This is a genomic window from Clostridium sp. DL-VIII, from assembly GCF_000230835.1.
In the GTDB taxonomy this organism is placed as follows: Bacteria; Bacillota; Clostridia; order Clostridiales; family Clostridiaceae; genus Clostridium.
In genome coordinates this window covers 578,015-693,357 of sequence record NZ_CM001240.1, presented here as the reverse complement: position 1 = coordinate 693,357, position 115,343 = coordinate 578,015, and the positions used below count along the sequence as shown (strand labels likewise).

Below are 115,343 nucleotides of genomic sequence, written 5' to 3'. Positions count from 1 at the left end.
TATAGTTTTTACTTAGCAGCACTTACAACAGCAACATTTATGGCCACAAGATTTATTTTTCTTTATATAATCTATAACTTCTTGTTTTGCCTTTTCATATCCATCTTTATATCCTTCGTCATAGGCTTCTTCTTGTCCTTTTTCACGACCATCTTCAAATCCATCACAATAGCCGTCTCTATAACCTTCATTATAAGCTTCTTCTAATGCTTCACCAAAACGGTCTCCTCTGTTATCAGGTTTACGCTGACATTTATTACGAGGAGGTTCGCATCCCCTTTTCTTTCTACATGCAGATTCATCTTCATCATGATTTATACATTCTCTATTACAATCAGCTCTGTTTTCCATTCTTTTCTCTCCTTTGTAATTGATCCTTAAGTCTACTTATTCTTAGCTTTCATCACCAACATTCTTACCTTTATTGGTGATAGCACATACGATATAATCAACCTAATTTCATAATGATAAAAATACTTTCTAAAGTTATTTTAGAAATCTTAATAATTACCTAATAATATATTATGCCGATTTGCTATATTTGCTATCAATTAGACAAAAATAATAGTAACACCTCTAAAATCTTTATTTTGTATTAGAAAAACTCTCAAAATACATCATTGATACAAATTTTTATCTATTAAATATAACTAAAAAAGACACTTACATTTCTGTAAATGTCCTTTTATTTCATGAATCTTATATTCAATTTTCTATATAATTCCTTGCGAATAAGAATTATTAAATATGTAAATTTTATCGTAATAAATAATCTCTTTCTTCTTGCGTAATTCCTGTCCAGTTTTCCTCTGATAAATCTTTACAAGTATCATCATCAGCCCTTTCTATTATTAACCTGCTACCATCTAGATTAAGAATCACTTCCCTATTTTCTTCATTTACTCCTATTGCTTCTAATAATGCTACAGGAATAGTTAATCTACCACTTACATATTCATTATTGCTCTTATTTAATGTAATTTTCCGCTTCATATTATCCCCCCATTGTAATCACCTTATTATATATATATTTCTACATTTTTTTCATTTCATATTAACCAATTATTATTCTCACGTAATTATTATCGAAAATATATTAATTATATTTAGTAATTATTTTAAATATGCTTCGTTTACATTCTTTATGTCGATTAGAAGATTTTTTATTCTTTATGTTTCATAACATATAAGCCATTTATTTATAAGGCATTACATAAAAAACAGCTTAGATATTACTTTTCATATAATATCTAAGCTGATAATTTCTTTGTTGAATTTTTTCTAATTATAATATATTTTATTCTAAACTTTTCAATCTTATTCCCACTCTATAGTAGCTGGTGGTTTTGAAGTTATGTCATAAACAATTCTGTTTACTCCCTTAACTTCATTTACAATTCTTCTGCTTACTAAATCTAAGATTTCATATGGGATTCTTGCCCATTCTGAAGTCATTGCATCACTTGAAGTAACCGCTCTTAATGCCACTGTATGAGAATATGTTCTTTCATCTCCCATAACTCCAACTGATCTGATGTTAGGTAAACATGCAAAGTATTGCCATATGCTTTCATCAAGATTTGCATTTGCAATTTCTTCTCTGAAAATAGCATCAGCCTCTCTCACTATTTCAAGCTTTTCCTCTGTTATTTCACCTAACACTCTTATAGCAAGTCCTGGACCTGGGAATGGTTGTCTCCATACTAATTTATGAGGAATTCCTAGTTCTTCTCCCACAGCTCTAACTTCATCTTTAAAAAGTTCTCTTAATGGTTCTATAAGTTCAAAGTCCATATCTTCTGGAAGACCACCAACATTATGATGAGATTTTATTGTTGCTGAAGTTTTAGTTCCACTTTCAACTATGTCTGGATAAATTGTTCCTTGAACAAGGTAATCTATTTGACCAACCTTTTTAGCTTCTTCTTCAAAAACTCTTATAAATTCTTCACCAATAATTTTTCTCTTTCTTTCTGGATCTGATACTCCTGCAAGTTTTCCAAGAAATCTATCTGCAACATTAACCCTCTTAATGTTCATATCAAATTCCTTCTTAAATACTCTTTCAACAGTATCTCCTTCATCTTTTCTAAGTAAACCATGATCAACGAAAATACAAGTTAAATTATGTCCAATAGCTTTATGTACTAACATCGCTGCAACTGATGAATCAACTCCACCTGATAGAGCACATAGCACTTTTCTATCTCCTACCAATTCCTTTATTTCTTTTATTTTTTCTTCCGCAAAAGATCCCATAGTCCAACTATTTTCTAAACCACAAATATTGTGTATAAAGTTTTCTAACATTTTTTGACCAAATTGAGTATGTTCTACTTCTGCATGGAATTGAACTCCATAAAGTTTCTTTTCTTCATTTTCCATAGCTGCAACTGGGCAAACATCTGTATGTGCAACTATTTTAAACCCTTCAGGTGCTTCTGATATGTAATCAGTATGACTCATCCAAGCAATTCCTTCTTTTTCAATTCCATCAAATAACTTAGAAGAATTGTCTAAAACCACATTTGTTTTACCATATTCTCTTACTGGAGCTGTAGCAACTTTTCCACCTAGTAGATGTGCCATTAATTGATCTCCATAACATATTCCAAGTACCGGTACACCTAATTCAAAAACTTCTTTTTCTACAGTTGGAGTATCTTCTCCATAAACACTATTAGGTCCTCCTGTAAATATTATACCTTTAGGATTCTTAGCTTTTATTTTTTCTATAGTATAATCATATGGGATAATTTCGCAATATACACCGCATTCTCTTACTCTTCTTGCTATTAATTGATTATATTGTCCACCAAAATCAACAACTAAAACTAAATCTCTTTTCATGTTTTCCTCCTAAACTATTCTTATAATCTCTATTATTAACTAAATATGAGTTTTTATCAATAAATTAAAACAATTTTCAACATAAAAAATTATTATCTTAACTTTAAGAAAAATATTTCATAGATTTACTTAACTAAATTAAGTAATGCACAGTTCACATGCTTATTTTGCCGTTCGCTGTAAACTGTGCATTTAATTATTATTGTCCTACACTATAATTTGGTGCTTCTTTAGTGATATTAATATCATGAGGATGGCTTTCTCTTTGTCCTGATGCTGTTTGAACTACAAAATTAGCTGTTTCATATAAAGTGTCAAAATCTTTTGATCCTAAATATCCAAGTCCAGATCTAATTCCGCCTATTAATTGGAATATAGTATCTGAGACTGATCCCTTATAAGCTACTCTTCCTTCAACTCCTTCTGGAACTAACTTTTTGTTACCCTCTTGGAAATATCTATCCTTAGAGCCACTCTCCATTGCTGCTAAAGATCCCATTCCTCTATAAACCTTGTAGCTTCTTCCTTGATATATTTCCATTTCCCCTGGAGCTTCCTCACATCCAGCAAATAATGATCCAAGCATTGCAACTGAAGCTCCTGCTGCTAGCGCTTTAACTATGTCTCCAGAATATTTAAGTCCACCATCTGCAATTACAGGTATTCCATATTTTCTACCTATTTCTGCACAATCCATAACTGCTGTTAATTGAGGCACTCCAACTCCAGCAACTATTCTAGTTGTACAAATTGATCCTGGTCCAATACCAACCTTGATGCAATCTGCTCCAGCTTTTATTAGATCCTCTGTAGCTGCTGCTGTAGCAATATTTCCTACAATAACCTGAAGTTCTGGATATGCTTTCTTAATTTCTACTACTGCATCTAAAACGCCTTTTGAATGTCCGTGAGCTGTATCAAGAGTAACAACATCAACTTGAGCTTTAACTAATGCCTCAACTCTTTGCATCATATTTCCAGTAATTCCAACTGCTGCTCCACATAATAGTCTTCCTCTACTATCTTTTGCTGCATTCGGGAATTTTCTAACTTTTTCAATATCCTTCATAGTTATTAATCCCTTTAAATATCCGTCTTTATCTACTAAAGGCAGCTTTTCAACTTTATGTTTCTTCAATATCTCTTTAGCTTCCTCTACTGTTGTATCCTCCGATGCAGTTATTAAGTTTTCTTTAGTCATTACCTCCGATATCTTTCTTTGATAGTCTGTCTCAAAGATTATATCTCTATTAGTAATTATTCCAATTAGCTTTCCTTCTTTAGTTGTGATTGGTACTCCTGATATTCTATATTGAGCCATTAAATTCTCCGCATCTTGAATTAAATGATCTTGTGATAAAAATATAGGATCTGTAATAACTCCATTTTCTTGTCTCTTAACTCTATCAACTTCTTTTGCCTGTTCTTCAATAGTCATGTTTTTATGTATAATTCCGATTCCGCCTTCTCTTGCCATAGCAATTGCCATCTTTGATTCAGTTACCGTATCCATTCCAGCACTCATTAAAGGTATATTCAACTGAATTGTCTTCGTTAATCTTGTCTTAGTACTTACCTCTTTTGGTAATATTTCTGATTTGTTTGGTACTAGTAATACATCGTCAAAAGTATATGCAGTCTTAATAATTTTAGCCATTTTAAATCCCCCTTGATTTTTGCAATTTTTATTTCATTTTAAGTTAAACTTGAATTATATCTTGCATATTTTATGGTATAAAAAAAGCATATTAACCTCAGAAGTGACGTTAATATGCTAATAAAAGTCTATACTTAGCCTATACCAATATCACTTATAGTCGGAAATTTACGGCTTCCGGTAGATACTCCTTGCCATATTCAAGGTATATATAAGTTTTTAAATGTTTTATGTTTTTGAATTAAAACTATTATAATGTATGTATAAGTCAAAGTCAACAAATTTGAAATTAAAATTGCAAAATTAAAATTATAAATAATTATTAAGTTAAAATTTGTTGTTTTTTATATTTATCTCGTTTTACTTTTCCATCTTTATACTCTCTAAATTTTTAAAATTATTAGTTACTATGTATTAGTATTAGTATTTTGAACAACAATAGATGAGGTATCTAAATCATCTGTATTATCTGATAGCTCAAATTCTGCACCATTCACTATATCATAACATTGTGTAATTGTAGTCGTTCCAGGAAGTTTATCTAGCATATCACCATCTAAGTACTTATATGTCCCTGATGTTGATGCCTTTATGCTACTAACATTTGAACCGTCAGCTATAGGCGTACTACTAGCTAAATTATAAGATTCAACCGCCATTACAGCTTTCCTGCATTGATCCACAACTTTTACCTTTTTAGCCTCTTTTATATATCCATTTACTTTAGGTAATAATGCAGCTGCTAAAATACCTATAATAGCTATTACTGCTATTAATTCGATTAATGTAAATCCTTCTTTCTTCTTATTAACTGACTCTTTGAAACTGTTTTTCTTAATTATTAATTTCTTTCTTTTTTTCATAATATTACTCCTTGTAATTGTTTTTTATTAATATTATTCCTTTTTTTTCTATTTTGTATACAAATATTGGAATATTTTTTTCACTATACTATAGGATATACCCTCTTGAGTACCCTTATAAAATTTTAACTTTTATTTTCAATTACTATATTACAGGGAAATATTTATCTCAAACTAATAATTGTTATATTGCAGCTTCTTATTATTAACATGTTCTAATTTAATGCAAAAAAAAGAATAAGCAATTATAATAATTGCTTATTCTAACTAGATATATTAATAGTATTTTTATTTTAGTACATTCCATCCATTCCCATTCCTGGAGCTCCTGGCATTGCAGGTTCTTTTGCTGGAATATCAGCTACTGCTGCTTCTGTTGTTAAGAATGTTGAAGCTACTGAAGCTGCATTTTGAAGTGCTGATCTAGTAACCTTAGTTGGATCAACTATTCCACCTTTAATCATGTTGATATATTTATCGTGTAGTGCATCATATCCTATACCTGGTTCACTATTTTTAACTTTTTCAATTATTACTGAACCTTCAACTCCTGCATTAGCTGCTATTTGTCTTACTGGTTCTTCTAATGCCTTAGTGATTATGTTTATTCCAACTTGAGTATCAGGAACATCTGAAGTTAATTTTGCAACTTCGTTAATTACATTAACATAAGCTGTTCCACCACCAGCTACTATTCCTTCTTCAACAGCTGCTTTAGTTGCATTTAATGCATCTTCAATTCTAAGTTTCTTTTCTTTTAATTCAGTTTCTGTTGCTGCACCAACCTTGATTACCGCAACTCCACCAGCTAATTTAGCTAATCTTTCTTGTAACTTTTCTTTATCAAATTCTGAAGTTGTTTCTTCGATTTGAGCCTTAATTTGACCTATTCTTTCTTTTATAGCTACAGATTCACCTTTACCGTTAACTATTACAGTATTTTCTTTAGATACCTTAACGCTATCAGCTGTACCTAACATATCAACTGTAGTTTCTTTTAAATCTCTTCCTAATTCTTCTGAGATAACAGTTCCTCCAGTTAATATGGCAATATCTTGTAACATTTCTTTTCTTCTATCTCCAAAACCTGGTGCCTTAACAGCTACACAAGTAAATGTTCCTCTTAACTTATTAACTACTAATGTTGCCATTGCTTCTCCTTCTATATCTTCAGCAATGATTAATAGTTTTTTACCTGATTGAACTATTTGTTCAAGTATTGGTAAAATTTCTTGAATGCTTGAAATCTTTTTGTCAGTTATTAATATATATGGATTTTCTAAATTGGCTTCCATTTTTTCATTATCTGTAGCCATGTAAGGAGATACATATCCTCTATCAAATTGCATACCTTCAACTACATCTAACTCAGTTCCCATTGATTTAGATTCTTCTATTGTAATAACGCCTTCATTTCCTACCTTTTCCATAGCGTCTGCAATTAATTTACCTACTTCTTCATCAGCAGCTGATATCGCAGCAACTCTAGCTATATCCTCTTTTCCATCTATTTGCTTAGAGATTTTTTTAATTTCTTCAACAGCTTTATCTACAGCCATCTTAATACCAGTTCTTATTAAAATAGGATTAGCTCCTGCTGTAACATTTTTTAAACCTTCTCTTATAATTGCTTGTGCTAATAAAGTTGCAGTAGTAGTTCCATCTCCAGCTACATCATTTGTCTTTGTTGCAACTTCTTTAACTAATTGTGCTCCCATGTTTTCATATGGATCTTCTAATTCTATTTCTCTTGCAATTGAAACACCATCATTGGTTATTAATGGTGCACCAAATTTTTTATCTAATACAACATTTCTTCCTTTAGGTCCTAAAGTCACTTTAACTGTATCTGCTAACTTATCTACACCAATTTGCATAGATCTTCTTGCATCTTCTCCGAATTTTAACATCTTAGCCATTTCTTATAACACTCTCCTTTTTATATGCTATTTATATCTTTTTATTTCTTACTTTCAAATTGCCTTGTAATAAAAAATTAATTACTCAACTATTGCTAATATATCATCTTGCTTTAATATAGTATATTCGTCTCCATCTACTTTAACTTCTGTACCAGCGTATTTTGAATATAAAACTTTATCTCCAACTTTTACTTCCATCGCTACTCTATTTCCATCTACAATAGCTCCAGGACCTACTGCAACCACTTCTGCTTCTTGTGGTCTTTCCTTTGCAGTGCCAGTTAAGACTATTCCACTTTTAGTCTTTTCTTCCGCCTCTAATTTTTTTATTACTACTCTTTCACCAAGTGGTTTAATATTCATGAAAAACCCTCCTTAAAAATATAAAATATCTTTACTTTTTTCTGTTAGCACTCATCATCGTCGAGTGCTAACATAATTATAATATCCTTTATACCCATATAATTCAAACATTACTTCTAATATTATATCCCACTTTTCAGCGAATATAACTCTTTATCTTAAAATATGTCTTAATTACTTAATTTTTCTCCATTTTATTTATTCTATAGTTATTTTTTAAATTCTCATCTCCTAATTAGCCATTATACCTGCCATATCAATACATCAGCCCTAAAACTTTAACAAACTGTTAAATCAAAAAAACAATCATCCAATCAAGCATAAAACACAGTTCTTCCATATAAAAGGAAGGTGTCTAAAAATAATCTTTAATTATTTTTAGACACCTTCAATTTTAATTATTTATTACTATAAATATTCAAAACTAAGTTTTAGATTATATTATCATATCTATAAGCTTTAATATATATATGTTGCAATTGATTTTCTACATTTAACATTTAGATATTTACACAGCTTATAAACATACTAAGTGTAATTTTATTATTGCAACATATATATTATAGTCTTCCCATATAAACTTCTTATAAATTGTATTATCTTTCTAAATTTATATCATGGAATTCTTCTAACGCTTTATTAGATAACACACTCTTAATTGTTGTTTGTTGATTTATCTTTGCGAAAGGTGCTTTTGCTTTCATTACTGATACAATTTTAGCTGCTCCATTTATGCAACCACCTTCACACATCATTCCTTCAATAAAGTTTCCAGGTAATTTTCCTACTTTAGCCATAGTCATAGTTTTCTTAATTTCAGCTCCACCTGAAACCTTGACTGGTTTAAATTCGATATTAACACCTTTTTCTTGAACATAGTTCTCTATAGCCGCAGTTAATCCTCCACCTACAGCGAAATTTCTTCCAAAAATAGATGCTTCATCAACTACTATATCTTCACAGTTTGCTGGGTCTACTTCGAATGCATCAAATAAAGCCACTAATTCTTCAAAAGTCAATACATAATCAACAGAATCCTTTATTGATTCTATCAACGCCTCACCTTTTTTAGCAGTACAAGGCCCTACAAATACAACCTTTGCATCCTTATCCTTAGATTTTATATATCTTCCTGTAGCAACCATAGGTGAAACAGTTCCTGAAATTCTTTCTGCTTGATCTGGCATCATTTTTTCAATATAGCTAAGGAAACCTGGACAACATGAATTTGTCATGTAGCTGTCTCCTCTTTCCATTCTTTCCACGAACTCATTACTTTCGTGCACAGTAACAGCATCTGCTCCACATGCTACTTCTATCATATCCTTAAATCCTACTGCCTTGATTGCATTTTTAACTTGTCCAAAAGTTATCTTTGGCCCAAATTCTCCAGTTATTGCTGGTGCAACCATAGCATATATATTACCTTTGCTCATCAAATCATAAACTATCTTAACTATTGAACTCTTATCTTCTATAGCTCCAAATGGACATGCTGACATACATGCACCACAATTTACGCATTTACTTTCAGTAATTTCAGCTCTTAAATCTTCAGCATTATAGCTTAATGCACCTGTAGGACATGACTTTTTACATGGTCTCATATCTTCTGCAACAGCATCGTATGGGCATGCCTTCTTACACATTCCACATTCCTTACATTTATCTGGATCAATATACGCTTTGCCATCAACATATGTAATTGCTCCAAAATTACATGCACTTTGACATTTATGGGCAACACAATTTCTGCATGCATCAGTAACTTGAAATTTCTTTGTTGGACATCTATCACATGCTTCTTCTATTACATATAAAATTTGTTTTTCATCTTCTACATTAATTAACTCTTGTCCATTTTTACCATTTGGCTTATAACCTGCTGCAAGTTTTGCTCTTTCTAAGACTACATCTCTTTCTTGCTCAATTGTATCTCTATAATTTGGAATATCTCCTTGAATCATATCATAAGGGACTTTTTCTAACTCTTCCTTGCTTATTTTATTTTCCTTAGCTAATACTGCTACTCTAGTTAAAACCTCATGCTTTAACTTTAAAAGTCGATTTTCAAATTGAAACATTAATATACACTCTCCTATGATTATTTTTTTACTTTCATATTATAGCATGAGATAATTATACCATACTCTTGTTAAAACTATAACAATTTTTATATAATTTAAATATTCTGAATTATTTACTCTAAAGTAATTTTCTGTATATTCGGACATTTCTCAAAAAATTAGGCCGATTTACCATTATATATCGCCTTAAACTTCGTCAATATATTCACAAAGCTTTTGCTATTTGTGATATATTCATATAGTTTTCAAAATATAAGCATGACTTTTGCTTATACCAATTTTCATATAATTTTAGGCACTTGAAAATAAATAACAAGTCCAAAATTGCTATTTATTTTCAAGTGCCTTAACTCAAAGTATTATATTTAACAACTTAATCATCAATACTTATTTTGTTCTCTCTCGCATAGTAGAATAAATATTGTTGCGCAAAACCAGATAATTTTCCAAATTTATTTCTTCCAAAAATTCTTATTTTATTTAATGATGAATCTTCTGCACCATAGAAATGAATCATTGCACGCTTAACCCATACATCCACTGGAAATGCTGAAGTCTTTTCCATAGAAAATAGCATTATGCAATCTGCCACTTTGGAACCGACTCCTTTAAATTCTTGAAGTGCATCATGGCATTCATCATCACTTAATCTTTTAATATAATCTAAATTATATTTAATATATGAATTTTCTTCGTTCAATTTTAAGTTTTCATCTTTCACTGAATTATATACGTTTTTAATTGTATCTATTAAATACTTGCTCCTAAAAGAAGCTCCCGTCTCTTGTATTTCTTCTAACGTTGCATCTTTTACTTCATATATGCTCGGAAAAGCATAATAGACCTTATTTTTATAATTAATTTCTTTTCCCCACTTAGCTGATATTTTATTTACTGTCTTTTTTATTGATGGTATATTATTTCTAGCTGAAATAATAAAGCTAAGAAGCATCTCAAATGGATCTTGATTCAATACTCTTACCCCATATCCAAATTCTATACTCTGCTTAAGCAAAACATCTTTTGAAAGCTCTTCCTTTATATCTGAGTAATCTCTATTTAGATCGAAGTAACTTAACCAAATTCTATTAAATTCTTCTTCATTTGTATTATAAATTATTACATTATTTCCTTCTTCTTTTACTTCAATTAATTTTCCAAAAGCAATGACTATAAAATCATTCTCTTCTATCTCTTCAAATCTAAAAATTTGTCCACATTCAAATATATGTTTAAGTTTAAAATTCTTAACGCCTTCTATTATCACATGATCTTTAGAAAATTTTATATTTTTATAATCCATTGTATTACTACTCCTTTTAAATTTAAAGCGAATATTAAATTTGATATTCTGTTCTAGTTATTTACTTATGTTTTTCCTTAAGAATTATCTTTTCTAAAATTTCAGCACCTGTCTCGATCATTAGTGTGCACTTTTTAACATCTTTATATTCTTTTTTCAAATCTATACATTTAGTATGTCCTAATTTTTCTCCAAAATTATTTATAAATTCTTTCGTCATCTCTCTAACAATTGGACTCTTATGCCCACTTACCTCTGTAAACATTGCTCCTATTACACCAATGGAACCAGTTATAACTCCACAAACGTCTCCTGTTGCCATTCCACCTCCAAAACCCGCCATAACTTTTAGTGTTTCTTCTGACAAATTTAAATTATATTCTTCGTTAGCTGCATACATAATACACTCTGCACAATTTAAGTCATATTCCTCTGTCCAATATTTCATGGCTGTTTCCTTTAACATTCTCATCTCTCCTATCGAAAATAATTATTCTTTAATATATTATATCACTCAATCTGAATCTCCGCCTTCTAATTTATCAAAAATAAACTAAAAAAATTGACTGGGTCAGAGTTAATCTTATCAATTAATCTGTCTCAGTCATTATTACATTATTTATTAGAATTCGACTTTGTTTCCATAATATACACACTCAAATATTTTCTTCATCTCATCCTTATTTATTTGTCTTGGATTTGAACCTGTGCAAGCATCTCCAATTGCTCTTTCTGAAATCAAATCAACTTTTGCTTTAAATTCCTCTTCATCAATTCCATATTCTTTTAATGTGCTTGGAATTGCCATTTTCTTATTTAATTCCTTTATTAAACTTGTCAATGAGTCTACCAACTCATCATCGCTTGTACCACTTAACCCTAATCTTTTAGCTATCTTCGCATATCTATCTAAGGCAGCTTTTTTGTTAAAGTCAATTACATATGGTAGATATATAGCATTTGCGCATCCATGAGGTATATGGAATACAGCTCCTGTCTTATGAGCCATACTATGAGTTATTCCTAGTAATGCATTAGAAAATGCCATACCCGCCAAACATTGAGCATAGTGCATTTGCTCTCTAGCATCCTTGTCTCCGTCATAAGATTTTAGCAAGTATTCATTAATCATTTCAATAGCTTGTAGAGCTAATGGATCAGTAAATGGTGAATGTAATGTGGCTACATACGCTTCAATTGCGTGAGTTAAAGCATCCATTCCTGTATGCGCTGTTAATTTAGCTGGCATTGTTTCTGCTAACTCTGAATCTACTATTGCTACATCTGGAGTTATATTAAAATCAGCTAAAGGATATTTTATTTCAGTCTTATAATCTGTGATTACAGAAAATGCTGTCACTTCTGTGGCAGTACCACTTGTTGATGGTATTGCTAAAAATTTAGCCTTACTTCTTAACTCTGGTATTGTAAAGGGATCTTTTATATCATCAAAAGTCTTTTCTGGATGTTCATAGAATACCCACATCGCCTTTGCTGCATCTATAGGCGATCCTCCACCCATAGCAATTATCCAGTCAGGTTTAAAATCTCTCATTACTTCAGCGCCTTTAAGCACTGTTTCAACTGATGGATCAGGTTCTATTCCTTCGATTAATTTGACTTCTATTCCAGCTTCCTTTAAATACTCTAAAGCCTTGTCAACAAAACCAAACTTTTTCATGGAACCTCCACCAAGTGCTAATACTGCTCTCTGGCCTTTAAGAGTTTTCAATTGTTCTAAGCATCCTTTTCCATAATAAATGTCTCTTGGTAATGTAAATCTCATCATAGTTTCAATAACCCTCCCTAAAATATATACTAACGGAAATATTCACAATTTTCCCATTATTTATATATTTCTATATAAATCCTCAAAATCCTTTACCTGTAAAAAACAAATTAAAAAAATTCTCAAAAGAATATCTTCTTTTGAGAATTTTTAAGACTATATATTATTTAGAATAATCATAGAATCCTTTTCCTGATTTTCTTCCAAGCCATCCAGCTCTAACATACTTTCTTAGTAAACTACTAGCTCTGTATTTGCTATCTCCTGTTTCAGTAAGTAAAACATCCATAATAGCTAAACATACATCAAGACCAATAAGATCTCCTAAAGCTAAAGGTCCCATTGGGTGATTAGCTCCAAGTTTCATAGCTGCATCGATATCTTCCACTGAAGCAACACCTTCTTGTAATATGAAAGTAGCTTCATTAATCATTGGAATTAAAATTCTATTTACTACAAATCCTGGTGCTTCAGCAACTTCTACTGGAGTCTTTTCAATTGCTTCTGATATTTCCTTAACAGTATTAAAAGTTTCTTGAGAAGTTGCAGCTCCTCTTATAACTTCAACAAGCTTCATTATTGGAGCTGGATTAAAGAAATGCATTCCTATAACTTTATCTGGTCTCTTTGTAGCTGAAGCAACTTCAGTAATTGATAAAGATGATGTATTTGAAGCTAAAATTGTTTCTGGCTTACAAATTCCATCTAATTCAGCAAAGATTTCTTTCTTTATTTTCATGTTTTCAATAGCAGCTTCAACTACTAAGTCACAATCAGCAGCTAACTTCATATCAGTTGTTCCTGAAATTCTTGAAAGTATAGCTTCTTTATCAGCTTCAGCCATCTTTCCTTTAGCAACTTGCTTATCTAAGCCTTTAGCTATTCCTGCTATTCCTCTATCAACAAATTCGTCCTTTATGTCTCTTACTATTACTTCACAACCATGTTGAGCGAATGCTTGAACAATACCAGCACCCATAGTTCCTGCACCAAGTACAAAAATCTTTTTCATAGATTATTCCTCCTCAAAACTTTTATTATAGATATCCTTAGTTAAAATAAATCAATTTTAACTAAGGATTAAATTAACAACAAAATTCTTGTTAAATAATTATTAACCATGTTAACAAATTGTTTTTCTTGTTATATTATTAACCATCAAAAGGAAACTACAATATCAAAAACAAATTATAAAGAACAGGTTAAATTATTCAGCACTCTTTATTTCTTTAACTTGAGCAATTAATTCTGGTACTACTTTATTAAGATCTCCAACAATTGCATAATCTGCAATCTTCATTATTGGAGCTGAATCATCTTTATTAACAGCAATGATTAAATCTGAATCCTGCATACCTGCAACGTGTTGAATTGCTCCTGAAATACCACAAGCTATATAAATTTGAGGTCTAACAGTTTTACCAGTTTGACCAACTTGGTATGCTCCATCAATCCATCCTTTTTCTACAGCTGCTCTTGATCCTGCTACAGTTCCGCCTAAAGCATCAGCTAATTCTTTTAGTAATTGGAAATTTTCTTTATTTCCAACTCCTCTACCACCTGATACTATGAAATCTGCTTCAGCTATATCTACGATATCTTTCTTAGCTTTAATAATTTCTAGAACTTTTGTTCTAACATCACTATCAGCTAATTTAACTTCAACTTTTTCAATTTTGCAGTTTGCTCCATCAGTGTTGATTTTAGCAAAAACTCCTGGTCTTACTGTAGCCATTTGTGGTCTATGTTCTGGACAAGCTATTGTTGCCATTAAGTTACCACCAAATGCAGGTCTTGTAGCTAAAAGATCACCATTTTCAACATCAACATCGATTGATGTACAGTCAGCTGTTAATCCAGTTGTTAATCTAGCTGCTATTCTTGGACCTAAATCTCTTCCTATAAAAGTAGCTCCTACAAATAATATTCCTGGTTTTCTTTCACTTGCTAAATCGCAAATAACCTTAGTATACGCATCAGTTGTATAATGTTCTAAATTTTTATCATCAGCAACTAAAACTTCATCAGCTCCGTGCTGTGCTAAAGTTTTTGCTAATTCTTCTATATTGCTACCTAATAATACGGCAGTTAATTTTACTCCTAGTTTATCTGCTACTGTTCTACCTTCACCAAGTAGTTCTAAAGATACTTTTTGTAATTCGCCTTCTCTTTGTTCGGCAAAGACCCAAACGCCTTTGTAATCTGCTATATTCATAATAAATTACCCTCCTATTATCTTAGATGTAGTGTTTTTCTTTTAATTTTCCTACAACATAATATGCTGCATTTTTAGGTGTTTCTCTAACGTATTCTCCTGCACCTTTAACTTCTTTAGTCATTGACTTCTTAACCTTTGTAGGTGAACCTTTAAGTCCTAATTCAGATACATCTACATCTATATCAGCTGCACTCATAACTTTGATTTCATCATCAGAAGTTGCGAATATATTTGCAACATTCATATATCTAGTTTCATTTAATTCTTCGATTGCAGTTAATAGACATGGAGTTTTAACTTCTACCACTTGGTGTCCGTCTTCTAATGCTCTATTTACTATTAATGAACTTCCTTCAACTTTAACATCTTGAACATAAGTTACTTGAGGAATTGCTAAATGTTCAGCTATTTCTGGACCTACTTGTGCAGTATCTCCATCAATCGCTTGTCTTCCAGCAAATACTATATCATAATCTAATTTTGCAATAACTCCAGCTAATGCCTTTGAAGTAGCTAAAGTATCAGCTCCCCCAAGTGCTCTATCTGTTAATAGGATAGCTTCATCAGCTCCCATACATAATGCTTCTCTTAAAACTGCTTTAGCCATTGGAAGTCCCATACTAATAACTGTAACTTTTCCGCCAACTTGCTCTTTTAATTGTAATGCACCTTCTAAAGCATGCTTATCCTCTGGATTCATGATTGATGGAACTCCATCTCTAATTAATGTACCAGTTTTAGGATCTATTTTTACTGCTGTAGTATCTGGAACTTGTTTTACACAAACTACTATATTCATTATCAATGTCCTCCTATCTTAAAATGCTTCCAGCGATAACCATCTTTTGAACTTCTGAAGTTCCCTCGTAGATTTCGCATATTTTAGCATCTCTCATCATTCTTTCTACTGGATATTCCTTAGTATATCCGTATCCACCAAAGATTTGCACTGCTTTAGTTGTAACTTCCATTGCAACATCTGCAGCAAACAATTTAGCTCTTGCAGCATCTACTGAGTATGGTTCTCCAGCTTGCTTCTTGCATGCTGCCTTGTATACTAAATGTTGAGCTGCTTGTATTTTAACATCCATTTCAGCTATATACCATTGTAATCCTTGGAATGCTGAAAGTGGCTTACCAAATTGCTTTCTTTCTTTCATATAGTTAACAGCTTCTTCAAATGCTCCTTCTGCAATACCTAATGCTTGAGCTGCAATACCAATTCTTCCTCCATCAAGAGTCTTCATTGCTATTCCGAATCCCTTACCTTCTTTTCCAATTAAGTTTTCTTTTGGTACTATACAATTTTCCATAACTAATTCTGTAGTAGAAGATGCTCTAATACCCATCTTGTTTTCTAATTTTCCTATTGAGAATCCTGGGAATGATTTTTCTACGATAAATGCAGAAATTCCTTTTGTTCCTTGGCTCTTATCTGTCATAGCAAATATTATGAAAGTTTCAGCAACTCCACCATTTGTTATGAATATTTTTGAACCATTTAATACATAATGGTCTCCTTCTAGCACAGCACTTGTTTGTTGTCCTGCTGCATCTGTTCCAGCACCTGGCTCAGTTAAACCAAAAGCACCTAATTTTTTACCACTACAAAGCTCTGGTAAATATTTTGCTTTTTGTTCTGGAGTACCATGTTCATTTATTACTGATGCACATAATGATGTATGAGCTGAAAGTATAACTCCTGTTGTACCACAAACTTTTGATAATTCTTCTACAGCGATTATGTATGAAAGTACATCTCCGCCAGCTCCTCCAACTTCCTTAGAAAATGGGATACCCATCATTCCAATCTTTGCCATCTTTTTAACATTTTCCATAGGGAATCTTTCTGTTTCATCGATTTCTGCAGCTATTGGTTTAACTTCATTTACTGCGAATTCTCTAACCATTTGTTGTACTAATTCTTGTTCTCTAGTTAATTGGAAATTCATTAAATTACCCTCCTTGTTAATTAAACCTATTTGATAACAACTATATATAAATCTTTAATAGATTTTTAACTTAATCTTTAAAAATTATTTATTTTTGAAGTTCTTTTCTGCTCTTCTTTCTAAGAATGCAGTCATTCCCTCTGTTTGATCTTCAGTTGCAAAACATTTACCAAAGTCTTCTGCTTCTATTAGGATAGCAGAATCTATGTCAACTTGCATTCCTCTATCTATAGCATCTTTGCAATATGCAACTGCTTTTGGAGCATTAGCTGCAATTTTATTTGCCATAGCCTTTGCTTCATCCATTAAACTTTCTAATGGAACTACCTTATTTACTAGACCTATTCTGTAAGCTTCTTCGGCTTTTATTAAATCACAAGTATAGATTAATTCTTTTGCCTTTCCAGGTCCTACAATTCTTGCTAATCTTTGAGTCCCACCAAATCCAGGTGTTATTCCAAGTCCTGCCTCTGGTTGACCAAATCTAGCCTTTTCTGAAGCTATTCGTATGTCACATGACATAGCAAGCTCACATCCGCCGCCAAGAGCAAATCCTGACACAGCTGCAATAACTGGCTTATCCAATTTTTCTAATCTTCTGAAAACATTGTTTCCTAAGATTCCAAATTCTTTACCTTGTTCTTCATTAAGATCCTTCATTTCTGCAATGTCCGCTCCAGCTACAAAGGATTTTTCACCAGCACCAGTTAATACAACTGCGTATACATTGCTGTCTTTCTCTAAATCTTCTAAAACAGCATCCAAATCTTTTAGAGTCTCTGAATTTAATGCATTTAATGCTTTTGGCCTATTGATTGTAACAATAGCTAAATGTCCTTCTTTCTCAAGAATCACATTTTTTAATTCCATGTTAAGGTCCTCCTTCAAACTTGCTTACTTATTTTTTTAATTTTCATACTATTTTTGATATTTTTAAATTCATTTGTTATATTATTAACAAATGAATTTAAAAAAATATTAAAGCAACCACGCCTTAAGTAAAATTATAATACGTCATTGAGTTATTTGCAATAAAATATTATGTTTTAATACAAGTTTTTACTTATAAACATATGAAAAAAATTAATAAGCCAGTAATTATCTCAGTATTCTCGTTATAAAACAAAATGTGTTTGCTAAATGTCAAACACATTCATCAAACACACTAAATGTACTATACCACAAAATAACATAGAATATTGATTTACTATTATATATATCTATATTAAAACATTATACTATTAATTTTAATTATCACTTTCATTCAATAGGTAAATTAAAGTTAGCAAACTTTCGCTTAAATGAACATTTTCTACCTTCACATAATCTGGAACAATTAAATCAACAGGTGCAAAATTCCAGATTCCTCTTATACCACCTTTTATCAATTCATCAGCAACTGTTTGTGCATTCTTTCTTGGAACACAGATTATTCCTATATCTATTCTACGCGAACTTAATACAGATGACATTTCATCTATGTCCATGATTTCCACATTTCTAATTTTCATTCCTATAAGCTTAGGATTAGCGTCAAATATAGCAGTTATTTTAAACCCTAAATTTTCAAATCTTGAATAATTCGAAACTGCTTGCCCTATATTACCTGCACCAATCAATGCTGCTTCATATCCCCTATTCAATCCTAAAATAGAGCTAACTTCATTATATAGCTCTTTGACATTATATCCATATCCCTGTTGTCCGAAATCACCAAAGCAATTTAAATCTTGACGAATTTGTGACGCAGTAAATCCTATTTTTTCACCTAATTCTTTTGAAGAAATTCTATCTACATCATTTCTCATAAGCTCTTCAAGGTATCTATGATATTTTGGCAATCTTTTAATAACTGCCATAGATATATTTTTATTTTTCTCCATATTACTTCTCCTACCTAAATAATTTTTTAACTATATAAATCAGTTCGTGCAATTGATATTACTTCCTACCACAACCATGATTAATCTATTTTTTAACAATATGCACCTGATATTCCTATCTCTCAATTTAACTAACTATTATGATTTTACCATACTTCTCCGATTTTATGTCAATGTTAATTTAATTATTTATAAAATTTATAGACTATTTCCAAAAACGTATTTAAGTAGCCTATGATTACAAATAAATCTTAATTTAGTTAATCATTCCATTATATGTTCAAAGCCTTGATTAAATATTCCCTTTATATGTTCATCATCTAATGAATAATATACAACCTTACCCACTCTCTTAAATTTTACAAGTCTTGCCGCCTTTAATGTCCTTAATTGGTGGGATACTGCAGATTGACTCACTCCTAAAACTGCTGCCAAATCACATACACACATATCTGCCTCAAATAGAGCACATAATAACTTAACTCTTGTCGAATCTCCAAAAGCTTTAAATAATTCTGCCAAATCATATAAAACTTCATCTTTAGGCAACAAATCTTTAACCTTTGACACAACATCTTCATGTATAACATTACAATTGCAGCTTTCAACAATTTCTTCATTATTAGTCATAATTATCCTCCTCAAGGGCATGAACACGTGTCCATATATTTACTGAATTATATTACGATTATTATATTTATGCAACAACTATTTTGTAAAAGCCATAACTTACATGAAAAGTAACAAAAAATACCCCAAAATAACATCCTATCATTTTGAGATATTTTAAGCTCTATCCTAAATTACTTTACTCACCTTATTATCATTAAAGAAAACATTATTTAAAATCATATTTAGCACACTATCACAAACATAATATGAAAATGTTAAATCATTCTTATAATCTATTATTCCATCATACTGTTTTTGTAACTGCAATATAAATTCTTTCATATTACTTGGATCTATATTAGTATTTATAATTCTCGCATGCTTGAAATTTTTAGCTAACTTCGCTAATTTATTTTCATATGCCATATGCTGCCTAACTGCACTAGTGCTTTTAAATTCCCATCTATAATAATGCGGAGCACAAAAAAAATCACATAAAAAGTGACATATTACTCCAAGTTCTTCACTAAACTTTCCAATGCTCATATCATAATAAATATCTTCCAAAGTTAGTCCTGATAAATATATAATTTTCTCAACCACCATGTCTATACTTTCATCAAAGTAATGCTTCATAAATTTATATTTAGGTACACAATCAGGTTTCACGCACCCCCATATGAACCTTTTATTATTAATTAAATAAATACTTTTTGTGTTAGCATATTTGATAATATTCTCAGCCATAACCTTGTGAGTGTTAATCATCAAAGCTTAATCACATCCTCTACATTTCACTTTATATAATTCTATAGATATGTTTATTTTCTATATATTATTTCTTCAATATAATCCAAATTTAATTTGTACCCTTATGATAATACTCCAAGTACAAATTTACAATAGTTAATTTCAGAATTTATTCAAGTATTATCTGTTCATGAAACCAATTTTATCAAGATTAGCTATTGAGTTTTTTATTATATTTTTAGAATTTATTTTTTTCATTCTGCTAACATATATGTTTGTTATTAAATTCCTTATATTAAATCGGTTAGTTAATTTTTTCATAGAAGTTATTGTTCTCATTCCTATATCCCCTTGCTTACTATGTTATTAATTCAAATTTATATTATAAGAAACTTCTTAATTACAGACATATTAATAAAATACAATTAAGCCGTTTCAAAATAATTAATATATATTGAAACAGCTCATTTATTATAGGAACTTATTAAATTGCTCTTCTTCGTTGAGTTTATTTAACAGATGTTTTATTTCTTGATCCTTATTTTTATCCATTACTAGTATCACATCTCCAGCATCTACTACAACCAAATCCTTAATTCCAAATCCAATTATTAAATTTTTATCACCAAAAATAGAGCAATTCTCACAATCATCAACATAAACATTTTTAGATATACTATTATTCCTATAAGTGTCTAACAATCTGCTTAAAGCTCCAAAGCTTCCCATATCATCCCAATTGAAATCACATTTTATGACATATGCTTTTCTTGTTCTCTGCATAACTCCAAAATCAATTGATATTCCATCTATAAGCTCATATTGTTCTTTAACTACCTCATCTTCTTTTTCTTCTCCTAAGTTTTTATATATTTCCATTAATGATTTATGCAATTTAGGTAGATATTTTTCTATTTCTCTTAAAATAACATCTGCTCTAAATATGAACATACCAGAATTCCATAAATAAGTTCCTTTTAATACAAAATCCTTAGCAACCTCTGAATTTGGCTTTTCTGTGAATCTAGCAATCCTATAAGTTGGTATATTTCCATTTGTCCTCTCTCCCATTTCTATATAACCATAGCCAGTTTCTGGTCTACTTGGTTCGATTCCAAGTGTAACAATACATCTTCTCTTATTTGCCATCTCAATTGCTTGAGATAACGTATCTATATAATTCTTTTCACCTTGAATATAATGATCTGATGGCAATACAACCATAATTGCATTAGCATCTTGTTTTAATAACTTCACTGCCGATAAACCAATGCAAGTAGCAGTCTCCTTATTGGCAGGCTCTACAAAAATATTTTCTTCCTTAATCCCAACAAGTTCTTCTTTAACTTTGTCCTTGTAATCTGTATTTGTCACAACATAAATATTATCTTTATCTATTAAGGGGATTATCCTATCAACGGTATTAACTAAAAAGCTTTTATTATTAATCAGCTTCAAAAATTGTTTTGGTTGATCGGCTCTTGATAGAGGATATAGTCTACTGCCCTTACCTCCAGCTAAAATCAGCCCGTATATCACGCATTTTCAACTCCATGTAATAATACTAGTTCATTATATGTCAAAATATCGACATGTGTGAGTCAAGATACAGCTGACTCAATTAGTAATTTATATATTATCCTTTATATTAAACATAGATCACCCAATATTTTTTCCACAACATCTCTTATACTTTTTCCCACTTCCACATATACAAAGCTCATTTCTACCAACAGTAGACTTCTTTTCTGCTTCAATCTTACTTTTCACTCTCTCATTAATAGTTGCGCCTTTATATTTCCATAGTCTTATATTTCTAAGTAACTTACCTACACTAACGTATACAAATTCTTTTACATTTTCATTATTAATATTATCTGTACCTAATATATCATCAATAATTTCATCAAAATCTCTTTTTTGAATTTCACTAATCAAAGATTCTACAATTTCTTTTAAAATACCTTCATCGGCATTTAATATCCTTCCAACCTCTTCAACAAACTCTTTGCCTATCTTTGAAGTATAAATCCAATCTGGTTTTGATGTTCTAAGCAATTCTTCTTTAGAAACTACAGCATAATCTAAATTTTCATCTATTTCTTTTATCATCATACGCCACATAGATACTTCGCTATTTATAATAAACTTTTCTTCTTCATAATATTCATCATAATAATATTGTGCTTCCTGTATGACTTCTTTAATATTAACTTTTTCCGACTCCCTAATACCATATTTTGTGAATAAACTTATTATATCAATTGTCTTAATAATTCCATAAGCTCTATTCATTCCTCTAAAGAGATCCATTATTTCTGTATTTATTCTTCTAAGCTTATTATATTCTGAATTATTTCTGTTTTTAATTAAATTTTGAAGAATTTCTGGGATTAATGCTATATCTTGTCCATCATTATCCTTAACCTTAAAGAGCATTCCTATTGAAACAAAATAATTCATATGCTTATCAAATTCATTATTGTCCATCACTTGGATGCCTGCATTATCTACTATTTTTTTTAATGTTTTATATCTTTCTTCATCAAATAGATTTAATGTATCCGCTATAGCTTTTTCATAGCTATGTAAAAATTTATCAGCTAACTGATCTTTTTCTAAATTTTCTATACCTTTAATCTTAAGATTTTTACCTATATCATATATATTACCATTATCTAAATTTCTTACTAGTGTATTAATGTCAAAAGAATACGCATCTTTTAAAAATATATTTTCTTTTAATTCATGAACCTCCTCAGAGAAATTTTCACAACTGCTCTCTATATTATCCTCTTTATTAAAATCAGAAAATTCATCATTCTCTTCTCTTTTAATCGCTTTTTTTCTTAAAGGCTTATATTTATTATTATTGCCTGGTAAGTATACTTCCTCCCCATCCTTTTTAGCAAAGTAATGGTAGTCTCTATCTCCTTGAAAATTACAATCATCTAATTCTTTCAATCCTTTGTCTTCTTTATCAATACATTTTTCACATAACCATTCTTCTTTTTCATAGCTAAAGTATTTAGCTTCAGCTTCACATTTATTGCATATATGCTTAATTTCATCATTTCGTGCTATTATCTCTATTTGGGAAAATTCTTTAGATACCTCAATTTTATCAACAACCTCTAAGGTTAAATTAATTGTGTTTTTAAAATCATATTCATACTCAAACTTTTTACCAATTTCTAATATCTCGTTTAGCTTAATATTCATTTTTTTGTTTTCATAAAACTTTCTGTTAATTTTAAATCCACTGAGCAGCCCATCATTTTCCATCCAAACATCTCTTATTAATTTATCTATATGCACCAAACCTAGTGATTCATCTATAGATATATATAGACAGAATTCACTCTTACCACGTTTAGGTTTAATAGATATAATATATTGACTTCTTGTTTTCTTATTTTCTTGTAATTCTTCATTTATTCTTTTTTTCATTACAGCACAGCTTTTCATATGCCTCTTAATAGTTCTTTCTGTCAATTCTTTGTCGCAATAGTAACATTTACCCTTCAATTCTAATAAGTCCCTCCTAAATCAAGTATAAACTTAATTAATTATCTGCCATACTGATTCTACTTACATCTTATATTAAAGTCAAATCTAATTAAACTACTCCTAAATCCAACTGATCTCTGCCTTATAATTTTGTGCTGTAGTCATTATCACTTGTAACAAGTGTTACTTAAAGCATAAAAAACTATCCAATATAAATAGCTTCATTTGAAGTTATATTATTGGATAGTTTTCTTTGTTCAAATATTTTTATTTATTGTATAAGTGGCAGGCAACCTTATGTCCTGATTCTAGCTCAACCAGCTGTGGTTCTGTTTGTTTACATATATCCATACATTTAGGACATCTTGTATGAAATCTACAACCTGATGGTGGATTAATTGGACTTGGTACATCACCTGTTAATATAATTCTTTCCTTTTTCTTCTCTGGATTAGGAATTGGTATAGCTGAAAGCAAGGCTGTCGTATATGGATGCATTGGTGTACTATACAATTTGTCTACATCCGCAATTTCAACAAGCTTTCCAAGATACATAACTCCTACCCTATCACTAATATGTTTAACTACGTTTAAACCATGTGCAATGAATAAATAAGTAAAACCTAGTTCTTTTTGAAGATCGTCTAAAAGATTTAAAATTTGAGCTTGAATAGATACATCAAGAGCTGAAACTGCTTCATCACAGACTATAAGTTTAGGATTAACTGAAATAGCACGCGCAATCCCTACTCTTTGTCTTTGCCCTCCACTAAACTCATGTGGATATCTATCTTTATGATAAGATGCAAGTCCCACCTGATTTAAAAGAATATCAAGTCTCTTTTCTAATTCTTCTCCACTTGCAATACCATTTATTTTCATTGGTTCTCTTATGATATCTCCAATTGTCATTCTTGGATTTAAAGAAGCATATGGATCTTGGAATATAATTTGAATGTTCTTACTTATATCTTTTCTATTATTTTTACGAATAGCATTTACTTCTTTTCCTTCAAATAAGATTTCACCAGAAGTTGAATCAAGCAATGTAACGAGAAGTCTTCCCATAGTTGACTTACCACAACCAGATTCTCCAACTATCCCTAAAGTTTCTCCTTTATATATATCAAAAGTAACATCATCAACAGCTTGAACATACGCAGGTTTTTGGAAAAATCCTGAGGATCCTACAGGAAAATATTTCTTTAAACTTTTTATTTCCATTAATTTTTCCTTATCCATTAGCTTTATCCTCCTTTTCGTACAAGAAACAACGGGCCTCTCTACCATCTAAATTATATAAAGAAGGTTGTTCCTTTTCACATTTTTCCATGCAGCTTGGACATCTATCTCTGAAAGCACAGCCAGAGGGTAAATCCAATGGATTAGGCACTGTTCCAGGTATAATAAACAATCTTTCAGCATCCTCGTCTATTTTAGGAATTGAGTTCAGAAGCCCTTTAGTATATGGGTGCTTTGGATCCCTGAATAGATCTTTGACATTTGCCTTTTCAACAACTCTTCCACAATACATAACAACAACTTTATCTGCAACTTCTGCTACGACACCTAAATCATGAGTTATAAGAAGAATGGCAGTTCCTAGCTTTTCCTTTAATTCAAGCATAAGATCAAGAATTTGAGCTTGGATTGTAACATCTAAAGCAGTTGTGGGCTCATCTGCAATTAAAAGCTCCGGATTGCAGCTAAGTGCCATAGCTATCATGACTCTTTGTCTCATGCCTCCACTTAACTGGTGAGGATAGTTGTTAACCCTAGTTTCTGGTGATGGAATTCCAACCAATCTTAACATTTCAATTGCTCTGTTTTTTGCTTCTGCTTTATTTACCTTATCATGTTTAATAACAGCTTCAGAAATTTGTTTTCCAACTGTAAATACTGGATTTAACGATGTCATAGGCTCTTGAAATATCATAGAGAGCATTTTACCACGCATTTGCTGCATTTCTTTTTCTGATTTATCAAGAATGTTTTCTCCTTTAAACAACGCTTGACCAGTTACTTTGGTCTTAGTAGATTTCCCAAGTAGTCTCATTAATGAAAGAGATGTAACACTCTTACCACTGCCTGATTCTCCAACAATAGCTACAACTTCACCTTTATCCACACTAAAATCAACACCATTTACAGCACAAACAGTTCCCTTTTTAGTTTCAAATTCAGTCTTCAGATTTTTTATTTCAAGTAACATACTTTACCCCTCCTTAAGCATTTAGCTTAGGATCAAGTGCATCTCTAAGCCCGTCTCCAAGTAAGTTAAATGCAAGTACTGTAATTGTAATTGCAAGACCTGGAAATAAAATTATATACGGTGCATTATAGAAATAAGTTCTTCCTGAACCAAGCATTGTTCCCCATTCAGCGTACGGTGGCTGTACTCCAAGTCCTAAGAATCCCAATGCAGCAGCATCTAGAATTGCACCCGAAATTCCAAGAGTCGCACGTACAATTATAGGCGATAATATATTAGGAAGCACATGTTTAAAAATTATAACAAAGTCTCCATTACCAATAGCTTTTGCCGCTTGAACATATTCACTTTCACGTATAGACAGCACACAACCACGTACTATACGCGCATACTCTGGAATTGTAACTATACTAATTGCAATAACAGCCTTATCAATACCTCTACCTAAAGCAGCCATAAATGCAATTGCAAGTAATAATGAAGGAAATGCTAAGATTACATCCATAATTCGCATTAAGAACATATCTAATCTTCCTCCAAAGTATCCGCAAATCGAACCAACTATTGTTCCAATTGATAAGGCAATAGCAACAGCAACTATTCCAACCCTAAGTGAAATTTTAGCACCATCAATCACTCTTGAAAAAATATCTCTTCCCTGTTCATCCGTACCAAAGAAATGAGATGCAGATGGAGTTTGAAGTGAACTCGAAAGATCACCTGTATTAGGATCATACGGCATTATAAAACTTCCGAAAACAGTAATAAATACTATTAATATGATTATAACTAATCCAACCAATGCAGCTCTATTTGAAATAATTAAACCCATAAATTTTTTAAATCTAATCATTAATGATTTCTTTTCTTCTTGAGACCTTAAATTATTCGTATCCATAAAATGCCTCCCCCTTTAAGAATATTTGATACGAGGATCTATAAATGCATAAAGTAAATCTACTAATAAATTTACTAAAACAAATATAATCGCCATTATCATTACAGACCCTTGCACAACTGGGTAATCTGATTTCAATATAGCATCGATTGTATAACTGCCAATTCCAGGCCATGAAAAAACTGTTTCTGTTAAAACAGCTCCCCCAAGCAATGAACCTAACTGAAGTCCAATAACAGTTGATACTGGAATCAAAGCATTTCTAAGGCCATGTCCCTTTACAACGATCTTCTCTGCAAGTCCTTTAGATCTTGCTGTTCTAATGTAATCCTGTCCTAAAACTTCAAGCATAGTAGAACGTGTCATACGTGCAATAATAGCAGTAGAATATGATGAAAGTGCAATTACTGGTAATATCAAGTGCTCCAATGAATCAACAAATGCAGTCATATCTCCTGTTATTAAACTATCTAATAAATAAAGTCCGGTTATTTTCGTTGGCTCTAATCCTATAGTTGCTCTTCCCGATACTGGAAGTATACCTAAGCCAACTGAAAATACAACAATTAATATTAGTCCGAGCCAGAATATAGGCATAGATACACCAACTAAAGATGTGCCCATACAAAGATAATCTAAAATTGAATTTTGCTTCACTGCTGAAATAACTCCAAGTGTTATACCCACAATCGAAGCAACGATTATAGAGAGTATCGCAAGCTCAATAGTTGCTGGAAATCTCGAAAAAATCTCTGTTGCCACAGAGCTCTTAGTTATAAGCGAAGTACCAAAATTTCCTGTAAAAATACCACCTATGAATTTTAAATATTGAATATATAAAGGAGCATTTAACCCTAATTGCTGTCTCAATGCTTCAATTTGTTCCTGGCTAGCATGTTGACCTAAAATTATAGATGTAGGATCAGTAGAAAATACGTGCATTATTAGAAATACCAAAATAGAAACCCCGATAACTACCGGTATTAGTAATATTAATCTTTTTATAAAATATTTGAACATAACTTCACCTCTTTTAATATATAATCAATTTGAAAGCTCCGACTTTCGCCGGAGCTTAACAAATGTTCTTTAGTAATTATTCTTTATCAACCTTTTGGAAGAAAATTGAACCTGTTGGGTGAACACTAAAGTTCTTAACCTTTGATGATGAAGCAGCCATTGATTTTGCATATGAAATATTAACCCATGGTGCATCTTTTGAAAGTATATCCTGAACTTGTCCATATATTGCATTTCTAGCATCTCCATTTGGTGTTGCTTTTCCTTGTGCTAAAAGCTTATCAACTTCTGGATTTGAATATCTAGAAATATTTAAGCTTGGTGAAACAGTACTAGCAACTAATGATAAGAAATTATCTGCATCTCCGTTATCACCATTCCAACCATAGAATTTAATATCGCCTTCACCTTGTGTAGTTTTATCTTTGTATTCAGTCCATTGGTATACATCAATTGTTGCCGTAATACCAACTTTACTTAAGTAGTTTTGAACTGCTTCTGCTAACTTTTGACCACCAACAGAGTTATAAGGTCTTGGATTAGAATAAGTTACCATCTTAACTTGAAGATTTTCCATCCCTAAATCCTTAAGCATTTGTTTAGCTTTCTCTGGATTATATTCGTAATCTGACACATCTTTATATCCAGCTATGAAATTAGGCAGCATAGTTTTTGCTGGATCTGCATAGCCTTGATATAAATATTGAACTAATTCATTACGATTAATTGCATATGATACAGCTTCTCTTAACTTTGGATTATTGAAAGGAGGCCTGTCACAATCAAAAGCCATGTAGTTTATATTCATTCCAGGCTTTGAGAATATATTCATACCTTTTTCTTTTAATTTATCAACATCACTAGGATCTAATCCATCCATTGCATCAATTGCACCAGTCATAAGTTCACTGGCTCTTACTGAATTTTCCTTATCAATTTTAATTACTAATTTATCAATTTTAGCTTTATCTCCCCAGTAATCATTATTCTTTTCAAGAGTTACTTTATCACCCTTTTCCCAAGAAACAAATTTAAAAGGTCCAGTTCCTACTGGAGCTTCATTTAAATTACCATTATTTTTTTCAAGTGCTGTTGGACTTACAATCGGAGCTGCAAGTGTCATTGCAAGATTTGCTAAAAATGGAGTATTTGCCTCTTTTAATGTAAACTTAACTGTATTGTCATCAATAGCTTCAACCTTAGTAACCCCATCAAAGGTAAATGATGCATATGGCATATCATCAGTTGCATTTGGAGGTAATTGACGGCTTACAGATTTAACTACTGCATCTGCATTAAAATCAGTACCATCATGGAATTTAACTCCCTTTCTTAAATGGAAAGTATATTCCTTACCATCCTGACTAATATCCCAGCTTTCTGCTAAACATGGTTGAATACTTGTATCCTCATCACCATACTTAACTAATCCTTCATATATATTGCACATAACTTTTGCTGACTCTCCATCATCAACGAAAGCAGGATCTAATCCTCTTGGATCTGCCCCTTGTGCAAATATAAATGTTTTGGCAGCACTTGTCTTAGCAGCTTGTCCCCCGCCGCATCCTACAAGAGCCGTTGCAGCGAGTAACCCTGCAAGTACACATGATAAAATTCTTTTTTTCATAAGATATCCCCCTGTTCTATTTTGGCTACTTAATTATCTGTAATATGCATAGATATAATGATTTAATATTATCGAATTGCATATCAATTATTAAATCATTTAGCTTATACACTATACTATCTTAATTAAGGATTTTTTATCATACTACTTTTGTATGAACATACTTAAAGCTAAATTTGAAAAATTGTCACATATTCATGAATCATATATTTATCTAAAGACAAATACAAACCATGTTTTTAAATCAACGTATACAAAAAAAGGAAAAATAAATTACATCTTCTTGCAAGCAGTAATTAACCCTTCCCCGTTGAAGTATCTATTAACCATAACAATTATTATTTGTTAACTTTGTATAATTATAGCATAACAGTTATTACTTGTATATTATTTTTTAAATATTTTTATATTATTATTAACAATTTAGAGATTTTATTACTTTTTTAATAAAATCATGTTTAAAACTGAAGTTATATTTTTACATAACCTTCTAGTTATTCTTTTCATTATTAAAAAAATATATTATTCCTATTTCTACTTATCTAAATTTAAATTAACTTCATACATTTTTCTTTAATGAATTCATTTCATATATCCACTACCAATCCTTTTATTCCACTAAATGATAAAATAAAAAACTGTCTAGCTTTAAAAATGAAATATGCTAAACAGTTATTTTTTACTTTAATATAATTTATTTCTTCAAATTACGTCCACAGGCTCTATAGATCTTCCATGGTCTTTCCTTCACCAACTAGAGCATAAAAATCTTTCGTAAATACTTCTACTGCATTTGTAGTTGCATCATGCTTAATTAAGCCCTCAATTACATCAGGTGCTGCTGTGACCGAGCCAATTCCATACTTGCACAAATTTAAAACTTGTTGTGAATTTTTAAAACTTGCAGCTAATACATCTGCATTTAAATTATGAGCTTTAAACATATCGTGAATGTCTTTTGCCACTTGAACACCATCTGCTCCCATATTGTCTAATCTATTTACATAAGGTGCTGTATATCTAGCACCTGCTTTTGCTGCTATAAACGCTTGCATTGCTGTATATATAGCTGTAGCTGTAATATTAACATTCTCCTTAGCTAATAATTTCATAGCTTTTATTCCTTCACTTGTTACAGGAACCTTTATAAATGTATCTTTACCTAATACTTCTAACATATGATGAGCTTCATCAACCATCTTTTCAGCGGTTAAAGATACTACTTGAGCGTGAAGCTGTGCACCTTCTGGTAAGAATTCTCTAATTTCCTTTAATACCTTCATAGGATTTCCACCTTGTTTTTTTAAAATAGAAGGGTTTGTTGTTACTCCATCACATGGGTAGTTTTCATAAATTCTTTTAATTGCATCTAAATTTGCATCATCAATTAATATTAACATTTCTATCTTCTCCTCTACTTTTAACTTATATATACTTTAAACAACGCTTTTAACTCTACAACTGCATATTCTTGTTTTTTAATATTCTTGTATTCTTAAAAATATTAGAATATTTATTCTGAAGAATATGCTGAAAATTGGTGAGTTTCTAAGACATTATTATAAAAATAAACTTATTGCTTAATTAAATTCTTTATTCCTGCTGCATAAGCAATATTATAAAACTCATTCATTTGCTCATCACTATACATCTGTGGGTTTTCTTCAAAACAATACTCTAAATTATCTATTAAATTATATTTTGCTTTTGCAAGTGGATTATAATTTAATAGTTCATATTTTACATTTGAATATATCTTTGAAATATAGCTGCTTATATCACTGATATTCTCCTTATTTGCTGTAAACCCTGGTATTAATGGTGTTCTAATAATTATATTATCTTTCTTATCACTTTCTAAAACAAGACTAATGTTTCTTTTAATAAGTTCATTGCTAACGCCTGTAAGAGCCTTGTGCTTTTCTTCATCAAATACTTTTAAATCAGCAAAAATTATATCAATGTATGGCAATATCTCTAATATATATTTACTAGGTGCAAACAACGAAGTTTCAATTGCTGTATTTATACCAATTTCTTTAAGTTTCTTTAGCAAAGCTATTGTAAATTCCTTTTGAAAAAGCGGTTCTCCACCTGATAATGTAACTCCTCCGCCATATTTGAAAAATGCTCTATCCCTCATAACTATTTCTATGATCTCATCTAAAGTATAAACTTTAGAATCCATAGTTAATGCTCCTGTTGGACAAACATCAATAACAATTTTATTTTGCTCCTCTGTACATTGCTCTTGAATAATAGATATTTTATTATCTTTCTCTATAACAGATTTATTAACACAATTCTTCACGCACAGTCCACACCTTATGCATTTATTTTCAAAGTGAATCAGATGCTCATCTTCCGAAATGCCTTCAGGATTTTGGCACCACACACACCTTAATGGACAGCCTTTAAGAAAAATCGTTGTTCTTATTCCATCTCCATCATGAGTTGAAAATCTTCGTATATCAAAAATCCTTCCTCGTACTGCTAAATTATCTCCATCCATAAGCTATATATCTCCATAACTTGTTCTAGCTATAATTTCATTTTGTAGTTCTCCTGCAAGTTCAGTAAAATATGCAGTATAGCCTGCTACACGTACAGTCAAACTTCGATAGTTCTCTGGATTCTTCTGAGCTGCTAATAAATCTTCTTTTCTTAAGACGTTAAATTGAATATGTGGTATTTCTAAATCTACAAATGCTCTTAAAAACCTTGAAAATTTAACAATTCCTGTTTCTGTTTTAAAGAACTCGGGTAAGAATTTCATATTTAATAATCCACCATTAGTAGTTAACACGTTATCTAATCTCGACACTGATTTTAAGACTGCAGTAGGTCCTGCAATGTCCCTTCCATATACAGGCGACATTCCCCCATCTGCTAACGGAGATCTTGCATATCTTCCATCTGCAGATGCACCTACATTTTCACCCATTGGAACATGCGCCGATACTGTATACATTCCAGTATGATATGGGCCTCCACGATAATTTGTATAATTCTTAAGCTTTTTATTGAAATATCTAGCCCATTTAGCTCCAATTTCATCTACCCATTCAATATCATTACCATATTTAGGCGCTCTATTTAACAACATTGCTCGCACAATTTCATATCCCTCAAAGTTATTTTGTAGTGCTTTTAATAATTCTTCTTTAGGGATTCTTTTCTCATCATAAACTAAAAGTTTAATCGCAGCCAAGCTATCTGCTAAATTTGCAACTTGTATCATTTGAATTCCTGATAAATTATATACTGCTCCACCTGCTGTAACATCAATTCCTTTTTCTATGCAATCATCAATAACGGATGATAAAAATGGAGATGGCAGAACATCTATATGGGCCTTTTCAACTTGCTCGCATGCTAAAATCATCTTATCTACAAAATAATCTATCTGCTTAGAAAAAGCTTCCTCTAAATCTTCATATTTATTATAAGTAGTTAAATTACCTAAATCTAAACCTATTAAATCTTTTGTCATTAAGCATCTTCCATTATTTAGCGTCAATTCTAATACTTTATTCAGATTAAACATTGCCGCATCACTCCACCCCAAATTATTTCCTTGAGTTGTAAGTTCTACACACCCTACAATTGCATAATCTCGTGCATCCTTTTCATTAATGCCTAAATCTATCATTGCTGAAATCACTGCTTCATCATTGAAATATTGAGGCATTCCGCTTCCTTTTGCTACAACCTTTATACTTTCTTTTAATAGCTTCTCACTTGTTTCCTTATGCAATCTCACAGATAAATTTGGCTGAGGTAATCCTAAATGCTCTTGCGCTTTTAAAAATAAGTAAGATAATTCATTAGAAAAATCATTCCCACTTTCATCCTGCCCACCAATTGCAATATTAAATCCTATCGGAAACCCTGCAAAGAATTTAGCGCTATGAGAATTCCTTAAATACACAATTTGGTTAAATTTAAGCCAAAGACATTCAATTATTTCTAGCACTTCTTCATTATTAAGTGTTCCATTTTCTATATCCTTCTTATAATATGGATATAAAAATTCATCCATTCTCCCTGGTGAAAAAGATGATGCATTGGATTCCATATGAAGTATGACAAATAAAAACCAAATTGCCTGCACAGCTTCATGAAAACTCTCCGCTGGTCTTATTGAAAGGTTTTTGCAGTTTTCAGCAACTTTGAGCATACTTGCTTTCAGATTTTCATCGGTCTCTTTGTTCGCTTTTTCTATCATTAATTTATGATATCTAAGCATAAATTCTTGTGTACCTTCCATTACAATAATAACACTTTCATAAAAGTCACTATTTTCCCCGCCTGCATTTTTTATTTTCTCAAATGCTCTCTGTTTTATTCCTTCTGGTCCTAATTCAAGCCATTCTTCACAATTTGGACAAATATGCCCTTGAGCATGATCCTTTTGGTTTATCTTTACTACCTTTGAAATCTCATTAATTTCTTTTCCATACCTTGCTTTAATGACATCTTCTAATGAATGTCCCTCCCAATAAGGCTTAATAATTCCACGGAATTTCTCTATATCTTCTGCTCTTACATTGAATTTATCCTGAGGTCTAGTTGGAAGACTTTCAAATTCTGTATCAATCCACGAGCTTCCGCTCTCTGGGAATACTACTCCATATCTAACACCCTTTGTACGATTCCCAACGATTAATTCTTCTTCTTCAACACCTATTTCTAATTTTGAAAGAGAATTTTTTAACGCTAATGCTCTTTTTATAATAACTGGTTTATCTTCATTTTGTTTGTATGTTTCCGTTATAATAAGTGCTTGTTCAATTGATGCATATCTTTTTTCAGATAGCATCTTTTCTTTTAACTTTTCAATCCTTTGAGACATTATTATTTGCTCCATTTCTCTTTCTCCTTTCAGCTTATTTCATATTGTTTATTATTATTATATTTTAATTTTATCTTGTTTTGAATTATTTTTCAATATATTTTTATTATTTAATATAGTTTTTTCCATTATGTGCTGAATTATTCTCTATATAAAAAACACTATCGTATTATTAATTTTTAATATACGATAGTGTTAAACTGTATATGATTATCTTATAAAGTTTACTATAATAATTTTATTCACATACTTTTCCTGGATTTAATATATTCTTAGGATCAAAAGCCAATTTTATTCCCTGCATTATGTTTATACATTCATCAGGTAAAGATTGCTTTAAATATCCCTTCTTTGCAAAACCTATACCATGTTCTCCTGAAACTTGTCCTTTTAATTCTTTAGCTTTATCATACATGATCTGCATAACCTCATCTAGTTTTGCATGCCATTCATCCTCTTTTAATTCATCTCTTAATATATATACATGCAAGTTTCCATCTCCAGCATGCCCAAAACTTTTTATTCTTACATCTGCTTTATGCTCAAGCTCATGTGTAAAAGTTACAAACTCTCCAATTTTATTTCTTGGAACAACAACATCAACTTCGTCCATTTCGCTAGTTAGAGCCTTGATCGCCTCAAGAAAACATCCTCTAGCTGACCATATTGATTCCTGTCTTTCTTCTGTATCTGAAATAAATACATCTAGTGCTCCTGCTTCTAAACAGATATTTGCAACATTTTCATAATCCTTTTCAATTTCTTCTGTGGAATTTCCATCGAAAGTTAACAATAAGTATGCATCTGAAGATTTATCTGGGAAGCTTTTTCCTAAAAATTCTTCTGCTGCAAGGATAGCTTCTCTCTGCATAAATTCAATTGCTGTTGGTATTGATTTAGATTTAATTATTTTAGGAACAGTTTCTATTGCTTGTTCAAGGCTGCCAAAAGGTATAAGAAGACTTACTGCCTTTTTAGGAAGTGGTAATAGTTTCAATATCGCCTTTGTCACTATTCCCAAAGTTCCTTCAGAACCAATCATTAAATCCTTCAAGGAATAACCCGAACTATTTTTAACAACTTTACCTCCTAAATTAACTACATCTCCGTTTGGAAGAACAACTTCAAGTCCTCTTACATAATCTCTAGTCACTCCGTACTTTACAGCTCTCATTCCACCTGCATTAGTACTTATATTTCCACCTATTGTTGCTGATTTTTCACCTGGATCTGGAGGATAGAACAAATCAAATTCTTCAACATATTTACCAATATCCATAAGCAATACGCCTGTTTCTAAGGTAAGAGTCAAATTTTCATCATCTAATTCTAATATTTTATTCATTCTACTAAGATCGATAACTATTCCACCTTTAAGAGGAACTGCTGCCCCTACAAGACCTGTACCCGATCCTCTTGGAGTTACTGGAATGTTATTCTCATAAGCATACCTCATTACTTTTGAAACTTCCTCTGTACTTGTAGCTTGGATTACTATGTCAGGCATTTTTTTAATTCCACCTAGTTCATCATGACTATAATCTTCATTTATTTCACTTCTAAAGAATACTCTTTCCTTATCATTTTCTGCAATAGCTAATATATATTCATAATCCTTTAATTCAACTTCTTTATAACTCATAGCCTATGCCTCCTTAGCAAGTTTTATCTTTTCTATTAGTTCAGGAATTACCTCATACATATCTCCAATAACTCCATAATGGGCAACCTTGAATATTGGTGCTTTTTCATCCGTATTAATAGCAAATATATAATCCGAATTATTCATTCCAGCTGTAAACTGAACTGCTCCTGATATACCACAAGTTATTATCAGTCTTGGCCTTACAGTTCTTCCACTTAATCCAATCTGTCTTTTTGCATCGACCCAGCCTGCTTCAATCAATGGTCTAGTACATGCAAACTCTGCATTTAAAGCTTTAGCTAATTCTTTTACCATTTCTAAATCTTTTTCTGACTTAATTCCTCTTCCAGCTGCTACGATGACTTCTGCATCACTTATACCTACCTCTGAAGCTTTTTTCTTTATTTCAAGAGCTGTAATTCCAGATTTTAATTTTTCCCTACCTATTTTACAATTAACTATTTCACCTTTAATTTCTTCGCTTCTTTTTGGAGCTGTCATAACTTTATATCTAACAGTTGCAAGTTGTGGTCTAGAATTTGGAGTAACTATTTGAGCCATTATATTCCCTCCAAATGCTGGTCTTATCTGAACTAAGTCTGTATTTTCTTTTATATCTAAGATTGTGCAATCCGCTGTAAGTCCTGTTTTAAATCTTGCTGCTATTCTTGGCGCTAATGATCTCCCTATTGTAGTCGCTCCAACTAATAGTGCAGTTGGCTTTATATTATTTATAAAATCCTCAAAGGCAGCTGTATATGGCTCTATTCTAAAACATTCTAATTCTTTATCATCATATACAAAAACCTTATCTACTCCATAATGCAAAAGCTCTTCTGCTTTGTGAGAAACATTGCTTCCTACAAATACTGCATAAACAGGATGATTTATTTTACCTGCTAATTCTCTAGCCTTTCCTATTAGCTCATAAGTAACTGGATGTATCTCTCCATCTACATGGTCAACATAAACTCCAATTCCATTCCAAGCACTTTTATCTATTTCCTTAACTTCCTCTTCTATATATTCAACTGCACCCTTAGGTCCCTTTTTGACACAAAGCCTACACATCTTACATGCTCCACTTATTTCAACTTTTCCATTGTTATTCTCAAGAGCACCAAAAGGACAAATTTTTATTAACTCTTCAATATTTGTTATCTTATCTTGATTTATAACCAATTTTGCCATAATCTCGTCTCCTTCTTTTACTTAAAAATATTAAAATATTTCTTAATCTTACTGTCCCTTAACTAAATGAATTTCAATGCCTTTAACTTATTCCCTATTCTTTTACTTAATTCATTTGAACTTCCTGTCCACATCTCTCTGTCATTATTAACTTCTGGTGGAAATATTCTTTCCACTTGAGTTGGTGAACCGTTTAATCCATAATTTTTTTCATTTTTATCATTGAAATCATTAAGGCTAAATATCTTAATTTCTCTATCCTTTGTAGATAATTTCTTTTTATAAGAAGGTAATCTTGGCTCAAAAATTCCTTTATCTACTGTAATCAAACATGGATATGCTATTTTTACAGTTTCAATACTTTCAGGCATGTCCATTTCCACTGTAATAAATGAATCTTCTATTTCAATTATACTTTTTACATTTGCTACATGAGGTATATTTAACCACTCTGCCATTTCAGGTCCAACTTGTGCTGTATCTCCATCCGTAGTCTGCTTACCACAAATTATTAATTGAAAATCTCCCATTTCTTTAACACCTTGAGCAATTGTATATGATGTAGCTAAAACATCAGCTCCTCCAAATCTTCTATCTGATAGCAAGGCTCCTTCATCTGCTCCCATTGTATAGGCTTCTCTTATTACGCTTAACGCTTGATTAGGTCCCATACTCAAAACCTTAACTGTTCCACCTTTATCTTCCTTAATATTTAAGGCGGCTTCTAAGGCATATAAATCATATGGATTCATTTTTGAGTCTATGCCGTCTCTCTTTAACACTCCAGTGACTGGATCAACTTCTACTTTTGAAGTTCCTGGTACTTGTTTAATACACACTAAGATATTCATAATAACTTTCCTCCTAAAAATTTATATTTTAAAGTTTACTTACTATGTAGCACTAGTCATAATTTTCACGCTTTGCGTATAAGTGGATAGATATGATTTTATCTTTGGATTTTTATTAACTTGTCATACCAATTTATAATTGGTATGACCAATTTCTAATTTAATTATAGATCTCTAAATATCCGTTGTAAAGAATTGTTATTTTTTTAACAGAAAATGTTTACATGGCGAATATTTTTTATAACTTCGCATTCATGCATTTTATATAACATTGAATTTAGTTAATCTCTCTCAAAAAAGTTCATAACTTGAGTTTAAATTCATTTCTTCTACATTTGATTGTTTAAAAAATAACAAAACAAATACTGGAATTATCAGTACAGCTTGAATTGTGCTGATAATTCCAGTATATCTCTTCTATTTATTTATAAAGTAAGTCTAATTTTCATAGCCATAAGCTTTTCTGATTAACTCAAAATGTTCTAACATGGCATTATACGCTTTTGATTCATCCCTCAGCTTCAAAGCTCTTACTATATTTTCATGTATCTCTAGCAAATTTTCTTTAGTGTTTCCAGCATGCAAAATTTGCATTCTAAATTTCTGGATAAATTCATCTACAAGCTGTGATATAACGTCAAGAACATTTAATAGTAATACGTTCCTTGTGGATTTTGCAATTAAGTAGTGAAACTTAATATCTAATTTAAGACTTTCTTCTTCACTTTCTGCAATATACATTCTATCTAAAATTGCTGTCAAAAGATCAAGTTCATTGTCCTCTATATTTTTAGCAGACAATCTAGCACACTGCAACTCTAATGTTTCTCTTAAATCATACATTTCCTTTGGTGAGCTTTCCTGCAACATAAACATGACTGAAATAGGCTCAAATAGTGAATTATCAAAATTTGTTTTTATGTAATTTCCTGCCCCTTGCCTGCTTTCTACTAAGCCAACCACCTCTAGAGCTCTTAATGCTTCTCTAACCGAGGTACGTGATACTCCAAGAGATTCTGCCATCTCCCTCTCTGACGGTAATCTGTCGCCCTTTTTTATATCTCCCGACTTTATTTTACTTTTGATTTCTTCTATAACCTGATCATACACTTTTGGATTCTTATTAGCTACGAACATATGTATCTCCCTTATTTACTGATTATCTTTAAGTTTATATTTCCTTTAGACACGTATAAGAAAATAACATCACAATAATACACGTTTTCTAGTTCATTATTTTTTTATATGTCTCCCAATACATTATACATCAAAGATAACTTAAATCCTACAATTACATATGATGAGAACTATTCTTCATCTTAATTTCTAAATATTTTTTATTATTAACCTATTAAAGAAGGAATATGCTTTTTTTATTGTAAATAAATTTCTATATTCTCACCAGACATTAAACGGGAATATCACATCTTTAATTAATAAATAAGGCAAGCGAAACACTTGCCTTACTATTTCTTATTCTACTATTGTTGTAAAATTCTAATATAATCTGTTGCAAATTCTATAGCTGCATCAATATCTGAAGAATTTTTACCGATGTCTAAATAATAATTTACTCCATTATATGTCCAGAACATATTATACTGTTCTTCACTACTAATTGGTTTATGTTCCATATCACTTCCAACACTTCCATCATCATACATTTTTAAACCATAGTTAAATTTCTTGTCCTGTAAAATAATACATTCAGTATTATCAATATTCACTTCTTTTATATTATCTTGAACGTTTTTTTGAGGTGCCTCTGCATCTTTAGATAGAGTAATCCTAAATTTATGTCCTTGATCATCTACATATGACGAACTAGCATAACTATCCAACTCATAATCCTTTTTAAGATCCTCAAAAACCTTATCATCATCTAACGCCTTTTTTAATTTATCCTTTATTTTATCTTTATCTTTATATTTTACACGAGCACACACAACAACTCTTGGTGCTAGAGCAAAACTGTCATCGCTTTTATAGGTATACTTACCAATTTCACCGGGCAAATTAACCTTGAAGCCAAGCTTTCTTTCCATATCAACCTTATTTTTCTCTGTTAGTACTTTATCCCCAACACTAAACCAGATTTCTGTATCTTCTGGCTTTTCTACAATTTTTCCAGATTTATCAGGTACAAATATAGTTTTAAGTGCATCTTGCGCAGCAACTCTTGCTCCTGGAAAGAATGTAAAAACTCCACTAATGGCTAATGCCACACAACATACTGATACTAACACTGTCTTTCTTGTATTTTTAATATTAGAATATCTTTTTTTGCTTATTCCACTCTCCTTCCTGTTCCAAGACTCGGTGAAAACATCTCTTGAAATTTCAATATTGGAAAGATTATCATCTATAATAGACTTTAGCATATTATCTAAGTAATATTTATTCTTCACTTTAATTACACTCCTTTCTATTTAGCTGTACTTATTCCATGCTCTATTTCAATACAGTTACTTAACTGCTTTTTCAAAGCAGCTCTTGCATAAAACAAGCGCGATTTTATTGTAGCTTTGAAACATCCTGTAACTCTTGAAATTTCATCTATAGACATATCATTATAGTAATATAGAATAACAACTGTTTTTAAATTTTGGCTTAAATTATTTATGGCATTTTCCATAACATTCTTTATTTCGTACTCATCAATTACATTATTACTATCTCTATTTTTATCATAAAATAGTTTCTCATTTTCTGATGTTATTTCTGTAGGAACTAAGATTGATTGTCTTTTTGACATTTCCCATCCAGTTCGGACAAGTATTTTAAAAAACCATACTTTAAACGCTTGTGGCTCTTTAAGTTTATTTATCTCAATAAAGCATTTCATATATGTTTCTTGAAGTATGTCCTCAGCTATTCCTCTATTCCCTGACAAAAAATAAGCAGTTGCTAGTGCTTTTCTTTCCACAGTTTGTAAGAGTTCACGAAATGCTTCCCTTTCTCCGTTCTTGCAACGCGTTACTATTTCTTCTATTTCCATATTTACACCTCTCTTTCTTTTGAAGCTCCTATTACATAAGAGGAAAAACTTATTATAAAGGTTTTATAAATTCTGATTTTTTATAATTTCTTAACTTTTTACTATTAGCAATTGAGTTTATATATACTTTTTTAACTATCATATGTGTTTGAATCATTCTCATCTGATCATCAATCAACGCAAAAATACTAATACATTCCCTCATATTAGTAAACTTTATTTTTATTATAAGACACATAAAAATATGGCAACTTTATATATAAAATAAAAAAGAGCAGTTTGCAATCTTCCACTACTCTTTCTGCATATATTTACTTTTATATAAAAATCCAGCAGCATACTTAACATAATTTTGTAAATAAAAGCAACCTATTTTATATAACTTAGTATTTTATCTTTATCTTTTATAACTAAATCATAACCATTTTCGTATATTGATTTCAGTCTAACCTTATCTTTTTCAAATCTATTTATATTCATATCTACAGTTGGCCTTATTATAATCGCTCTTCCAGCATCTTCTAACTTCTTACAATAATCAAGCTGTTCATTATATTTAATATGTCTGTCTCTTAGTACATTAGCTAATTTAGGATATTTATTTTTATAAAGTCTGTACGTCATCATGTTAGCTTTAGATTGTTTTTTCCTATATCCTTCATTTCTTGTTAGAACTATTATATTCCTATCATTACCATCAGCTATTGATTTATTAATTGGTATAGGCTCTAAGAGGCCTCCGTCTGCATAATACTTACCATTAATTTTTTCGAATGGAAATGCTAATGGTATTGCTATACTCGCCCTAAGTATAGAATTCCTCTTGTCTAATAAATCCTTATCAAAATACTCGTTTTCTCCTGATTCAATATTAAAAGCACCAGCTAGCATTTTTCCTTCAAATTCATAAAAGGCTTTGTAATCAAATGGACAATATTTATTAGGTATCTCATCAAACACAAATTCTAAATCCATGATAGATCTGCATCTAATTAGATTTCTATAGCTAATATATCTTTTATTATCCATAAATCTTTCCATTATTTCTAGGTTTCTTCCCCTTTGCTTAGAAACATATGAATATGCATTAGTTGCTCCTGCCGATACTCCAATAATATATTTTAATTCTGCTTTTATATCTAAAAGTGCATCTAATACACCTGCCGTAAATAACCCTCTAAAGGCTCCACCTTCAAGTACAAGTCCAGTCATAAATTAAACCTCCACTCTTACTTAATTAGTTAATGTTATTTCTTTCCCATAATTATCTATTTTAAATTAAGATTTACAAAAAATAAAGCATAGAAAATATGATTCTCAGTTCAAACTATATTAAAGGATATCAGTTAACCTTTAAAGTATTTATCATTGACATTTTATCTTTTCTATAATATACTGATATAAACAGATAATATATATTTAAGAGGGAGTAGTTATAAATTATAACATCAACAATCTCGACTAACTTTTAGTCTGGTGTTATATGCCCGTGTGGTAACGAGACTTTTAATATAACTTCAAATTTTTGAAGTTATATTAAAAGTCTCTTTTTATTTATCCAAAATCTCCAAAGTAGCTTTATCCCTCTATTAAATTGGAAAGGACGATGATATAAATGAAAAAATACTTTTCAAAAACCATTGAAAAATCTCTTGAAGACTTTGATGTAACTTTAAATGGCCTGACTAACAAGAGAGCTGCTGAAACCTTAACTTCAGTTGGAGAAAACATTTTAAATGAGAAAAAGAAGAAAAGCACTTTCTCTGTATTTCTAGATCAATTTAAGGACTTATTAGTGATTATTCTAATTGCTGCTGCTATTATTTCAGCTATGACCGGTAATATTGAAAGTACACTTGTTATTTTAATTGTTATAGTTATGAATGCTATTTTAGGAACTATTCAATATATTAAAGCAGAGCAGTCTCTTAATAGTTTAAAAGCTTTATCTGCCCCTAATGCTAAGGTTATTAGGGATGGTGTTAAAATTGAAATTCCATCTAAGGATGTTGTTCCTGGAGATATTTTAGTCTTGGAAGCTGGCGATCTAGTTGTTGCCGACGGCAGAATTCTAGAAAATTTCTCTCTTAAGGTTAATGAAAGTTCTTTAACAGGTGAATCCGAAAGTGTGGACAAGTTCTCAGAGGTTATTGCAAAGGATGATGTTGCTTTAGGTGACCAAAAGAATATGGTTTTTTCTAGTTCATTAGTTACTTATGGTAGAGCTACTATCCTTGTTACCAATACTGGTATGAATACAGAACTTGGCAAGATCGCTTCTCTTATGGAATCAACTCAAGAGAAAACTACTCCACTTCAAGCCTCTTTAAATGATTTCTCTAAAAAGCTTGCAATTTCTATTATTGGAATATGTGCTATTGTATTTGGTTTAAGTATATATCGAGGTACAGATATTTTAGATTCATTAATGTTTGCCGTTGCCCTTGCTGTTGCTGCTATTCCAGAAGCTCTAAGTTCCATAGTTACAATAGTACTTGCTATAGGTACCCAATCAATGGCTAAAGAAAATGCAATTATAAAAAAGCTTAAAGCTGTTGAAGGCTTAGGCTGCGTATCTGTTATTTGCTCTGATAAAACAGGTACTTTAACACAAAACAAGATGACAGTTAAAAAGATTTTTGTTGATAATAAATTAATCGATGATAATAGAATAGACATTACTGACCCTAATACTAACTTCCTTTTAACAAGTTCTATACTTTGTAATGATTCTACATCTATAGATGGTAATGAGATTGGTGACCCTACAGAAGTAGCTTTAGTTAATTTAGGACATAAGTATTCTATGAATGAAATTGAATATAGAAATTCTTATGCACGACTTAGGGAAATCCCTTTTGATTCTGATAGAAAGCTTATGAGCACACTCCATATCATTGATGATAAATATATAATGATTACTAAAGGTGCTCTTGACGTATTATTAAATAGAGTAACCTCAATAAAGACATCAAAAGGCGTGCAGAAACTTTCATCTCAAGATAAAATCAATATAAATAATATTAATAGTGAACTTTCATCTCAAGGTTTAAGAGTTTTAGCTTTTGCTTACAAGGAACTTGATAAAAATAAAGAGCTGACTTTAGAAGATGAAACTGACTTTACTTTCCTTGGATTAATTTCAATGATTGATCCTCCTAGAGAAGAATCTAAAGCGGCTGTTAGTGATTGTATTAAAGCTTCTATTAAGCCAATTATGATTACTGGTGATCATAAAATTACAGCTTCTGCTATTGCTAAGGAGATTGGAATTTTGCAGGAAGGTGACTTAGCTGTAGAAGGTTTAGAACTTGATAAAATGTCTGATGATGAACTTAATTCTAAACTGAAACATATTTCAGTTTATGCAAGAGTATCTCCTGAGCACAAAATAAGAATAGTAAGAGCATGGCAAGATAAAGGTAAAATAGTTGCTATGACTGGAGATGGTGTTAATGATGCACCTGCACTTAAGCAAGCTGATATTGGTATTGCAATGGGCATAACAGGTACAGAAGTTTCAAAGGATGCTGCATCAATGATTTTAACAGATGATAACTTTGCAACTATTGTTAAATCAGTTACTAATGGAAGGAACATTTACGCCAATATAAAAAATTCAATTAAATTTCTTCTTTCAGGTAATATGTCAGGAATACTTGCTGTTCTCTATTCCTCACTATTAGCTCTTCCTGTTCCATTTGCTGCAGTGCATTTATTGTTTATAAACTTATTGACCGATAGCTTACCAGCAATAGCAATTGGTATGGAAAAATCTAAAAAAGATGTTCTAAAGGATAAACCTAGAGATTCAAAAGAATCTATATTAAATAAAGATTTCATTAGAGAGATTTGTATTCAAGGTTTGCTTATAGGGATATTCACCATGACTTCGTATCATATTGGTTTAAATACTGGTAATCATGGAATTGCAATGACTATGGCCTTTAGTACCTTATGTTTGGCAAGGTTATTCCATGGATTTAACTGTAGAGGTAAAAAATCAATTTTTTCACTTGGAGTATTCGCTAATAAATTCAGCTGGATTGCCTTTATAACTGGTGTTGTACTTGTAAACCTAGTCTTACTTGTACCTATCCTTCAAAGATTATTTGAAATAACTCCACTTGTAACTAACCAATTATTATTAGTTCATTTTCTTGCTTTCATTCCTACTTTAATAATACAAATCTTTAGAATAATTAAAGATTTCTTAGAAAGCATGGATGATAAACATCAAGAAAAAACTGCTAATATTTCACAAACTGAGGCTGCATAAATATTAACTTACAGCTTTAAGTATATTGTTGTTATATTTATAAATTATATAGTATACTAATAGCAATTACTTATATTTTAACTTAGGAGGATGTATGAACAAACTTATTGAAAGAGCTAAACTTACTCATAATTTAAATGAAGAAGAAATATTGCAATTATTACAAAATGATGATATAAATGAAGAACTTTTTAAAGCTGCTGATGATGTTCGTAATGAATGTTTAGGAAACTATGTACACTTGCGTGGATTAATTGAATTTACAAACATCTGTAAAAGAAATTGTATGTACTGCGGACTTAGACGTGACAATACAAACCTTAAAAGATATAGACTAACTCAAGATGAAATTGTGGATTTTGCAAAAAAAGCTGTCAGCTATGGTTACAAAACTATTGTTCTTCAGGGTGGTGAAGATGATTACTTCACCAAAGATAGAATGGTATCTATAGTAAAAGAAATAAAAAAATTAGGTGTTGCTTTAACATTAAGCTTAGGTGAAAAAACTTATGATGAATATAAGGCATTTAAAGAAGCTGGTGCAGATAGATACTTAATACGTATTGAAACCACTGATAAAAAACTTTATGAAGCTATGGATCCTAATATGAGCTTTGAAGAAAGATTAAATTGTCTAAAAAATTTAGGTGATTTAGGATATGAAGTTGGAAGCGGTATTCTTGTTGGACTTCCCAACCAGACTTTAGAGTCTATAGCTAAAGACATATTGTTTTTTAAAGAAATTAATGCAGATATGATAGGTGTAGGTCCATTTATTCCAAATGAAGATACGCCTTTAAAGGATGCAGAAGGTGGAAGTCTTACTTTAGCTCTAAAGGTTATGGCTATAACTAGACTAATTCTTCCAGACATAAACATTCCAGCCACAACTGCTATGGAATCTCTAGCACCTAATGGCAGAGTAAAGGCACTTCAAAGTGGAGCTAATGTTGTAATGCCTAACGTTACTGAAGGTGAATACAGAAAACTCTATGCATTATATCCAGGTAAGATATGCACAGGTGATACTCCAGCTCACTGCAGAGGCTGCATAACTGGAAAAATAACTGGAATTGGCAGGATTATTTCAGACGGCTATGGTTTTAGAGGTAATCAAAATATTAATGCTCACAATGCATATTAAAAACAACTTTTGTATTTTATAATAAAAGAAGATGTTCTATGATTTATAGGCATCTTCTTTTTACACCCATTCTATATGTTAATTTTCATATTATATTTAACTAGCTTAAGAATAAATAAAATTTTTATCAAATAATTTCAATGGAATTTTGAATTCAGGAAATCCAAATACATATGGTGCCAAATCATATAATTGATAATAAATTATGAGATTATCTCCTTCTATATAAAAACTTTGATTATCACTAATTCCCTTAAACGAATCTCCTGAATCAAAATAATTATCAGGATGCTTATTTATCTCTGTCTTTATTTCTTTATTTATTGTATCTTTATAATTATAACCTTCAGTAAATAATTCCTTTAAGCTTAATAATTTTTCTTGTTTTCTATCAATTGTATAAGAGCTCCTTGTTGTCATTCCATGAGCTCCTCCTAAATATTCATAATAATCATCATATAGACTAATAATTGAATTGTTATCCTTAGTTATTGTATATCTTGAATATATTTCATATGGAAATGTAGGCCTTTCTTTTTCTATTCCACCAAAATACTCCTCTGAAGTCTTTTCAGCTTCCTCTACCTTAGGCCTGATATCGCTGGTTATTTTATCATTTATTGAGCTTATTTTCTTTTCATCATTTCCATTTATTAATTGTGGTATTTTTACATCCTCTTTTAAATATTCCAAATTCTTAATTATAGATTTTTCACCAATTTCAAGCTTACTCTCACTTTGCACTTGAGAACTTATAAACACTTGTTGTGGATAAGTTGTATATAACATTGATCCCATTACAATTATTCCCGCTATATTAGTTAAGATACCCATAATAACACCTCCTCAATCACCGAATTCATAGTACAGTTTTCCGTGTATCCACAAAATTAACATGTAAAATTATGTATATTAACATCTTTATAACATCTTATCCACAGGCACTTGTGGATAATGTTAATAAGTTGTACTATTTTTATATTATGCTACTCTTTTAGAAATCTTATTCCAATTCTCACATAACATAATTAAAATATTCTTCAATTTCCTATAAGTTTATGTAAATTTTATTATAATTTAGGATATAATGATAACAGAATATTCTCTTTTAGCTTAATTAAGGAGGTAATCAAAATATTTATGTCAAAAAGAATCATCCCATACATAACTAAACCTTTGTCCAAAAACGTTTTCAAGATAACAAAAGTATTAATTAGCTGCCTTATCTTATTTCTAGTACTTTGTACATATTTAACATATTCTAATATTTCTTATAAAAAAGCTCTAATTAATAAGAGTAATTTCATAAATCACTCAGAAGCTGATGCCAACATAAATGAGCATGCAAATTATAATAATAGTGAAATTACTAAAAATCAAACTATGAACTCTTTTGACAAAGTTGATTTGGTTAATGATAACAGGGGTGTTCCTGTACTATATTATCATTCTGTTCGTGAAAGTGCTGATAATGAAGTTATAATAACACCTGAAAATCTAAAAGCTGAACTCCAGTATATAAAAGATGAAGGCTATACAACCTTAACCATGAATGAACTTAGTGATTACTTGTTACATAATTCACCAATACCTAAAAAAAGTATAGTTATAACCTTTGATGATGGATATATGGATAACTATTATAATGCCTTTCCTATACTAAAAGCCCTAAATATGAAAGCAACTATATTCTGTATAACTTCTAATTTAGATGGCTCTTATTATCTATCAAAAGAAGCTATAACCGAAATGCTAAACTATGGCATAGACATAGAAAGTCATACTGTTAATCATATTAAATTAAATGAACTACCATATGATAAACAATTACGTGAATTGCAAGAATCTAAGAAAACATTGGAGGAGATAACCGGAAGAGAAGTATATGCTATTGCTTATCCATTTGGACATTTCAACGATGATAGCATAAAGGCTGCAAAAGCAGCTGGTTATAAATTAGGCTTTACCACTAATAGAGGTTTATCTGATAGAGATGATGATCCATTTAAGCTTGATAGAATTTACATTAGTTCTAATTATGATATTACTACATTTAAAGAAATTTTAAATGGAACAAAAAAATAACCCCCAATTTTAATGAGAGTCATTTTCAGCTCAGGCACATGAAAATAAATAACAGTTCCAAGGCTTACTTGAATATTATTCATCATCGTCAGCTTCGGTTGAATATTTAGGTAATTTTTGTTGATTACCTGAATTATTTATAACTATAGGTATATTATCTTTAGATATAACTTTATCAGTCTCTGAAAGTAACCCATATTTTATTGGTTGTCCACTAATGGTTATCAAAACTTTCTTACTTGAATCTATCATATTATTATCTGACGCATACTCTAACATCTTAGCTATAGCATCATCTACTCCGTCATTTAGAATGTTAGTACTTTCAATAAGTTCTTTTCCTTTGTCCGTGTCCGAATATGCATATATAACTTTATTTGACTTATTGATACTTATTTTTATCCTAGAAGTCGTTTCAATTACAATTATACTTTGAGTTCTTCTATATTCAACAATTATACCGCTTGCAATCATTATAAGTATAACTAATAAAATAGAAATATGTATCTTAAAATCTCCTAAAAGTTTTTTCTCTTTACCTTCACATACTTCTCCAATTTTCACTTCACCATCAGGTTTTATTTTAATGAATTCTCCTTTAGAAGTTAGTATATATGCACTTCTTTTAAATAATTTAATTACTAATCCCTTATGTAGATTTTTATTTTTCCCCGAAATGCTTATTATTTTATCATCTTCTTTTAACTTTATATTAAGAGAATCCTGTATACACTTATAATTGGGGTTAACTAAAATTATGTAATATGCTATGATATAATCCTTGCATTTCTCCAAATAATCAGCTTTAATTCTTGTCGCTTTACTAACCTTTGATATAGGTAATTCCTTTTTTCTAGCTACCACTTCGAGCAGTTCCTCATCATTAGTTATATAGAAAGCTATGTTTAAAGCAACATTTCTTTCCCTTTCTTTTAAAGGGAAATTAATCAGATCCTTAAGCAATACATTATACATATTTAATTCATTTAAAAATAAGGCTATTTGTCTGCTTTTGCTTTCATCCACTGAATCTCCAATTAATGACATCACTGGCATAGAAGCAAATACATACCTATTCTTATTAAAGCTAGAATTCTCCATATATATTAACACCTCTTTAAAATATTAACCCTTTATATAACTTCTTCATACTATGTATTATAGCATATAAAATTATATATATTGGACTTTATATGTTTAAATTTAATTTGAAAATAATATTTGGGAGCTAATTATATGAAGGGGAAAATTATATATGTAGATTTTATTAAAAAGCGCAGAGTAACCTTTATACATTTTATTGTAAATAGAATCCTTATCCTATTGTTAACTAAATTTAATCTTAAGAGCAGCCCATCTCAAAGCACGGATACAATAAGAATCAAACGTAATTTTAATTAATTATCCTGGTAATATATTATTTTATATTCTCCTAATAGTATGTTAGAATATATACGATCTTAAAACATTGAAATGAGGTGACTATATGAGAGTTGGACTCGGATATGATGTGCATAAATTAGTTGAGAATAGAAAATTAATTTTAGGTGGAGTTGAAATTCCCTTTGAAAAAGGACTTTTGGGGCATTCTGATGCTGATGTCCTCATTCATGCTATAATGGATTCTTTACTCGGAGCATGTGCACTTGGAGATATTGGCAGACACTTTCCAGATACAGATAATAAATTTAAAAATATCTCTAGCATTGCATTGCTTAAAGATACTGGCAAATTAATTTCGGATGCTGGATATTCAATAAATAATATAGACGCCACAATAATAGCTCAAAAACCTAAAATGCTGCCACATATTGAAAATATGCGTGAGAATATATCAAAAGCTCTTAATATCGATATTGATAAAATTAATATTAAAGCTACAACTGAAGAAGGTCTTGGATTTACTGGTGAAATGCTTGGAATCTCCTCCCAAAGTATAGCTTCTGTTGAAAAAATAAATTTATAAAATGAATATAACAAGTCAAAATGTAGTTAGTTTTCATAAGGAAAACTAAACTTACATAATGACTTGTTATCTTTTTTAGTAATATTATTTCTTATCCCCCACACTGGATAAAAAATAATATATTTAATGGATTATAATATTTTAAAGTACCTGACTTAACTTTTTAAGTAAAGTATTTCTAAAAACTTCACCTTTATCTGCATTGACTATAGCTCCACTACAAATATCCTTCCATTGTCCTATTGTAATCCCCATTCTGTCTTCTAATTCTTTTTCTGAGCTGGTTAATAATGCTGAGGAAATTACGAATTCTCCTAATTCCTCTGGTGTCTTAAAAATTTTTATATAAATAAATTCCTTATTATTTCCCATCCATCTTTTATTAAAATCCCTAAAGAATTCCCTTAACTCAACTTCAACTTCATGACTTGGCTTATTCCACAAGAAATCTAGAAATTCATAATCCCTTCTCATATTGAAAGCAGTTTCCTTACTTATTTTATTCGAGCTCTCTCCTTCTTGGATGATCTTATCTACTGTTAAATGCGGAATTCTAGTTATTATTCTTTCTCTTCCATATATCCATTTATAAAAAGCTTCCTGCAAAAATGAATATTGAATATATCCAATCAAACATCGCATATTAGGAACATATCCCCATATATTATTTATTCCATTTTTATTTCCAAATATAAGTGTATGAAAATAAACACTTTTCTCGGTCGGTGGTTTTTGCATAAACATATGCCCTCTTATTGTCTTGTTCTTACTGATAACGTTTTCCCAAAATTCAAAAGAATTATAATTTTCTCTCACTTTATTCACCTTCCAATTCAATATTTTATAAAATATAATATCTAGGTAATATCGGTTATGCTGTAAAGTATTAAGAAGACTTTTCTATTATAGATATTCATTTTTTAGTATTTTATTTTTATATTATTATTATACCACTTTTTGACTTTTATTTCCACATAATTGAATTTTATATTCTATATTAAAATTGATATTTTCTCTCCATTACTTTATAATATAAAATATTAAGGGATTTGATATGAAATCCAAATTTATTTTACTTTTAAACTATAAAAATCGTAATTTTTTATACTAAACTTTTTAAGACTATATATACCTTAAGGGATATATAAGGTGAATTCTAAGGAGGATTAGCATTGTCTTTATGTGAAATATGTAATTCTGAAGCTGATATACATCATATTGTTCACAGAAGTGAAGGTGGCTTTGATATAGAATTGAATTATAAATATTTATGTCCATCTCATCATCGCGGGAAGTATGGTCCCCATCAATCCAAAGAAGTTGATCTTAGATATAAATTAGATCTTCAAAATAGGCTATATGATATGTTAAAAAAAGATTACTACTCTTTTAAGGAATTAGCATTGGAATTAAATATTCCTAAAAATACCCTTAAAAGAATAACTAAAAATTTGAAGCTTTATAAAGAAGGTTATAAAAAATCAGAAGTGATTTTCAAAATAATGGGCGAAAATTTCTATTCGGAAGAAATGATTGTTAATTTAACTCTAGATAAATTGATTGAAGATAATTATTAAATTCTTAATTATAATATAAAATTAGAAAAATATTTTATTTACAAATTTTACACAAAAACAATCCACCTTCAAAAAGGTGGATTGTTTTTGTATTTTATTAAATTTCTATTCTGTAAAATTAATTTCCTATCAATTAATTTTTTCATCTAACAAACAATGGAGCGAAAGACGGGGCTCGAACCCGCAACGTTCACCTTGGGAAGGTGACACTCTACCATTGAGTCACTTCCGCCCACTTAGGCATAATTAGAATACCAAGCTAATTACATATTATAATAGTACATATGCTAACCTTTCTCATTCGCCCATAGTAATTATATTCCTTTTTTACCACGGAAATCAATATTTAATTTGAAATATTTTACACAACATCCTCTTCTCTCATGTCATCTTCTTCATAATCTTCCTGGAACTCTTCTTTCTTAATATGCGTTTCATTCTCTTGTTCTGCATAAGTATATAAATCTATATCTTTCTCTGCTGATATATTATTATCTTCTTTATTATCAGATTCATCTAATAATTGTGCTTGCCTTTCTTTCTCATTAATTATCTCTTCCTCTAATATTTCATTCTCTATAATTGTCTCGTCCAATTGTAAATCTAAATTTTCAATCTCTTTTATTTCCTCTATCTCAGCTTCTTCCCTAATAGTTTCTTGAATCTCTTCTTTTTCTACTGGTAATTCATAATTCTCATCGCCTTCAGCTTCATTTAATGTTAATGCATTTTCGGAATTCTCATTTTCTAAATGTGCTTCTTCAATACTTGAATCATGTTCTTCAACATCTGAATTTGATTCTTCTATATTTAAAACTGCTTTCATATGACCTTCATCTTCATCAATCTTAAATTGTCTTACTTTTTCTCCAAGGTCATCAGCTTTATCTAATAAAATATCTGACCTGTTATTTACTTCTTCAGCAAGTTGTGCGAGCTCTCCTGAAGAGTCAGTTACCTGTTCTAATGAACTTGATGTATCCTTTATTTCTTCTGATAAACCATATACCGTATCTACAATTGAATCTTTATTATAGCTAATACCTTCAAAAACATTTTCTATTTCTGAAACCTTAGGTGTAATCTCTTCAACTAATTCTGCAATTTCCTTAAATGAACTTGATGTATTATAAATTATGTCCTTTTGCCTTTCGAGTTCACTATCCATATTTTTAGATTCTTCCACAAGCTTGTTTATCACATCCATAAGTCTCCTTATTATTACATAGATGTTTTGTGCCGATTCTTTACTCTTGTCGGAAAGCTTTCTGACTTCTGATGCTATTACATTAAAGCCTCTTCCCGCTTCTCCTGCACTGGCGGCTTCAATAGCTGCATTAAATGCTAAGAGATTTATTTGCTCTGCAATCCCATTTATGATATTAGTGATTTCATTAACATTTTTCATATCACCCTGTATATATTCAATGCTAATTGAAAATTTTTGAAAAGTATCATTAACATTCGTAATTCCAGTATTTAATTCTTTTATATTACTAGTTCCTTTTGATGATTTATCATTTATTACTGAAACATCTTTATTAATTAAATGAATTCTATCTTTAGCTAAATTTATTTCTTCTCCAAAGCTTGATAACTTATTTGTTATCACTTGAAAATCAGAGTTTTGCTTATTAGTATTTGCTGAAACTTCCTCTATAGAAGCAGATATTTCTTCTGTAAGTACAGATAATTTTTCTGCAATTTCACTTAATGATAATGACCCATCTCTAACTATATTGGCATTATCTCTTACAGATCTTATCATTCCTCCAACAGACTTTTTAGCTTTATCAACGCTTAAACATATTTCACTTATTTCATCATTTGCCTTAATATATTTTTTATCAATTGAAGTATAGAAATCTCCCTTTGCAATACTATCTACATAAGTTTTAGCACCTAACAATCTATTTATCATTTTAATTATAACTCCAACAATTATTACAGATATTAACAATATCATAATTATTGTTATAACAGTATCAACAATTCCTAAGTTATTTAATGCACCTAACAAATCCTTTTCCTCAACAGTAACACCAATAGAAAGACCAGTATTTCCAATTGCACTGTATGATATATACATCGATTTGCCCTCGTACATATATTTTCCTATACCAGATTTACTTCCAGTAATCATATCTTTACCTATATTGTTTAATTGATCTAATGAACCTTTATCTGATGTCATGTTAGTTATATTTTTATTTTCACTTACTAAGCTCTGATCTTTTGCAACTATAAAATTTCCATTACTATCTACAATTAAAGAACTTCCTGTTTTTAAAAAGTTTGTTCCTTCATTTAATTTTGAAAAATCCTCACAATCTTTTACTGAGGTTATAACTCCAATTACATTATTTCCAGAATCTTTAATAGGAACTGAATAAGATATAACCTTTTTCTTTGTAGCTTGATCTATATATGGATTTGTTATAAAGTTCTCTCCATTTATTGATTTCATAAAGCTTTGAGAGGTTTTCATCTCTTTTTCATTTCCATCTGTGTCTATTGAATGGCCATCTTTATTACTTATAACCAGTTGTAATTGTCCAATTGTCTTTAACGCCGGTTTTATAATTTCTATCTTATCCTTTAAAGGTGTATTTGCATCACTAATTTGAGGATTACTTGCAACAACTTCAAGATTTTTAATCTCACCTTCTATTTGATCATTTGCTCTTTTTGCAGCAGCATTCGTAACATCTGACATTATATTAAGGTTACTTTCCCTTAAGGAGTCACTTGCAAATTTGTACCCTAACAGAGATAATACTATAAATGCCATAAGTAACATAGGTATTAAAAACATTATAATTTTAACCTTTATGCTTCTAATTTTTTTATTCATTTCTACCTCCTGAAGCAAGTACTAATATTTTCCTTACGGTACAATTCTATTGCAGCATAATAAATTCTCTATTAAAATCTGATTAAATTCTTGTTAAAACAACTAAATGTATCCTATTCAAATAAATTACTTCTAAAATTTTTTGTTAATTTATTGACATGAAAAATTTGAATGCTTATAATTAAAAATATTAATATAATAATACGTTGATGAGGACAGTAAGCTAAAATCTTATTTTCAGAGAGAGAATATGCTGGTGTGATTATTCTTAAATAAATTTAGACTGAAAACCACCTCTGAGTGACTCTAATAAAGTCCGTTATTATCACGTTACGATAAATTTAAGTGACCTATTTTATTAGATTATTTTAAAGTCGTGATTTTGTGTTTATAAATATCCACAAGATACTTTAACTAATCTATATTAGGTAATTAGAGTGGAACCACGGAATATTACTCCGTCTCTATATTTTTAGAGACGGAGTTTTTTTATTTAAATTAATTTAGAAATCACATAGTGATTTCATCCATAACTGTTAACTGCCCGCAGGATATACTAAAGGGCATAATTTGTTAACTAATTAAAGGGAGGATTTGAAATGATAAAAGTAACTTTAAAAGATGGTTCAGTTAAAGAACTTGAAGCTGGATTATCAGTTTATGAAATCGCTAAGTCTATTAGTGAAGGTTTAGCTAGAAATGCTTGTTGTGGTGTTATTAACGGGAAAGTGGTAGATCTTAGAACAGAAGTTAATGAAGATGTATCTTTAAATATATGCACCTTTGATTCTCAAGAAGGTAAAGATACAGTAAGACATAGTATCTCACACGTTCTAGCTTATGCTGTAAAAAGATTATTCCCTGAAACAAAATTAGCCATAGGACCTTCTATTTCTAATGGTTTCTATTATGACTTCGATAGAGAAACAGCATTTACTGCTGCTGATTTAGAAAAACTTGAAGCAGAAATGCAAAAAATAATTAAGGAAAATCCAACTATAGAAAGATCTGAACTTCCAAGAAATGAAGCTTTAGAATTAATGAAAGATGAACCTTATAAAGTAGAATTAATAAACGATCTTCCAGAAGATGAAGTAATCTCTTTCTATACAATGGGTGACTTCACTGATTTATGCGCTGGGCCTCACCTTTTATCCTTAAAATCAGTAAAAGCGATAAAACTTACTAGAAGTGCTGGTGCTTACTGGAAAGGCAATGAAAAAAATAAAATGCTTACTAGAATTTATGGTACTGCCTTCTTAAAGAAATCTGATTTAGATGAATTCTTAGAAGCTTTAGAAGAAGCTAAAAAGAGAGATCATAATAAACTTGGTAGAGAATTAAAATTATTTACTACTGATGAAACTATAGGTCAAGGCCTTCCATTATTAATGCCTAAAGGAGCTAAAATAGTTCAAATTCTTCAAAGATGGGTTGAAGATGAAGAAGAAAAAAGAGGTTACCTTTTAACTAAGACTCCTCTTATGGCTAAGAGTGATTTATATAAGATTTCTGGTCACTGGGATCACTATAAAGATGGTATGTTTGTATTAGGTGATGAGGAAAAAGATGATGAAGTATTTGCTTTAAGACCAATGACTTGCCCATTCCAATATACAGTTTATAATGCTGAACAACACAGCTATAGAGATCTTCCAATCAGATATGGTGAAACTTCTACTTTATTTAGAAATGAAGCTTCAGGCGAAATGCATGGTCTTATAAGAGTTAGACAATTCACTTTAGCTGATGGTCACTTAATTGTTACACCTGAACAATTGGAAGAAGAATTTAAAGGTGTACTTGAATTAATTCAATATTTAATGGGAACTTTAGGAATTGCTGAAAAAATAACTTATAGATTCTCCAAATGGGATCCAAACAATACTGAAAAATATATCAATGATCCTGAGGCTTGGAACAAAACTCAAGATACAATGAGAAATATTTTGGATCACTTAAAGATTAATTATATTGAAGCTGATGATGAAGCTGCCTTCTATGGTCCAAAACTTGATTTACAATTTAGAAATGTTCATGGTAAAGAAGACACATTATTCACAATTCAAATTGATTTTGCTTTAGCTGAAAGATTTGATATGAGTTACGTAGACAAAAATGGAGAGAAGAAACGTCCATATATAATTCATAGATCATCAATTGGATGTTATGAAAGAACTTTAGCTATGCTTATAGAAGAATATGCTGGTGCTTTCCCAACATGGTTATCTCCAGTTCAAGCAAAGATACTTCCAATCTCTGATAAGTACAATGATTATGCTGAAACAGTTACAAAAGCATTAAAAAATAGAGGTATTAGAGTTGAAGCTGACTATAGAGCTGAAAAAATTGGTTACAAGATTAGAGAAGCAAGACTTGAAAGAACTCCTTACATCTTAGTTGTTGGCGAAAAAGAAGCTACAAACAATGAAGTTTCTGTAAGAAGCAGAAAAAATGATGATGAAGGTGCTATTAAGTTAGATGCATTTATTGAAAGAATTGTTACTGAAATAGCTAATAAAGAAAGATAGTCAAATCAGTTAACATTCGCAATCTACAGTAGTAGAATCTATATAGCTATTTAAACTGTGTAGATTCCTAGTTGTAGCTTATTAGTTATATTATCAACAAAAAATCTTAGGATTGCTACACAAAGAATGAAAGTCACAATATGTTGTATTTTTTAATTTAAATACAATATATTGTGACTGATTTTCCTAATGGAGCAACCCTTTTTTATTAGAACTGCTTCAAGAGTTTATATATAAGTTCCAATTAACAATGTACGTTTAACAATTCAAAATGAATGATGAAATTTTTTCAAAATTTCTAAAACTAATATTTTAGTAAAATGTATTATTTCAATTAGAACTTATATAGTTAAAAACATTTTTATACACTAGAATATGACTTAATAATATCCTTCTTCTATGTCTACATACACTTCTTTTATAGTAGAAAGCATCCTGTTTAACTCATTAATCTTAGCTTGAATGTCAGATATTTTAGATTCTTTATCTTGAAGTTCTCCTTTATTTTTCTCTATTAACTCATTTATCTGTTTAATTTTTTCTTCTAATTCTACGAATACTAAGTATTCTTTCTTAAAATATGGCTTTTGCTTCGCTTCTTCTATTAAGCGTTTTTCGGCCTCATCCATGTTTGATTCATTGATAAATTTACTAGCCTGTTCCTTCCACATACTTGGTGAAACTATGCTTTTTAAAGTTCCAAGCTTATCTTTAGATTTGCTAATATTATTTTCAGCCTTTTCTTTTCTTATGCGCAATTCCTCGTAATTCATATATGATGGTAATAGAATTCTTTTTTCTGAATTCATTATAATTCTCTTAAATTGATCCCTATAACTATCATAATTCTGAGCTAAAGTATTATGATTTCTCATTAATTCCTTTTGAATTACTTCCAATCTCTTCTTTTCTTCCATCAGCAATTCTAGATCTCTTTCCTCTTCTTCCTTCTTAATGGAAATAGAACTATATCTTTGCTGCTTTTGCTTCCATATATAGACCATTTTATTATAACTATTTAAATCTGCTTCTTCATTATCTGAGAAAAAAACTGTCGCCATTATTTCTACAGTTAAAAGCGGCAGTAATTCTTCCTGATCCCTTTGAACCAAAAAAGTATTTTCATCCGATAAAAATAAAAGAATCATAAAGTATTCATTTGAAAATCCTGCAAGTGAATTTTTACTATCATATTCGGTAAATCTTTTATTAACAATGTTATAAACTTCAAATATAATTAAAGAAATATCCCTATATGAATTAATATCTCCTAAATCAAGCATTATTGATAAAAATGTATACGGCTGTGCTTCTATACTGCTCTTAAGTTCTGCTTCTGACATGATATCTAAATTAAATTTTTCATAATGCACTTTTCCTATATTGTCTGTTCTCCGCCTTAATTCTAAAAGCTTATTACAAATTTTAGATATTATTTCTTCATTTATTTGCTTACTATTCCCTTTACTTTTTGCAAGTAATATAACCTTTTGTAAATAATATTCAATAATTGAATCTAACTTCTTTATCTTTCCGTCAAAATTTTTTTTACTCATTAAAATCTCATAAGATTTGTCTACTAATGAATCCAAGTTTTTTATAAATTGCAGCTTGCTGAAGATGCTTCCAAATGGCGCTTTTGATAGCTTTATTAATTTATAATATACAATTAGCTTAATTTCCTCATCATCCACATTTCTAAGCTCTTCTAAATTTTGAGTTACATTTTCTAAAATCTTATCTTCATTTGATTTTGCAAATAGTTCTCTAGGCTTATTTAATAAGTTAACAGTTACATTAAGAATAGTATAAAGGATTCTAAGTTCTCTTCCCTTTAATCTTAAAAAGCTCTTATAAAGTAATTCATATTTAATTTCTCTATTAATTTTTTCATTCACTATTTCCTTAAATATTATAACTTTTCTCTTAGCTTCAGCTATATTTTGAGTACACTTAATTACATTTTCATTAAATATTCCATCTTCAAAATTCATTTTAACTTTTATGTTATTTTTTTTAGCGCCTAAAATCTCTTGCAATTCCTTATCATATGAAAACTCCACAGTTTCCAATATATCCTGATATTCATTTGTTAATTTAGATAAGTTATCATATGTATCTCTTAATATTTCCACTTCCCTATCCAGAGACAGCTCCATTTTTTTTATCGAATGATCTTCATAATCTAATTTTTTTATTGAGTTTTTTAACTCCTGCCTTTGAATTTCAAGCTTAACAAGTTGACTTTCTTTTTCAAAAAGTAATTCCTGGCTTTCATCACATTTTTCCCTTAAATCATCGCATATTTTAATATAAGTTTTATAATCTTTTTCAACTTCTAATACATATCTTTTTTGCAGCTTAATTTTTTCACATAATAATATTTGCGTTTTTTCTAAGCGAGATTTTTCTTCCTTTATTATAATTATAATATTATTTATCTCTCTTATATTTGTGAACTTACCATCTGATTCAATAATTTTCTGCCTTAGATTATTAATTTGATTGTTTTTTAATAAAACATCTTCTTTTATTCTAGTAGCTTCTTTTTCCGTATATTCTATAGTGCTTGGTGCTTTAAAACTCACATCTCCAAGTGTCTCTATTGCTTCTGGAGTTGTTTTTCTTAGATACCAGCACAGAACCTGATGCATTGTTTCTAAAACTTCTATTGGATGCTTTAAAATTATTCCATTTTTATTGCTGCTCGAAGAATGCTCATATCCATTAATCAGCACAGTTTCAATACCATTATAAATTTCTTCTGGTAATGAAATACTTGGACTTAATCTAACATTATTAAGTAAAATTCTCACAGCTACATCCGCTTCTATGCTATTTTTCTCTGCTATATGCTTTAAAAAAACTTCCATTATCTTTCTTACTATAATTTTTGTAACTATCGGAAAATACTCACATAAACATTCAGCTTTTACTAACTCATCATAATATTCACTTATATCAGTTTTTTTCAGGTAAAAAAAGTTACTTTCATTATATTCCATAGTCTATTCCTCCGAGAAACCTACCGCAAACTGTGCTACGTTTTTAATCTATGAATTCTTTTTCCGTTATAATATAATCTATAGGCACATCCTGTTTATTCATTGGTACCTTATCAATAACTTGAAAATCATAAGCTAATGCCACTTTTGTAATTCGTCCTACATTTACTTCATGAATTTTTTTAAAGTACCTATCATAAAATCCAGCACCATATCCCATTCTTCCACCACTTCTATCAAAAGCTACTCCGGGAACCACAATTAAATCAAGCTCATTTGGATTAATCTCTGCTTCTCCCTTTGATGGCTCTAAAATTCCATAGGAACTTTTTATCAAATTATCCATTGATGTAATTTCTACTGCATCCATAATTCTAGTATCAAGTTCAGTTCTTGGAACATAAATCTTTTTATTTTCATTTAAAGCTTTTTTGATTATTCCTCTAGTATTTATTTCTGTACCGTAAGATATATAAATAAATATATGTTTTGCATCTTTATAATACTTACTTTCACAAAATCTCCTTATTATCTCCTTGTCCATTTTTTCTTTATTATCTATATCTATATTTTCGCGCTTTTTTAATATTTCTTTTCTCAATGTCTTTTTAGCATTAAAGTAATCCATAATATTATCCCCCCATAATTATATTTTTTAAATAATTGCTTTTAATTTTCATTTTACTATGAATTGTTTTCCAATTTTATTGTATAATTTAGTTACATAATTAATTATATTTTATATTGTACTTAACTTCATCAATTATACATATATTTTTTAATATAATGAATGTAAAATATTTATCAAATAGAAGGAGAGTAATTTTATGAACTGCAATGTTGAATTAATAAAACAAGAAGGTTATAAGCCAACATTTTGGTCAGGAGGTATGGCTACAGAATTAACAACATATCCAGCAAATTCTGATTATGCAAGCAGGAATTTTTTATGGAGACTTGGTGTTGCTAAAATTGATATCCCTGAATCTACTTTTAGCAGTCTTCCAAATGTTTCGCGTAAATTCATGGTTACTGAAGGCCAGATAACCCTTGAACATGAAAATAAATATTCAAAATTACTCAAACCTTTTGATCAAGATGGTTTCATGGGAGATTGGAATACCAAAACTTATGGCAAAGCCTCTGTTTTTAATTTGATGACGAAAGAAAATTATAATGGAGAACTAGTTCACTTAAGTATTTTGCCCAAAAAACAACTTAAGTTTAAACATAAGACAACCCTTAATAAAGATCTAGTAGCTCTGTGCTTTTATGTGATAAATGGCAATTTTAAATGTACTATAGACAATAAGCCTTATAATGTTAGAACTAATGACTTATTAGTAATCAATAACATTAATGCCCGGTCAATATATGAATTTATTTTCTCCAATAATTGCTTTGATACCACTAACATTATTGCAAGTATAATATATCGTTACTAATTTAATATATATTTTATAAAAAGGAGTACTCCTATTATTTTTATGAGCACTCCTTCTTCATTTATTATAGTTAGGCACAATCAAAAAAATAACAAGCCCATCTGCCAGCCTATTTTCATGTGCCTTAAAGTTTAAAATTTTTAATTACTATTTTATTCCTCTTAAAAGCTACTTCCTTTTTTATTGTATAGTCATCTTTATCTACGGTAATTCTATAAATATCCGGGCATTCTTCTTCTCTCCACTTTTTCATGTATTTTGCTGTAGCCTCTACATCCGTATAATAATTTTGATCATAGTAATCCGAAAATTCTAAATATGATAATATGCTTTTCTTGTCTAATATCATATTTCCCTCTCCTATATTATTACATATAGGAACAAAAAATCTTAATGGAACCTCATATTGATATCTGGACTTTCCCTTGATAATTTTTGACTCCATAAGTACTCTCTTAAATAGAATATTATCTTTATCAATATCATCAAGCTTCAATTTGAATATTATCTTTCCATTTTTGTTCTTCTCTAATTTCGCTTTTATCATTCGCTCACCATCTGTCACATTTTTTATTTACTCTTTCTCTATTTTAGCATGACAAATACTAACTGTCTAAAATTAAAAGAATCCTATTAATCTTCCGTAAATATATTTGATATTTTTAATATATTTCTACTATAATATGTATATATCTAGCATCAAACTCAAAATATGTAACCGGAATGTTTGGAGGAGATTACTTTGGATAATTCATTTATATCTGATATGAATATTTTTAATAACGATGTATCTTTCTTAATTAAACTTAGAGCCAAACCACAAATCTTGGAAATAATTTTAAAAAAGCATACAGAAGAAGTTTCTGAAGGAATATCTATTGAAGATAAAAGAAATGATTTGATTATCTGGAATGCAATGTATACTCGCGAAATAGTTGAATATGGCATTTTAACAAAATATCTTCATCCAATATATAATAAATTTTATACCTTGATCCCAACCATTAATACCCTAAAAGAACTTCAAGAACTTGAAGTAAAAATGATCGATACTTATATTAACTTGCTCATAAATGATGTTGAAGTGAAAGATAATTTTGTTATAAACAGAATACTAAAACATCTCCACCTTAACATAGAAAGTCAGATCTCTTTAAAAAAAATATCTAAAGATCTAAATTTATCTGAAGGCTATATATCTGAATGCTTTAAAAAACACATGGGTATAACAATTATGAAATATGCTAAAAAAATAAGGATTGATAGAGCTAAAGTACTGCTTGTAACTACTACCAGCAGTATTCTGGAAATAAGTTTAATTCTAGGCTTCCACGATCAAAGCCATTTTAACAAGGTTTTTAAATCTTTTACCGGAGTATCACCCTCAGAATATAGAAATAGTAATTTTGGATAAATTAAATACTTATAAATAACTAACTTTAAATTTAGATTTATATGCTGTTCTATCACAATTACATATATATTTTCCGCAGAACTTACACAATTTTTACTATAAGCTACTAATAAAGAGATTGGTCCAATTTCTTCATCCCCTAAAAATAAATTCAAGCGAAGCAAAAAATGGAACAATCTATGAAAACTCAACTTATGATAATTTCCAAATATCTTTATTATACTCAGCAATTGCTCTATCTGAAGAAAAAAATCCTGCTTTACTAATGTTGATTAACACTTTCCTGTTCCAAGTTTCTCTATCCTCATAATCTTTAAATGCAAGTTCTTTTACTTTTATATAATCCTCAATATCTAATAAGGTCATAAACCAATCCTTATTAATTAATTCCTTATGAAGTCTTATGAGATTCTCATTATCTCCAACTGCTTTCATTTCATCTCCAATTATGAAATCTACTAATTGCTTAATTGATGTTTTTTCGTAATACCTCTTAGGAGTATAATCTTTTTTCCTATAGTGTTCAATTACATCTTCTGAAGATTCACCAAAAATATAAATATTATCATCACCAACCAATTGATGTATTTCAACATTTGCTCCATCTTCTGTTCCTAAAGTTAATGCTCCATTTAACATAAACTTCATATTACCAGTACCAGATGCCTCCTTCGATGCAAGAGAAATCTGTTCTGATAAGTCACAAGCAGGAATTAACTTAGAAGCTTTAGTTACATTATAATTCTCAACCATAACGATTTTTAAATACTTATTAATTTCTGGATTATTATTTACTATTTCCTGCAAACATAGAATAGCATGGATTATATCTTGAGCTATTACATAAGCTGGAGCTGCCTTTGCTCCAAATATCATAGTTATTGGAGTTATTGGAATCCTGCCATTTTTTATCTCTAAATATTTATAGATAGCATATAGTACGTTCATCTGTTGTCTCTTATATTCATGGAGTCTTTTAATTTGAATATCAAAAATAGAGTTTTCATCTAATTCAATGTTTTGAGTTTCCTTTAGATATTTTTTTAATGAGATTTTATTTTCCTTCTTTATCTCTCCTATTCTTTTTAACACAGCCTTATTATCTATAAATTTAATTAACCCTTCCAGCTTTGAAGCATCCTTTTTATATTCATCTCCTATAAGTTCAGAAATATAATCAGCTAATTTATTATTGCAATGAATTAACCACCTTCTAAAGGTTATACCATTAGTTTTGTTATTAAATTTCTGTGGATATATATTATAAAAGTGTTTTAATTCTTCATTTTTTAGGATTTCAGTATGTAATGCTGCAACGCCATTTACACTGAATCCATAATGTATATCCATATGAGCCATATTAACTCTGCCTTCTTTATCTATAATCGCTACTTTTTCATCCTTGAATTTCATCTTAACTTGATTATCCAGCTCTCTAATAATAGGTAGCAATTGTGGCGCAACTTTTTGCAAGTATGATACTGGCCACTTTTCCAAAGCTTCTGCTAATATTGTATGATTAGTATAAGCGCATATCTTTGAAACAATCTCGATTGCCTCTGATATAACTATTCCTCTTTCACCCAATAACCTTATTAGTTCTGGAATAATCATTGATGGGTGCGTATCATTTATTTGGATTACAACATGTTCATTTAATTTATGAAGATTATACCCATTTTCTTCTGCCTCAAACAAAATCAATTGAGCTGCGTTACTTACCATGAAATATTGCTGATATACTCTAAGTAACTCTCCGGCTTCATCACTATCATCTGGATATAAGAATAAGGTTAAATTCTTTTTAATATCCTCTTTATTAAAATCAATCCCATCTTTAACTAAAGTCTCATCTATTGTATCTATATCAAATAAATGAAGTTTGTTTGAAGCTTTATCATATCCAGTAACATCTATATTATATAGAGTTGAAATTACTGTAAATCCACCAAATTGAACATTAAATTTTATGTCAGACTTAGTTAACCAGCTTTCTTTTGTAATCCATGGATTTTTAATTGTTCCTTGCTTATGATCTTCAAAAACTTGTTTAAATAATCCAAAATGATAATTTAGTCCAACTCCATCTCCATTCAAACCTAAAGTTGCAATTGAATCTAAAAAACAGGATGCCAATCTTCCAAGTCCACCATTACCTAAAGATGGCTCTAATTCAACCTCTTCAATTTCAGATAAATCTTTTCCTCCTTTGGCTAAAGCGCTTTTAACTTCCTCATATAGGCCTAGATTTATTAAATTATTAGATAATAATTTACCAATTAGAAATTCAGCAGAAATATAATACAATTTTCTCTTTCCTTTGTTTATACCCTTTTTATTAATAGCTCCTTTAGTTAATTCTAATAATGCTAAATAAATTTCTTCATTACTTGCTTTACTAACTTCTGTGCCAAGTCTCTCTTTTAAAATTTCACTCAAATCATTTTCTATCATATAATCTTCCACCCCGTTAAATTATATTATTTCTTTTTTCATGAGCTGCAGCTTCAATTTAGCACTATTATATCAGTTCCATTACTCTTTAATTGTATATTCATCATATATTTTGTATATTTATAATACGAATTTCTTATCTAAAATACTTTCCACAAAAAACAATGATAATATAGTATAATTTATATAAATTGTTTTATTAAGGAGATGCTTTTATGATTATAAAAAATGAAGATGCAGTTATGCAATTCCCGGATGATAATACAAAGAGAAAAATTTTAGCCAACGGAGAAAATTTACTAGGTGCAAGAGTCATGTTTGATAAAACAACTACCTCTGTTGTTCCACATACACATCCTCACGATCAATTTACTTACGTACTCAAGGGTAAGTTAAAATTTATAATAGATGGTGAAGAAACTATAGTAACTGCTGGAGATTCTATACTTTTCCCTTCGAATGTTCCTCATGGATGTATTGTCTTGGAAGAAGGTTCTGAAGTATTAGACGTATTTACGCCAACAAGAGAAGACTTTTTAGAGTAGTCAAAAACAAAACCCGTAAGTAATAATCAAATTATCTACGGGTTATTATAATCACTCATTCCACTTTTATTTCAGTTTACTCCAAGATCTTACAAAACATTTATTTATATAATAAATTTTCATTAAAACTAACTGCTTAAATTTAATTCGTTCCAAGGTTTGTCAGTTTTTAATTATAGAACTGATCCAAATACTCCAATACATTGGCCATTGACCCAACCCATTTCATCTGTACATAGGCTTGCAACGACAGGTCCAATATCAGAAGCTTCCCCCATTCTTCCAAGTGCAGTATAAGAAGCAATCATATCTTTAAGTCCTGGATTTTTGATATAAGTATCTTTACTAAATTCAGTATCAACAGCTCCTGGAGCTATAGTGTTTGCTCTTATTTTTCTTGGTCCTAATTCCTTAGCTAGATATCTAGTAAAAACTTCTACGGCACCTTTCGCAGAAGCATAAAGTCCAGAACCTGGAGATGTAGAGCGAGTTAACATTGTGGAGGTATTTATAATTCTACCTTCATCAGCAATAAGGGGAATTAGCTTTTGTGTCAAAAAGAAAACTCCTTTAAAGTGTACATTAAATATTTTATCAAATTCTTCCTCTGTAACATTTGAAATAGGCGTATGATTTGAGATTCCAGCATTATTAATTAAAAAATTAAAATACTCTTGATTCCATTTATCTTTTAAAACATGTGACAATTTAGATACAAAGGAATCAAAGGAAGATACATCACCTACATTAAGCTGAATAGCAGCAGCTTTACCACCATTTGCTTCAATTTCTTTTACAACTTCATCTGCCTTTTCCTTTTGATTATTGTAAGTTATAATCACATCTATTCCCTTTTTAGATAATGATATTGCAGAATTTCTGCCAATTCCACGACTTCCACCTGTAACTAACGCAATTTTACTGTTTTTGCTCATAAAAAACTCTCCTTTAAATATTTACTAATCATTTAGAAATTATGTTCATATAGCTTTAGGTATACTTTAAAACACAAATGGTTATTTTATTCGTGAATTTTAATTTTACTAAGCATTTATAATTCTTGAAAATTAACTTCTTATGATTTATACTCATGTTAATCCCTAGAGTTATGTCTAGGGCAAGCTTTTTTTTAATAAATTTTAAAGGGGATTTTAAAATGACTTACACTATAAAAGATGTATCAGAAATATTAGGGCTTTCCATATATACAATTCGTTTTTATGATAAGCAAGGACTTTTACCATTTGTAGCAAGAAATAAATTAGGAAATAGAGAATTTACTGAATCAGACTTAGGCCTATTCATGGTAATTTGTTGTCTGAAAAACTCAGGAATGCAGATTAAAGATATTAAAGAATATATTGATTTATGTATGGAAGGTGCTGAAACTATAGATTCTCGAAGAGATTTACTTGTTGATCATCGAAAAGAAATTGTTAAACAAATAGATAATCTAAAAGAAAAGCTAGAATTGGTTGATTTTAAAATTAAAAGATATGAAGCTCCTAATGCTGTCGAACTTATTAATGAAGAAAGAAAAAAGGCTTATGAAGAAAAACGTGAAAACAACCTGTTATAAACCATACGACTTTATATAAAACGGCAAATTAATTTAATGAACATTGAAGTATTTCTACTTATTTATAAAATAATCTAGTTCAAATATAATCAATGACTATGTTTACATATAAGAGAAAGGCTGAACATTAAGATTTACTCTTAAAATGCTTAGCCTTTTATATTGCTTATCAAGCAATATAGTGTTATTGATTAAATAAAATTACATTCTTGCATTTAATTCATTAAGTACTCTCTTATGTTCTTTTTCGTCCAAGTTGTAGAAGAATATTGCACCAAGCTCAATGACTACAAATATTGCCGGAATTAAGGTCAATGTCATCAAAATACCATGTAATGCTGTTGCAGTTTGGACCTGATTAGCAACATAACCATATTTAGATAAAATTAAACCTGGGACAATTCCTCCGATTGCCATACCAAACTTGAAAAAGAATCCAACTAATGCATAGATGATACCACTTGTACGTTTACCTGTTTTATATTCACCATAATCGATAGTTTCAGGAATTAGTGCCCATACGAAACCGCCTGCAGTGATGGTACCTAGTGCCGCAATTAATCGTGCTGTAAATATAAGAGGAACCATTGATGAAGGAATTAAAAATAAAGCTATTAATCCAATTGCCTTCATAGATAAGGCAGTAAATAGTAATTTTTTCTTGCCCATCAGTTTATTCATCAGTGGCATTAAAGGCATAAGTACTAGTGCAGGTAGAGTTCCCATTAAACCATACCATTTTACCAAGTCTGGTCTTGCAACATTATAAGTGATATAATAAATTCCAACAGAATTAACGATTGAGTTAACACCAAAATTAAGAATAAAGAAAAGGCATATAATAACTAGTGGACGATTTGTTTTTAATTGAAGAAAAATATCTTTAAAATTAATTTTTGCTTCTTTGGAATGATTAACTTGAACACGCTCTTTTGTATTTAAGAAACAGAATATTAATATAATAGCTCCTAAGATCCCCATAGTTGACATGGTAATTTGCCATCCGCTACTTGTTTTTCCAGTCATGTGTGTAAAGATTCCTGCTAAAAGCGGTACACCAAAAGAAACAATTATTCCCCCAGCATTTGAGAATAGCATTCTCACTGAAGTTAAGCTTACAATTTCCTTATTATCTTGGGTAATTGCTGAAGTAAGAGCTGCATAAGGAATGTTAACCACTGAATATGTTACTGATAACAAAATATAAGTAATATACGCATACACTAGCTTCATAGGATCAGAAAACCCAGGAGTTGTAAAACAAAGAATAGCTACCACTGCAAATGGAATTGCACCATATAAAATGTACGGGCGGAATCTTCCATATTTTGTATTTGTCTTATCAATTACCGTTCCAATAAAGGGGTCCATTACAGCATCAAACATTCTCACAATTAGAAACATGAATCCAGCTGCTGCAGCTGTAATTCCAAAAACATCTGTGTAAAAGAATAGTAGATAGCTGCTTACTGTCTGATAAATAAAGTTACAAGCTAAATCACCTGAAGCATACCCAAGTTTTTCTTTCAAACTGATTTTTTCAAACACATTAGATGCCAATTGATTAGTTTTAGTAATATCCATTTAAAGCTCTCCTTTATTTTAATTTATAAGATTACCGCATTTATTTTATAGCTCTTTATACATAAAGTAATCAAAATCAGCTGGTTTATTAGTTCCACCATTATCCTGACAGTGTATTCCCACAAATGCCCCCGTGAAGGCCGATCCTATTATATAATCATCCGATAACTTTTTAACTTCAAAGTTTACAGGTATTTCATTCCACTTTAATCCATCAAAAGAATAATGGAATTTATAAACATCAATCTTAACTTCTACTTTTAGATGAACATATTCAACCTCAGCTGGAACAGGAATCATAGAATCATATATTGGCTGGGAAAATTCAGAGTTATCACAGGAAATAATATCAATTACTCTTCCTTTTTCTTCATTCCAAGTTACATCAACTGTGGTCCAATTTTCTGTATTGTAATAGCATACAAGGCCGGCTGACTGCTGATAAGTATCCGCATCAAATGAGACACTTGTTGCGGCAACAAAATTAAAAGACTGCCATCGTCTTGCTACGAACGCTTGCGTAAATTTAGAATTCAATGATTCCTTACCATATAATCTTAAGTTTCCTGGCTTTTCAGTTAGTGACATTATATTATCTGTTAATGGAATACGTAATGATTGAAAATTAATGTTTAATTTACAATCATCAAAGTCATCTCTTTCTGGATAGTCCTTTTCCCATTTTACTTCTTTAATATTATAAGGAGCATCAACTAACATGGCACCTTCTTTTCCACCTACTACATATGGCCATCTATCACGCCATTCAAGTTTTTGAATAGCTGTTTCTCTTCCAAGTGGACAATAGCCTCTAGGAGCTACATGTGTAAGTTGTTTTCCTGTCACGCTGTCATATCCTCTCTGTTCGGTGCCATAAGCCCTATCGATTGGAAGAGATCTTCCTGTTAAATGAACAAGATACCATTCATCTGTGTGTGTATGAACGAGAGATGCATGTCCACATTTTTGTAATTCATTTTCAGGTCTATGCCATGCAGTAAGTATAGGATTGTCAGGATGTACCTCATATGGTCCTTCTATATTCTTAGAACGTGCTATTGTTGCAGCATGTTCATACTTTGTACCACCTTCAGCGGTTAAAAGATAATAATAACCATCAATTTGATACAAATGAGGTCCTTCTGTTAATCCAAGCTCTGTACCTTTAAAAATTATTTGAGGCTTCCCAATTAATTTTTGTTTTTCTGGAGAATACTCTTGCATTACAATACCTCCAAATCTATTATGATTTACTCTGTGATCTAACAGCATGTTTACTAAATACTTTTTACCACTTTTATCATGAAATAAGGAAGGATCAAAGCCTGAACTATTTAATTTAATTGGTTCGCTCCAAATCCCATCAATAGTTTCACAGGTAACTAAGTAATTATGACACACTTTCCAAGCTCCGTACGGAGCCTTTACATCTGTATATATTAGCCAAAATTTGTTGTCGCTATAACTTAAACAAGGAGCCCAAATACCACCTGAATCTGGATTGCCTTTCATATCCAATTGTGAAATTCTATTTAGAGGGCGAGCAACTAACTTCCAATTAATTAAATCTTTCGAATGATAAATTTGCACTCCCGGAAACCATTCAAAAGTGGATACTGCAATATAATAGTCCTCACCTACCCTACAAATACTTGGATCTGGATTAAATCCTCTTAGTATTGGATTTTTAATTTTCATCATAAACTTCTCTCCTTTGATTAATTAAATATTTATTTATAAAGTTTAGATATTTTACATTAAATAATCGTTTACAAAGCACTTATTATTGTATAAATCACTCTAAATAAGCGCCTTTCATTGCTGATACAGCTCCCCTTGTATAACGTCCAAATATTCCTTTTCTTGTTTCTATTTTAGGAATACTCCACTCTGCCTTCCGTTCTTCTAATATTTTTTCTACTTCTTCTGGATTACGTAGCTCTCCTTTAATTCCAACAATATTTATCTTACGTCCATTTATATCAAGTTCAATCAAATCTCCATCTTCTACAAATGCTATAGGCCCGCCTGTTGCTGCTTCAGGTGATATATGTCCAACACATGGTCCTCTTGTAGCACCTGAAAAGCGCCCATCAGTTAACAAAACTGTTGAACCATTTAATCTTCTGTCACATACTATAGCCTCTGTTGTCATAAGCATCTCTGGCATTCCAGATCCCCTTGGCCCCTCATAACGTATGATTAAGACTTCTCCTGGATTAATTTTGTCTTCAATTACAGAATTATGGCAATCTTCCTCACAATTAAATACTCTTGCTGCTCCCACATGATACATCATATTTTCTGATACTGCTGCATATTTGATGACAGCACCTTCTGGAGCTAAGTTCCCTTTCAGAACTGCAATAGAACCCATTTCCTTTGTTGTTTCAACTGGTTTTATTAGCTGTTCGCGCTTCAATCCATAATTGTGAAGATATCCTTCTATTCTGTCAAAGAACCCATCGTTTTTTATATCTTCAAGATTTTCTTTTAGGGTCTTACCTGTTACTGTTAATACATTTAAATTTAAATAATCCTTTAATAACCATTGCACCATAGGAATACCCCCAGCAAACCAAAAAGCTTCAGTTGGATATTCGCCACTAGGATATATGTTTCCTATATGTGGAATCTTATGATTGATTTCATCGAATAGTTCTGGCTTTAGTTCTATGCCAAGTTCATAAGCTATAGCGGGAAGATGCAGCATTGCATTTGTTGACCCACCTATAGCTGCATGTACAACAATTGCATTATAAAATGCCTCCGGAGTAAGTATATCCTTTGTCTTAATATTAGCTTTAACTAAATTCATGATTTGCTTTCCGGCCTTTCTAGCCATAGCTGTTATATCTCGCATTGTTGCAGGAACAAGTGCACTTCCTGGCAAAGCTAAACCCAATGCTTCAGCCATACACTGCATAGTGCTGGCGGTACCAAGAAATTGGCAAGCCCCTACAGACGGACAGCCCGTCAACTTAAAATCACGGACTTCTTGAGAAGTTATCGCATCTTTTTTCTTTTCTCTTAATGAAATGTCTCCAGCCTTTATGGATGTTGACATATCTGGTGCTGGTCTCATACTTCCACCTGGAACAAATATGGCTGTCATATCCATACGTGCTGCTGCTCTGAGGTGAGCTGGAATAGATTTATCGCATGAAGAAACTAAGACCATTCCATCCCATGAAACAAATGATCCATGTATTTCTACCATATCTGCAATAACTTCTCTTGACGCTAATACAAAATTCATTCCATCGTGTCCTTGAGCACATCCATCACAAATATCTGTAACATGAAATTGTCCTGGACGTCCTCCTTTTTCATACACACCAATACTTACTTGATGCGTTAATCCCATAAGATGAGAACTTCCCGGATGGCTGTCACCAAATACATCATCAATAAGTATTTGAGGTTTTTTTATGTCTTCTTCATCCCAATCCATTCCCATTTGAAGAGAATCAATTTGCGACCATAATTTACGTTCTGAAGTACTTTTAGGCGTCATAAAATTATCTAGCATTATAAAACTCCTTTCAAATATTTACTATTTTAAATGTTAAATCTAATCATCATCTATTTAGCCTTGCACAAGTTTTTTTATTTTTTCTTTAGTATCGTCATTAACTTTAATATCATAATTTCTAAAAGATGTATTGATATCTAATTTTAAAGATATCTGAACAGCTTCCTTAAGTCCTACTATAAATGGATTAGTTAAGTCATATAATTCAGTCAATTTATTTACTTTATCTTGGAGAACTAATAATTTCTCAAAATTTTTATCTTGAAAAGCTTTATATGTATCTATAAATAATTTTGCATCTATATTAGTTAAACCTCCTATAATACCATCACCACCTGATAATAGGTTAGGTACTAAGTATTCATCGAATCCAGAAATTACACAAAAATCTTTGTGAACCTTCTTTATTTTTTGAACAAATTTTCTCACATTACTCATAGAATCTGTTGTATCTTTTATTCCAACAATATTTTTAAATTCACTGGCTAATCTAAATACTAATTCATACGATACGTTTACAGATGTTCTAGCAGGAAAATTATAAATCATAATAGGTAATTCTGTGTTTTTAGCTATTGTTGAATAATATTCATATATATAATTTTCATCCAGGCCAAAGAAATATGGGGTTATAATCAAAACACCATCAGCATTGACTTCCTTAGAATATTCATTTAATGCTATAACTTCTTCTATATTATTGCTTCCTGTACCAATTATTAACTTTGTTCTTCCATTCATAACTTCAGACACAAATTTGATATAATCTTTCTTTTCTTCAAAAGAAAGATTAAAGAACTCTCCAACAGATCCGAGCACAACGATTCCATCGACTCCATCATTAATTAATTTTTCAATTAAAATTTTAGAATTTTCTTCATCAATACCTCCTTTTTCATTAAAAATGGTAATTAATGGTGTATAAATCCCTTTAAACATAAAACTCCTCCTTTTGTTCGTTTCATATTTGAAACGCCATTCTATATTTAAATTATTTTTTAAGATGATTTATAAAATCATCTTAAAATTTAAAATAAACTTTCTTTTATGTAGCCTAATTTTTTAGAAATATCCAAAGCAGCCTTAGTTATGTATTTCTCATATGTATTAATTTTCTCATCATTGATCTTTATCTTTAACGTTGAAATAGATACTGCTGCTATTGCTTGTCCTATTCTGTTATATATAGGTACAGCTATACAAAATAATCCTTCTTCATTTTCTTCATTAGAAATAGAATATCCTCTTTCTCTAATCAAATTTAAATTTTCTATCAAACATTCTTTATCTATTATTGTATTTTGAGTTTTAGGAACAAATGTAACTTGCTCAAAATATTTATTTAACTGCACATTATTATAAGTTGCCAAAATAGCCTTGCCTAAACTTGTTGAATACATTGAGGTCCTAGATCCTAAATTGCCTGTTGTTCTTAAAGTTCCTTTTGATTCTCGTTTATCTAAATATACAAGTTCATTATCATTTACTACTGCTAGAAACACTGTTTCTCCAACTTTATCAGATAATTGTTCTAAGGTAGTACTAGCTATCTTAGTTAATTCCATTTTATTTAAATATAAACTTCCAAGTTCAAAAACGCCTACTCCTAATTCATAATTCTTTAATTTCATATTACTTATTGACAAAAACTTTTCACTTACTAATGCATTAACTATATTAAATACGCTAGTTTTAGGTATATCAAGATATTTACTTATTTCAGCTATTGTTACAGGTTCTTCACTTTCTCCAACAAACTTTAAAATTTCTATTCCTCTTAAAATTGCTGTATTCAAGCAATTCCCTCCTCACTATTCCATATATGGAATATTGTTTCAATATTTGCACTTATTATATATCCATCTTTTTCTTTTGTCAATTATATAACTTGGATAAATATTTAAGTTTTGAATAAATATTTAAGTCTATAATTCACAAACCTACATATACGCTTACTGATACTTATTATTCCATTGCATCATTTCAACAAAAATAGGATATAAATCTTTCCCTGCCTGAGATAGTGAATACTCAACATGTGGTGGAATTTCGTTAAATTGCCTTCTATCAACCAAGCCCTTGTTTTCTAGATCTCGAAGTGTAGAAGTGAGCATTGTATTAGTTATTTCTCCTATTTGTTTTTTTAAATCACCAAAACGAATAGAATCATATTTTATTAACTCAAAGAGTACTCGAATGTTCCATTTTCCCTGAAAGATCTCTAATGTTTTATACGTCCCACAACTTTTGTCAATTTTTACATCTTTTATTTGTTCTTGATACTCCTTAAATGTTATATCTACCATTTATTTCATTCTCCTTCGATTGTAAAAGTCAGTACGCTTAAATATACTTAGTTCATATATTCTGCGTACTTGTGCTATATATATGTTCTAAGTATAATAAACATACTAAAGAAAATCAAGGAGTGATATTAATATGAGTACAACAATTTATTACTTTTCCGCTACAGGAAATAGTTTAAAAGTAACAAAGGATTTAAGTGATCAATTAACTGATACTAAGATAGTACAAATCTCTAAGGAAAGCATTCCAGCATCAAAAGACACTCAATCAGATAAAATAGGTTTTGTATTTCCCGTATATAATTTTGGAATGCCTTTAATGGTAAAAAATTTTATAGAAACCTTGCCGATTGATAAACACACTTATGTTTTTGCTATAGCCACTTGTGGAGGAATGTTAGGTGCTACTCTTAATCAAATAAAAAAAATACTAAACAAAAAAGACATTAATTTAGCTGCATCTTTTTGTGTATTTATGCCTGGCAGTGATCAGCTGATGTTTCCTACCGTTTCTGAAGAAGAACAAAATAAACTTTTCAAAGATGAAGAAAAACAGATAAGTACAATAGCTCTTGCTATAAAAAGTGGACAACATGTTAAATATAAGACTAATGCTATTATGAGTTCTGTTTATAACTTACTATACACTGCTTCCTTTAGGCCAAAAGGTATGGGGAAGAATTTCTGGACTGATGAAAAATGTATAGGATGCGGTTTATGTTCTAAGGTTTGCCCTGCAAATAATATAGTTATGCACGATGGAAAACCAAAATGGGAGCATCAATGTGAATCATGTCTTGCTTGTATGCAATGGTGCCCGCAAAAATCTATACAATATAAAAAAGCTACCGTTAAAAGAGGTCGCTATCACAATCCAAAAATAGAAGTAAGCGAACTCATTCCCAAGCGTTAAATTAAGCACAAATCAATATTTTACTAAATGTAAACTGAAAGCATACGTTTTAGCTGACACGTATGCCTTCAGTATAAATGAATACGACTGATTCATTCGATACTTTTCATTTCGAAGATATCTCAAACATTCTATATAAATTTCAATGATAAACTGCTATTATATCTACATAGACAACTTAAGGCTTATAATCTAAACTAGCAATATGATAATAAAATTTATATAATAAGGAGCGTTTTCAAATCATGAATATATATAGTGAGTATTCCATTCCAGAATCGGATAACACTCAAAGATTGCTCCAAGCAAAAATAACTCGATTAGCACATCTGCTATATACCTATGCTCCACAGGATGGTGTTTTAAATCTGCCAATCTCTGGTCTATCTATCATCCGTTATTCAGGAACAGAAATGAATTGTCCAAAGACTTTCTATTTACCTTCTTTAAGTATTATTGCCCAAGGAGCAAGGTCTATCACAATAGGTCACGAGACGTACCAGCTTGATAAATCACAAATGATAATGAATCCAATCACCTTGCCAATTTCCATACAAACTATGAAGGTAACCAAATCTGAGCCTCTCCTCATTATCAGGTTGGATCTTAATCCTGAACGGATTTCGGAGATTGTTCCGAAAATATATCCTAATGGTCTGCCTCAAATGAAACCATGGAACGCTGGACATGTGATGAATACAGATATAAGCATTATTGACGCAATGATAAGACTTTTGGAGTGCTTGCAGAAACCCGGAGATGTAGAATTTATTGTCCCACTGATTATGGATGAAATTCTAATTCGCCTACTTCGTAGTTCCGTTGGAGTTCATGTTGCCGCCATGGGATTTACAGACTCAGGAGTACATCAGGTGGCAGAAGCAATAGCTTGGCTGCGTAACAATTTTTCTCAGTCAGTTAAAGTTTCAGACCTAGCAAAGCTGACACATATGAGTGTATCATCTTTCTATAATCATTTTAAAGCGGTCACTTCGATGTCCCCTACGCAATATCAAAAAGCTCTGCGTCTACATGAAGCGAGGCATCTAATGCTATCCAAGCACATGGATGCGACCACTGCCTCTAGAATGACAGGGTATGTTAGTAATTCTCAATTTAGCCGAGATTACAGCAATTTTTATGGAGCTCCCCCTAGAAAATATATAGACAGATTGCATCAACAACCCCAAAAAGCATACTAACCAAAAATATAACTTTAAATTTATAGTAGTTAATATGATTTTTGATCTACCAAAAAAGAATCTAATCACCACCTTATTATGCTCTCTACCTATAAGCTTGAGGGCTTTCCTTATATTAAGCAAGAATATTCAGCTTATTTAACACCTTCATTTTTCTGATGTGGCTAGAAAAGAAATAACGATCTAGAGAATAATGCAAAAAGACAATTGAAAAAGGCAAACATTCTTGCTATATAACATTTATAATTAATTTAGTCTTTGAATCTGTATTAGGCTATCCTCTTGTAATACCATGCTGATTCGAATACTATTTTAATTTTATAATTGATATTAGGAGGTAAAAAAATGAAAGTTATATCTTTTGTAGGCAGTGCAAGAAAGGACGGAAATACTTCAAAAATAGTTGATGCCATCTGTGCCGGTATTAAGAAAAATGGACATGAGGTTGAAACTTATAATTTATCAGAACTTGATAATAAGGGATGCAGGGCTTGTGGTTTATGTCAAGCAAATAAGGTGGAATATTGTTCTATTCACGACAAGATGACTGAACTTTTACCTAAGATAGCAGATGCCGATTGCATTATAATTGGAACTCCAATATATATGCTGCAAGTGAGCGGTTATACAAAGAATTTCCTCGATAGACTATTTACGTTTTTTGTAGAATCTAATAATACCACAAGATTTTTACCAGGTAAAAAATATATAACTGTTACATGCAGCGGTGCACCTGCTGAAGCCTTTAAAAATGTTACAGAATATCTTAATCAAATTTTTGGCGGCTATAGTCAAATGGTGAATGCAGGTAATATCATCGCAGGAAATTTGGGCAGTAAGGATGATATCCTTAGTCAACAAGAAATTTTAAAGCAAGCTGAGGAGATAGGTCAAAAACTAAACTAACTGATTTTTGTAGAGCAGAAGAAAATCACCATGCTAGACACGGCAAAACTTCTAGCCACGCTGTAAGCAGCCCAACACCTTATTCTTGTAGAAAATGTTTGTTTCTCCCAAAGCATTACGGAGAAGCAGACAACTTTCTCACCAATAGTTTTTAAAAATTCAACTAAATCCTATAATCACTCATTAAATCTTTTATATATAAAAATGCATGTGATGAGAGGAGCTTTATATGAAAAAAATTGATCTGGAACAACATTTTTATGATACTTGTATTCTTGACGTTTTGGAAAAAAGGAAAGTTCCACCTTGCTATGATACAAAAACTCAAGTCTTTGAATTTACACAATTTGATAAAATTTCGGCTGCAGCTGTGATGCCATTGCTTCTAGACATAGCAGAATCACGTCTTAAGCAAATGGATCAACTTGGCATTGACATAGCTGTTCTCAGTTGTTCGCCAGGACCTGAACAGTTTGATATCCAAGAAAGCATAGATGCATGCTCTAAAGTTAATGATGCTCTTGGAGCAATAATCAAAAAATATCCTGGACGATTCTTTGGAAGTGCAACTCTTCCAGTAAAAGACCCAGAAGCAGCCTGCAAAGAACTTGAACGTTGCGTAAAACAATACGGCTTCGTTAGAGCCTTTCTTTTTATTGCATCAATACTTAATCACCTCTTTTACTCCATCTTATAATTCCTTTAATAATTCTCTCTTAGAATAAAAATAATTTCTAAGTTCCTCTAGTAGTATAAATACAATGTGTCGATGTACAACTCTTAGAATGTTTCCCCTTTGTTTTTCAGTCCATTTCATTGTGTATAATCTACCACAGCTATTATAAAATTTACTTTTGCATGTAAACGGAACTTTTCTACTCTCTCAGCATGTCTCACACTTATATTCTGCAAATCCATACTTAATATCGCTACACTTTAAGGCCTTACTTACTACTTCATCAATATGCTTTCGCATATCCTTCGGTACCTTATTACAATATTTATTTTTTAAATCATTATAATTATTATTTAATATATCTTTTGCTGTTATTTTCTCCTTCATTATAATATATATTTTTTATTAGTTATCCACAGAATGTACAGTAATATAATTCCCTAAAGAATAAATTTTTTTATGAAAACAACTTGCTTTTTAAATCTAAATAATATATATTTAATATATCTTTTAGATACATCTTTTAGATATATAGGAGTGAATAAAAAATTATGAATGAACTTTTTATTTTAGGCGAGTTAATGGAGGAACCTCAAAGTGGTTATGACCTACGTAATGCATTGCAGGTCTCTTTAGGACGTCACCGCAAAGTCAGCTATGGAGTTATTTATCCCTTACTTGAGAAATTGGAAAAAGATGGTTTTGTAGAAATAACCACTGTAGGCTCAGATGGAAAAAATAAAAAAGTCGCTACTATTACAGAAAAGGGAAAAGAGCGTTTTTTTAAACTAATGAAAATGCCAGTTCCAAGTAGTGCTCACAATGCTGATATATATTTAATAAAACTTGATGTTATGCAGCATCTTGCTCTAAATGAACAAATCCAATTATTAGAGCAATTCTATCAGGAACAAAAAGACATCATAGAAGATGCACAAGATGCACTTCAAAAATTAGCTAAAGAAAATTCAAAGGATCACTGGTATGCAAGTAAAAAATTTGAGTTACGACTACAACAAGCTAATGCTGCAATAGAATGGATTAAAAAATTCAAACGTGAAATGAAAAAGGAATGGTGAACTGAATGACAAAAGAAATAAAAATAGCCTTATTAATGGCTGCTAGTCTCTTTATGGAGATTTTAGATGGGACAATTGTAACAACGGCACTACCTAAAATGGCTGAATATTTTCATACGGGTTCGGCAACAATTGCTTTACTCGTAAGTGTATATTTAATTACAGTTGCCGTTTTCATCCCTTTAAGTGGATGGATGGCTAATCGATTTGGAAAAAAGAAAATTTGGATTATTGCTGTAATAATCTTTGCCCTTAGCTCATTAAGCAGTGCAGTAGCCCCTAACTTCTCGTTTCTTTTAATAATGAGAATTATACAAGGAATTTCTGGTGCTTTGATGACACCTACAGCAAGACTGATTGTATTAGAAAAGACACCAGCTTCACAGCTATTAAAAATGTTTAGCTATCTCATTTGGCCTGCACTCATAGCACCAGCAATAGCACCGGTTGTTGGCGGATTTCTTGTTACCTACTGGAACTGGCAATGGATTTTCTTGATTAATGTACCAATTGGTTTAATTATAGTATTAATAGGAATAAGACTAATAGATACTGATAAAGAGAAGAAGACAGCTACATTTGATCTTTTAGGCTTTATAGAAATTTCATTTTCATCCGGAATAATTTTAGTTGGAGCAGAATTAGCTACTCATGGAAAAAATTATTGGACTAGTGCATTAGGATTATTTGTTTTAGGAATAATACTGAGCTTTATAGTTTTCCAGCACTTGAAGAAATCAGACAATCCATTATTTTCACTTGATTCATTAAAAATAGCTTCCTTTAGAATCTGTCAAACAAGTGGTTCTATTTTGTGGCTATGTGTTGGTGCATTACCGTATATCTTAACTATCTTTTTACAAACAGTCTTTCATTGGTCTGCAGTAAAAGCTGGTAGTTATGTGCTATTTATTTTTCTCGGGAATATTGGAATAAAACCATTTACTAATCCAATTATTCGTAAATTAGGCTATCGCGGTGCACTATTATCTTCATTTGGAATGGTATTTGTTACCTCAATCGCCTTAGCGTTTATTCAAATTAATACTTTACCTATTTGGATAATGTTTCTTGCACTAATTTCAGGTGTAGGACGTTCATTAGCTTTGACTGCTTATAGTGGCTTGAGTTTTTCTGAAATAGCTCCTCAAGATCGAAATAGTGCAAATACTTTAAATGCTGTTGTTTCAACATTGGCTCAAGGTATGGGTATATCACTTATTACAGTTGTTGTTAATTTACTACAAATTTTCTTTTCAACTACTACTGCATATGACTTAGGTTTTATATTTCTTGGTCTATTGATGATATTTCCAGTAATTGAAGTACTGTTTTTACCTAAAAACATTGGGCATGCAACAATTAGCTAATTTTACTCGCTACATATGTAATACACTGAATAAGTTGTTACGAACTATTGGTATTTCTAAAAAACAAATTTACAACTGTTTATGTTAATTATCATATCAATGAAAGAGATTATTTATTCATGATAAGGAGGAAATATAAATTGAACTTTAATGAAATTAATGATTACATTAAACAACTATATAAAAAAAGTAAATTAACTCAAGAGCAATATATTATGGACACCAAGTTAAAGGACTTTGCACCAGTGGTTGATGACGATGTGGCTAAAATGCTTCAAATTTTAATAATGATGAATAGACCACTAAAAATCCTTGAGATCGGTACAAGTATCGGTTTTTCAACTGTAATGATGGCAAAAGTTATTAAAGCTTATGGTGGTAAAATTGTCACAATTGAAATTGACGCAGATGTAGCGAAGCAAGCTATTGAAAATTTTGAGCGCGAAGGTGTAAATGAGCAGATTGAGGTTAAGATTGGTGATGCCAGAACTGTACTATCAGGTTTGAATGATACATTTGATATTATTTTTCAAGACTGCGGTGATAAAACACTATACTTGAAACTCTTTGACCAATACATTCGATTGCTTAAGTCAGGAGGACTCCTAATTGCCGAGGATACACTCTTTCCTGTGTTTGATTTTGGTTCCGAGTTCGGCGATTTAACCCAAATGTGCGAGGCAATAGATGCATTTAATATGAAAATTGCTAATTGTTCTCAATTTGAGAGTACTTTGTTACCTATTGGTGATGGTTTGACAGTGGCTATAAAAAGAGCAAATTAATTAAAATTCTCAGATTGTCTTTAAGATTTCTTTGTTTCCATATGGAAATTAAAATATAACATTTAAAATATAGGAGGAATAAACATGAAAATTATAGCATTCGTAGGTAGTCCAAGAAGAGATGGAAATACAGCCAAAATTGTAGCAGCCATTTGCAAAGGAGCGCAGGAAAACGGTCATGATGTTGATGTTTACAATTTATCCGAAATGAATATTAAGGAATGTGTAGCATGTGATGCGTGTCAATTAGAAAAGGTAGAATATTGCATTAATAATGACAAATTAACGGATCTTTTTCCTGAAATAGCTAAAGCAGACTGCCTAATTGTGGGTACACCGATATATATGCTTCAAGTTAGTGGAATAACAAAAAACTTTCTAGACAGATTGCGCCCTTTCTTAAAGCCTGATTTTACAGCTAAACACTTACCTGGTAAAAAGTACGTTACAGTAACATGCAGTGGTGCGCCAGCAGCAGCATTTAGTAATGTTACAGAATATTTGAAACAATTTTTTTCTTACTTTGACATGGAAAATGCAGGCAATATTATTGTGGGAGATCTAAAGGAAAGACATGATATTAGTCAGCAGCCAAATGTTTTAGTCGAAGCCGAAGAACTAGGTAGAAAATTAGTTTAAGTTGAGACTGTAAAAAAAGTCTGTAAATTAATAGAAGTAATAGCTTTCTATGATAAAATAAAAATATCATAGGAGGCTATTTTGATGTCAAGGAAAAAGAGAAGCAATGAGTTAAGGAAAAAAAATGCTCAAGACGGTAGGAAAAGATAATAGTTTATTCTGCCTTCATGTTTTATCTCTCTTATTCTACTTAATCTACCTAAAGAATGTACATCCCGAACCTTAATCCATGGCTTATATTTATCTACTTTCCCTGTTCCTATCCATCTTTAATCATTTTGGTTACATCTAAATTTCTTTTTACCATTCACTTCACCTCCATTAATAAAGTTCAATCAAATATTGTCTCGTCAATATATAAGAAAATTAATACAATAATGACTTGACAAAAGTGTATAGCAACCATATACTATTGACATGGATAAATTTATTAATAACAAACATCAAATTGCATATAATTCTCTGGATTTAGCGTTTGCTTTGACTGACCTTGATAAAAAGACTCGCTACTTCGGAACGGATGTACCGATTTTTCACTCTGAAATACATGTAATAAAGGTCATTGCCGAACATCCTGGCATTCATGTGGGTGGACTTGCCGATATTCTAGGAGTAACAAAAGGATCTGTTTCCGAAATTCTCAAAAAGCTAGAGAGAAAGGCTCTGGTTATAAAAGAAATTGATGATCTTAATTTGTCTAGATATTCATTAAGTCTTACTGAAGAAGGTAAAAAAGCTCATAGCAACCATATGCTCTATCATTCTATTGTAAATAATATGGTTGAAGATGAACTACAAAATGCCTCCGAACATGAATTGGAGTTTTTGTCAAACTTTTTGTCGAGCCTGATAAACAAGGTTAAATTTTTTAATGAAAATTTTGATGAATAAAAATTTTAAGCAAGCGTATGGTTGCTATACACATTCTTATTATAATTAAGTTAGGCGGTGTTAACATGAAAAGAAAAAGATCATCAAAGCCATATATGGCTTCTGATAATAGTGAAGTAAGTGAGCGGAGGTATAAACAAATACTTCAGGCTGACGAAAGGACTTTATGGGTTATCTATAATTCTTTAGCCTCATGCGTTCCATTTGGTTTTTATCCATATGAATGCCCAATATTTCCACCAGTCAATTCTTTTAATAAATAATAAGTTTGAAAATAATAAAATTGATAAGATCTTAAAAAAGTAAGATGAATAATCAATTATATTCAAGTGTATGGTTGATATACACATTTTTATCATAATTAGTTAGGAGGTACTAGCATCAAAAAGAAAAAATCATCAAGGCTATATATGAGTTATGATAATAGTGAAATGACTGAGCAAAAGTATAAACGTAAAATACTTGAAACTGATGGACGAAGTTTATGGGCTGCTGAATTGAGTTTATGGGCTATCTATAATTCTTTAGCCGCATGTGTTCTCTTTGGTTTTTACCCATATGAATGTCCAATATTTCCACCAGTCAATTCTTTTAATAATAAATTTGAAAATAATAAACTCTTACAGAGGCAAGATGAATAACCAATTTTATTCAAGTGTATATCAGCCATACTCCTTTTGTCTATAATTTATGTAAGGAGGATTAATCGTGTATCAAAATATGAGTTATTCTTCGAGAAAAAAACTATTCTCTCAAAGGAAGAATATTTAAAAGTTATATATAAACTAAAGGTATTATTTTCACAATTTAAACTGATATAATGATAATCAATATAAAAAGCGTATCACACTTTAAGGAGATACTATATAAATTAATCAATTACATAACGAACGCGAAAAGAGCCTATATTCAAAAAGAAATACACCAATAATGCTGATAATCGGAATTGCATTTATTGCAGCAAATTTGCGTTCACCTTTAACAGCGGTTGGCCCGTTGGTCAATCAAATTCGTGGTAGCTTACATATTTCCAATACATTAGCAGGTATGATTACAACCCTTCCGTTATTAGCTTTTGCAGGATTCTCACCTTTCGCTCCACGATTGGCGCGAAAATTTGGCACTAAATTGGTGCTGCTTTGGTCACTTATTTTTCTGACTTTCGGAATTACATTACGTTCATTGTTTGGAGGGGTTGGACTATTTCTTGGAACATTAATCCTTGGATTGTCCATTTCTGTCGGCAATGTGCTAATACTCAGTCTAATCAAACATGAATTTTCTAAACAGGTCGGTTTGATAACTGGCATCTATACTGCTTCTATGGGCCTTTTTGGGGCGATAGCATCCGGTATCAGTGTCCCTGCTTCGGCAAAATCTAGATTGGGATGGAGCGGAGCGTTAAGCATTTGGCCTGCACTTAGTTTCTTATCCATTGTCATCTGAATACTTCAAATAATACGTAGAAAGCAAGAAATGCAGATGAATCGGCAAGATTGTCCGGCATGGCACAGTCAATCGTCCACCTACTCGCTGCTTTTTGGCTGATGCTTTTTGGCTTTCTACATGATGCAGCTAGCAACTGGGAATTACCACTTATTGTCTTAATCGGTGCTTCCGCGTTATGCTTGTTTGTTAGGCTGGGTGCATCACCCAATCTACATATTAAGTACAACTGTTGATAATAATGCCACACAGAAATATTCTATCTCTAATTTAGATTACTGCAATAAACTATTTTAAATTCAAAAATAAGACATAGAGTAATAAGATATTCTTATATCACTCCATGTCTTATCTATCTATACATAATTAATTTTCAAACAAACCTTATTATTTAATCCCACATTAAATTACTTTGATATAAGCGACTTACTAATTGCTAATCCCTTGCACCTTCAATTCGTCTTAACTTCTCAGTGTCCCTAGCTGGAGATGAACCGAAGAAACGTGAATACTCTCGATTAAACTGTGAGGGACTCTGATATCCAACTTGGTATGCAGCACTAGCTACTGCATATCCCTCAAATGCCATGAGGTTTCTAGCCTCCAAAAGCCTTAATTGCTTTTGAAATTGAATCGGGCTTAAACCCGTTGCCCGTTTGAATTGACGGTGAAAGGTATTTATAGCCATACCATATTTTAATGCAATCTCACCGATGTCAATTGGCTTCGTATAGTTATCGCGAAGCCATTTTACAACTTGAGAAATCTTAGAAAAATTGCTTTCTCTCAAGCCAAGTTGCCTCAGATACCACCCTTGCGATCCCATAAGAACTCGATAAAGTATTTCGCGTTCATAAGCCGGTGCAAGCGCTGGAATGTCTCTTGGGGCTTTTGTTAACCTCAATAATCGCAGCCATGCCTCCATAAGCTCGATGTCTATTTTGCAAGCTGCAAAGTGCTCAGAAGCAGTTGGTATTAGATCTTCAGGAATATCCCTTAACAAACTCTGAAGAACATTCTGGTTTAACTCAAGACCTAGGGACATGTAAGGACGCCCATCACAGTCTGGATGTACACTCGCCGTTGCAGGAACATGTATCGGTAACACGTAATATGAAGGTCCTTTCATTGTAGTAGTATGTTCACCAATTAAAAGAATCTTTGTTCCTTGAATCGTAAAACCAATCATAGGCTTGTAGAGTGCTGCGAGCTGATGTGTTGGAACGTCTCCCTTAATCATGCTTAACCCAGGTACTTCGGTTTCTATTGGTCGGGTGCCTGCTCTTTTCATTAAATCTATAATTTCATCTAAAACTTTATTCATACACGTATTCTATCACATGACTTCGTGCTTTTCAACACAATTCCTAACGCCAGGGCACTTTTAGGCTCTTTAAAAGATAAAAATACAGAGTAATTCAAATGATTTTTATCACTAGTGATACTTTTAGGCAATAAAATGGTACCATTAGATCTAGTTTATTTCAGCAGAAACGAATAAAATAGAATCAAATTTAAGCAACAAAACAAGGAGGATTTTATTATGAAAATTGCAATTGTAACAGGTGGAAGTAATGGCATTGGAAAAGCAACTGCGCTTGAACTTGGCAAACGCGGAATTAGTGTCATCCTCACATACAATTCCTATAAAGATAGAGCAGAAGACATTGTTAAGGAAATTGAAAAAAATAATGGAGTTCAGGCTGTAGCACTGAAGCTGGATCTGACTCAAAGATCAACATTCGAAGGCTTCGTTCAAGAAGTGAAGATGAATCTCAAAGAAATTTGGAATAGAACGACTTTTGATTACTTAGTAAACAATGGCGGTGTAGGTGGCCCAATGATGTTCTCGGAGATGAGCGAAGAATATTTTGACAAAATTCTTAATACGAACTTCAAAGGCCCCGTTTTCTTAACGCAACACCTTATGCAATTCATGGAAGATGCTGGAGCCATTGTAAATACCTCGAGCTCATCCAAGAACCAATCATTTCCTGGTTATTCAGTCTACGGCTCGTTAAAAGCAGCGTTGTCATCTTGGACTCGCTATATCGCCAAAGAACTTGCGCCGCGCAAAATTCGTGTCAATGCGGTTTCTCCTGGTCCTACTCTCAGCAATTTTGGCGATGGAGCCTTCGATAAACATCCTGAATTCATTAAGCCGCTAGCTGAGCAATCTGTATTCGGCCGAATAGGCCAACCTGAAGATCTTGCCAAGGTCATTGTGAACTTACTATCCGATGATTTCGGATGGGTCACAGCCCAAGATATCGAAGTGTCTGGTGGACACTTGCTTTAGGAATGGTAATACAAGCAACCGTGTCATATATTAAAAAGCCTATACCCTATAAAGGCAATTTCTAAGTAAGTATCTAAAAGTATTTAATATTGTATAATCTAGAAGAAAAATAATGTATAAAATAAATGTAATGGAACGTTATAATAATCAACTTGGGAAATTCACTAAAAGTAACCATGTTTTCCCTAATGATAAGTCGTTAGGGAAAATACCATACATTGTAATCATTCATATGACTAAGAAATGGAGAAATGAAATTAAAGGCTGAGCTCAACTCTAAATCTTCTTCGAAGGTCGACTGAACAAAGCTTTATAATAACTAAACATTGTAAATGTTCTAATCCTAAATGGATTGTTGTTGATTTTAAATAAAGTTTGATCCAAATAATTCTTGCAAATACCTAAAAGCTATAAATTGATTTTATAATTTTTTATACAAGCAAGCCATTTGTAATAATATTTAAATAATTAACAATATTGGATTTAACTTCATTATATATAATTCATTATAAACTTTTATAATTCCATTATCTGATATAGCAACTCTAATTTTTATTTTTTTAATCTGTCTACCATAAAGGGAGCATACCACTCTTGAATAATACGATTTTACAATTTGCTATTTATTTTTATTGATTCATAATTTAAGTGATTGTTCCTTTAATCTATTTGACGAAGTTAAAGTTTACTAACCTAGCTTCTTTAATTTGCCATCAGGAATTGTTATATCTAATTGCGCACTAGTATCTTTACCCGCCACTAATTTTATCCTATTAAGACCTTTCTTAATGTGTAAAGTATTTATGTCATAATTACTCATATTTAACTGGTTAGTTCTTTCTATAATATTCGTAACAGAATTATCTGGTGAAATTAATACTAATTTTAACTTTCCACTTGTTACACTTATTAGATATGTCATATCTAATTCTCTATCTTCGTCAGATTCATAAGTCCAAAGGGTATCCATTCCTTCTATTCTTTTTATGTTGGCTCTAAACTGTTGCCCATTAATACTTTGTTCTATACCGTTAAGACTATAACTATTTGTGGTACTTGAAATTTTTTCATTATCATCATAAATTGAAGTCATATAATTGTCATAAATCGAAGTCATAGAGTTTTTAGAGCATCCAATTAACAATAGGGATACAAATATTAAAATGACAGCATATTTCTTTTTATTCATGTCTATACCTACCTCTCAAATTACTCGTTATCTTCCTCACATTGCAATACGATTATTAATAAATTATAACATAAATTGTAAATTAAATACTATTCAATTTTCAAAGAACACTTTGTTATTTGCTACACAAAATGAGTTGGCAATAATGCCTTATTCCTCGCATAAATCCACATCTTTTTTGCATAAGCCTGACACTTTGGATAATGTCTATTTCTACATGAGTTATATGAAATTCTGGTTTGACCACATTCATCACGCTCATATACACGGCCGCCAAGCACAGCCGTTCGACAATCCTTAATTGAATATAGTACCTTTAAAATATTTAACGGTAAACTTTTTGATCTAATATAGGCATCACCATGTAAAACTATAATATCTTGAAGTGAATTTATAATTTACCCAAATGTGTCTAATGGACTCTTTATAGTGAATCGTTCTTTGTCTCGTTTGCCATTTCTTATTCTAATTTTCATCTCTTTACTCATATTATCAGATATTCTGATATTAACAACTTCGCTAACACGTAAGCCGCCAGAATATATAGTCATAAGTATTGCTTTATGTTTTAAATAACTTGTAGATTCAAATAATCTATTTACTTCTTCTTTTGTTAAATAAGAAGGCAGATGTCTATCATACCTAAGTCTTGGTATTCTTAAATCATTCCAAGACCGTTCTAATGTTACAGCATAAAAAAATTCCAACATACTATTTATAGTATTTACGGTTCCTCTTCATAATTTTTTTGTTTTTATGCAATACTCTAAATAATTAATGATTTCACGCTCACCTAATAATTCAGGTGGCTTGTTATAAAATCTAGAAAAGCTTTCAACTACATTCACACGATTTTTAATTGTGTCTTTACTGCAACCATGCAATCTAGATCATTAATCATTTTCTTGATTTTGGGGTGCATTTTATCACTCCTTTAAAAGGCGTGTAAAATATGAGAAGCGAAGTTCCTCGAGAAAGAACCCCACTTCTTATTCTTTCCATATAAGCTTTAATTTAGTCACCAAACCTAGCCGTCACTTTTAGCGATTTAGTTCTAGTACCCACTTGCGAATTTTCTATTATTATGACAAATATAGAAATCTGATTCAGCATCATATTTTATATTTTTGCGTTTACTTATATCATTTTTAAAACTTCTTTTTTTCCACTTTTCATAAGTTTGTGGCTTTATATAAGGAATTTGTTTATTTGATTCTAGATACATATAATTTTCTTCACTTTCATAACCAGAATCTGCAATTACATTAAGATATTTGCGACTAATTTTTTCTTCCATATTGTTAAGCATAGGTATTAATGTTGCTATATCATTTCTATCATCAAATATTCCGACACCTGTCATATATTCACTATCAACTACACTTTGAACATTATATGCAGATTTTAATTGACCATTTCTCATATAATCAACTTTCATATGTATGAAAGTTGCATCTGGATCAGTTTTAGAGTAACTATTTCTTTTTGAACAGTAAATTTTTTTAACTCTTCAAGATAGTGATTTGTAAGAAAACAAGAATATTATCAAACATCTTCTCCTCATTTTTTAAAATAACTTTTTTCCAAACAAAGGTATAGTGATTGGCATTCGCCTTGATTTTAGTACCATCATTAAATACATTTTTAAATAATATTTCATTTTGCATGGCTAAATAATTCACTTTTTGATAAAATAAATCTTCAATTACCTCATTTGAAAGATAGTCTTTACGAAATCTACTAATTGTAGCATGGTCGGGTTATTATAACCTTGAAGTAACCACCTGAAATTCATATCTCTTTTTAATAATTTTTCCATTTTACTGCTTGAATAAATATTTTGAGAATAAGCATAAGATATTATTTTAAACATAATTTTAGGTTGCACTGCCGGTTCTCTTCCAACGGAAGAGCACTCCTTATACAACTTTCTGTAATCTAATTCCTCCAATATGTGGCTTAGCAAATGGACCGAATCATCTTCTGGTATTAAGTTTTCTAAATTTAATGGTAATATACGTTGAAAATTATCATTAAATTCATTATAATTTTTAATGTATAATTTATTTATTAGCATAATTTAATTATACAATCAATGTGAGTTCCTTAGAATTCACATTTTTATCTTTATAGGAAAAATGGGCTGCTACAAAACTAACTTTGTTAGTTTTGTAGCAGCCCATTATATAATTCTACTATTTTTTCATACTATACTCTACATATAAGTATAGTATCACCACTCATATTATTTTTAATTAAACTTTTTTCAAATGATCAAATTTTGTTCTAAATCTACAATTTGTGAATTATAATTACAGTTGTCACTAAAACTGTTGTAAAAAAATAAGAATTGTAATATTCATTTGACACAAAATATACTATCTCTTGTCACAAATCGTTTTCATTATAATATTAGTTGTCACTTTTCGTATTAATATTACGCTTCAAAAGTTCTTTAGTAAAAGTATTCAATTCAGGGCATCTAGAAATAAATTTATATTCTTTCCCTAATTTTAAAGATATACTTCTAATTGTTTCTAACTCACCATTTTCTATACTTTTTAAATAAATCTTTTCTATTTCCACTTTATAACGTTCTATTTCTTGTTCTCTAACTTTTAAATTATGTATTTTTACCTTTCTTACTACATATTTTTCTAAATCCGGATAATTTGTTGTTAGCTGATATCGATTTATTTTTGTTTTAGCAAATAAATCTTTTAGAAGTACGTTTTCAAACTTAAACTTATCTAAATAATTAGCTACTTTTTTAATTATGTAAAGATTATATTCTATTCTTTTCTTATTCGCTTGGAATCTCATTGATGTTTCGAAAATATCACCCAACTTATGTCTAAGCAACATTTCTCGTGAAATTTGAAAATATTTATTAGTATTTTTATAGCATATATCTATGTCTCTTTTCAAAAAATAATATATAGCTATCAGCAACACTTTCTTCCAGTTCCTTTTTTGGGGTCTAAATTGACTTCTTCTTAGTCCCTCATATTTTTCTTTATTGATCAGGAAATTTTGTATCTCAGGTAACCAATAATAGTAATGGAATTGAAAATAACTCCACCCAAAAATTTTCTTAGCCTTTTTATCCGTTAAACATTTTTTGTCAAATAAGACATTAAATCTATCTTTTATATCTATTGGTATAATCATATAACTATTAGTTTCTACATTACTATTTACTAAATTATTTAAAAGTAAATACGCTAAAATTTTTGTATACAAATATGCACTTATTCCTAAAGTATCAACAATCTCTCCTTGAATTTTGCCTTTCAAAATCATTTCTTTAATTTTAGGTATATTATTAAAGAACGTTTTATTAAATGGTTCACACATATTCTTTCGGAAGTTATACCCAAATCGCATATTACATTCAGTACAAACAAATTTTTTCACAAACTCATTACTTTTTGAATTACATTTTCCTAGTATTTCAATTTTATCGTTTTTACCAAAGAAATCACACCACGGTGATAAACACATTAATTCCATAGCCTTCTTCCTTTGTTCAACTAAAGATTGAATATATGATATAGGAACTTCAATATTAGGTAAAGACTTTAGCAAGATATTTTTATCATTTGCTATTCGTTTCACACCATTTAAAGTGACCTTCTCTCCAATTTCATTATTATTTATAAATTTGACAATATTACAAATTGTTTTTTCATGAAATTGTTTTATATTTTCTATTTGAAATGTATTCTCTTGATTTTGTGCAATATATAACATTGTTATTGCCAGAGATTGATTAAAATTATAATGTGGAATTATCTTTACTAGTTTGTTTTTATATTTAAGTAAAAACTTCCAATTATTATATGCTAATATTTGTTCATTTAATTTATTAATATTTAAATCATCTCTATTTACTTTTTCCCACAACAAAGAATGACAATTACTGCATATGTAATTTCCTAAATATGATGAAAAGTATCTTTGCTTAGAATTACAGACACCACAATAACTAACCAATTTTATATTATGTATGTCACAAATCTTTATATCCTTAATTTGCCACATTAATTTATAAATGCCATTCTCTTTTAAGCATAGAGGACAGAATCTCCTTACATCTTTAACTAACTCCTTTCCAATATGTTCTTTGCCTAAAGCCAACTTTACATTTAACACATCAAATACATTCTTAAAAGTAGCATTTTCAATTTCTTCTTTTGATTTATTAAATATAGAACATATATTGTTTTCTTTTAATATCTCAAATGGAAAAACATCAATACCCTTGGCTATTTGAGAGTAAGCTACATTTATTATATTATCTTTAAATTTATAGTGTATGTTACAATTATAAATAATATATTTAAAAAATTCCTTGCAATCAACACCCATTGCCCTTGCAGATCTTATAATATATCCACTAAATGATTCCCCTTCAACAATACTTAGTCTTATTGGTAACCTTATATCCATAAACTTCCTCCGTTCAAATGAAATGGTTTCTCCAACTATGCATCAGCAAAAAATGTTATTCCTACATCAATTTGTTATGTCTACTAATCTCACTAGTTATATATGCTGTAATTTCAGGATACTTTCTCCACAATACATTTCTTTGTATTCCTATATATTTATATAAATCTTTTGTTCTAATAACATTATCTTTATTGTCTCCAATAAATAGTCTTATTTTTTCTTTTACAACTATTCTATCTCTTTGTAGATAATTATCCTTTTGCTTAATTTTGTAATCAGCAATTAACTTATTGCATTTCCAATACCTAATTGTTTCAGGATAAATATTTAATTTACTACAAACTTTATTTAAGGTAATTGGTATATCACCTTTTAATAATTCTTCTAATATATTAATAACCTTTTGTCTTTTATTTTCTGTATTAACTATTTTATTACGTACAACCTTTTTCATATTAAGTTCTAGCATTACTTCTTTATGAAATCTATATAATAAAAATTCTCTATAACCTCTCCAGCATTTTAATTTTTTTATTTTATTTAAATTACTTCCCATTTCTATCTCTTTAATAAATAAATTTATCATTTTTTCTTCTAGAACAATTGTCTTTTCATCTTTCAAATACATGCCTCTAGTATTAAAATATGCTAAAACTCTCTTTATCTTATCCTCTGTCATGCTATTTATATACGCAAGATTTTCTAATGATATGTTGTTATTCCATGTATTATTTAAGCGATTAAATCCATCAATAAAAGATGTTCTTTCAACTAAATATCCATTTTCATCATACGCATATTCACAACCACACTCTGGACAGTACATATAATATAATAAAGCACTGTTATTTACTAATTTTCTATAAGTCGTATTAGTTTTAACTAATCCTCCGCTAACTTTATAATTTTTGCACCATGGTGCCATACAACTAGTTCTCTCTAATTTATTTTGTTTTTTCTCTTTAACTGAAGCTACAAATTCTTTAGGTACTTGCAAATTCAAAAAATCGTCAATGCTAATTTTATTTTCAAATAATATATTAATAATATTTGATATATGTAATGTTTTTTTATTTATAGTTGTTCCTCTTGCATATTGTAAAATCATTTGTAAAAAATATTTTTCTTTGTTTAAATTATTAAGTAAATCTTTATCAAAAATACTTCTTTTCTTATTTAAAATGTATAAAATTTTATAGGCTATTTCCTGTGATTTTATTTTGTTATAGTTACTATACATCAACTTATTCCAACTCTCATACAAATAAGTTTCATATAAGGAATAGTTAACATTTTCTGTATCCTTTTCGATATCTCCAGAAAGTTTTCCTCCACAATTACTACATATTCCCAAACAAGCTATTTCCTCATACCTAATCTTATGATTACAATGTGGGCATTTATTTAGAAGTTTACATTTATGTTTAGCACAATTTGTTATCCCTTCAATTTTCCACATTAATCTATAGTACATCTTTTCTTCTAGACATTTAGGACAATAATAGAAATCCTTTCGTATAACTCCTGAAATAAATCTGGCTCTTTCAACTTCACTGCTATCTCCAAACTTTTCAATAATATTATAAAAAGTATTAGTCAATAAAAAATCTATTCTAAATCCTAATAGCTTTTCAAGTGAATCATAATTTATATGCTTAAACGGAACTTTATCAATAACACTTAATTCACTTAATTGTATATAGTCGTCATTTTTTTCTTTTATACTATTTAATAAGCGTAATAAATCTACCCCATTATTTTTCGAAAGCCTTACCAAGTAACTAGTAAGCAGTTCATCTTTGAATGGTTTAAATCTAACAGTCAATTTGTCTTCCATCTTCAAAATAATCCTCCTGTATTACTTTAAGTAAATAGCTCTTTCGAACTCTTCCATATTAATATCACCTACAATGTTCTTGTAAGCTGCATATATAAAATCAATACTAAGTTTTGCTTTTGAAATATCATCAAAATCTTCATTAAATACCCCTAATAACCTATATGCTTCTTGAATAGTTCTAGTAATTATGGAAACAACACCTTTACTCATCGCAAAAAAAACTTGTGGTAAATTAGTTTCCATATCTCCTAGTCCGATTTCTTCTATTGGATTAATTTGTTTTTCTATATTATTTAAAAACGTGCAAAACTCATCGTTTAATTCATTAAATCTTTCTAATTCTATTTTAGGGAACCTCCTAAAATATTGAAAATTCAGTTTTCTTAGCTCGTCTACTTGAGGTGTTCCCACACATACAAGAGAGGTACTTGCTACATTTCCAATATGTTTTATAGCCTCCATTGCTTCTTGTGGCTTAATATATCTACTACTTAATATATAATCCATCTCATCAAAAATTAACATTTCAACTTGCTGCTTTTCAAGCAAAGTAAATGCGTGTCTCTTGGCATCACCTATGGACGGTCTATACATAATTATAGGTGCACCAAGTGCTTTGATTATGGATTGATATAATTCCAAAAGAGTGAATGGATCAGGAAGTTCTAAATAAACCACTGGTTTAATATCATATTCTATCCCATCTTCTATTTTTACAAATCCTTTATTCATTTCAGCATATCTTTTTATCATTCTAGTCTTTCCAACACCAGATTGACCAATTATAAATAAATTGGATTGACTTTCATTTCTATTATTAAATGTTCCCAAACATCTCATCGATGACAATACATCATATATTCTTTGTATTCTCGGATACTTTATATAAATATTAGCTACTCTTTCTGCAAATTTTTGTGATTCCAATAAATTAGCCATCTATTTTCGATTCCTTCTCTCTTCAAATTTTTTTGCTTGCGAAATTATATCTTCAAGTTTCATATTATTTTCCTTCGTATTTGTTTGAGCATCACTAACATCTATTTTTACGTCAAAATTTGTTCTTTGTGATTGCTTTCTTATACTTCTATTTACTTTATATTTTTCAGAAATAATTTGTTTTAACTTAGCTTTAGCTTTTATAACAACATCTGTTGAAATTAGCTCATTTCTCTTTGTAATTCCTTCCTCTTTAATAAGTTCAAGCATCTTTTTATACGTATACCTATTAACATTAGCCAATGATTCATATGATGGTATTGCCGCTCGTAGTTCTATATATTTGTTTAACTTTGGGTTTAATATATATATCTTAGAAATATCATCATCATCATATTTAATTCTATACTTCCTATCCCGTCCTCCTATGAATTGTGAAAATTCCGGAGACTTATAAATTACGTTTCCTAATCTTACACCATCTCTCGTATATGGTTTCATATCAGTAGCCATTAATTCTACTTTATAAAATTCTTCATCACTTTTACTAATAAATTCCGGATATCCTGCTTTTTTAATCCCTTCAATATATCTGACTAACGGTATATTTTCATATACAGGGAGTCCTTTATGTTCAGAACAATGATAAACATCTGTTATATAAATTGTTAAGAGTTCCTTAATATCATCCAATGTCAATGCTGCCATTTTTTCAGGTTCATATTCTCCAAGTTTTATAAAATTGCTTTTTCTTGTTCCCTCAAGTCTGTGTATAAATTCTTCATTTATAGTACCAAAGTATCGTTCAATTACTCCTCCATATCGAGGAGTTCTTACTGGTCTATATTTCACATGAGATTTTAGAGTATCATTTATCATTCTTTTTACCTCAGCACTTTTAAAATCAGGACCATTATCTAAAAATATAGTATTAGGTATACCAAATACGTCCCATTTATTTTGTGTATCATATTTATTATCTTTGATAAAAATTCCATTCTCTAGTGCCTTTCTTACTCTATTTGCTGAAGGGGGTTCAAATGATATATACATACACCAAATACATCTACTATATACATCAATCCCTAATGTTATCCATGGTCTTCCATTTACATATCCTGTTTTACTATCCATTACATCCATATTAAGTTCAGTATGATCAATCTCTATAACATGTAACGGATACATAGAATCTTCATTAGAAAATCCTCTTTCAATATCATCATATATCGCTGCGGCTTCTTTAGAATTTCTAAGTCTTGATTTTACTTGTGGATTAACTCTATCCAGTAATTTATATATAGTAATCATTTTAGGTGGAGGAATGTTTTTCATAAGGCATTTTACGCATATAGAATCGTATATTTCATTTTTCCCTGCCTGCCTTGTTGTAAGATATTCTTTTGAAATTACGTCCTGTATAATAGGAATATAAATATTATCTATTCTGACATTAATACTATCCAAAATAATGTTTGGATTTCTAGGATTATATATATTTAGAGTTTTATTATCCTTTCTACTTAAATATCCACTTCCGCTTTTGGGTACTAATCCTTCTACACCACTTTTTTCTTTTATATTTTCAGCTTTTCTATATGCAGATAAATATCTCTTTATTGTTCTTACTGAAATATTTTCTTTCTTAGCCACTCTATTAATAAGTTCTTCCTGATTTAATTCAGTTAATTCTTCATTTTCATATGTCAGTTCACTATAGTATTCTTTAAATTCATAATTCGCTCTGATATCACCTTCTTTTATAGCCTTGAAAATAATTAAAGGTCTAATTATTTTCATCTTTTTATATGCTATGTCCTTCTTATGAACTGATAATAAATTGAATGATATATCTTCATTACCATCAGAAATTGGTTTTATATATTGTGGAGAATTCTCATCATTTATTAATGCATTTGAAACTAGTTCTGAAAATTCTATCATTATTGAAACTCCATCTGAATCTATCCTTCTAATAAAAACATTAGGAGGTTCTATTGATACTACTACATATCTTTTTCCCATATATATAATTTCTGAATTAATTTTTAGTTTATTTATTCTCAGTACTGGTCACTTCCTTTAGATAACTAAAATAGTCTATTTCTCTATGAAGAGTTATATTACTGAATTCTGATATTGGCATCTCAATATTTGTAAAAATACTTCCATTGGCTATTAAATGATATATTGTAGGAAGCAAACTCAATGTATTTATTTCATCTGAGAAACTGTTTAGTAATTCATTTATGTTTGTATTTCTCATATACTCTAATCTCGCCATTACATTAGGAATTAAATCATTATACTCCTTCCTTCGCTTTAAAAATCCAACAAGAAATCTAATATTTCTTATTAATTCAGTTGGTAATAATTTAGGATAAATAACATTATAATTCCACTCATTCTTTTCAGCATATTTATTACATCTTTTATTTATAATCTCAATTTTATCTGTAATCTTACTTTTAGGATCTTTAACTTGATATAATACTGGCTTCATGTTATCTCGAAAAACCAATACATCAGGAACATGAATCCATCTTTTCTCGATGCCATCTTTATCAGTATATTTCATCTCAATTTCCATTGGTTGAACATAATACCTAAGAGTTCCTTTATCCAATTCTAAAATCGAATATAGTATAAATTCATTTATAGATTCGTATTCTATGCTTTTATTCATTTTATTGCTATAGAAAGTTCCTATTATGTGTGGTAATGCATTACTAGATTTATTATTTACTTTTCTTTTAGGTTTAAATATAGAGTCATATCTTTCCCATGAACCAAACGACTCTCCATTATCTGACACAATCAATTCATCCCTTTCTATATAAAATTATTAATGTAATTTCCATTTTCCTCTATTAGTCTATAGCTTCAAATTTCTCATCTATAGTTAACTTATTTAGCCTATTTATAGTTTTTATTAAATCTTTTATTATTAAATCTCTTTTTTGAAGTTCAAATTTAAATTTTTTAATAATATTCTGTCGTTCAATAAATTGGTTTTTATTGTCTTGTAAATCAACGTTATTATAAAATATACCTAAATACGCACTGCTCACCAAAGTATGTGCAGCATTCTTAGTGCTTTTGATCCATTCTACCGATATATTGCTACTATTACTCACTAAATTTAGTATTTCAGTTATCTTTGGATATTTATCTTGAATACTTCGAGTAACGTGTTCATTCTTTATCATATCAACTAATGTTCTTTGATCTGAGTAAATGATAATCTTATCATTTAACTCCATTTTACTAACTATCATTAGTGCATCAAATAACGCCAATTCTTCCGCAGTATGGCTGTAACCTGCCTCCAACTTTTTAGAATACCTTATTCCGGTAGTTCCATATACGTCAATTACCCCTATATACATAATATTGTCCTTCACTCCGCCATCCACATATATTTGTACTATATTAATCCCTCCTTTCAATTTATCTAGTTAATAAATCTGTTTCTAAATTCTTGTATTTCTCCTTTCTGTCGTCATTTTAGACATAAAATCAAATTTTATTCATAAAACTGCTTGTCCCATAAAAAAAATTTCACTGCCCTTTAAGAGTAATGAAATTTTTTTTATGTTTAAAATCAAATATTTACTTGTATTTTATAATTAAATTATTAACCTGTTTCTTATAAAATATACATTATTTTTGTGTATATTTTTATTAAATTTATACACATTCTTTTTTTTAAAATTTTTTAATAATTCTATAACATAACTTATTAGTTTTGTGAATTTAAAATTAAAAATGTTTACTTTCATCAATCCAATTTAAATTTAAATGTTTCATCTTGTTTGTTAAAATGCCAATAATATTTATACTCCAAATTTATATCTAAAAACACTACTACTGATTTCATAATAATAAGTTTATTATTATTATCTTTATATTGTATTAATCCATCACAAGCAATCCATTTATTAAAAAATAGGATGAAATAAGATGATTGTTAAAAATACTAATTAAAATTATCTCAATTCCATCTTATTCTTATAATTTCATGATATTTTTAAAAACCACCACAATCTTCAAAATAATCATCTTGTAAAAAATAAATTCTTTGCAGTTTTTCTACATAATAATATCGATCGCTATTAATTACCTTAACCATTCTATTAAGATATTCTTTAAATTTTTCTACTCTTACTTTACTTTTACAATTGTTACAGTAATCATATCCCCCACTTAGATCATCTTTTAAATTAGTTTCTGCCATATTCCTGTACATTTCTAAGTAATATTTTATTTCTTCATACTGCTCTTCACAATAATCTTGATACAGTATATTTGCATCACTCATTCCTAACATCACCAAATGTTGCATCTGTTCAATTATACTAGTTTTACAACCATTGCATGTGCCGCACTTTTGTTCCATACAAACCAACTCCTTTATTTTTACATAGTATAACTTGAAATTTTAAAATTTTGTGTTAACTGATAAATGAATTGGACTTTGTTATAATAAACTGTTTAACATGTTATGTGTATAAATTTAGTAACTTTATACACACTCTTTTTCTATAAAAAGTAGAATCACAAATTATTCTTATACAACTTTATCATCTTTACCTTACTTAAAATAGAAAAAAGAATACCAAAAGCTTATTGCGCTAGGCATTCCTTTTTCTTATATTAATCTATTATTATAAGAAATATATATCCTTTCTCATTTATTATTATCATCTTTAATTTCATAATAGAAAGGATTGAAACCACTTTTACTTTCAGAAATCAAGTTATCTACTGTGGCATTAGTTACTAATAAATCATCATTATTTTCATCATCAAACATAAATATTTGAATATTTTCTCTATCTATTCTTTCATAAAATTTCTCTAAAACTGTTCCTATTGCTTTTCTATTAATCAAGTCAAATGGTTTAGAAATATGATCAATAACCAAAATAGGTACAATAGGATATTTATTTTCTTTAATTAATAATTCCAAAAAACTTAAATACCCTGATAACTGAATAAGTGTATGCCTTGCCATACTCCCTGTATAGTACTTTTCTGAAGACTTTTTACCACCTTCGATTACAATTTCTGCTTCATTTCTTTCATCTTCATTAACTGTTATCATAGGTTGAAGAATATTTCCCTTTTTAATATATTGTATCTTGAATCCTTCAATATCAATATCATGCTTAACTAATTCTGAAACTTCATATGCTGATTTATATAGATTAGTAATACTCTCTGAAATCATTTCTATCTTTTCAACATCATCTGCATTTTGCAATATTTTTATTTCTTCTTTAATTGCTCTTATTCTTTTTCTTTTCTCTTTAAGTTCATCCTCATTATAGCTTATGTTTTCACTTAAATAATCTTCTACAATAGATATTGCTTTAATTTTTTCATCTATATTAAATCTTTTAAATCTATAATTATTATTAAAAATTTCTTTCTTTAAATTTTCCCTTTGTTTTCTCATTTCTTGAACTGCAGTATCATTAATTATATAGTTATTAAAAGAAATGCTACTCTCTAAATCTTGAACTAAATTAGTTACAGGTTCTATTAGATACTGTAACTCATTAGTATTTTGCAAAATTAAATTTAATCTCTCTAAAAGTATTTTTCTATTTTCTCCTTCTATGTTCATTCTTTTAGAGTCTAAGATTCTATTTTCATATATTTTAATCTGCTCATCTAAATTATTGAATATAGCTTCTAACTCTGCAATAGTTTTAGTACTATTCTTATTTATTTTACTCTCCATTGACTTTATGCTTTCAATTTGTTCCTTGATTTCATCAGAATTTCTACCGTTGTATGGTAGAAGTATATTTAATTTATGTAAGTTTAAATTAACTTTATTGCATATAAAATCAAATCTACTTGCAGTTCTTTCAATTGATTTCACTTCATTTTCTAGAACCTCAAGTTCTTTTTTTAGTTTAAATATCAGTGATAAATTTTTATTAAATATAAAATTCAATATAGGATTAAGCTTTACAGAATATCTTATATCACTACATTTATCTAAAAAATCATTTAAAACCCCTTGTCTCTTTTCCCCTAAAAAATTAAACATTGTAAATGATCTATATGTTAGGTTTTCATCTGTAAATTCCCTAATATCCTTTAGAAATAATTCTTCTTTAGTAAAAATAGAATTTAATTTATCTTTATATTCCCTACTTCCTATAGACTCTCCTTGTTCTTCATCTTTATAGTATAAATAATTCGTTTCTGCATCTAAAGTTCTAGTTAGAACATAGCTAATATTATCATAAAAAATTTCCATCGTAGCTTCTTTTAGAGTATCCTTATACCAGTATTGCTTGTTTACTTTTTCTGATGAACCCAACATATAATCGATAAATTTATAGAATTCTGTTTTTCCAGAACTATTCTTTCCCTTAAAATAATTAATTCCATATTCAAATTTATATGTAAATTCTTCATTGTGATTACTTTTCATAATTAGCTTATCAATTTTAAACATTGTGGATTACCTCCTTCAGAAACTGTCTATCTGTCATTTTTCCACTTACATTAATAGATTTTGCAATAAAATTATTTTCCATATAAATAGTTGTATTATTTTTTGAATTATAATTTAGTATATCATCTTCAATTAACAAATCCCCATTTTGTATTAATAAATGAATAGCTTTAAATATATATTCAATACTATTACAGTAATCCTCAAATCCACCAGATAACTTTGAAATACATTTTAATAGAATATCTTTAGAATTATTTGCACTGTAAATTTCTTTCTCATTAAATTTATTTTTCTTTATTAGGTAAGAAAAAACAAGTGTTTTGTTAATACTAAGTTGCTTATGCTTCTGTAAAATTCCTAATATTATATCGCAGTAACCACTTAACATGATCGCTTCTGCTAATACTTTATTTTTAGGCATTTATATATCCTCCTTCCAAGATATTTGTTTCTCATCATCAATATCATCTCGTGTTAAATGAATTGCTACACCATACTTAACTTGTTCATTTGGTGTATATGAGTTTGAACTTTTCTTTATATCATTAAGCCTGTTAAGAGGAGTGTCCCTATTTTCTTGTTGTAGTACTGATTTTAGGAAATCGTAATTCTCATAGGTTGTGTTCTCCATATCCTCTATTCTCGGTATCTTATTATTCTCCATATAAGAACACTTTAAAAATTCATAATATAATTTATACATAAGATGTTGTTCTACGCTTTGTCTTGATAGATTACATGAATTTAGTTGAATACATTCTCTTGAATTAACAATCTTTAAGTCTTCCCAATCAATTGCATTGTTACTTTTGAACATTGAATAACTTAAAATAACCTGATTTTCTTCTATGTTTTTACAAATCTCCTCAATTTGTTGCATGAACTCACTATAGGTACAAATAAAAGGTTGTCCTTTGTTTACAGCTTGCATAATCTTCATAGTTACATATCTCATTAATTCTTGTATTCTCATATAATATATAGTTTCTGATACCGATGGAGCTGATCTGTGAAAGATACGTTCATATCTATTTAAAATTTGATCATCTATTTCATCTACAACCTTAAATTCATATTTATCTTGAATTCGTTTATAAAAAACTTCAAATTCTTTAAAATCATCATTAAATATATTCTTTACCATTGTAATTAATGCATTTGCATTTTTATCTGATGATTTTATTTTTTTAAATAATTTCTTAGAATCTCTATTAAAAATAATATCTTGATTATCATAAGCTTTGTCAGTAAATAGTAAATATTTGCTGATATTATCATGTGTTTTTTCAACAAGCAACCAATTATATAGTATTTTTTCAGCACTTGCATTTGTTATACTTGTCCTTTTTACTTGTATTGCCACATTTGTCTCTTTTTCTTTAATTATGCATTTATAGCTGTCACTCTTAGTATCTATTTCATCTTTCTGAACCGTTTTTATGTTTACATCCTCTAGTGTTTCAAATTCTATTTGTTCATTTTGTTGAAGTTTCGACAGATAATATATAAATACTTTTATTTGGTATGCAAACCCACCTAAACTTTTTATACCACTTTCTCCAGTAGAATATTCCATATCGTTACTCCTATCTGCTTTATTTTTCCTTAAATCTTATCACAATCTATTATTTTCCATTACATACAGTATAATATATATGATTACAAAATAAAATCAAATTTCAACATTATTATTACTTCTTCTACCACTAAAAATGTATCACTTTATATAGTTTTACCATTTCTATTATCTTCTTAAAATAGATAAAGGAATACTAAAAGCTCTTGCTCTAAATATTCCTTATCTTTTTATATTCTGTTATTCTAATATATATTTAAATTTTATGTCATTACTATAGTTCGCTTTCTAATTATTTAAATTAATTTCTGTCTTACCTTTAAACTTAAAGTCATTTAAAATATTTGTTTCATATTTATTTATTATAAATTTACTTGCTTTATTTTCACTAGTGTTTAGTATTTTTATTATCTGAAATCCATTTTTTCCATTAAAAACAGACCCACATAAAGAAGGTGCTGATGCTAACACTATTTCTGATTCGTTTTCATCACTATATACCGTATGCTTTTCAATAAGTTCTTCATGTTTATGACCGGAGCAAACTAATTTAAAACCTAACTTAACTAACTTATATTTTATTAAAAATAAATTTAACACTTCTGCATATTCTTTTATCTCAATATTAGGATGCGGAATTAAATTATTATGAATAACTGCTATTTTGGTATAACTATCAAAGTCCTCTTTTTGCTGATTTAATTGCTTGCATATGTAATCTAATTTATCAAATTCTTCATTCTTTATATAAAATAATTCCTTCTCATTTTCCTTTTTAAAATTAACTGAATTAAAACCATATATAAATATTTTATTGTTTTCATCTAATATATAAGCTTCATCAGAATAAATAGTTTTAAATCCTCTAGTATATGATGCAAATAATGCGAACTGACCATCTTCGCTCTCTCTATTTCTATCACATTCATGATTTCCTGGTACTATATATATTTTATCTGAACCTATTCCTAATTTAGATATTTTATCTTTGAATTCTATAAATCCCTTCTCTTCATTTTTGCTCGTTATATCACCGCTAATAATCAAATAACTTGCGTTTAATTCAGTAACTTTTTTAGAAAAACTTTCAAAAATATCTGGGGACATATTCCTTATGTTCATTAATCCTGCCTTGTTATCCATACCTGTATTATAATCTGAACCAAAATGTAAATCAGATATATGAATTATTGATATTTCTTTTAATTCATTATTATTAACTACGTTATTTAACAAATTTTTAGCATCTTCTTCACCTATTACTTTTTCATATTCGTCATATGAACTTCGAAAATTTCCCAAATCATCAGATGAAATATAATCCATTTGATATATTTCTCCAATATCTAAATCACACTCGTCTACCTCCTCAAGTAATTCAAAATAGATGAATACTCTATCTTTATTATTTATAATATCTGCTTCACAACCATTTACACATTCCGTTTTATCAAAATTAAATATTTCAAAATATTCTCCACATGGACAGCTATAAAATGCTATCGCTTTAAATAATTCAACTTTTTTCCCAATATTAAAAAATTTCATAACCAGTTCTTGAGATATTCCCATCTCATTAGCAATCTTAATAGGATTCAGTTTTAATCGTTCTCTTTCAGTAGTATTATCTTTTATACACTTATCAAATCTAGCTATAAATTCATTATTTATATTAAGTTTTATACTTTCAATTTGTTTAACAATACTTTTTAATTTCTCGCAATACATAATCACATTTCTCCTTGTTAAAATAATATTTAGGATAAAATACAACCTTAAATCTATTGTGATTATCTACGTGAATAGCTGTTCCAAAATGTTTTTCAGCTTTGCATCCTAGCCAATAAATTATGGAGTTTTTAATATTTTTCTCTTTATCTAACCTTGCTTTAATATCATAAAATACACTTGTGTCTAATACAGATTCCATAGGCTTGGAAGATCTTGCCTTCCCCTCTCCTACTGTATCATCAAAAAATTTTACTTGTCTTGGATATGCTTGCACATCAAACTTGTCCATTAATATTTTAGGAGTCAATCGTTTATAATCCTTGGACATCTTAACTCTATAATAATTATTCAGTATTAATTCACAAATTACATCCTTATCACTTTTTTGAATGCTCTTACCATCACCTAATACTTGCCTTCCCCAATACTCAACTTTTTGTATTATATCTTTTTTTAAAATTCCATCAACATATTTTGTTGTTGAATCTAAAACTTTTCCAGTTAAGTCATTTACTAATTTATATACTAGTTTTTGAGTAAAATCTAATGTTGCATGTGATTTTATTGTAAATATACTTTTTATATCAGAAAATATTTCTTTAAACTTATTATCCGGAGCATATTTAGGTAGTATTTCATCACCCCAATTAATTATCCTAACAGCTATAATCATTAATTCTAAATTAATTTCTACAGAATAATAATTATTGCATCTGTTACTACTATCCCTCAGTATTACTCCTTCCCCTAAAAGTAATCTTATACATTTAATATTTTCACCATCATGTTCTATTTCTGAATATACTAATTTTTTTTCTCCCGTATCAATAAACTTTTCAATATCATTTATATAATAATCATTAGTTACTTTATTTCTAATTCTATATTCTTTCACTTCTAATAAATTAATTCTTTCAATCCAGTCATTATAACTCAGACTCTCGATATTCGTAATAAATTCTATATACATATTTTTAGATTTACCATAATTAAGTTCATCTATTAAAAATTTATTTAAATCTTCCTCAGATAGAAATTTATGTTCTAATAATTTATTTATAAGTTCTAGTAACAATCCCTTACTTGAATCATCTAACCTATATTCCTCAATCTTCCTATCTATATCTACTAACTTTTCCTCTAAAAATTTTTTTATATTAGGTTTATGAAGAGACCTAAACACCGTTGAATCTAATATCAAATCCTATCACATCCTCTCATAGTAATGACTAATCAAATTATATCATATTATTTTACATTTAATACAATAATGTGTCATTACTACAAATTACTTGGTAAAAATATTAATATGATAGCCCTATTTCACTAAGAATTTATCTGAATTATTTACTATGAGATGTAAGCTATATATAATTATAATTTGCAATCAAAATTTACTAAATTCATCACTCACTTATAATGTGATTCCCCCTGCACTATCCTAAGTTTTATTTAAAATTCAATGTATTTTTCTAGCTATATCAATTTCTTATTAATTGGACGGTATGTATTATCAGTAGATATCACTTTTCTCCACTTCTGGTTCAATTTTAAATACTCTATCTATGAAGTCAACTATTACTTCGTAGATTTTAACAACATCACTATACTCAAAAAATAGCTTATTTGTTTCTTCATCAATATTAAATCCATATTTATTGTATTTATCAATTTGAGATTTATCTATATTACCTCCATTATGTGCAATCATGTTCCTAGCATCTCGTATTGTTTTTATATATTCCCATTGCATATCATTCTTAATTCCTTTTATTCCAGCTACTAGTTCTAGATACAGAACAGCTCGTTCTATTCCTTGCCCATGAATATCCTTATATGTTATAGTATATTTTTTCATCATTTGATATGCTCTACATAATGAATTAAATGAATCTTCAAGCATTGAAACTAAAGTTATTATTAAAGAATAATACGCAAGTGGCATTGATTTACAAGTATATATATGAACATTTTTAAGATATTTTGATTGATTATAAAAATCACCACATTCAGCAGCATGATTGGCCATTTTTAAAAAAGTTTCTTTGTAAACTTGTAATCCATTTTCAACAGTCTCCATTACACCTTTGAATGGATATAACTCAGTATGAGAATAATATAATGCCATTTCACTTGGCTTTTTTATTTCATACTCATCCAACATTGGAAAGTTTATTTCCATATCACAACCTCCAATCATTTTTTCTATTTAATAAAAAGTCTTTTATCTTTTTAATTGCCCATACAACACCAACTATCAACCAACAAATTAATATAATTACAACTAAATAAATAAGTGTTGTTTTAATATCTAGCTCTTCAATTTTTAAGAACTGTATATTCATTCCCATAAATCCAACAAAGAAATTTAATGGTATAAATATTAATGTAATTACATACATAATATCATTTTGATCATTCCTTGACTTTTCTGCTTGTTGGTAATCAAGAAATCTTAAATATTCATTAATATCTTGTATCTTACTTCTCATTTCTTGGAATATATCATCTAAGCAAAAACACTTTTGCCAAGCCTTAAAAAAATCATTTCTTCCTTCGATATTGCTGAACTCTCTAAACCAGCACTTAGCCGTAAAATTTCTAAACTTATCCAATATTTTTTCTGTTTTAAATAACATTACCTTATTCTTCTTTTTATTATTTTTAATATCAGTATTCAAAAAGGCTTCTGTTAATTCTTTTGATAATTTTAACATTGATATTCTTTGATGTAATGCTAATAGCACTCCTATAGAATAATTTTGCATTATATTATCTTTAAATGTATTATTTATAAACTTTGCCCCATTGTCATATACAAAAATACCTCCTCCTTTTAAAGAAAAAAAGTGTACTACGTTTCCTTGAGGCATATATATGTGTGAATGTTGAAATTCATCCAGAATCTCAACTGAATCTGATTCATTAAACATATTCATCAGATAATACAGGAACGCAAAAGTACTATTCTTAAACTCTTCAGAGTTTTCATAATTTTCAAATTTTACATATCTAAAATTAACAAATCCTTTTTCATAAAAAGATTTTAATACTTTACTTATTTGATCAGATAAAATTGTGTCAACTACTTTATTTAAACTAATAGTTCTTATACTTCCATCATTTTTATTTAAAGTAATGTTATTTATACCACTACTATCCACTTTAAATATTTTATTAAAATTTAATATCCGTCCAGGAGAAGTGATATTACTTGTCTCATTTTTCAAATTCACATTAAAAGTTAAAATACCGACTCCGTTACCAAAAACAAATATTTCAACATTTTCAATTTCAAAATTAATTGTATTATTTCCATCAATTAATTTTAATTTTTTAAAATTGTATAAAATCTCATACTCTTCTGATAAATCATTTACTAATTCTTCTGTATCTTTTAATTTAAATATGCCTATGTTGCTAACTTTATTAGTATTACATTCAGTAAATAAATAACTTGCTACATCTGGTAATAGTTCATTTCTTCTCTTTTGGATATCTTCCTGAATCAACTGCTCCCATCTATTTGAATCGCTATATTTTTTAATTATCGCATCATAATCATCTACACTAAAACAGAATGGATAATATATTTTAGAACAATACTCTTTGATTTTTATTTTTTCTTTTACTAATGTGAACATATAAACTACCCCTCTATAATTTAAAAGTATGCACTCATATTACCGTTATATCCCTACCTAACAGTAATGTGTTTTGCTACATCTCTGTACAAAAATTTACTAAAAACTAAATATACTCATATTATATTAAATCAATAATCCACTAATTATAAACTATTAATCTTATAAAATTTATAGATATGAATTAATACTATCTCAGTAATTTATTTGTATATTTTCAAAAATTCCTTTAGTAATTGCTCTAATATAAGAAGATTCCTATATACTAAATAGGATAATCTTATTTCGTAAACTTCCTGTCCTTCTTTTCCATAAAACGCACCAGGTCTTATATGATGAAAAATTTCATTTCTATATCTAGACAAATCAACGAAATCTTTGTTTCCTAATAACTTAGTTAACATAGAAATAAAATCTTTATATTGTTCATTTGATTGTTCGATTTCTGTCAATTTTTTTATAATACATTTAAAATAATTCTGTTTATTTTTAATATCAAAATTTAAGAAATTAGCTATTAGACTTCCTAATTTATCATAACAAGAACATATTATAAATATGGATTCATATGTAAAATATTGTATATTGATGATGAAAGCAGGAAAAGGATAATATCTATTTATTGTACCATTAATGCAATTTGCTACATCCTTTAGACACTTGCATCCCTCAAGTAATCTGAATATAATATCAATTAAATATGTATGTATTTCATTTTTAGCATCAAGTTCGAATTTGTTAACTAATTCTCTAAGCAATTCTCTTGCATCATTACTTAAATTCACTAATTCTACTGATTGCCTTATTTGACCTTGCAACTCCAATTCTCTGATAATAAGATCATAATCATCTTTGAAATTCAATTTCTGTACAACATGTACTACTTTTGATTTATTAATAACAAAATCCTCAAATTCACATATCATCATTTCTAATATTTCATATATTAGATCTATATTATCTAAAATTATTGTAACAATTGGAATAAATTCTATATCAAAATTATAATTAGGATTTTCTTTTTTCTCTTTATCTAATCTTGATATCTGGATTAAATGTTTTGATATTCTATGGCGATTTGCTACGCTTATATCATTAATTATATGAAAGATATGGTTACTTCTTAAATTGCAAACCTTACCATATATGTTACTTTTCTTAAAACTCTCATTACTTATAAGTTTTTTATGTAATCTATTAAAAGAATTATTTCTAAGATTAATTTTATCATATTCAATTTCATAAATAATTGATAATATGTTTGTAATTCTTTCCCAACATATAATCAGGCTACTAATAGCATTATTTAAAAATAATCTACCTGGATATGTTATTTCATTGTCATGATTCATAGTACCAAATTCAAATAAAACCAAATCATTTAATGCCTTATTTACAAAAAAATTACTATCTTCAATTAAATTAAATACATACTCATTATCATTCAATTCTATAAATTCTTTCCTTTCTGGGAATTTTTTAATATATTTTACACAATAAGCATTCAATAATTCACTAATATTTTTAGATTTTAAAAAATATTTATTTATCTTATCAATTTCTTCTTTTGAATAAATTCTATCCTGCATTTCATTTAATTTCATCATAATTTACAAATTCATCTTCCTTCTCAACTTAATATTTTAGCTTATTTCCTAATAAGTATAAAAAACTTTCATGCACTAACTACATAGTTATTTTCCAATTATAAATTTCAACAATACTACAAATAATATGTTCAACTTTTTTATCTTGATCATATTCCATTGTTCTAATTTGTTCATCAAATTCAGAAACTCTTAGTCTTTTATAAATATTTATTAGCTCGTTCATAAAGTCTAATGAATTCTTTTCCGATAAAGTATTTATCCAATTCTTGAACTCATCAATAGAGATCTTCTCTAATAAATAATCACCATTTTCTATATAATTTAAAATTTTATCTTTTGCCATAATATTCAATTCATTATTTTTTGATAGTGTAACTAATTGAAAGAAAGCTCTTGTTTTTCTTATATCTGAAGTATTATTTATTTTTAGAAATTCTATTAATTCTGAAATATTCTCTTTACATAACGCTTCATCGGCATATTTTCTTGGATATTTATTAAAGTGAAAAATATATTTAATAACGAATTGAATTTTAATTTTCGTAAAGTTATTAAATATTAATTCAATTTTTTCAAACCATATATGGCTATTGTTGTAATCTGCTTGACGCAGTTCGAAATCTAAATTATATGCGCAATAGTATTGTATTGCATTAATAAATGGTTTATTTTCACTATCTATTATTTCTTTTATTAATTTATCTTCATAGTCTATATTAATGGCTCCATTAAATAAGTATTGAAAAAATTTCATCCATTTTGCATTTTTTATAATCTCCATGAAATAATCACTCTTCTCGTACTTTAGAAATCCCATAATATGAACTAATGGATAACTATGTATGTCTGGAACCAAATAAGCACTATTAGCAAAACTATTATAGTCCAAATCCTTTTTTTCGTATAATTCACCTAATTCTTCCCGGTCAGAGCTTAAATTTTCAATTTTATTATCTAGATAATTCTTTATTCCAATTAATAATTTATTAATAATAGTTGTATTTCTTATTAATTTACTAATTTCCCCATAACTTTCTTTACAGTCCAATGTAATAAATTCATTTAAAAAACCAACATAGAATAAACAAAACACCTCATTTTCAGAAACATTTCTACTATTAATAAATTTAAAAATATCTTCCCATTTAAAATTATTTTCTTTAATAGTTTTTTTTATTTCATTATAATAATGAATGTAAGAATATTTATTTATTAGATCAAAAAAAGAATTTAAAACATAATCTATTATTTGATTACTATTTTCATCATTACAATTTAATACTTTGTCCATTTAATTTCACCTCACTTTGTAATATTAAAAATATTTCTTTTGCACTTATAGGATCCAATTCTACTATAGTTGAATAATTTTCTCCTAACTTATTAAATGATCCTCCAAATAAAATACCAGTAATATGATTAGCATGTACAAGAAATATAAATCTATCATGTACATTAGTAGATGTCCTTATTAATTCAAAATTATAATTTTGAAAAATATCTGTATATTTACAAAGTCGATTATTCTTTAATTCGTCTAAAAAATTATTAATTGTTTCATCCTTTCCCTTTCTAAATATTACTCTTTTTTTTATATTTGTATTCTGTGAAAACATAATTACAATATCACATATTTTCTCAAAGGTTTTAATATTCTCCTCATTACTTAATTCTATATTTAAGAAACATGAATCTACTATCCATAACTCATCACATTCTTTTTTCGAATACTTTTCAAGAATATCAAAAAGTTTATCTGTTTCATTGCTTGCTAAAAAATATGTATTGCTATAACTCTTTCTTTTTATATCATATTTAAGCCTTAAATTATTTTTATAATATAATTCACTATCATCTTTTTCTAAAACTCTACTTCTATCACTGCTGATCCATTTTGTTAATTTTATATTTTTATTTACAGTTTTTAATGAAATTTCTTTTGTAATAAATGATCCTCCCCATGCGGTTCCACACTTACGTAAATTGCTATTATTTAATGATTTAAAAACTATCTTACTATCATTGATAACAGTAACATCAAAGCTTTTCCACTCAAAATCTGTTTGCAATATATTATTACCTTGTACAACAAATGTATTAATTGTTCTTTCATCTATTTTAAATTCAAAAATAATAATATCACTGCTGTTCTTAACACCATCAATTTTAATCATTCTATTTTTATAATTATCTTTTGATTTTTCTATAATAACCTTATATTTTTGTGGCGTATAAAACAATGAATTACCTAAAACATAGGGATACTTGCTAATATCTATATTAGCATGTTTCTTAATAAACTCATCTATTTCAACAAATAACTCATATTTAAAATCGTTAAAAATGCTTTCTAGTTTTTTAGTATTACGATATTCGATTAACGTTGATGAATAATCATAATATGGATTCATAAAATGATCTGAATCTAAGATCCATTCATATTTCGGTAACTGTGGAAAAGTTACATTGCAAATACATTTTTCTTCAAAAATTAATTTACCTTCTTTGATACTCTTTGTATCTACTATTTCTCTATCCTTTGGATAATCATTAAAACAATCATGATACAATTCCAAGATCATTGTGTTATCAAATTTAAATGTTTGTACTATCATATATTCACATCCTGATTTTTATAATTACAATACTATTTTATATAATCAAACTTTGATTAGTTAGATTTTCTTCTTTAATTGAAACAATAACTAATATACTAATCCTAAATCTTGACTCTTACAATGTAATTTTCTATTATAGACATAATCAATATCATAAATTTTATGATTTATTCTCAAAATAAAAAAGATAACGCATTTACTTCTAAATACACTATCTTTATTATACTTTAAAACTTACAAAATTACTTTATTTTTACATAACAGCCTGAATAAAATTTATAAAACAACAAAATAAAACATAGAGTAATATAGAAATATTGTTCTTATTACTCTATGCCTTATACATTTTACATCGTCAATTTTTAAACAAACTTCATTACTTATAGCAAAAACATACTTGTGACACTATTAATTATAATCATTATGACAATGTTAAATATAACATGTGACAATATTAATTATAACTCACACAATTAGTCTTTTATTAATCTATTATTTATTCAACAGTAACTGATTTAGCTAAGTTTCTTGGCTTATCTATATCGCACCCTTTATTCCTAGCTGTATAGTAAGCTAAAAGTTGTAATGCAACTACAGCAACTATTGGTGAAACTAAGTTAAGAAGTTCTGGAATTCTGATTACTTTATCGAAAATAGATTCATCTAATTCATCATTTTCATAAGCAATAGCAATTACCTCTGCTCCTCTTGCCTTAACTTCTACTATATTACTTACCATTTTTTCTCTAAGTGATCTTTGAGTTAATAAAGCAATTACCTTTGTTCCTTTTTCAATTAAAGCTATTGTTCCATGTTTTAATTCTCCACCAGCATACGCTTCTGAATGAACATATGAAATTTCTTTAAGCTTTAGTGATGCTTCTATACATAGTGCATAATCAGCACCTCTTCCTAAATAAAACACATCTTCTTCATTAGTTAAAAGATTAGCAATTTCTTCTATTTCATTTGCTTTATCTAAGATTACTTGAACTTTTTCAGGCACTAATAATAAAGCTTCTCTTAATTCTTTATCTAATTCCTTAGTCATTAATCCCTTTAATTCACTAAAATACATTGCCATCAAGTACATAACAACTACTTGTGTTGTATATGCTTTAGTAGAAGCTACAGCTATTTCTGGACCTGCCATTGTATATATTACATTATCAGCTTCTCTAGAAATACTACTTCCTACAACGTTAGTTATAGCTAAAGTTCTAGCTCCAACCTTTTTACAATCTCTAAGAACTGCTAATGTATCAGCAGTTTCCCCTGATTGACTTAATGTGATTACAAGAGATTTATTAGTTACTAAAGGATCTTTATATCTAAATTCTGATGCTATATCAACTTCAACTGGTATCCTTGCTAATCTTTCAATTGCTACTCTACCCATAAGCCCTGCATTATATGCAGTTCCACAAGCTACTATGAAGATTCTATCTATATTATCAAGATCTTCTTTAGATAACTTAAAGTCTCCAAAATTAATATCATTATTCATTGATAATCTTGAAGCCATTGTATCTTTGATAGCTTTTGGCTGTTCATTGATTTCTTTAAGCATGAAAGAATCATATCCACCCTTTTCAGCCGCATCTTCATTCCAAGTTACTTTGAAAACATCTTTCTTTACTTCTGTTCCATCACCGTTAAAGATTTTAGCTCCATCTTTAGTAATAAGAACAA

The 115,343-nt window shown here is 29.6% G+C and carries 99 protein-coding genes, 1 tRNA gene, 2 pseudogenes and 1 riboswitch (1 of these 103 cut by a window edge); of the genes and pseudogenes, 24 read left to right on the top strand and 78 right to left on the bottom strand.

The genetic code is table 11. From position 1 onward, the window contains the following. Window positions 1-12: 12 nt before the first annotated feature. From CDLVIII_RS03280 to CDLVIII_RS03105, 37 genes are all read right to left on the bottom strand, one after another. Window positions 13-351, bottom strand: a complete 339-nt coding sequence (locus CDLVIII_RS03280; protein ID WP_009168035.1) for a hypothetical protein — start codon at window positions 349-351, stop codon at window positions 13-15. A gap of 405 nt (window positions 352-756) precedes the next feature. Further along, the gene (locus CDLVIII_RS03275; protein WP_009168034.1) at window positions 757-993 is read right to left on the bottom strand and encodes an AbrB/MazE/SpoVT family DNA-binding domain-containing protein; all 237 of its coding nucleotides are present in this window, start codon (window positions 991-993) and stop codon (window positions 757-759) included. Between the two features lie 324 nt (window positions 994-1,317). After that, entirely contained in the window at window positions 1,318-2,850 is a 1,533-nt protein-coding gene (gene guaA / locus CDLVIII_RS03270) for a glutamine-hydrolyzing GMP synthase (RefSeq protein WP_009168033.1), read from the bottom strand. 199 nt (window positions 2,851-3,049) lie between these two features. After that, on the bottom strand, window positions 3,050-4,507 hold the full coding sequence (gene guaB, locus CDLVIII_RS03265) for an IMP dehydrogenase (RefSeq protein WP_009168032.1): 1,458 nt from the start codon (window positions 4,505-4,507) through the stop codon (window positions 3,050-3,052). A 137-nt stretch (window positions 4,508-4,644) separates the two neighbouring features. After that, a riboswitch (purine riboswitch) is annotated at window positions 4,645-4,742 on the bottom strand. Window positions 4,743-4,914: 172 nt separating this feature from the next. Further along, window positions 4,915-5,370, bottom strand: coding sequence for a prepilin-type N-terminal cleavage/methylation domain-containing protein (locus CDLVIII_RS03260; RefSeq protein WP_009168031.1), 456 nt, complete (start codon window positions 5,368-5,370; stop codon window positions 4,915-4,917). A 293-nt stretch (window positions 5,371-5,663) separates the two neighbouring features. Further along, complete coding sequence (gene groL, locus CDLVIII_RS03255; protein WP_009168030.1) at window positions 5,664-7,289, bottom strand: chaperonin GroEL; 1,626 nt, start codon at window positions 7,287-7,289, stop codon at window positions 5,664-5,666. Window positions 7,290-7,370: 81 nt separating this feature from the next. After that, window positions 7,371-7,655, bottom strand: coding sequence for a co-chaperone GroES (gene groES, locus CDLVIII_RS03250; protein ID WP_009168029.1), 285 nt, complete (start codon window positions 7,653-7,655; stop codon window positions 7,371-7,373). Between the two features lie 596 nt (window positions 7,656-8,251). Further along, a complete protein-coding gene (locus CDLVIII_RS03245; protein WP_009168028.1) occupies window positions 8,252-9,739 on the bottom strand; it encodes a 4Fe-4S dicluster domain-containing protein in 1,488 nt (495 codons plus the stop codon). Between the two features lie 376 nt (window positions 9,740-10,115). Continuing rightward, a complete protein-coding gene (locus CDLVIII_RS03240) occupies window positions 10,116-11,045 on the bottom strand; it encodes a DNA glycosylase (RefSeq protein WP_009168027.1) in 930 nt (309 codons plus the stop codon). A 61-nt stretch (window positions 11,046-11,106) separates the two neighbouring features. After that, window positions 11,107-11,511 (bottom strand): C-GCAxxG-C-C family (seleno)protein, encoded by a 405-nt coding sequence (locus CDLVIII_RS03235; RefSeq protein ID WP_009168026.1) that lies wholly within the window; start codon window positions 11,509-11,511, stop codon window positions 11,107-11,109. A 156-nt stretch (window positions 11,512-11,667) separates the two neighbouring features. Next, window positions 11,668-12,834, bottom strand: coding sequence for an NADPH-dependent butanol dehydrogenase (locus tag CDLVIII_RS03230; RefSeq protein WP_009168025.1), 1,167 nt, complete (start codon window positions 12,832-12,834; stop codon window positions 11,668-11,670). Between the two features lie 163 nt (window positions 12,835-12,997). After that, a complete protein-coding gene (locus CDLVIII_RS03225) occupies window positions 12,998-13,846 on the bottom strand; it encodes a 3-hydroxybutyryl-CoA dehydrogenase (RefSeq protein WP_009168024.1) in 849 nt (282 codons plus the stop codon). 195 nt (window positions 13,847-14,041) lie between these two features. After that, window positions 14,042-15,049 (bottom strand): electron transfer flavoprotein subunit alpha/FixB family protein, encoded by a 1,008-nt coding sequence (locus tag CDLVIII_RS03220; protein ID WP_009168023.1) that lies wholly within the window; start codon window positions 15,047-15,049, stop codon window positions 14,042-14,044. Window positions 15,050-15,071: 22 nt separating this feature from the next. Next, complete coding sequence (locus tag CDLVIII_RS03215) at window positions 15,072-15,851, bottom strand: electron transfer flavoprotein subunit beta/FixA family protein (protein ID WP_009168022.1); 780 nt, start codon at window positions 15,849-15,851, stop codon at window positions 15,072-15,074. A gap of 13 nt (window positions 15,852-15,864) precedes the next feature. Next, complete coding sequence (locus tag CDLVIII_RS03210; RefSeq protein WP_009168021.1) at window positions 15,865-17,004, bottom strand: acyl-CoA dehydrogenase; 1,140 nt, start codon at window positions 17,002-17,004, stop codon at window positions 15,865-15,867. An 84-nt stretch (window positions 17,005-17,088) separates the two neighbouring features. After that, window positions 17,089-17,874 (bottom strand): short-chain-enoyl-CoA hydratase, encoded by a 786-nt coding sequence (locus CDLVIII_RS03205; protein WP_009168020.1) that lies wholly within the window; start codon window positions 17,872-17,874, stop codon window positions 17,089-17,091. A 377-nt stretch (window positions 17,875-18,251) separates the two neighbouring features. Continuing rightward, window positions 18,252-18,887 (bottom strand): redox-sensing transcriptional repressor Rex, encoded by a 636-nt coding sequence (locus CDLVIII_RS03200; protein WP_009168019.1) that lies wholly within the window; start codon window positions 18,885-18,887, stop codon window positions 18,252-18,254. A 264-nt stretch (window positions 18,888-19,151) separates the two neighbouring features. Continuing rightward, window positions 19,152-19,517 carry a metalloregulator ArsR/SmtB family transcription factor gene (locus CDLVIII_RS03195; RefSeq protein ID WP_009168018.1) on the bottom strand — a complete coding sequence of 122 codons (366 nt, stop codon included), beginning with the start codon at window positions 19,515-19,517 and terminating at the stop codon, window positions 19,152-19,154. Between the two features lie 168 nt (window positions 19,518-19,685). Next, complete coding sequence (locus CDLVIII_RS03190; RefSeq protein WP_009168017.1) at window positions 19,686-20,267, bottom strand: zinc dependent phospholipase C family protein; 582 nt, start codon at window positions 20,265-20,267, stop codon at window positions 19,686-19,688. Between the two features lie 162 nt (window positions 20,268-20,429). Continuing rightward, window positions 20,430-20,588, bottom strand: coding sequence for a hypothetical protein (locus tag CDLVIII_RS31015; RefSeq protein WP_009168016.1), 159 nt, complete (start codon window positions 20,586-20,588; stop codon window positions 20,430-20,432). Window positions 20,589-20,720: 132 nt separating this feature from the next. Continuing rightward, window positions 20,721-21,788, bottom strand: coding sequence for a mannose-1-phosphate guanylyltransferase (locus CDLVIII_RS03185; protein WP_009168015.1), 1,068 nt, complete (start codon window positions 21,786-21,788; stop codon window positions 20,721-20,723). 120 nt (window positions 21,789-21,908) lie between these two features. Next, window positions 21,909-23,777, bottom strand: coding sequence for an SEC-C metal-binding domain-containing protein (locus CDLVIII_RS03180; RefSeq protein WP_009168014.1), 1,869 nt, complete (start codon window positions 23,775-23,777; stop codon window positions 21,909-21,911). Window positions 23,778-24,026: 249 nt separating this feature from the next. Next, window positions 24,027-25,001, bottom strand: a complete 975-nt coding sequence (locus tag CDLVIII_RS03175; RefSeq protein ID WP_009168013.1) for a dipeptide ABC transporter ATP-binding protein — start codon at window positions 24,999-25,001, stop codon at window positions 24,027-24,029. Next, window positions 24,994-25,971, bottom strand: a complete 978-nt coding sequence (locus CDLVIII_RS03170; protein WP_009168012.1) for an ABC transporter ATP-binding protein — start codon at window positions 25,969-25,971, stop codon at window positions 24,994-24,996. The genes CDLVIII_RS03175 and CDLVIII_RS03170 overlap by 8 nt, the downstream gene beginning before the upstream one ends. Window positions 25,972-25,984: 13 nt before the next feature. Next, complete coding sequence (nikC, locus tag CDLVIII_RS03165) at window positions 25,985-26,869, bottom strand: nickel transporter permease (protein WP_009168011.1); 885 nt, start codon at window positions 26,867-26,869, stop codon at window positions 25,985-25,987. A gap of 15 nt (window positions 26,870-26,884) precedes the next feature. Then, a complete protein-coding gene (locus CDLVIII_RS03160) occupies window positions 26,885-27,889 on the bottom strand; it encodes an ABC transporter permease (protein WP_009168010.1) in 1,005 nt (334 codons plus the stop codon). Between the two features lie 76 nt (window positions 27,890-27,965). Then, window positions 27,966-29,519: an ABC transporter substrate-binding protein gene (locus CDLVIII_RS03155; protein ID WP_009168009.1), complete on the bottom strand. Its 1,554-nt coding sequence runs from the start codon at window positions 29,517-29,519 to the stop codon at window positions 27,966-27,968. Window positions 29,520-30,241: 722 nt separating this feature from the next. Further along, the gene (locus CDLVIII_RS03150; RefSeq protein WP_009168008.1) at window positions 30,242-30,919 is read right to left on the bottom strand and encodes a transaldolase family protein; all 678 of its coding nucleotides are present in this window, start codon (window positions 30,917-30,919) and stop codon (window positions 30,242-30,244) included. 173 nt (window positions 30,920-31,092) lie between these two features. Further along, window positions 31,093-32,031, bottom strand: a complete 939-nt coding sequence (locus CDLVIII_RS03145; protein WP_009168007.1) for a glycyl-radical enzyme activating protein — start codon at window positions 32,029-32,031, stop codon at window positions 31,093-31,095. Window positions 32,032-32,034: 3 nt separating this feature from the next. Next, window positions 32,035-34,389, bottom strand: coding sequence for a formate C-acetyltransferase/glycerol dehydratase family glycyl radical enzyme (locus tag CDLVIII_RS03140; RefSeq protein WP_009168006.1), 2,355 nt, complete (start codon window positions 34,387-34,389; stop codon window positions 32,035-32,037). Window positions 34,390-34,612: 223 nt separating this feature from the next. After that, window positions 34,613-36,016 (bottom strand): FAD-binding oxidoreductase, encoded by a 1,404-nt coding sequence (locus CDLVIII_RS03135; RefSeq protein ID WP_009168005.1) that lies wholly within the window; start codon window positions 36,014-36,016, stop codon window positions 34,613-34,615. Between the two features lie 3 nt (window positions 36,017-36,019). Next, window positions 36,020-37,210, bottom strand: coding sequence for an FAD-binding protein (locus CDLVIII_RS03130; RefSeq protein WP_009168004.1), 1,191 nt, complete (start codon window positions 37,208-37,210; stop codon window positions 36,020-36,022). 62 nt (window positions 37,211-37,272) lie between these two features. Beyond that, the gene (locus CDLVIII_RS03125; RefSeq protein WP_009168003.1) at window positions 37,273-38,061 is read right to left on the bottom strand and encodes an electron transfer flavoprotein subunit beta/FixA family protein; all 789 of its coding nucleotides are present in this window, start codon (window positions 38,059-38,061) and stop codon (window positions 37,273-37,275) included. A gap of 438 nt (window positions 38,062-38,499) precedes the next feature. Next, on the bottom strand, window positions 38,500-39,198 hold the full coding sequence (locus CDLVIII_RS03120) for a FadR/GntR family transcriptional regulator (protein WP_009168002.1): 699 nt from the start codon (window positions 39,196-39,198) through the stop codon (window positions 38,500-38,502). 344 nt (window positions 39,199-39,542) lie between these two features. Beyond that, window positions 39,543-40,469 carry a hypothetical protein gene (locus CDLVIII_RS03115; protein WP_009168001.1) on the bottom strand — a complete coding sequence of 309 codons (927 nt, stop codon included), beginning with the start codon at window positions 40,467-40,469 and terminating at the stop codon, window positions 39,543-39,545. Between the two features lie 17 nt (window positions 40,470-40,486). Continuing rightward, window positions 40,487-41,059: an RNA polymerase sigma factor gene (locus CDLVIII_RS03110; RefSeq protein ID WP_009168000.1), complete on the bottom strand. Its 573-nt coding sequence runs from the start codon at window positions 41,057-41,059 to the stop codon at window positions 40,487-40,489. Between the two features lie 369 nt (window positions 41,060-41,428). Further along, window positions 41,429-42,271, bottom strand: coding sequence for a patatin family protein (locus CDLVIII_RS03105; protein ID WP_009167999.1), 843 nt, complete (start codon window positions 42,269-42,271; stop codon window positions 41,429-41,431). 403 nt (window positions 42,272-42,674) lie between these two features. On the opposite strand from CDLVIII_RS03105, the gene CDLVIII_RS03100 reads away from it, so the two are divergent. Both CDLVIII_RS03100 and hydE read left to right on the top strand, forming a co-directional pair. Next, window positions 42,675-45,338 (top strand): cation-translocating P-type ATPase, encoded by a 2,664-nt coding sequence (locus CDLVIII_RS03100; RefSeq protein ID WP_009167998.1) that lies wholly within the window; start codon window positions 42,675-42,677, stop codon window positions 45,336-45,338. Window positions 45,339-45,432: 94 nt separating this feature from the next. Beyond that, window positions 45,433-46,482 carry a [FeFe] hydrogenase H-cluster radical SAM maturase HydE gene (hydE, locus tag CDLVIII_RS03095; protein WP_009167997.1) on the top strand — a complete coding sequence of 350 codons (1,050 nt, stop codon included), beginning with the start codon at window positions 45,433-45,435 and terminating at the stop codon, window positions 46,480-46,482. 105 nt (window positions 46,483-46,587) lie between these two features. Here hydE and CDLVIII_RS03090 read toward each other — a convergent pair whose 3' ends face one another. Next, complete coding sequence (locus CDLVIII_RS03090; protein ID WP_009167996.1) at window positions 46,588-47,316, bottom strand: DUF3298 and DUF4163 domain-containing protein; 729 nt, start codon at window positions 47,314-47,316, stop codon at window positions 46,588-46,590. Window positions 47,317-47,622: 306 nt separating this feature from the next. Between CDLVIII_RS03090 and CDLVIII_RS03085 the strand changes: the two genes are divergently transcribed. Beyond that, window positions 47,623-48,567: a polysaccharide deacetylase family protein gene (locus tag CDLVIII_RS03085; protein WP_009167995.1), complete on the top strand. Its 945-nt coding sequence runs from the start codon at window positions 47,623-47,625 to the stop codon at window positions 48,565-48,567. Window positions 48,568-48,642: 75 nt separating this feature from the next. On the opposite strand, the gene CDLVIII_RS03080 is transcribed toward CDLVIII_RS03085, so the two are convergent. Next, entirely contained in the window at window positions 48,643-49,668 is a 1,026-nt protein-coding gene (locus tag CDLVIII_RS03080; RefSeq protein ID WP_009167994.1) for an anti-sigma factor domain-containing protein, read from the bottom strand. Between the two features lie 385 nt (window positions 49,669-50,053). Between CDLVIII_RS03080 and ispF the strand changes: the two genes are divergently transcribed. After that, entirely contained in the window at window positions 50,054-50,533 is a 480-nt protein-coding gene (ispF, locus tag CDLVIII_RS03075; RefSeq protein WP_009167993.1) for a 2-C-methyl-D-erythritol 2,4-cyclodiphosphate synthase, read from the top strand. 141 nt (window positions 50,534-50,674) lie between these two features. Here the strand turns inward: ispF and CDLVIII_RS03070 are convergent, their stop codons facing one another. Next, a complete protein-coding gene (locus CDLVIII_RS03070; RefSeq protein WP_009167992.1) occupies window positions 50,675-51,349 on the bottom strand; it encodes a hypothetical protein in 675 nt (224 codons plus the stop codon). Between the two features lie 356 nt (window positions 51,350-51,705). On the opposite strand from CDLVIII_RS03070, the gene CDLVIII_RS03065 reads away from it, so the two are divergent. Beyond that, window positions 51,706-52,110 carry an HNH endonuclease signature motif containing protein gene (locus CDLVIII_RS03065; RefSeq protein ID WP_009167991.1) on the top strand — a complete coding sequence of 135 codons (405 nt, stop codon included), beginning with the start codon at window positions 51,706-51,708 and terminating at the stop codon, window positions 52,108-52,110. 157 nt (window positions 52,111-52,267) lie between these two features. On the opposite strand, the gene CDLVIII_RS03060 is transcribed toward CDLVIII_RS03065, so the two are convergent. Together CDLVIII_RS03060 and CDLVIII_RS03055 are read right to left on the bottom strand one after the other, a co-directional pair. Further along, window positions 52,268-52,342, bottom strand: a tRNA-Gly gene (locus CDLVIII_RS03060). A 129-nt stretch (window positions 52,343-52,471) separates the two neighbouring features. Then, window positions 52,472-54,964 (bottom strand): methyl-accepting chemotaxis protein, encoded by a 2,493-nt coding sequence (locus CDLVIII_RS03055; RefSeq protein ID WP_009167990.1) that lies wholly within the window; start codon window positions 54,962-54,964, stop codon window positions 52,472-52,474. A gap of 599 nt (window positions 54,965-55,563) precedes the next feature. On the opposite strand from CDLVIII_RS03055, the gene thrS reads away from it, so the two are divergent. Next, window positions 55,564-57,495 carry a threonine--tRNA ligase gene (gene thrS / locus CDLVIII_RS03050; RefSeq protein ID WP_009167989.1) on the top strand — a complete coding sequence of 644 codons (1,932 nt, stop codon included), beginning with the start codon at window positions 55,564-55,566 and terminating at the stop codon, window positions 57,493-57,495. 380 nt (window positions 57,496-57,875) lie between these two features. Here the strand turns inward: thrS and CDLVIII_RS03045 are convergent, their stop codons facing one another. Continuing rightward, window positions 57,876-60,500: a hypothetical protein gene (locus CDLVIII_RS03045; protein WP_009167988.1), complete on the bottom strand. Its 2,625-nt coding sequence runs from the start codon at window positions 60,498-60,500 to the stop codon at window positions 57,876-57,878. A 43-nt stretch (window positions 60,501-60,543) separates the two neighbouring features. Further along, entirely contained in the window at window positions 60,544-61,128 is a 585-nt protein-coding gene (locus CDLVIII_RS03040) for a 5-formyltetrahydrofolate cyclo-ligase (RefSeq protein ID WP_009167987.1), read from the bottom strand. 199 nt (window positions 61,129-61,327) lie between these two features. On the opposite strand from CDLVIII_RS03040, the gene CDLVIII_RS03035 reads away from it, so the two are divergent. Then, window positions 61,328-61,945, top strand: coding sequence for a HutD family protein (locus CDLVIII_RS03035; RefSeq protein ID WP_009167986.1), 618 nt, complete (start codon window positions 61,328-61,330; stop codon window positions 61,943-61,945). A 124-nt stretch (window positions 61,946-62,069) separates the two neighbouring features. Here the strand turns inward: CDLVIII_RS03035 and CDLVIII_RS03030 are convergent, their stop codons facing one another. Next, entirely contained in the window at window positions 62,070-62,492 is a 423-nt protein-coding gene (locus CDLVIII_RS03030; protein ID WP_035302032.1) for a hypothetical protein, read from the bottom strand. A 195-nt stretch (window positions 62,493-62,687) separates the two neighbouring features. On the opposite strand from CDLVIII_RS03030, the gene CDLVIII_RS03025 reads away from it, so the two are divergent. After that, complete coding sequence (locus CDLVIII_RS03025; protein ID WP_009167984.1) at window positions 62,688-63,359, top strand: AraC family transcriptional regulator; 672 nt, start codon at window positions 62,688-62,690, stop codon at window positions 63,357-63,359. Window positions 63,360-63,551: 192 nt separating this feature from the next. Here CDLVIII_RS03025 and CDLVIII_RS03020 read toward each other — a convergent pair whose 3' ends face one another. Then, the gene (locus CDLVIII_RS03020; RefSeq protein ID WP_009167982.1) at window positions 63,552-65,813 is read right to left on the bottom strand and encodes a glycogen/starch/alpha-glucan phosphorylase; all 2,262 of its coding nucleotides are present in this window, start codon (window positions 65,811-65,813) and stop codon (window positions 63,552-63,554) included. A gap of 215 nt (window positions 65,814-66,028) precedes the next feature. On the opposite strand from CDLVIII_RS03020, the gene CDLVIII_RS03015 reads away from it, so the two are divergent. Next, window positions 66,029-66,358, top strand: a complete 330-nt coding sequence (locus CDLVIII_RS03015) for a cupin domain-containing protein (protein WP_009167981.1) — start codon at window positions 66,029-66,031, stop codon at window positions 66,356-66,358. A 173-nt stretch (window positions 66,359-66,531) separates the two neighbouring features. Here CDLVIII_RS03015 and CDLVIII_RS03010 read toward each other — a convergent pair whose 3' ends face one another. Further along, window positions 66,532-67,293 carry an SDR family oxidoreductase gene (locus CDLVIII_RS03010; protein WP_009167980.1) on the bottom strand — a complete coding sequence of 254 codons (762 nt, stop codon included), beginning with the start codon at window positions 67,291-67,293 and terminating at the stop codon, window positions 66,532-66,534. Window positions 67,294-67,514: 221 nt separating this feature from the next. Between CDLVIII_RS03010 and CDLVIII_RS03005 the strand changes: the two genes are divergently transcribed. Beyond that, entirely contained in the window at window positions 67,515-67,937 is a 423-nt protein-coding gene (locus CDLVIII_RS03005; protein WP_009167979.1) for a MerR family transcriptional regulator, read from the top strand. Between the two features lie 201 nt (window positions 67,938-68,138). On the opposite strand, the gene CDLVIII_RS03000 is transcribed toward CDLVIII_RS03005, so the two are convergent. The 6 genes from CDLVIII_RS03000 to CDLVIII_RS02975 form a co-directional block, all read right to left on the bottom strand. Beyond that, on the bottom strand, window positions 68,139-69,521 hold the full coding sequence (locus CDLVIII_RS03000) for an MFS transporter (RefSeq protein WP_009167978.1): 1,383 nt from the start codon (window positions 69,519-69,521) through the stop codon (window positions 68,139-68,141). 45 nt (window positions 69,522-69,566) lie between these two features. Beyond that, window positions 69,567-71,222: a glycoside hydrolase family 43 protein gene (locus tag CDLVIII_RS02995; RefSeq protein WP_009167977.1), complete on the bottom strand. Its 1,656-nt coding sequence runs from the start codon at window positions 71,220-71,222 to the stop codon at window positions 69,567-69,569. A 94-nt stretch (window positions 71,223-71,316) separates the two neighbouring features. Next, entirely contained in the window at window positions 71,317-73,053 is a 1,737-nt protein-coding gene (ilvD, locus tag CDLVIII_RS02990) for a dihydroxy-acid dehydratase (RefSeq protein ID WP_009167976.1), read from the bottom strand. A gap of 57 nt (window positions 73,054-73,110) precedes the next feature. After that, window positions 73,111-73,995 carry a 4-hydroxy-tetrahydrodipicolinate synthase gene (dapA, locus tag CDLVIII_RS02985; protein WP_009167975.1) on the bottom strand — a complete coding sequence of 295 codons (885 nt, stop codon included), beginning with the start codon at window positions 73,993-73,995 and terminating at the stop codon, window positions 73,111-73,113. An 89-nt stretch (window positions 73,996-74,084) separates the two neighbouring features. Next, window positions 74,085-74,852, bottom strand: coding sequence for an IclR family transcriptional regulator (locus CDLVIII_RS02980; RefSeq protein ID WP_009167974.1), 768 nt, complete (start codon window positions 74,850-74,852; stop codon window positions 74,085-74,087). A gap of 156 nt (window positions 74,853-75,008) precedes the next feature. Continuing rightward, on the bottom strand, window positions 75,009-75,362 hold the full coding sequence (locus tag CDLVIII_RS02975; protein WP_009167973.1) for a helix-turn-helix domain-containing protein: 354 nt from the start codon (window positions 75,360-75,362) through the stop codon (window positions 75,009-75,011). A 133-nt stretch (window positions 75,363-75,495) separates the two neighbouring features. Here CDLVIII_RS02975 and CDLVIII_RS02970 point away from each other — a divergent pair, with 133 nt between their 5' ends. The 4 genes from CDLVIII_RS02970 to CDLVIII_RS02955 all read left to right on the top strand — a co-directional run bounded on the left by CDLVIII_RS02970 (window position 75,496) and on the right by CDLVIII_RS02955 (window position 79,080). Next, complete coding sequence (locus tag CDLVIII_RS02970; protein ID WP_009167972.1) at window positions 75,496-76,275, top strand: EFR1 family ferrodoxin; 780 nt, start codon at window positions 75,496-75,498, stop codon at window positions 76,273-76,275. Window positions 76,276-76,520: 245 nt separating this feature from the next. Then, window positions 76,521-77,477 (top strand): AraC family transcriptional regulator, encoded by a 957-nt coding sequence (locus CDLVIII_RS02965; RefSeq protein WP_009167971.1) that lies wholly within the window; start codon window positions 76,521-76,523, stop codon window positions 77,475-77,477. A gap of 345 nt (window positions 77,478-77,822) precedes the next feature. Beyond that, window positions 77,823-78,383, top strand: coding sequence for an NAD(P)H-dependent oxidoreductase (locus CDLVIII_RS02960; protein ID WP_009167970.1), 561 nt, complete (start codon window positions 77,823-77,825; stop codon window positions 78,381-78,383). 229 nt (window positions 78,384-78,612) lie between these two features. After that, on the top strand, window positions 78,613-79,080 hold the full coding sequence (locus CDLVIII_RS02955; RefSeq protein WP_009167969.1) for an amidohydrolase family protein: 468 nt from the start codon (window positions 78,613-78,615) through the stop codon (window positions 79,078-79,080). Here the strand turns inward: CDLVIII_RS02955 and CDLVIII_RS29645 are convergent. After that, window positions 79,075-79,446: pseudogene (locus CDLVIII_RS29645) on the bottom strand (transposase zinc-binding domain-containing protein). The gene CDLVIII_RS02955 and the pseudogene CDLVIII_RS29645 sit on opposite strands and share 6 nt — an antisense overlap. Window positions 79,447-79,610: 164 nt before the next feature. On the opposite strand from CDLVIII_RS29645, the gene CDLVIII_RS02945 reads away from it, so the two are divergent. From CDLVIII_RS02945 to CDLVIII_RS29640, 8 genes and pseudogenes are all read left to right on the top strand, one after another. Next, window positions 79,611-80,138: a PadR family transcriptional regulator gene (locus CDLVIII_RS02945; protein ID WP_009167967.1), complete on the top strand. Its 528-nt coding sequence runs from the start codon at window positions 79,611-79,613 to the stop codon at window positions 80,136-80,138. A 5-nt stretch (window positions 80,139-80,143) separates the two neighbouring features. Continuing rightward, window positions 80,144-81,508 carry an MFS transporter gene (locus CDLVIII_RS02940; RefSeq protein WP_009167966.1) on the top strand — a complete coding sequence of 455 codons (1,365 nt, stop codon included), beginning with the start codon at window positions 80,144-80,146 and terminating at the stop codon, window positions 81,506-81,508. A gap of 140 nt (window positions 81,509-81,648) precedes the next feature. After that, on the top strand, window positions 81,649-82,293 hold the full coding sequence (locus tag CDLVIII_RS02935) for an O-methyltransferase (RefSeq protein WP_009167965.1): 645 nt from the start codon (window positions 81,649-81,651) through the stop codon (window positions 82,291-82,293). 84 nt (window positions 82,294-82,377) lie between these two features. After that, entirely contained in the window at window positions 82,378-82,932 is a 555-nt protein-coding gene (locus tag CDLVIII_RS02930; RefSeq protein WP_009167964.1) for a flavodoxin family protein, read from the top strand. Window positions 82,933-83,349: 417 nt separating this feature from the next. Continuing rightward, window positions 83,350-83,823 carry a MarR family transcriptional regulator gene (locus CDLVIII_RS02925; protein WP_009167963.1) on the top strand — a complete coding sequence of 158 codons (474 nt, stop codon included), beginning with the start codon at window positions 83,350-83,352 and terminating at the stop codon, window positions 83,821-83,823. Window positions 83,824-83,888: 65 nt separating this feature from the next. Beyond that, the gene (locus CDLVIII_RS02920; RefSeq protein ID WP_242835815.1) at window positions 83,889-84,086 is read left to right on the top strand and encodes a hypothetical protein; all 198 of its coding nucleotides are present in this window, start codon (window positions 83,889-83,891) and stop codon (window positions 84,084-84,086) included. Window positions 84,087-84,233: 147 nt separating this feature from the next. Further along, the gene (locus CDLVIII_RS02915; protein WP_009167961.1) at window positions 84,234-84,464 is read left to right on the top strand and encodes a hypothetical protein; all 231 of its coding nucleotides are present in this window, start codon (window positions 84,234-84,236) and stop codon (window positions 84,462-84,464) included. A gap of 229 nt (window positions 84,465-84,693) precedes the next feature. After that, window positions 84,694-85,566: pseudogene (locus tag CDLVIII_RS29640) on the top strand (MFS transporter). A gap of 139 nt (window positions 85,567-85,705) precedes the next feature. Here the strand turns inward: CDLVIII_RS29640 and CDLVIII_RS02900 are convergent. Beyond that, window positions 85,706-86,593, bottom strand: coding sequence for an AraC family transcriptional regulator (locus tag CDLVIII_RS02900; RefSeq protein WP_009167960.1), 888 nt, complete (start codon window positions 86,591-86,593; stop codon window positions 85,706-85,708). A gap of 219 nt (window positions 86,594-86,812) precedes the next feature. Here CDLVIII_RS02900 and CDLVIII_RS02895 point away from each other — a divergent pair, with 219 nt between their 5' ends. Continuing rightward, window positions 86,813-87,568, top strand: a complete 756-nt coding sequence (locus CDLVIII_RS02895; protein WP_009167959.1) for an SDR family oxidoreductase — start codon at window positions 86,813-86,815, stop codon at window positions 87,566-87,568. Window positions 87,569-87,680: 112 nt separating this feature from the next. Beyond that, entirely contained in the window at window positions 87,681-87,836 is a 156-nt protein-coding gene (locus tag CDLVIII_RS30540) for a transposase (protein WP_144005358.1), read from the top strand. Window positions 87,837-88,256: 420 nt separating this feature from the next. On the opposite strand, the gene CDLVIII_RS02890 is transcribed toward CDLVIII_RS30540, so the two are convergent. The 23 genes from CDLVIII_RS02890 to glmS form a co-directional block, all read right to left on the bottom strand. Continuing rightward, window positions 88,257-88,757: a hypothetical protein gene (locus tag CDLVIII_RS02890; RefSeq protein WP_009167958.1), complete on the bottom strand. Its 501-nt coding sequence runs from the start codon at window positions 88,755-88,757 to the stop codon at window positions 88,257-88,259. Window positions 88,758-88,879: 122 nt separating this feature from the next. Continuing rightward, window positions 88,880-89,080, bottom strand: a complete 201-nt coding sequence (locus tag CDLVIII_RS29635) for a transposase zinc-binding domain-containing protein (protein ID WP_242835943.1) — start codon at window positions 89,078-89,080, stop codon at window positions 88,880-88,882. 75 nt (window positions 89,081-89,155) lie between these two features. Then, the gene (locus CDLVIII_RS02885; protein WP_050816223.1) at window positions 89,156-89,467 is read right to left on the bottom strand and encodes a tyrosine-type recombinase/integrase; all 312 of its coding nucleotides are present in this window, start codon (window positions 89,465-89,467) and stop codon (window positions 89,156-89,158) included. A 344-nt stretch (window positions 89,468-89,811) separates the two neighbouring features. Further along, a complete protein-coding gene (locus tag CDLVIII_RS30535) occupies window positions 89,812-90,195 on the bottom strand; it encodes a transposase (protein WP_144005357.1) in 384 nt (127 codons plus the stop codon). A 267-nt stretch (window positions 90,196-90,462) separates the two neighbouring features. Further along, window positions 90,463-90,834 carry a transposase gene (locus tag CDLVIII_RS30530; RefSeq protein WP_144005356.1) on the bottom strand — a complete coding sequence of 124 codons (372 nt, stop codon included), beginning with the start codon at window positions 90,832-90,834 and terminating at the stop codon, window positions 90,463-90,465. Window positions 90,835-91,169: 335 nt separating this feature from the next. Next, window positions 91,170-93,209 (bottom strand): TniQ family protein, encoded by a 2,040-nt coding sequence (locus tag CDLVIII_RS02875; RefSeq protein ID WP_009167957.1) that lies wholly within the window; start codon window positions 93,207-93,209, stop codon window positions 91,170-91,172. Between the two features lie 61 nt (window positions 93,210-93,270). Further along, window positions 93,271-95,049 (bottom strand): TniQ family protein, encoded by a 1,779-nt coding sequence (locus CDLVIII_RS02870; protein WP_009167956.1) that lies wholly within the window; start codon window positions 95,047-95,049, stop codon window positions 93,271-93,273. 21 nt (window positions 95,050-95,070) lie between these two features. Beyond that, on the bottom strand, window positions 95,071-95,991 hold the full coding sequence (locus CDLVIII_RS02865) for a TniB family NTP-binding protein (protein ID WP_009167955.1): 921 nt from the start codon (window positions 95,989-95,991) through the stop codon (window positions 95,071-95,073). Further along, window positions 95,992-98,016 (bottom strand): Mu transposase C-terminal domain-containing protein, encoded by a 2,025-nt coding sequence (locus CDLVIII_RS02860; protein WP_009167954.1) that lies wholly within the window; start codon window positions 98,014-98,016, stop codon window positions 95,992-95,994. Window positions 98,017-98,044: 28 nt separating this feature from the next. After that, the gene (locus tag CDLVIII_RS02855) at window positions 98,045-98,806 is read right to left on the bottom strand and encodes a heteromeric transposase endonuclease subunit TnsA (protein WP_009167953.1); all 762 of its coding nucleotides are present in this window, start codon (window positions 98,804-98,806) and stop codon (window positions 98,045-98,047) included. Between the two features lie 55 nt (window positions 98,807-98,861). Continuing rightward, the gene (locus tag CDLVIII_RS02850) at window positions 98,862-99,440 is read right to left on the bottom strand and encodes a ribonuclease H family protein (protein WP_186005538.1); all 579 of its coding nucleotides are present in this window, start codon (window positions 99,438-99,440) and stop codon (window positions 98,862-98,864) included. A gap of 581 nt (window positions 99,441-100,021) precedes the next feature. Beyond that, window positions 100,022-100,390, bottom strand: a complete 369-nt coding sequence (locus tag CDLVIII_RS02845; RefSeq protein WP_009167951.1) for a hypothetical protein — start codon at window positions 100,388-100,390, stop codon at window positions 100,022-100,024. Window positions 100,391-100,681: 291 nt separating this feature from the next. Beyond that, a complete protein-coding gene (locus CDLVIII_RS31010) occupies window positions 100,682-102,469 on the bottom strand; it encodes a hypothetical protein (protein ID WP_009167950.1) in 1,788 nt (595 codons plus the stop codon). Continuing rightward, on the bottom strand, window positions 102,462-102,893 hold the full coding sequence (locus CDLVIII_RS02835) for a hypothetical protein (RefSeq protein ID WP_009167949.1): 432 nt from the start codon (window positions 102,891-102,893) through the stop codon (window positions 102,462-102,464). The genes CDLVIII_RS31010 and CDLVIII_RS02835 overlap by 8 nt, the downstream gene beginning before the upstream one ends. Continuing rightward, window positions 102,894-104,048 carry a hypothetical protein gene (locus CDLVIII_RS29150; protein WP_009167948.1) on the bottom strand — a complete coding sequence of 385 codons (1,155 nt, stop codon included), beginning with the start codon at window positions 104,046-104,048 and terminating at the stop codon, window positions 102,894-102,896. 288 nt (window positions 104,049-104,336) lie between these two features. Next, window positions 104,337-105,776: a metallophosphoesterase gene (locus CDLVIII_RS02825; protein WP_009167947.1), complete on the bottom strand. Its 1,440-nt coding sequence runs from the start codon at window positions 105,774-105,776 to the stop codon at window positions 104,337-104,339. Further along, window positions 105,745-106,980, bottom strand: a complete 1,236-nt coding sequence (locus CDLVIII_RS02820) for a hypothetical protein (protein ID WP_009167946.1) — start codon at window positions 106,978-106,980, stop codon at window positions 105,745-105,747. Before CDLVIII_RS02820 ends, CDLVIII_RS02825 begins: the two co-directional genes overlap by 32 nt. Window positions 106,981-107,292: 312 nt before the next feature. Continuing rightward, window positions 107,293-107,961, bottom strand: a complete 669-nt coding sequence (locus CDLVIII_RS02815; RefSeq protein WP_009167945.1) for a hypothetical protein — start codon at window positions 107,959-107,961, stop codon at window positions 107,293-107,295. Between the two features lies 1 nt (window position 107,962). Continuing rightward, window positions 107,963-109,423, bottom strand: coding sequence for a CorA family divalent cation transporter (locus CDLVIII_RS02810; protein WP_009167944.1), 1,461 nt, complete (start codon window positions 109,421-109,423; stop codon window positions 107,963-107,965). Between the two features lie 203 nt (window positions 109,424-109,626). Then, a complete protein-coding gene (locus tag CDLVIII_RS02805) occupies window positions 109,627-111,030 on the bottom strand; it encodes a Cthe_2314 family HEPN domain-containing protein (protein ID WP_009167943.1) in 1,404 nt (467 codons plus the stop codon). 79 nt (window positions 111,031-111,109) lie between these two features. Next, window positions 111,110-112,324 (bottom strand): hypothetical protein, encoded by a 1,215-nt coding sequence (locus CDLVIII_RS02800; protein ID WP_009167942.1) that lies wholly within the window; start codon window positions 112,322-112,324, stop codon window positions 111,110-111,112. Further along, a complete protein-coding gene (locus tag CDLVIII_RS02795) occupies window positions 112,302-113,648 on the bottom strand; it encodes a hypothetical protein (protein ID WP_009167941.1) in 1,347 nt (448 codons plus the stop codon). The genes CDLVIII_RS02800 and CDLVIII_RS02795 overlap by 23 nt, the downstream gene beginning before the upstream one ends. Window positions 113,649-114,147: 499 nt before the next feature. Beyond that, window positions 114,148-115,343 carry the 3' portion of a glutamine--fructose-6-phosphate transaminase (isomerizing) gene (gene glmS, locus CDLVIII_RS02790; protein WP_009167940.1) on the bottom strand. 637 nt of this gene lie beyond the right edge of the window, so 1,196 of the gene's 1,833 nt are visible here — the last part of the coding sequence; its start codon lies beyond the right edge, outside the window; the stop codon is at window positions 114,148-114,150.

Coding starts and splice junctions, on each gene's coding strand:
- CDLVIII_RS03280 (WP_009168035.1), bottom strand. CDS start 351: ATGGAAAACAGAGCTGATTGTAATAGAGAATGTATAAATCATGATGAA.
- CDLVIII_RS03275 (WP_009168034.1), bottom strand. CDS start 993: ATGAAGCGGAAAATTACATTAAATAAGAGCAATAATGAATATGTAAGT.
- guaA (WP_009168033.1), bottom strand. CDS start 2,850: ATGAAAAGAGATTTAGTTTTAGTTGTTGATTTTGGTGGACAATATAAT.
- guaB (WP_009168032.1), bottom strand. CDS start 4,507: ATGGCTAAAATTATTAAGACTGCATATACTTTTGACGATGTATTACTA.
- CDLVIII_RS03260 (WP_009168031.1), bottom strand. CDS start 5,370: ATGAAAAAAAGAAAGAAATTAATAATTAAGAAAAACAGTTTCAAAGAG.
- groL (WP_009168030.1), bottom strand. CDS start 7,289: ATGGCTAAGATGTTAAAATTCGGAGAAGATGCAAGAAGATCTATGCAA.
- groES (WP_009168029.1), bottom strand. CDS start 7,655: ATGAATATTAAACCACTTGGTGAAAGAGTAGTAATAAAAAAATTAGAG.
- CDLVIII_RS03245 (WP_009168028.1), bottom strand. CDS start 9,739: ATGTTTCAATTTGAAAATCGACTTTTAAAGTTAAAGCATGAGGTTTTA.
- CDLVIII_RS03240 (WP_009168027.1), bottom strand. CDS start 11,045: ATGGATTATAAAAATATAAAATTTTCTAAAGATCATGTGATAATAGAA.
- CDLVIII_RS03235 (WP_009168026.1), bottom strand. CDS start 11,511: ATGTTAAAGGAAACAGCCATGAAATATTGGACAGAGGAATATGACTTA.
- CDLVIII_RS03230 (WP_009168025.1), bottom strand. CDS start 12,834: ATGATGAGATTTACATTACCAAGAGACATTTATTATGGAAAAGGATGC.
- CDLVIII_RS03225 (WP_009168024.1), bottom strand. CDS start 13,846: ATGAAAAAGATTTTTGTACTTGGTGCAGGAACTATGGGTGCTGGTATT.
- CDLVIII_RS03220 (WP_009168023.1), bottom strand. CDS start 15,049: ATGAATATAGCAGATTACAAAGGCGTTTGGGTCTTTGCCGAACAAAGA.
- CDLVIII_RS03215 (WP_009168022.1), bottom strand. CDS start 15,851: ATGAATATAGTAGTTTGTGTAAAACAAGTTCCAGATACTACAGCAGTA.
- CDLVIII_RS03210 (WP_009168021.1), bottom strand. CDS start 17,004: ATGAATTTCCAATTAACTAGAGAACAAGAATTAGTACAACAAATGGTT.
- CDLVIII_RS03205 (WP_009168020.1), bottom strand. CDS start 17,874: ATGGAATTAAAAAATGTGATTCTTGAGAAAGAAGGACATTTAGCTATT.
- CDLVIII_RS03200 (WP_009168019.1), bottom strand. CDS start 18,887: ATGGAGAAAAATAAAAATATATCTATGGCAGTTATTAAAAGATTGCCA.
- CDLVIII_RS03195 (WP_009168018.1), bottom strand. CDS start 19,517: ATGACTAATAATGAAGAAATTGTTGAAAGCTGCAATTGTAATGTTATA.
- CDLVIII_RS03190 (WP_009168017.1), bottom strand. CDS start 20,267: ATGATTAACACTCACAAGGTTATGGCTGAGAATATTATCAAATATGCT.
- CDLVIII_RS31015 (WP_009168016.1), bottom strand. CDS start 20,588: ATGAGAACAATAACTTCTATGAAAAAATTAACTAACCGATTTAATATA.
- CDLVIII_RS03175 (WP_009168013.1), bottom strand. CDS start 25,001: ATGGATAAGGAAAAATTAATGGAAATAAAAAGTTTAAAGAAATATTTT.
- CDLVIII_RS03170 (WP_009168012.1), bottom strand. CDS start 25,971: ATGTTACTTGAAATAAAAAATCTGAAGACTGAATTTGAAACTAAAAAG.
- nikC (WP_009168011.1), bottom strand. CDS start 26,869: ATGGATACGAATAATTTAAGGTCTCAAGAAGAAAAGAAATCATTAATG.
- CDLVIII_RS03160 (WP_009168010.1), bottom strand. CDS start 27,889: ATGTTCAAATATTTTATAAAAAGATTAATATTACTAATACCGGTAGTT.
- CDLVIII_RS03155 (WP_009168009.1), bottom strand. CDS start 29,519: ATGAAAAAAAGAATTTTATCATGTGTACTTGCAGGGTTACTCGCTGCA.
- CDLVIII_RS03150 (WP_009168008.1), bottom strand. CDS start 30,919: ATGTTAATATTAATTGATGATGCAAATTTAGATGCAATTAAAAGAATT.
- CDLVIII_RS03145 (WP_009168007.1), bottom strand. CDS start 32,031: ATGGATGGAGATAATTTAGCAGTACGAGGAAGGATTTTTGATATACGA.
- CDLVIII_RS03140 (WP_009168006.1), bottom strand. CDS start 34,389: ATGGAGCAAATAATAATGTCTCAAAGGATTGAAAAGTTAAAAGAAAAG.
- CDLVIII_RS03135 (WP_009168005.1), bottom strand. CDS start 36,016: ATGAGTTATAAAGAAGTTGAATTAAAGGATTATGAATATATATTAGCT.
- CDLVIII_RS03130 (WP_009168004.1), bottom strand. CDS start 37,210: ATGGCAAAATTGGTTATAAATCAAGATAAGATAACAAATATTGAAGAG.
- CDLVIII_RS03125 (WP_009168003.1), bottom strand. CDS start 38,061: ATGAATATCTTAGTGTGTATTAAACAAGTACCAGGAACTTCAAAAGTA.
- CDLVIII_RS03120 (WP_009168002.1), bottom strand. CDS start 39,198: ATGTTCGTAGCTAATAAGAATCCAAAAGTGTATGATCAGGTTATAGAA.
- CDLVIII_RS03110 (WP_009168000.1), bottom strand. CDS start 41,059: ATGGAAATAGAAGAAATAGTAACGCGTTGCAAGAACGGAGAAAGGGAA.
- CDLVIII_RS03105 (WP_009167999.1), bottom strand. CDS start 42,271: ATGACTGGACTTGTACTTGAAGGTGGAGCCTTTAGAGGGTTATTTACG.
- CDLVIII_RS03100 (WP_009167998.1), top strand. CDS start 42,675: ATGAAAAAATACTTTTCAAAAACCATTGAAAAATCTCTTGAAGACTTT.
- hydE (WP_009167997.1), top strand. CDS start 45,433: ATGAACAAACTTATTGAAAGAGCTAAACTTACTCATAATTTAAATGAA.
- CDLVIII_RS03090 (WP_009167996.1), bottom strand. CDS start 47,316: ATGGGTATCTTAACTAATATAGCGGGAATAATTGTAATGGGATCAATG.
- CDLVIII_RS03085 (WP_009167995.1), top strand. CDS start 47,623: ATGTCAAAAAGAATCATCCCATACATAACTAAACCTTTGTCCAAAAAC.
- CDLVIII_RS03080 (WP_009167994.1), bottom strand. CDS start 49,668: ATGGAGAATTCTAGCTTTAATAAGAATAGGTATGTATTTGCTTCTATG.
- ispF (WP_009167993.1), top strand. CDS start 50,054: ATGAGAGTTGGACTCGGATATGATGTGCATAAATTAGTTGAGAATAGA.
- CDLVIII_RS03055 (WP_009167990.1), bottom strand. CDS start 54,964: ATGAATAAAAAAATTAGAAGCATAAAGGTTAAAATTATAATGTTTTTA.
- thrS (WP_009167989.1), top strand. CDS start 55,564: ATGATAAAAGTAACTTTAAAAGATGGTTCAGTTAAAGAACTTGAAGCT.
- CDLVIII_RS03045 (WP_009167988.1), bottom strand. CDS start 60,500: ATGGAATATAATGAAAGTAACTTTTTTTACCTGAAAAAAACTGATATA.
- CDLVIII_RS03040 (WP_009167987.1), bottom strand. CDS start 61,128: ATGGATTACTTTAATGCTAAAAAGACATTGAGAAAAGAAATATTAAAA.
- CDLVIII_RS03035 (WP_009167986.1), top strand. CDS start 61,328: ATGAACTGCAATGTTGAATTAATAAAACAAGAAGGTTATAAGCCAACA.
- CDLVIII_RS03030 (WP_035302032.1), bottom strand. CDS start 62,492: ATGATAAAAGCGAAATTAGAGAAGAACAAAAATGGAAAGATAATATTC.
- CDLVIII_RS03020 (WP_009167982.1), bottom strand. CDS start 65,813: ATGATAGAAAATGATTTGAGTGAAATTTTAAAAGAGAGACTTGGCACA.
- CDLVIII_RS03015 (WP_009167981.1), top strand. CDS start 66,029: ATGATTATAAAAAATGAAGATGCAGTTATGCAATTCCCGGATGATAAT.
- CDLVIII_RS03010 (WP_009167980.1), bottom strand. CDS start 67,293: ATGAGCAAAAACAGTAAAATTGCGTTAGTTACAGGTGGAAGTCGTGGA.
- CDLVIII_RS03005 (WP_009167979.1), top strand. CDS start 67,515: ATGACTTACACTATAAAAGATGTATCAGAAATATTAGGGCTTTCCATA.
- CDLVIII_RS03000 (WP_009167978.1), bottom strand. CDS start 69,521: ATGGATATTACTAAAACTAATCAATTGGCATCTAATGTGTTTGAAAAA.
- CDLVIII_RS02995 (WP_009167977.1), bottom strand. CDS start 71,222: ATGATGAAAATTAAAAATCCAATACTAAGAGGATTTAATCCAGATCCA.
- ilvD (WP_009167976.1), bottom strand. CDS start 73,053: ATGCTAGATAATTTTATGACGCCTAAAAGTACTTCAGAACGTAAATTA.
- dapA (WP_009167975.1), bottom strand. CDS start 73,995: ATGTTTAAAGGGATTTATACACCATTAATTACCATTTTTAATGAAAAA.
- CDLVIII_RS02975 (WP_009167973.1), bottom strand. CDS start 75,362: ATGGTAGATATAACATTTAAGGAGTATCAAGAACAAATAAAAGATGTA.
- CDLVIII_RS02970 (WP_009167972.1), top strand. CDS start 75,496: ATGAGTACAACAATTTATTACTTTTCCGCTACAGGAAATAGTTTAAAA.
- CDLVIII_RS02965 (WP_009167971.1), top strand. CDS start 76,521: ATGAATATATATAGTGAGTATTCCATTCCAGAATCGGATAACACTCAA.
- CDLVIII_RS02960 (WP_009167970.1), top strand. CDS start 77,823: ATGAAAGTTATATCTTTTGTAGGCAGTGCAAGAAAGGACGGAAATACT.
- CDLVIII_RS02955 (WP_009167969.1), top strand. CDS start 78,613: ATGAAAAAAATTGATCTGGAACAACATTTTTATGATACTTGTATTCTT.
- CDLVIII_RS02945 (WP_009167967.1), top strand. CDS start 79,611: ATGAATGAACTTTTTATTTTAGGCGAGTTAATGGAGGAACCTCAAAGT.
- CDLVIII_RS02940 (WP_009167966.1), top strand. CDS start 80,144: ATGACAAAAGAAATAAAAATAGCCTTATTAATGGCTGCTAGTCTCTTT.
- CDLVIII_RS02930 (WP_009167964.1), top strand. CDS start 82,378: ATGAAAATTATAGCATTCGTAGGTAGTCCAAGAAGAGATGGAAATACA.
- CDLVIII_RS02925 (WP_009167963.1), top strand. CDS start 83,350: ATGGATAAATTTATTAATAACAAACATCAAATTGCATATAATTCTCTG.
- CDLVIII_RS02920 (WP_242835815.1), top strand. CDS start 83,889: ATGAAAAGAAAAAGATCATCAAAGCCATATATGGCTTCTGATAATAGT.
- CDLVIII_RS02915 (WP_009167961.1), top strand. CDS start 84,234: ATGAGTTATGATAATAGTGAAATGACTGAGCAAAAGTATAAACGTAAA.
- CDLVIII_RS02900 (WP_009167960.1), bottom strand. CDS start 86,593: ATGAATAAAGTTTTAGATGAAATTATAGATTTAATGAAAAGAGCAGGC.
- CDLVIII_RS02895 (WP_009167959.1), top strand. CDS start 86,813: ATGAAAATTGCAATTGTAACAGGTGGAAGTAATGGCATTGGAAAAGCA.
- CDLVIII_RS30540 (WP_144005358.1), top strand. CDS start 87,681: ATGTATAAAATAAATGTAATGGAACGTTATAATAATCAACTTGGGAAA.
- CDLVIII_RS02890 (WP_009167958.1), bottom strand. CDS start 88,757: ATGAATAAAAAGAAATATGCTGTCATTTTAATATTTGTATCCCTATTG.
- CDLVIII_RS02885 (WP_050816223.1), bottom strand. CDS start 89,467: ATGTTGGAATTTTTTTATGCTGTAACATTAGAACGGTCTTGGAATGAT.
- CDLVIII_RS30535 (WP_144005357.1), bottom strand. CDS start 90,195: ATGAAAGTTGATTATATGAGAAATGGTCAATTAAAATCTGCATATAAT.
- CDLVIII_RS30530 (WP_144005356.1), bottom strand. CDS start 90,834: ATGCTAATAAATAAATTATACATTAAAAATTATAATGAATTTAATGAT.
- CDLVIII_RS02875 (WP_009167957.1), bottom strand. CDS start 93,209: ATGGATATAAGGTTACCAATAAGACTAAGTATTGTTGAAGGGGAATCA.
- CDLVIII_RS02870 (WP_009167956.1), bottom strand. CDS start 95,049: ATGGAAGACAAATTGACTGTTAGATTTAAACCATTCAAAGATGAACTG.
- CDLVIII_RS02865 (WP_009167955.1), bottom strand. CDS start 95,991: ATGGCTAATTTATTGGAATCACAAAAATTTGCAGAAAGAGTAGCTAAT.
- CDLVIII_RS02860 (WP_009167954.1), bottom strand. CDS start 98,016: ATGGGAAAAAGATATGTAGTAGTATCAATAGAACCTCCTAATGTTTTT.
- CDLVIII_RS02845 (WP_009167951.1), bottom strand. CDS start 100,390: ATGGAACAAAAGTGCGGCACATGCAATGGTTGTAAAACTAGTATAATT.
- CDLVIII_RS31010 (WP_009167950.1), bottom strand. CDS start 102,469: ATGTTTAAAATTGATAAGCTAATTATGAAAAGTAATCACAATGAAGAA.
- CDLVIII_RS02835 (WP_009167949.1), bottom strand. CDS start 102,893: ATGCCTAAAAATAAAGTATTAGCAGAAGCGATCATGTTAAGTGGTTAC.
- CDLVIII_RS29150 (WP_009167948.1), bottom strand. CDS start 104,048: ATGGAATATTCTACTGGAGAAAGTGGTATAAAAAGTTTAGGTGGGTTT.
- CDLVIII_RS02825 (WP_009167947.1), bottom strand. CDS start 105,776: ATGTATTGCGAGAAATTAAAAAGTATTGTTAAACAAATTGAAAGTATA.
- CDLVIII_RS02815 (WP_009167945.1), bottom strand. CDS start 107,961: ATGGAAATAAACTTTCCAATGTTGGATGAGTATGAAATAAAAAAGCCA.
- CDLVIII_RS02810 (WP_009167944.1), bottom strand. CDS start 109,423: ATGTTCACATTAGTAAAAGAAAAAATAAAAATCAAAGAGTATTGTTCT.
- CDLVIII_RS02805 (WP_009167943.1), bottom strand. CDS start 111,030: ATGATGAAATTAAATGAAATGCAGGATAGAATTTATTCAAAAGAAGAA.
- CDLVIII_RS02800 (WP_009167942.1), bottom strand. CDS start 112,324: ATGGACAAAGTATTAAATTGTAATGATGAAAATAGTAATCAAATAATA.
- CDLVIII_RS02795 (WP_009167941.1), bottom strand. CDS start 113,648: ATGATAGTACAAACATTTAAATTTGATAACACAATGATCTTGGAATTG.